Annotated in this window: 78 protein-coding genes, 3 tRNA genes, 1 other RNA gene and 1 pseudogene; 50 read left to right on the top strand and 33 right to left on the bottom strand. The window is 39.3% G+C overall.

The features are described 5' to 3' along the window. Positions 1-554 precede the first annotated feature (554 nt). Positions 555-3,908 carry an arabinofuranosidase catalytic domain-containing protein gene (locus ACTB00_RS10900; protein ID WP_463299953.1) on the top strand — a complete coding sequence of 1,118 codons (3,354 nt, stop codon included), beginning with the start codon at positions 555-557 and terminating at the stop codon, positions 3,906-3,908. A 112-nt stretch (positions 3,909-4,020) separates the two neighbouring features. Continuing rightward, positions 4,021-5,280 carry a vitamin K epoxide reductase family protein gene (locus ACTB00_RS10905; RefSeq protein WP_463299954.1) on the top strand — a complete coding sequence of 420 codons (1,260 nt, stop codon included), beginning with the start codon at positions 4,021-4,023 and terminating at the stop codon, positions 5,278-5,280. 640 nt (positions 5,281-5,920) lie between these two features. Here the strand turns inward: ACTB00_RS10905 and ACTB00_RS10910 are convergent. Together ACTB00_RS10910 and asnA are read right to left on the bottom strand one after the other, a co-directional pair. Beyond that, positions 5,921-5,994 (bottom strand) — tRNA-Arg (locus ACTB00_RS10910). An 88-nt stretch (positions 5,995-6,082) separates the two neighbouring features. Then, complete coding sequence (gene asnA / locus ACTB00_RS10915; protein ID WP_463299955.1) at positions 6,083-7,117, bottom strand: aspartate--ammonia ligase; 1,035 nt, start codon at positions 7,115-7,117, stop codon at positions 6,083-6,085. Positions 7,118-7,311: 194 nt separating this feature from the next. On the opposite strand from asnA, the gene ACTB00_RS10920 reads away from it, so the two are divergent. Next, entirely contained in the window at positions 7,312-8,475 is a 1,164-nt protein-coding gene (locus tag ACTB00_RS10920; protein WP_463299956.1) for an MFS transporter, read from the top strand. Between the two features lie 14 nt (positions 8,476-8,489). Here the strand turns inward: ACTB00_RS10920 and ACTB00_RS10925 are convergent, their stop codons facing one another. After that, complete coding sequence (locus tag ACTB00_RS10925) at positions 8,490-9,269, bottom strand: MBL fold metallo-hydrolase (protein WP_463299957.1); 780 nt, start codon at positions 9,267-9,269, stop codon at positions 8,490-8,492. 79 nt (positions 9,270-9,348) lie between these two features. Between ACTB00_RS10925 and ACTB00_RS10930 the strand changes: the two genes are divergently transcribed. Continuing rightward, on the top strand, positions 9,349-10,050 hold the full coding sequence (locus tag ACTB00_RS10930) for an SAM-dependent methyltransferase (RefSeq protein ID WP_463299958.1): 702 nt from the start codon (positions 9,349-9,351) through the stop codon (positions 10,048-10,050). A gap of 20 nt (positions 10,051-10,070) precedes the next feature. Here the strand turns inward: ACTB00_RS10930 and ACTB00_RS10935 are convergent, their stop codons facing one another. The 4 genes from ACTB00_RS10935 to ACTB00_RS10950 all read right to left on the bottom strand — a co-directional run bounded on the left by ACTB00_RS10935 (position 10,071) and on the right by ACTB00_RS10950 (position 13,337). Further along, on the bottom strand, positions 10,071-11,132 hold the full coding sequence (locus ACTB00_RS10935; RefSeq protein WP_463299959.1) for a septation protein IspZ: 1,062 nt from the start codon (positions 11,130-11,132) through the stop codon (positions 10,071-10,073). A 38-nt stretch (positions 11,133-11,170) separates the two neighbouring features. Beyond that, positions 11,171-11,674, bottom strand: coding sequence for an FKBP-type peptidyl-prolyl cis-trans isomerase (locus ACTB00_RS10940; protein ID WP_463299960.1), 504 nt, complete (start codon positions 11,672-11,674; stop codon positions 11,171-11,173). 110 nt (positions 11,675-11,784) lie between these two features. After that, positions 11,785-12,300, bottom strand: coding sequence for an FKBP-type peptidyl-prolyl cis-trans isomerase (locus ACTB00_RS10945; protein WP_463299961.1), 516 nt, complete (start codon positions 12,298-12,300; stop codon positions 11,785-11,787). A 2-nt stretch (positions 12,301-12,302) separates the two neighbouring features. After that, entirely contained in the window at positions 12,303-13,337 is a 1,035-nt protein-coding gene (locus tag ACTB00_RS10950; protein WP_463299962.1) for a DHH family phosphoesterase, read from the bottom strand. 115 nt (positions 13,338-13,452) lie between these two features. On the opposite strand from ACTB00_RS10950, the gene ndk reads away from it, so the two are divergent. Continuing rightward, the gene (ndk, locus tag ACTB00_RS10955) at positions 13,453-13,878 is read left to right on the top strand and encodes a nucleoside-diphosphate kinase (RefSeq protein ID WP_159520598.1); all 426 of its coding nucleotides are present in this window, start codon (positions 13,453-13,455) and stop codon (positions 13,876-13,878) included. On the opposite strand, the gene ACTB00_RS10960 is transcribed toward ndk, so the two are convergent. Both ACTB00_RS10960 and recF read right to left on the bottom strand, forming a co-directional pair. After that, a complete protein-coding gene (locus ACTB00_RS10960; protein ID WP_463299963.1) occupies positions 13,875-14,165 on the bottom strand; it encodes a DciA family protein in 291 nt (96 codons plus the stop codon). The genes ndk and ACTB00_RS10960 overlap by 4 nt on opposite strands. Beyond that, a complete protein-coding gene (recF, locus tag ACTB00_RS10965; RefSeq protein WP_463299964.1) occupies positions 14,162-15,271 on the bottom strand; it encodes a DNA replication/repair protein RecF in 1,110 nt (369 codons plus the stop codon). The genes ACTB00_RS10960 and recF overlap by 4 nt, the downstream gene beginning before the upstream one ends. Positions 15,272-15,518: 247 nt before the next feature. On the opposite strand from recF, the gene ACTB00_RS10970 reads away from it, so the two are divergent. Continuing rightward, positions 15,519-16,211: a tetratricopeptide repeat protein gene (locus ACTB00_RS10970; RefSeq protein ID WP_463299965.1), complete on the top strand. Its 693-nt coding sequence runs from the start codon at positions 15,519-15,521 to the stop codon at positions 16,209-16,211. Between the two features lie 71 nt (positions 16,212-16,282). Continuing rightward, the gene (gene ribH, locus ACTB00_RS10975; RefSeq protein WP_463299966.1) at positions 16,283-16,771 is read left to right on the top strand and encodes a 6,7-dimethyl-8-ribityllumazine synthase; all 489 of its coding nucleotides are present in this window, start codon (positions 16,283-16,285) and stop codon (positions 16,769-16,771) included. 69 nt (positions 16,772-16,840) lie between these two features. Here the strand turns inward: ribH and ACTB00_RS10980 are convergent, their stop codons facing one another. After that, the gene (locus tag ACTB00_RS10980) at positions 16,841-17,251 is read right to left on the bottom strand and encodes a Spy/CpxP family protein refolding chaperone (RefSeq protein WP_463299967.1); all 411 of its coding nucleotides are present in this window, start codon (positions 17,249-17,251) and stop codon (positions 16,841-16,843) included. Positions 17,252-17,361: 110 nt separating this feature from the next. On the opposite strand from ACTB00_RS10980, the gene ACTB00_RS10985 reads away from it, so the two are divergent. Then, entirely contained in the window at positions 17,362-18,099 is a 738-nt protein-coding gene (locus tag ACTB00_RS10985; RefSeq protein ID WP_463299968.1) for a nucleotidyltransferase family protein, read from the top strand. A gap of 54 nt (positions 18,100-18,153) precedes the next feature. Here ACTB00_RS10985 and ACTB00_RS10990 read toward each other — a convergent pair whose 3' ends face one another. Continuing rightward, on the bottom strand, positions 18,154-20,955 hold the full coding sequence (locus tag ACTB00_RS10990) for a M16 family metallopeptidase (RefSeq protein ID WP_463299969.1): 2,802 nt from the start codon (positions 20,953-20,955) through the stop codon (positions 18,154-18,156). Between the two features lie 738 nt (positions 20,956-21,693). Between ACTB00_RS10990 and ACTB00_RS10995 the strand changes: the two genes are divergently transcribed. From ACTB00_RS10995 to ACTB00_RS11010, 4 genes are all read left to right on the top strand, one after another. Then, positions 21,694-22,176, top strand: a complete 483-nt coding sequence (locus ACTB00_RS10995; protein ID WP_463299970.1) for a hypothetical protein — start codon at positions 21,694-21,696, stop codon at positions 22,174-22,176. A gap of 3 nt (positions 22,177-22,179) precedes the next feature. Further along, positions 22,180-22,659 carry a hemerythrin domain-containing protein gene (locus ACTB00_RS11000; RefSeq protein WP_463299971.1) on the top strand — a complete coding sequence of 160 codons (480 nt, stop codon included), beginning with the start codon at positions 22,180-22,182 and terminating at the stop codon, positions 22,657-22,659. 222 nt (positions 22,660-22,881) lie between these two features. Next, entirely contained in the window at positions 22,882-23,028 is a 147-nt protein-coding gene (locus ACTB00_RS11005) for a hypothetical protein (RefSeq protein WP_463299972.1), read from the top strand. Between the two features lie 242 nt (positions 23,029-23,270). Next, positions 23,271-23,356, top strand: a tRNA-Leu gene (locus tag ACTB00_RS11010). A 489-nt stretch (positions 23,357-23,845) separates the two neighbouring features. On the opposite strand, the gene ACTB00_RS11015 is transcribed toward ACTB00_RS11010, so the two are convergent. Further along, a complete protein-coding gene (locus ACTB00_RS11015; RefSeq protein ID WP_463299973.1) occupies positions 23,846-24,214 on the bottom strand; it encodes a hypothetical protein in 369 nt (122 codons plus the stop codon). A gap of 36 nt (positions 24,215-24,250) precedes the next feature. Beyond that, entirely contained in the window at positions 24,251-24,502 is a 252-nt protein-coding gene (locus ACTB00_RS11020) for a hypothetical protein (RefSeq protein WP_463299974.1), read from the bottom strand. A 217-nt stretch (positions 24,503-24,719) separates the two neighbouring features. On the opposite strand from ACTB00_RS11020, the gene ACTB00_RS11025 reads away from it, so the two are divergent. Together ACTB00_RS11025 and ACTB00_RS11030 are read left to right on the top strand one after the other, a co-directional pair. Then, positions 24,720-24,968, top strand: a complete 249-nt coding sequence (locus ACTB00_RS11025) for a hypothetical protein (protein WP_463299975.1) — start codon at positions 24,720-24,722, stop codon at positions 24,966-24,968. A 7-nt stretch (positions 24,969-24,975) separates the two neighbouring features. Beyond that, positions 24,976-26,427, top strand: a complete 1,452-nt coding sequence (locus ACTB00_RS11030) for a TrkH family potassium uptake protein (protein WP_463299976.1) — start codon at positions 24,976-24,978, stop codon at positions 26,425-26,427. A 15-nt stretch (positions 26,428-26,442) separates the two neighbouring features. Here the strand turns inward: ACTB00_RS11030 and ACTB00_RS11035 are convergent, their stop codons facing one another. The 4 genes from ACTB00_RS11035 to ACTB00_RS11050 form a co-directional block, all read right to left on the bottom strand. Beyond that, entirely contained in the window at positions 26,443-27,126 is a 684-nt protein-coding gene (locus ACTB00_RS11035) for a response regulator (protein WP_463299977.1), read from the bottom strand. Then, the gene (locus tag ACTB00_RS11040; protein WP_463299978.1) at positions 27,119-28,669 is read right to left on the bottom strand and encodes a DUF4118 domain-containing protein; all 1,551 of its coding nucleotides are present in this window, start codon (positions 28,667-28,669) and stop codon (positions 27,119-27,121) included. The genes ACTB00_RS11035 and ACTB00_RS11040 overlap by 8 nt, the downstream gene beginning before the upstream one ends. Before the next feature lie 185 nt (positions 28,670-28,854). Beyond that, a complete protein-coding gene (locus ACTB00_RS11045; RefSeq protein ID WP_463299979.1) occupies positions 28,855-30,435 on the bottom strand; it encodes a TrkH family potassium uptake protein in 1,581 nt (526 codons plus the stop codon). Positions 30,436-30,451: 16 nt separating this feature from the next. Continuing rightward, the gene (locus ACTB00_RS11050; protein ID WP_463299980.1) at positions 30,452-31,876 is read right to left on the bottom strand and encodes a TrkH family potassium uptake protein; all 1,425 of its coding nucleotides are present in this window, start codon (positions 31,874-31,876) and stop codon (positions 30,452-30,454) included. Positions 31,877-32,208: 332 nt separating this feature from the next. Here ACTB00_RS11050 and ACTB00_RS11055 point away from each other — a divergent pair, with 332 nt between their 5' ends. The 10 genes from ACTB00_RS11055 to ACTB00_RS11100 all read left to right on the top strand — a co-directional run bounded on the left by ACTB00_RS11055 (position 32,209) and on the right by ACTB00_RS11100 (position 45,578). Further along, the gene (locus tag ACTB00_RS11055; RefSeq protein WP_463299981.1) at positions 32,209-33,528 is read left to right on the top strand and encodes a cation:proton antiporter; all 1,320 of its coding nucleotides are present in this window, start codon (positions 32,209-32,211) and stop codon (positions 33,526-33,528) included. Positions 33,529-33,534: 6 nt separating this feature from the next. Further along, entirely contained in the window at positions 33,535-35,529 is a 1,995-nt protein-coding gene (locus tag ACTB00_RS11060; protein ID WP_463299982.1) for a cation:proton antiporter domain-containing protein, read from the top strand. Next, positions 35,529-37,271, top strand: coding sequence for a TrkH family potassium uptake protein (locus tag ACTB00_RS11065; RefSeq protein ID WP_463299983.1), 1,743 nt, complete (start codon positions 35,529-35,531; stop codon positions 37,269-37,271). Before ACTB00_RS11060 ends, ACTB00_RS11065 begins: the two co-directional genes overlap by 1 nt. An 11-nt stretch (positions 37,272-37,282) precedes the next feature. Continuing rightward, positions 37,283-37,963, top strand: coding sequence for a potassium channel family protein (locus ACTB00_RS11070; RefSeq protein ID WP_463299984.1), 681 nt, complete (start codon positions 37,283-37,285; stop codon positions 37,961-37,963). A 178-nt stretch (positions 37,964-38,141) separates the two neighbouring features. Next, positions 38,142-38,312 carry a hypothetical protein gene (locus ACTB00_RS11075; RefSeq protein WP_463299985.1) on the top strand — a complete coding sequence of 57 codons (171 nt, stop codon included), beginning with the start codon at positions 38,142-38,144 and terminating at the stop codon, positions 38,310-38,312. 873 nt (positions 38,313-39,185) lie between these two features. Continuing rightward, positions 39,186-39,893 carry an NUDIX hydrolase gene (locus ACTB00_RS11080; protein WP_463299986.1) on the top strand — a complete coding sequence of 236 codons (708 nt, stop codon included), beginning with the start codon at positions 39,186-39,188 and terminating at the stop codon, positions 39,891-39,893. A 22-nt stretch (positions 39,894-39,915) separates the two neighbouring features. Then, entirely contained in the window at positions 39,916-41,406 is a 1,491-nt protein-coding gene (gene araA / locus ACTB00_RS11085; protein WP_463299987.1) for an L-arabinose isomerase, read from the top strand. A 43-nt stretch (positions 41,407-41,449) separates the two neighbouring features. After that, entirely contained in the window at positions 41,450-43,180 is a 1,731-nt protein-coding gene (locus ACTB00_RS11090; protein WP_463299988.1) for a sodium:solute symporter, read from the top strand. A gap of 10 nt (positions 43,181-43,190) precedes the next feature. Continuing rightward, on the top strand, positions 43,191-43,877 hold the full coding sequence (araD, locus tag ACTB00_RS11095; RefSeq protein WP_463299989.1) for an L-ribulose-5-phosphate 4-epimerase: 687 nt from the start codon (positions 43,191-43,193) through the stop codon (positions 43,875-43,877). 24 nt (positions 43,878-43,901) lie between these two features. Continuing rightward, the gene (locus ACTB00_RS11100; RefSeq protein ID WP_463299990.1) at positions 43,902-45,578 is read left to right on the top strand and encodes a ribulokinase; all 1,677 of its coding nucleotides are present in this window, start codon (positions 43,902-43,904) and stop codon (positions 45,576-45,578) included. A 37-nt stretch (positions 45,579-45,615) separates the two neighbouring features. Here the strand turns inward: ACTB00_RS11100 and ACTB00_RS11105 are convergent, their stop codons facing one another. Then, entirely contained in the window at positions 45,616-46,509 is an 894-nt protein-coding gene (locus tag ACTB00_RS11105) for a DUF72 domain-containing protein (protein ID WP_463299991.1), read from the bottom strand. Between the two features lie 40 nt (positions 46,510-46,549). Beyond that, a complete protein-coding gene (gene pdxH, locus ACTB00_RS11110; RefSeq protein ID WP_463299992.1) occupies positions 46,550-47,182 on the bottom strand; it encodes a pyridoxamine 5'-phosphate oxidase in 633 nt (210 codons plus the stop codon). Positions 47,183-47,259: 77 nt separating this feature from the next. Here pdxH and ACTB00_RS11115 point away from each other — a divergent pair, with 77 nt between their 5' ends. The 14 genes from ACTB00_RS11115 to ACTB00_RS11180 all read left to right on the top strand — a co-directional run bounded on the left by ACTB00_RS11115 (position 47,260) and on the right by ACTB00_RS11180 (position 59,434). Beyond that, positions 47,260-47,856, top strand: coding sequence for a thioredoxin family protein (locus ACTB00_RS11115; RefSeq protein ID WP_463299993.1), 597 nt, complete (start codon positions 47,260-47,262; stop codon positions 47,854-47,856). Positions 47,857-48,336: 480 nt separating this feature from the next. After that, positions 48,337-48,678: a hypothetical protein gene (locus ACTB00_RS11120; RefSeq protein WP_463299994.1), complete on the top strand. Its 342-nt coding sequence runs from the start codon at positions 48,337-48,339 to the stop codon at positions 48,676-48,678. A gap of 3 nt (positions 48,679-48,681) precedes the next feature. Beyond that, positions 48,682-48,867 (top strand): hypothetical protein, encoded by a 186-nt coding sequence (locus ACTB00_RS11125; protein ID WP_159520559.1) that lies wholly within the window; start codon positions 48,682-48,684, stop codon positions 48,865-48,867. 56 nt (positions 48,868-48,923) lie between these two features. Next, the gene (locus tag ACTB00_RS11130) at positions 48,924-49,232 is read left to right on the top strand and encodes an STAS domain-containing protein (RefSeq protein ID WP_463299995.1); all 309 of its coding nucleotides are present in this window, start codon (positions 48,924-48,926) and stop codon (positions 49,230-49,232) included. Between the two features lies 1 nt (position 49,233). Further along, on the top strand, positions 49,234-49,611 hold the full coding sequence (locus ACTB00_RS11135) for a response regulator (RefSeq protein WP_463299996.1): 378 nt from the start codon (positions 49,234-49,236) through the stop codon (positions 49,609-49,611). Beyond that, positions 49,611-51,677 carry a chemotaxis protein CheA gene (locus ACTB00_RS11140; protein ID WP_463299997.1) on the top strand — a complete coding sequence of 689 codons (2,067 nt, stop codon included), beginning with the start codon at positions 49,611-49,613 and terminating at the stop codon, positions 51,675-51,677. Before ACTB00_RS11135 ends, ACTB00_RS11140 begins: the two co-directional genes overlap by 1 nt. Next, positions 51,677-52,162: a chemotaxis protein CheW gene (locus ACTB00_RS11145; RefSeq protein WP_463299998.1), complete on the top strand. Its 486-nt coding sequence runs from the start codon at positions 51,677-51,679 to the stop codon at positions 52,160-52,162. Before ACTB00_RS11140 ends, ACTB00_RS11145 begins: the two co-directional genes overlap by 1 nt. 11 nt (positions 52,163-52,173) lie before the next feature. After that, positions 52,174-54,186, top strand: coding sequence for a methyl-accepting chemotaxis protein (locus ACTB00_RS11150; RefSeq protein ID WP_463299999.1), 2,013 nt, complete (start codon positions 52,174-52,176; stop codon positions 54,184-54,186). Between the two features lie 5 nt (positions 54,187-54,191). Further along, positions 54,192-55,043 (top strand): CheR family methyltransferase, encoded by an 852-nt coding sequence (locus ACTB00_RS11155; protein WP_463300000.1) that lies wholly within the window; start codon positions 54,192-54,194, stop codon positions 55,041-55,043. Further along, positions 55,040-55,903: a sensor histidine kinase gene (locus tag ACTB00_RS11160; RefSeq protein ID WP_463300001.1), complete on the top strand. Its 864-nt coding sequence runs from the start codon at positions 55,040-55,042 to the stop codon at positions 55,901-55,903. Before ACTB00_RS11155 ends, ACTB00_RS11160 begins: the two co-directional genes overlap by 4 nt. Positions 55,904-55,944: 41 nt before the next feature. Beyond that, a complete protein-coding gene (locus ACTB00_RS11165) occupies positions 55,945-56,370 on the top strand; it encodes a chemotaxis protein CheD (RefSeq protein WP_463300002.1) in 426 nt (141 codons plus the stop codon). Between the two features lie 8 nt (positions 56,371-56,378). Continuing rightward, positions 56,379-57,431: a protein-glutamate methylesterase/protein-glutamine glutaminase gene (locus ACTB00_RS11170; protein ID WP_463300003.1), complete on the top strand. Its 1,053-nt coding sequence runs from the start codon at positions 56,379-56,381 to the stop codon at positions 57,429-57,431. A 6-nt stretch (positions 57,432-57,437) separates the two neighbouring features. Then, complete coding sequence (locus tag ACTB00_RS11175; RefSeq protein WP_463300004.1) at positions 57,438-59,006, top strand: response regulator; 1,569 nt, start codon at positions 57,438-57,440, stop codon at positions 59,004-59,006. Positions 59,007-59,047: 41 nt separating this feature from the next. Then, on the top strand, positions 59,048-59,434 hold the full coding sequence (locus ACTB00_RS11180) for a response regulator (protein ID WP_463300005.1): 387 nt from the start codon (positions 59,048-59,050) through the stop codon (positions 59,432-59,434). Here the strand turns inward: ACTB00_RS11180 and ACTB00_RS11185 are convergent. Next, positions 59,426-60,622 carry a hypothetical protein gene (locus tag ACTB00_RS11185; protein WP_463300006.1) on the bottom strand — a complete coding sequence of 399 codons (1,197 nt, stop codon included), beginning with the start codon at positions 60,620-60,622 and terminating at the stop codon, positions 59,426-59,428. The genes ACTB00_RS11180 and ACTB00_RS11185 overlap by 9 nt on opposite strands. A 225-nt stretch (positions 60,623-60,847) precedes the next feature. Here ACTB00_RS11185 and ACTB00_RS11190 point away from each other — a divergent pair, with 225 nt between their 5' ends. Next, a complete protein-coding gene (locus ACTB00_RS11190; protein ID WP_463300007.1) occupies positions 60,848-62,785 on the top strand; it encodes an OmpA family protein in 1,938 nt (645 codons plus the stop codon). A gap of 58 nt (positions 62,786-62,843) precedes the next feature. On the opposite strand, the gene elbB is transcribed toward ACTB00_RS11190, so the two are convergent. From elbB to ACTB00_RS11215, 5 genes are all read right to left on the bottom strand, one after another. After that, entirely contained in the window at positions 62,844-63,500 is a 657-nt protein-coding gene (gene elbB / locus ACTB00_RS11195) for an isoprenoid biosynthesis glyoxalase ElbB (RefSeq protein WP_463300008.1), read from the bottom strand. 68 nt (positions 63,501-63,568) lie between these two features. Then, the gene (metA, locus tag ACTB00_RS11200; RefSeq protein ID WP_321285686.1) at positions 63,569-64,486 is read right to left on the bottom strand and encodes a homoserine O-acetyltransferase MetA; all 918 of its coding nucleotides are present in this window, start codon (positions 64,484-64,486) and stop codon (positions 63,569-63,571) included. A gap of 58 nt (positions 64,487-64,544) precedes the next feature. Further along, on the bottom strand, positions 64,545-65,849 hold the full coding sequence (locus ACTB00_RS11205) for an O-acetylhomoserine aminocarboxypropyltransferase/cysteine synthase family protein (protein ID WP_463300009.1): 1,305 nt from the start codon (positions 65,847-65,849) through the stop codon (positions 64,545-64,547). A gap of 17 nt (positions 65,850-65,866) precedes the next feature. Then, positions 65,867-67,213: an amino acid kinase family protein gene (locus ACTB00_RS11210; protein ID WP_463300010.1), complete on the bottom strand. Its 1,347-nt coding sequence runs from the start codon at positions 67,211-67,213 to the stop codon at positions 65,867-65,869. 321 nt (positions 67,214-67,534) lie between these two features. Next, the gene (locus ACTB00_RS11215) at positions 67,535-68,263 is read right to left on the bottom strand and encodes a hypothetical protein (protein WP_463300011.1); all 729 of its coding nucleotides are present in this window, start codon (positions 68,261-68,263) and stop codon (positions 67,535-67,537) included. A gap of 267 nt (positions 68,264-68,530) precedes the next feature. Between ACTB00_RS11215 and ACTB00_RS11220 the strand changes: the two genes are divergently transcribed. From ACTB00_RS11220 to ACTB00_RS11240, 5 genes are all read left to right on the top strand, one after another. Continuing rightward, positions 68,531-69,133, top strand: a complete 603-nt coding sequence (locus ACTB00_RS11220) for a hypothetical protein (RefSeq protein WP_463300012.1) — start codon at positions 68,531-68,533, stop codon at positions 69,131-69,133. A gap of 356 nt (positions 69,134-69,489) precedes the next feature. Beyond that, entirely contained in the window at positions 69,490-70,236 is a 747-nt protein-coding gene (locus ACTB00_RS11225) for a hypothetical protein (protein ID WP_463300013.1), read from the top strand. A gap of 160 nt (positions 70,237-70,396) precedes the next feature. Then, positions 70,397-70,642, top strand: a complete 246-nt coding sequence (locus ACTB00_RS11230; RefSeq protein WP_463300014.1) for a hypothetical protein — start codon at positions 70,397-70,399, stop codon at positions 70,640-70,642. Positions 70,643-70,687: 45 nt separating this feature from the next. Beyond that, positions 70,688-70,879 (top strand): hypothetical protein, encoded by a 192-nt coding sequence (locus ACTB00_RS11235; RefSeq protein WP_463300015.1) that lies wholly within the window; start codon positions 70,688-70,690, stop codon positions 70,877-70,879. Between the two features lie 234 nt (positions 70,880-71,113). Beyond that, the gene (locus ACTB00_RS11240) at positions 71,114-72,691 is read left to right on the top strand and encodes a DUF1186 domain-containing protein (RefSeq protein WP_463300016.1); all 1,578 of its coding nucleotides are present in this window, start codon (positions 71,114-71,116) and stop codon (positions 72,689-72,691) included. 2 nt (positions 72,692-72,693) lie between these two features. Here the strand turns inward: ACTB00_RS11240 and ACTB00_RS11245 are convergent, their stop codons facing one another. Further along, complete coding sequence (locus ACTB00_RS11245; RefSeq protein WP_463300017.1) at positions 72,694-72,975, bottom strand: GIY-YIG nuclease family protein; 282 nt, start codon at positions 72,973-72,975, stop codon at positions 72,694-72,696. 269 nt (positions 72,976-73,244) lie between these two features. Continuing rightward, positions 73,245-73,645: a transfer-messenger RNA gene (ssrA, locus tag ACTB00_RS11250) on the bottom strand. Positions 73,646-74,093: 448 nt separating this feature from the next. Here ssrA and ACTB00_RS11255 point away from each other — a divergent pair. Continuing rightward, positions 74,094-75,293 carry an NAD(P)-dependent oxidoreductase gene (locus ACTB00_RS11255; RefSeq protein ID WP_463300018.1) on the top strand — a complete coding sequence of 400 codons (1,200 nt, stop codon included), beginning with the start codon at positions 74,094-74,096 and terminating at the stop codon, positions 75,291-75,293. On the opposite strand, the gene ACTB00_RS11260 is transcribed toward ACTB00_RS11255, so the two are convergent. Genes ACTB00_RS11260 through ACTB00_RS11275 form a run of 4 tightly spaced genes read right to left on the bottom strand, consistent with a single transcriptional unit; the run spans position 75,294 to position 77,373 of the window. Beyond that, a complete protein-coding gene (locus tag ACTB00_RS11260) occupies positions 75,294-75,728 on the bottom strand; it encodes a hypothetical protein (RefSeq protein WP_463300019.1) in 435 nt (144 codons plus the stop codon). It abuts the gene before it with no gap. Then, positions 75,725-76,138 carry a hypothetical protein gene (locus ACTB00_RS11265; protein WP_463300020.1) on the bottom strand — a complete coding sequence of 138 codons (414 nt, stop codon included), beginning with the start codon at positions 76,136-76,138 and terminating at the stop codon, positions 75,725-75,727. Before ACTB00_RS11265 ends, ACTB00_RS11260 begins: the two co-directional genes overlap by 4 nt. A gap of 9 nt (positions 76,139-76,147) precedes the next feature. Further along, positions 76,148-76,648 carry a hypothetical protein gene (locus ACTB00_RS11270; RefSeq protein WP_463300021.1) on the bottom strand — a complete coding sequence of 167 codons (501 nt, stop codon included), beginning with the start codon at positions 76,646-76,648 and terminating at the stop codon, positions 76,148-76,150. Further along, positions 76,645-77,373: a peptidoglycan recognition protein family protein gene (locus ACTB00_RS11275; RefSeq protein WP_463300022.1), complete on the bottom strand. Its 729-nt coding sequence runs from the start codon at positions 77,371-77,373 to the stop codon at positions 76,645-76,647. Before ACTB00_RS11275 ends, ACTB00_RS11270 begins: the two co-directional genes overlap by 4 nt. Before the next feature lie 167 nt (positions 77,374-77,540). Here ACTB00_RS11275 and ACTB00_RS11280 point away from each other — a divergent pair. Continuing rightward, a tRNA-Pro gene (locus tag ACTB00_RS11280) sits at positions 77,541-77,614 on the top strand. A 310-nt stretch (positions 77,615-77,924) separates the two neighbouring features. Further along, positions 77,925-79,154 carry a site-specific integrase gene (locus ACTB00_RS11285; RefSeq protein WP_463300023.1) on the top strand — a complete coding sequence of 410 codons (1,230 nt, stop codon included), beginning with the start codon at positions 77,925-77,927 and terminating at the stop codon, positions 79,152-79,154. A 46-nt stretch (positions 79,155-79,200) separates the two neighbouring features. Here the strand turns inward: ACTB00_RS11285 and ACTB00_RS11290 are convergent, their stop codons facing one another. Further along, positions 79,201-79,389, bottom strand: a complete 189-nt coding sequence (locus tag ACTB00_RS11290) for a hypothetical protein (protein ID WP_463300024.1) — start codon at positions 79,387-79,389, stop codon at positions 79,201-79,203. Between the two features lie 222 nt (positions 79,390-79,611). Here ACTB00_RS11290 and tnpA point away from each other — a divergent pair. The 3 genes and pseudogenes from tnpA to ACTB00_RS11305 all read left to right on the top strand — a co-directional run bounded on the left by tnpA (position 79,612) and on the right by ACTB00_RS11305 (position 81,640). Continuing rightward, positions 79,612-80,057: pseudogene (gene tnpA, locus ACTB00_RS11295) on the top strand (IS200/IS605 family transposase). Between the two features lie 117 nt (positions 80,058-80,174). Beyond that, a complete protein-coding gene (locus tag ACTB00_RS11300) occupies positions 80,175-80,888 on the top strand; it encodes a YjjG family noncanonical pyrimidine nucleotidase (RefSeq protein ID WP_463300025.1) in 714 nt (237 codons plus the stop codon). A 431-nt stretch (positions 80,889-81,319) separates the two neighbouring features. After that, complete coding sequence (locus ACTB00_RS11305; RefSeq protein WP_463300026.1) at positions 81,320-81,640, top strand: HU family DNA-binding protein; 321 nt, start codon at positions 81,320-81,322, stop codon at positions 81,638-81,640. A 59-nt stretch (positions 81,641-81,699) separates the two neighbouring features. Here the strand turns inward: ACTB00_RS11305 and ACTB00_RS11310 are convergent, their stop codons facing one another. After that, complete coding sequence (locus ACTB00_RS11310; protein ID WP_463300027.1) at positions 81,700-82,014, bottom strand: hypothetical protein; 315 nt, start codon at positions 82,012-82,014, stop codon at positions 81,700-81,702. Between the last annotated feature and the right edge of the window lie 248 nt (positions 82,015-82,262).

Genomic DNA, 82,262 nt, shown 5'->3' on the forward strand with positions numbered 1-82,262 from the left:
CATGATCCTGTCAATGATTATCGTTCCTGTTGTGTATTACATGGTGAAAAGATTACAGCAAAAAATGGGAGTTACCTCTAAACCAGAGATCGTATTCGAGGAAAATTAGCAGGTCTTAAATAAAGCAGAAAAGAAGGTTGTCCGGAGATACTTGAGATTCATCAAGTCCCGGACAACCATTTTTTATATAACACATTATTGAAATGAAAATGGGATTATTAATCCTTTTAGCACAAATATTATAAGGTTTTGATTGATTTTTTAAAACCTTATCATATAAGTGAGTTTACATTTACATGGCTCATTGTTAGTGTGCTGTTTTATACGTTCCGGCTTCTGGTTGTCGCAAGCAAAACGATAAAATTTGAAATAAACTAACTGAAATGAATGTTCTGGGAAATCGATTCTGACTTTTAATCGTATTCAGAAATGGCAGAAAATAACAGGATTAAAACGATTGAAATGATTGCAATCTTTGAGCAATTTTGGATGAAGGAGATGTAGATAGAATATTTTGAACTAAATTAAAACGACTTAAATCAAGTAGAATGTTTATGAAAAAGAAAAACCGATTTTTAGCAATTTTAACGTTGGCACTTGTACTGCCATCTGTTATGATGATGATGGCCATGTCGGAGGGCGAGCCCGATGTAATTCCCTCGCGGACAGAAGGTCCATGCGACATCTATGCGGAAGGTGGAGCACCATGTGTGGCAGCCCACAGTAGTACACGTGCATTATACGCATCATATAACGGACCTCTTTACCAAGTGATGCGTATGTCGGATGGTAAAACCCTTGATATAGATGTCGTTCAGCCAAGTGAAGGAGATCCGGGCGGATATGCCGATGCCGCCGCTCAGGATGAATTCTGTGCTGATACTTATTGCTGGATTACCACGCTTTACGACCAGTCTGGTATGGAGAACCACCTTAAGCAGGCACCTCGCGGAGCATTTATTGGCCCTGCAATGGGAGGGTTTAACAACGTACCAATGGCTCATATGGCTCCGGTTACAGTTCAGGGACATAAAGTTTATGGTGTTTTTATTGCTCCAGATATGGGGCTTCGCTGGAACGACACAAAGGGAACTGCTGTTGACGACCAGTCACAAGGCCAGTATTGGGTAATTAACGGACACCATTTCAATGATGGCTGCTGTTTTAATTATGGAAATGTAGAAACCGACAGCCGTGATGATGGCGATGGCACCATGGAGTCGACCTATTATGGTAATGCCAGTCTCTGGTATTATGGGCACGGGCAAGGTCCATGGATTATGACTGACCAGGAAAACAACTTAGTAGGTTGTGTTAATCCTGATCCTAATGATAAATATTGTGCGGATCTTCCAAGTATCTCATGGCGTTTTGTAACGGCTACTGCCGATGGAGAACCTGGTCATTGGAGATCGATGGGGGCTGATGCGCAAGGAGGAGATTTGCAGGTAATGTACGATGGTGGTCGTATTATAAACGATAGATTCTCAGACAAAACAAGCAGCTACGATCCGATGCGTAAACAAGGAGCTATTGTCTTGGGTAACGGTGGTGATAATAATAACTATTCGCAGGGAACATTTTACGAAGCTGCAATGACAGCTGCAGGAACATTCCCGTCAAAAGAAACAAACCAGAAAATTCAGCAAAATATTGTTGACGCATCTTATGCGGTTGCACAAGTAAGTATTGCTCCTGCTTCTTCGGTTGAAACACCTCCGGGGCTGCAAACATTTGCTCCTAATACCACTCAAAACACGACTGTTACATATACAAATACTTCACAAATTGCAGTTTATGATCTTGAAATGAGAATTGAAGCACCTAATGGATGGACAGCTGTTGTTTCCGGTTCTAATGAAACAGTGAAGAAGTTTGCTGACCAAATTGAACCGGGAGAAAGCGTTAGTGTAAACTTTAGAGTAGTTTCCGGTTCTGAAACCTTAAATGCTGATATCATTGGTAAGGCTACATGGACAAACCCGGTAAACGGTTGGCCCCAAACTGAAGTTGCTATTGAAAAAGTACGTAATGTAAGTCCGATAAAAATCAATGAATTTAGTATTGGTAGTGGCGAAAATTTAACAAATACGTTTATCGAATTGTACAATGCCGGTGAAAGTGAAGTTGATATTTCAAACTGGTCATTAACTCAGCACCAGGCAGAGTTACCTATCTTTTCGGCTATTAATGTTCCTGCGGGAACCAAACTTGCCGCACACGACTTTTATTTATTGGGTCTGTCAACTTCAGGATTGGCTGTTCCAGCTGAAAAAGGAGAATCAACAATTTATGTGAGAAGTACAACCGGAATGTCGGTTGGCGATGAAATTGAGATTGGCACCGGAGCAGATAAAGAAACCAAAAAGATTAAAGGCATCTCCATCCCACCAAAAAAACGAGAAGTAGAAGAGCCAACTAGCTTTATGGCATCGTATGGCTACCGTCGACCACTTGATCCGGGAACACCTACAACGGTTTGGCAACCCCTTCCTGAAGGTCCGGTCATTACCATTCCAAAAGGTTCAACCAATATCCCAGTTGAGAGTATCGATAATTTTGAAGTGGGTCAGAAAATGGCCATCGGTTATGGTGCTACTTATCCGGCAGTAGCCCGCGATATTGAAAAATACGAGGTGGTTACCATAACTGAAGTAGGTAAAAGAGGTACACAGGCCTGGTTATCAGACGACGCAAAAATTGGCGACACAAATATCAAAGTATCATCAGTAAAAGATATCTCTGTGGGTGATAAAATCAGACTTGATATTGATAGCGAAGGACACGGAATTGAATGGGTAACAGTTACAAAAGTTGGAACAGCATCGGTTCGAAATACCTTTGGTGGCCCGATAACTGATGAAGAAGAGCAGGGAACAGGATTGGATTTGGCTGAGCCGCTAAAATTCAACCATACCTATAACATGCCTTTCAGCGTATGGGGAACAGGAATCAGCTTTGAGCCGGCTACTGCTTTCGAACATAAAAGCAACGAGCCTGTGCTGCCATTGTCTTTCGCGATAACTCTTGACCAGCCATTGGCTAAATCTCACCAGGTTGATGATGTTGTAAGTGATGCAAAAGTAACATCAGCAGGTTATCAGGGAACACGTACAGCTGATCAGTTATTTGGAGGCCCGGCGCTTTCAAATTATGCCGGTAATATGGTATTGCGCGATGCCGATGGTAATGTTGTTGATGGACTCAACTATGGCGAAGTTGTTGACCCATGGGCATCTGAAGGTTATCATGCTATTTCAGGATCAGGCGAATTGGGATGTTATACCGAGTCTCCGGCTTTGAGCGGAGGCACAAGCCGAAGAAATTCGTCTCCAATCGCTTTGCCAAACAGAAGCACAGGTCGTTACCCCGATGGAAATGATAACGATAGCAACTGTAACGATTTTAAGATGCAAAAAACCACCACGCTGGCCTTAGCATCTGAGGTGGGCTCAAACAATATTAAAGTGAATAATATAGCTGATTTCAGAATCGGACAAAAACTGGTTGTTGGTATTGATGAAAGCGAAACAGCTATCATTACTATTGTTGGTACAGCCGGAGGAACAGAGGTAAGTACTTCAACTAAAGCAGGCGAAACAATTATTCCGGTTGAAAGTATTGAAGGGTTTAGTGCCGGACAGACGATTACAATAGGTAGCGGTGCGAACCTTGAAACTGCGGTAGTAGCTTCAAGCACAGACAAACGTCGGTTTTGGTGGCGTCCGCAAGGCGAAGGTCCAACTACTTTTGTAACAGTTGCAGAGGCACTTGCAAATAGCCACAACGTGGGAGAAGAAGTTTCAGGCTCGGGTATTACATTAGCTACACCGTTGACAAAAATACACGAAATGGGAGCTCAGCTTTCAAGTAACATTCCTACTCCGGGAGCTCCTAACCAGTTTTAGGATGCTTTAGCGGATAGAAAGACAGTGTTTCTAACAAAATAATGTAAACTTCGCGACCTGATTGCAGCTCAGCGTCGCGGAGTTTTCTTTTTTTCAATAACTGAACTAAATAATGGCAAGTACTACACGAATGAAATCATCTCAACCCGCTTGGAGCTGGTGGCGAAAATTACTCTTGGGATTAATCCTCTTGGCTTTGTTGTTAAGTCTTTTCTTAAGCTGGCATTCACTTGTCGGAGGCGCTATGGCCGGATGTGGGGGAGGAAGTTCATGCGATCAGGTACTAAGTAGTCGTTGGTCGATGATAGCCGGAGTTTTACCTGTTAGTGGTATTGCCGGTGGTGCTTATCTTGCCATGTTGTTTTCTTGTTTTTATATTGGTTCGGATACCGAGCAATCACTACGACGGCTGGCCTGGAATGTACTATTGTTATTGGGAGGTGCGATTGCCGGTAGTGCTATTTGGTTTACAATTTTACAAAAATGGATTATTGGTGAATTTTGTATTTACTGCATGACAACCCACACAACAGGTTTAATTTTGTCTGTTCTAATTATATGGAGGGCAAGCAAAGAACACGTTGTGCATCAAAAAGCCGGGAAACACAAAAATTCTAATCCAAATCAAGGTGATCATTCCAATGTTCACCAGCGATTAGTTTCCACTTCAAGTTTGCTGACTTTTATTGTAATTGGGATGGCCTTATCCGGAATAGTTGCCGTGTCTCAATATAATTTTATCCCTTCAGCTTCCGAAAACAACGAAGAAGCAGCACTGGTTATTCCGGAAGTAGATTATCAGAATGTTCCCTTGGTAGGATCTCCGGATGCTCCTTATAAGGTGTCATTACTTTTTGACTATCAGTGTGCACATTGCCAAAAAATACATTTTATGCTGAACGAGGCTGTGCGCCAGTATGAAGGTAAATTGGCTTTCGTATTATGTCCAACGCCTCTTGAAAATTGTTGTAATTCATACATTCCGGGCAATAAAAGTGCGTTCAAAAATTCATGCGAGCTGGCCAAAATCGGACTTGCAGTTTGGCGAGCCAATAGCGAAGCGTTCCCTTCGTTTGATAACTGGATGTTTACTTACGAAAGTGGTAATCGCTGGAACCCGCGAAGTCCGAAATCAACCAGAGCAAAAGCTATAGAGTTGCTTGGCCGTGAAAAGTTCAATGCTGCTTTATCCGACCCATGGCTTGAAGCGTATTTACAAAGTTGTGTTCATACTTTTGGCCAAACTATCCAGAATGGGAAAGCTGCTATTCCTAAAATGATTTATGACTCAAAGTGGATTATTCCGGAACCATACAATGCTGATGATCTGGTTTCTATTTTACAAAACAGCCTGAGGGTTCCGAATAAATAGAATGGAAAAATTAGGGCAAACTCTCCCTTTAACGCAAGAATCTAGCTAAAATTTTTCTCTTGTTTTGTTTAAGTATCAACTTACTTGCTGTTGTTTACGAGGAGCTGAATTTGCATGTGTATTGATAATCATTGATCTAAAAATATTTAACAATAAGTGAATTCAGGGCTGCGTTTTGCCAAATAGATCTTCAGGAAAGTGATAAAACAAGCGTTACAAGCTAGAAGGCATCCTTCTTATTGTGATTCTCTCGGTGATTAGTGTGGCAGATATATTTTCGTTGTTATGACCAAAACATTGAATTGACGGTTTCGGGAAAGAGGCTAAAAGGAGAAACAGTCCATCGGTCCAGTCTGTTGAATAAATCAAACACTTGGTTTTAGAAAAAAGGAACCAAAGCGTTATTCATAGCAAAATTAGTCAAAAGGATTACTCCTTCACTTTGGGACGACCTACTTACTTACCGATGAAGAGATGTTTAAATTATATGGAGCAGAGCAAGTCATCTCCCCATTCTTAAAAACTACCAAGGGTTCTGTTTAGTGACTACATAGAAAATTTGGCTAGTTAAGCCAAATAAAAAAAGGTGCTCAATCCATTGATTTTAAGCACCTTTAATTCAAATTAGTTTGTATTTGTGTACCCCGGACGGGATTCGAACCCATGACCTACTGCTTAGAAGGCAGTTGCTCTATCCAACTGAGCTACCGAGGCATCCTTAAAGCGGTTGCAAAGATATAAAAATATCAAAAAAAGCAATCACCCTAAAGCACTTTTTACTCCTTATAAAGTGCAGCTTGTTTTAAACAAGGTGAATGTTGTGTTTTCGGCACTGCTCGTACATTTCATTGGGCCAGATACTCGACTGAATTTCACCGATATGTGCTTTTCGAAGGAAATACATGCAAATACGAGACTGCCCTATTCCTCCTCCTATTGAAAGCGGAAATTCATTATTCAGTAAACGTTTGTGCCATAGTAAGTCTTTCCGATCCTCGTTAGCAGTCAACTTTAGCTGGTGAAGCAGAGCCTCCTTATCTACCCGAATTCCCATGGAAGATATTTCGAACGAGCTTTGCAGGGTGGGGTTCCAGATAACAATATCGCCATTCAAGCCCTTATATCCGGCTTTTGTTTCCGTCGACCAGTCGTCGTAGTCAGGGGCGCGTCCATCATGCTTTTCGCCACCGGGCAGTGAGCCTCCAATTCCGATAATGAATACGGCTCCATATTTTTCAGCTATCTCATTTTCGCGCTCCTTGGAGGTAAGTGTAGGATACTCGGCCTCCAGATCTTCGGCATGGATAAACGTAATTTCTTCGGGCAATATCGGCTTGATTTGAGGATAATGCTCATAGACAAAAAACTCGGTTCGCAATAAGACGGTATAGATTTTACGGACGACCTTTTTCAGAAAATCAAGATTTCTTTCTTCATCTGAAATCACACGTTCCCAATCCCATTGATCAACGTATAATGAATGGATGTTGGTCAGCTCTTCATCCGGGCGAATGGCGTTCATGTCGGTGTAAATCCCATAGCCCGGGTCAACATCTAAATCAGCCAATGTCATTCGCTTCCACTTGGCCAATGAATGCACAACTTCGGCAACCTGATCATTTAATTCTTTTACAGGGAAAGTAACCGGACGCTCTATACCATTTAAATCATCATTAATACCAGTTCCTTTCATAACAAAAAGAGGAGCGGTAATTCGACTCAACTTCAGCTCGGAAGACAGATCTTGCTGGAAAAAATCCTTCACTAACTTGATGGCCTTTTCTGTCTGTTTTAAGTCCAGATGAGACTTGTAGTTTTCTGGAAAATATAATTTCATATTGTACAAATTAGAACTGTCAGTCGACAGCAACAAATTCAATTAATAATTACTTCGTGCTAAAATTAGAAAGAATCTTTCAGTTTAATAAAAAACAGACCTCTAAATTGAAAATTCGAAAGAGATATAACCTTTTCGAGATTCACTCACCAATTCTGATTGTTCATCGGTAAAGTTGTTATTTTTGCTGCGTCATGAATATATTTAGACATCCAAATATTGCCAACCTCTACCTCATTAAATTCTCTAAATGGTTCAATTTGGTGATGCCTGTTGTGGTCATTTTTTATCAGGAGAATGGACTAAGCATGCAAGAAATTTTCTGGCTCAAATCCATTTATTCGGTTGCTATTGTAGCCATGGAAATTCCATCGGGTTATCTGGCTGATGTTTGGGGACGTAAAAAGACCTTGATTCTGGGAGCACTGTTAGGATCGGCAGGGTTTGCAATGTATAGTTTTTCGTTTGGATTTTGGGCTTTTGCCGTAGCTGAAATAGTTTTAGGCATTGGGCACAGCTTTGTTTCGGGAGCAGATACAGCCTTGCTTTATGACACCCTAAAGGTTTCGAAACGAGAGGACGAATACATGAAACAGGAAGGATGGATTACTTCGTCGGGGAACTTTGCTGAAGCCATTGCCGGAGTTAGTGGCGGATTATTAGCCACCATCAGCTTACGGATGCCCTTTTATTTTCAATTTGCTGTAGCGTCAGTTGCCATTCCGGCAGCGTTTCTTTTAAGAGAACCTCAAATACATGCTAATGCAATCGCTAAGAATTTTAGTGTCATTCTAAAAACCATTCGTCAAACTTTTCAACATCGCGAATTACGGTCAGCATTACTGGTTTCTTCATTTACCGGAACTGCATCGTTAACCTTCGCGTGGTTTGTTCAACCCTATTTTAAAGCGATAAATTTACCACTCCCGCTATTTGGGACGATGTGGACTTTACTGAACCTTTCGGTTGGGCTTTCATCCATGATATCGTATAAAGTAGAAAGCAAATTAGGGCAGCGAAAATCACTGCTATTAATTATCATCGGATTGTCAGTTGGATATTTACTCTCGGCCTGGCAAGTCAGTCTGGCCGGATTATCAATCCTGTTCTTCTTTTACCTCATTAGGGGCATTGCACATCCGATCCTTAAAAACTACATTAATGGCTATACGCAGTCCGAAGTGAGGGCTACCATCTTATCAATTCGAAATTTTGTAATCCGTATCAACTTTGCTGTGATTGGTCCTGCACTGGGGTATTTAACCGATCAGTTCAATTTATCAACAGCATTGTTTTGTGCCGGAGTAAGCTATTTGATAGTTACACTAATTGTTGCACTTCCTCTTCTTAAAAAGTAACATAGGAGAACAAATTACATACTCAGCTTTAACCCATCGTAAGCCAGATGCACATTGGCAGGCAGTTGTTGTTCCACATCCTCATGAAGTCCCATCAGGTGCGAAATATGCGTCAGGTAGGCTTGTTCCGGTTTTACTTCTTCAATTAAATTCAAGGCCTCTTCCAGATTGAAGTGGGAAATGTGCTTTTCAATTCGAAGTGCGTTAATCACCAGCACATCCAAATTCTGGAGTTTTTGCTTTTCTTCGTCTTCAATTCGATTAATATCGGTGAGGTAAGCCATTTTACCAATCCGAAAACCAAACACCGGGAGTTTATGATGATAGCCGCGAATTGGCATGACATCAATCGAATTCACCTTGAATGGTTTGTTTTCAACCAAATGTAGATTCATTTGCGGAATTCCCGGATACTTATTTTTTTCGAACACGTAATCGAAAACCCGCTTGATGGAGTTTTGAACCCGCTGCTCTGCATAAATATCAGTCGGATGTTTTTGCACCCAATTAAAAGCCCGGATGTCATCCAACCCAAAAATATGATCGGTATGCTCGTGGGTAATTAAAATAGCATCCAGCTTCTTCAATACAATTCGCAACATTTGCTGTCGAAAGTCAGGTCCTGCATCAATCACAATTTTCTGGCCGTCAGCCTCAATAAAAAGCGCCGACCTCAAGCGTTTATCTCTGGCATTAGTCGATTGGCATATCGCACAATCACATGCCACCACCGGAACTCCCTGCGAAGTCCCTGTTCCTAAAAATTCGATTTTTAAATTCAATGCTTTCTCCATGTACTTGCGCAAAACTACAAAAAATAGATTTTCTTATGTGGGGTGTTTAAATTAATTAATTTTGAAGAAAATTTGAACTATGGCAAGCTTGTATCTCATCCCAATTACTTTGGGCGATAGTGAACTCAATACCGTTATTCCTGAAAATCACAAGAAAATCATTCTTTCAATCTCTCATTTTATTGTAGAAAATATTCGTACGGCACGTCGTTTTCTTAAAAAAGTGGATCGGAATATTGACATTGATTCTCTTCTGTTTTACGAATTGAATAAGCACACGAATAAGAACCAACTTCACTCTTATTTAGACCCCATAAAACAAAACTTGTCGGTAGGAATCATGTCGGAAGCCGGATGCCCCGGCGTGGCCGACCCTGGAGCCGAGCTTGTGCGAATTGCCCATGAACAAAGTGTCCGCGTAGTTCCACTTGTTGGGCCATCATCCATTTTATTGGCTATGATGGCCTCTGGAATGAACGGACAGAATTTTGCATTTAACGGCTATCTGCCGATCAAAAAGGGAGAAAAAGCTACGCAAATTAAGCACCTCGAAAGTAGAATTTACAGTGAAAACCAAAGCCAGCTTTTTATTGAGGCTCCCTACCGAAATTTGCAGCTACTCGATGACTTACTGCAAAACTGCCAGCCACAAACCAAGTTATGCATTGCCTGTGATTTAACCTTGGAAACTGAATTCGTTAAAACGCAGAGTATTTCGAACTGGAAAAAATCGAAACCAGACATCCAGAAACGACCGGCAATATTTATTTTGGGGAAATAGGTTTTGTTTCGAACTAAGTTTCAACAAAAGAACAACTTAAATTCGTGTTCGAAATTTGGGGTGAAAATGCTTTTACCTAAACTATTCGCGAGTTGCTTTTTTGTCCAAAATCGCCCCTCCGTTACTTCATCCGAATGAAGATGGATTCCTTGAAAATCTGTGGTGACAAACACATAAACCAACTCACGTTCCAATTCGGATTCCCAAATGTATTGTTTGATTAGTTTTGCTGAGAATTCTTTTAAACCAATCTCTTCCCAGGCTTCCCGCTTTAAGGCAGTTTGCAAGTCCTCTCCAAACGAGATATGTCCACCAACGGCCGTATCCCATTTTCCGGGTTGCACCAGCTTATCTAAGGGGCGTTTTTGTAAGTAAATATCACCTTTACGGTTCAACACATGCAAATGCACAACGGGATGAAGCAATTTTTCGCCATTGTGACAAACCGAACGTGGAGCTTTGCCAAGTACTTTCCCCTGTTCATCTACTATGGGTAGCTGTTCTTCAGTTGAAAGCTGCTTCTGTTTTCTTTTCTGCTTTGCAAATTCAATAATAAACACCACCCCAAACAGGATATAAAACAAACCGCCACTTATAAATGCCCACGCCTCATTCGACATGTAAAACACCGCATAAAAAACTAGAGCTGTATGCGCCAGAAAAACAAAAAACATGAGCCTTAAACTCTGTCGCATTTTAGTCATCTGAGCCTCCGAGATCTCCATTTTTTTCATGTATCGGCGGCTCATCAGTTCAACTATATTAACCTTTGAAAAGGCAGATAAGGCTAAAACGGCGCAAAGGATGAGTTCTATCAGCGCAGGTTTTAATTTGAAAAAAATATCGTTATCCAGGAGAATTGAAATTCCTCCTAAAGCGATCAAGAGCAGCGTATCAAAAAGCACAAACCGATCAAAGCGTTTTTCCTTCACCCCAATCCAAGTCATTTCAACTACACCAATGATCAAGGCGGCTATTACCCCGGCTTTCGTTCCCCAAATTTCGTCAACAGCTATAAAAGCAAATAAGGGGATAAAGCCCGGTAGTAACTTCTTTAGAAGTTCGATTCGTTGGTTCTGCATCTAAAAATAAAACCCGCAAAAGCGGGTTTCAAAATTATTTAGTTTGTAGTATCACCTAATCTATAATGTTTATACACTTTAACATCAAAAATCAATGTTGAAAAGCGGGGAAGTCCAGAAGATGTTGTGGCTCCATATGCCAAATTTGAAGGAATAATTAAAGTAGCCTCACCCCCTTGCCTCATGTGGGTAAGCCCCTCACTGAGGCCTGTAATATCAAAACTTCCGACAATACCTTCTGCTGGTTCGTAAATACCTGTTGATCCAGCTGAATAGGCACTGTCAATAGTCATTCCTGAATAAAAAATCTTTACACGATCACCGACTTTTATTAAAGAATCACCTGTCCCTTTTACTTGCTCGATATAGTACAAGCCCGACTCGGTGGGCTCTGTGGTAATCCCATTAGCCTCAATATACTCATCGAGTGCAGCTAGTTCTTCTGCTCTTAATTTATCTAAATCGAGGCCACTATCTTTACATGAAACGGCTGCAACCAGCGCACAACCCAAAAGAGCAAAAAAGAAAAACAACTTTTTCATATGATTATAATTGTTTGTTTAAAAAGGTATCATATGTCACTCGCTTGATAATAACTCCTTTGATTGAAACCTATTTATCGAGCTTGTTTTATATGAAATTCCGATCTGTTTTATTCGTAAATGTCTTCTAATTTAATAATAAATGTCAAGGTGGTGTATGGTGGAATTGATCCATAACCAGTTGCACCGTATGCATAATCAGAGGGGATAACAAATACCCCTTCAGCTCCTTTATTCAAATGCATCAACGCATCATCGAATCCGGAAATCAATTTGTCTGGAGTGAATGTAAATTTCCAAATACTATCAGCATAATTATATGCTGATGCATCAAAAATCCTTCCGTTATCAGGTCTAAATCCTTGATAGTTAACCCCAATAGAATCTCCCGTTTGAACGAAATCTCCTTCTCCTTCTTTCGTAATTGAATAATAAACACCCAGGTCTGTCGTATCAAGATCATATCCTCTGTTCATCAACGTGTCTAAATACTCATCAAGCAAAGCATCTTCGCGAGCTGCAGTATAGTTAATTGGGTCTACAATCGGATCATCATCAAAGCATGAGTATGCACTTACAACAATAACAGCTAGCAATAAAAATTTTAAAAGCTTCATTTTTTTCATCTTTATGATTTTGTTTTAACTAATTTTTCCTGATAAACCGGAAGCAGTTTCCTGTATTTATCAAGGGTTTCAGTTAATGATGCATAAATCTCCCCTCCGGCTGCGTTGCAATGTCCTCCTCCATTAAAATTTTCTGAGGCAAACTCATTAACAGCAAATTCGCCCTTTGATCTAAAAGATGCTTTTACCATTCCGTCCTTTTCTGAAAAGAGAGTGCTAAAGTGAATTCCGCGAATCGACAAAGGATAATTCACAAAGCCTTCGCTATCTCCTTTTACAAAGTTAAATTTAGCTTGCGTTTCCTTGGTCAAATAAATAACTGCAGCATGGTATTCAGGGAAAACCTCCATACACTCGTTCAGGCAATATCCCAATAGTCGCATGCGATCGGCAGAATAATTATCAAATACCTGGCTATGAATATAATCCTGATCAATGCCAAATTTCAGTAATTCTCCTACAGTCTGAAACGTTTGCGGATCAGAAACATTGTAATCAAACGATCCGGTATCAGTCATTATGCCACAAAAAAGGCATTCGGCCGCACTCTTATTCATGTATTGTTGAAAATCGAGCGCCTTGATAACATGAAAGACCAACTCTGCTGTTGATGAGCATTCCGGGTGAGAGATGATAATATCAGCAAAATCCTGTGGGTACGGATGGTGATCGATTAATATCGTTGATTTTGAATAGTTCTCAACCAGTTCTTTCATCTTTCCAGTTCTTGAAAGATGATTGAAATCCAGGCAAATTAACATGTCCGAATCGTCCAAAAGCTGTTCAACTTTTTTAGGATCAGAGGAATAAAAAGTAACTGATTCATGATCGTCCATCCACTTAAAAAAATCAGCATATTCATTAACACAAACAACATTGACCTGTAAACCTGAGTTTTTTAAGATGTGTGCCATTCCTAAAGCTGACCCGATTGCATCTCCATCAGGGTTTACATGAGGTAAAATAACAACGCGTCGATTGGGCTCAACAATGAGCTCCTTAAAAGCGTTTATTAAATCTAATTTCAGTTCTTTCAAAATTCAAATATTTTAACCGGCTACAAATATAAAAATAATGCACCCGGTATTTAATTTTAGTTAATTAATTTTCTATTTTCGTTTGATTTATCAAACCTAACACAAATTACACAAAATGGCTGGAAAACGAACTCTTACCATCATCAAACCAGGCGCCGTTGAACGAAACCTGATTGGCCCCATCCTGGCAAAAGTTAATGAAGCAGGATTTGTCATTAAAGCGTTAAAGTACACCAAGTTAAAAAAAGAACAAGCAGGTGCTTTTTATGCGGTACATAAAGACAGGCCGTTCTATAAAGATTTAGTGAAATTTATGAGCTCTGCACCAATCGTTGTAGCTATTCTTGAAAAAGAAAATGCTGTTGAGGATTTCCGTGCTTTAATCGGAGCAACAGATCCTTTAGAAGCCGAAGAAGGTACTATTCGCAAAATATTTGCGGAATCGAAAACCCACAATGCTATTCATGGATCAGATAGCGATGAAAATGCAATTAAGGAAAGTGATTTTTTCTTTTCCCGAGTTGAACGATTTTCAATTTAACGAAAAATAATCTCTTTGATTATATCTTCGCCCGCTTGTTCATTCAAGCGGGCTTTTAATTGCTCTTTCATCATTACCAACTCACTTCGCAAAGCCGGAGAACTGCTTTTTACAAACAAGGTTCCATTGGTAATTCGCAACGACTCCGTGTATTTTGCAATCATCGGTCCAACCACTTTTTCCCACGAAGCAATCAAGTCAACTTCTGTCAGTTTTTTTCCAAGTCTGTTTTCCTCGATATAATCCTTTAATATGTCACTCAGTTTTTGTGTATTGCTCCGTCTCATTTTGTTACCTCGTTTACTGTTCCGTCGTTCACCTGAAAAATTTTAAAATCAGCCTCGATCTCCTCAATCATCTGATCTAAATGCTCCCGATTGGTATCGGTTATAAATATCTGTCCAAAATGATCGTCGGCCACTAATTTCACAATTTGCTCTACCCGATATTTATCCAGTTTATCGAAAATATCATCTAATAGAAGGATAGGGGTCATTCCCGATAAATCCTTGATAAAATCAAACTGAGCTAGCTTTAGGGCAACCAAATAGGTTTTCTTTTGTCCCTGCGAACCAATCTTTTTAATGGGATAATCTCCTAAATTGAAAAGAATATCATCTTTATGAATTCCAACCGAAGTATATTGTAACATGCGGTCTTTAGGTATCGACTCTTTTAACAGCCCGGCAAAGTCGTGGTTGTAAAGTTTCGATTCGTGTACCATCTCAATTCGTTCTTTCCCTGAAGAAATCAACTCATAATAATGCTGAAATATGGGCTGTAATTTTTGCAGATATTCCACCCTTTTTTCATGAATCAGTTTTCCGTAATGAACCATCTGGTCACTCCATACTTCAAGGCTTTCCTCACTATAAAAGCGATCGGCTGCAAATTGTTTCAACAGTTTATTGCGCTGTAATAATGCCCTGTTGTAACGAATCAAATTATCAAGATAAACCTGATCGTACTGTGAAATAATCGAATCAAGAAAACGCCTGCGTTCATCACTGCCTCCTAAAATCAGATTCATATCTGATGGCGTGACAATAATCAGCGGAAGCAAACCGATATGCTCCGATAATTTTTTGTACTCTTTCTTATTTCGTTTGAAATGTTTCTTTTGCCCCCGCTTCAGTCCACAATATATATTTTCTTCATTCTCCAGTCGATGGTACCTCCCGTGAATGACAAAAAAATCCTCATCGTGCATAATATTCAGCCCATCGATGGAGTTGATAAAACTCTTGCAAAACGATAAATAATAAATCGCATCCATCAAATTTGTTTTTCCAGCTCCATTATTACCGATAAAACAATTCAGATTGGCAGAAAACTTCAGATCTGCTTCCTCGAAATTTTTAAAATTAACCAGCGATAGATTTTTAATATACATGAAGAAAAATTCTTTAGGCGAAACAAAACTAAGAAAATAAAAAATGAAGCAGGAGGCATTTCGTTCTCTGTTGAAAAAATAATTCATTACTCCTGTATTTCGTGCCTGAATGCGGAATTCATTGGTTTTGGAAACGATAATAACAGCGACATGTTGATTAATATTAAATTTTATAAACCTTTCCTGCTCTTTATTTTATAAAAAAACATATTTTTGCGTCACAAAATTGGAATAATCTATTTAAAAGATGGCAAAAAATAAGGACACCAGAGAGCAAGACAGCTTTTCAGAAGTTGAAAGTACGTTGACAAAAACGGAGCAAATCATTGAAGACAACCAAAAAATTCTAGTAATTGTTGTTGGAGTGATTGTCGCAATTGTAGTCGCTTACCTTGGTTTTACAAAATTATATATTCAGCCTCGTGAATTAGACGCTCAAGAGCAAATGTTCATGGCAGAGCAGTATTTTGAAAAAGATTCTTTCAATCTGGCAATTAATGGAGATGGAAATTATCTTGGTTTTCTGGATATTATAGAGGATTACGGAATGACCGACGCTGGCAACCTTTCTAATTATTACGCAGGAATCTCGTATTTGAAATTAGGAGAATATGAAGCAGCGCTGGACTATTTGAACGAGTTTGATACGGATGATCTGTTGTTAGTTCCGGTTACCGAAGGAGCAAAAGGCGATGCCTATCTCGAACTTGGTGAATCAGACAAAGCGCTGTCGGCCTATAAAAATGCGTACAAAGCTTCAGAAAACGAATTCACCACGCCTATTTACATGATGAAAGCAGCTAACTTATTGGAAGAAGAAGGGAATTTGGACGATGCGTTAGATATTTATCAAACTATAAAGGAAGAGTATCCAACGTCAAATGAAGGACGAAGCGTTGCAAAATACATCGCTCGCGTAGAAATTAAGCAGAATAAATAATTTCAATGAATATATTTCTGAAAATCCCCTCATAGCAGGGGATTTTTTATTTTTGTAGAAAAATTAAAGGTATGGCAACAAAAAATTTATCAGCATACGACATCAAATCTGTTCCTTCGGCAAAAGGTTATAAAGTTGGAATTGTAGTCGCTGAATGGAATTATGAAATTACAGGTGCTCTTGCACAGGGAGCTATTGACACTTTAAAGAAGCATGATGTTGCAGACGATGACATCCAGATTAAGCATGTGCCGGGAACTTTTGAGCTTCCGCTTGGGGGGCAGTTTTTTGCTGAGTACAGCGATGTGGATGCAATCATACTGATTGGTTGTGTTATTCAGGGAGATACTCGTCATTTCGATTTTATTTGCAATGGCGTAACTGCTGGAACAACTGATTTAAACCTAAAATACAATAAGCCCTTTATTTTTGGGGTTTTAACCACCAACAACGAACAGCAGGCTTTGGATCGTGCCGGCGGCAAATTAGGCAACAAAGGCGACGAAGCTGCAATTACAGCAATTAAGATGATTGCACTTCAAAAGGAAATGAAAGCATAAAAAAAAGGGGATTTGGTTGATCCCCTTTTCATTTCCTACTAACTAAAACTAAACCCCTATTCAACTATTCTATTTTCCTGGTCTAACATTGCCTCCTCGTTGATCGGGCGAACGTCTTTTCTTCATTCGCTCTTCTCGTTGTTTCTGCATTTCATCAAACTTTTCAGCTTGCTCCGCATTCAGCATACTTCGAATTTCGACATTTCTGTTTTTCATCGTTTCGCGCATTTTAGGAAATAAAGCCTTGCGAGCGTCCTCGTCAGTAGCATTTTTCATGTCCTCACGCATCTTTTCCGATTTCGCCTGATACTTTTTGTTGATCTCGTGCAGCTTGTCTTGTTGAGCTGCATCAAGCCCAAGTTGCTCCACCATTCTCTTTTCCATTTCTTCAGGACTCCTACGTTGACCCTGTCCTGGCTGTGCATAGCTAAATCCGACAACAGTAATCAATAAAACAACCAATAATTGTATTCGTTTCATTGGGATATTTTTAAATGTTTAGTTCTATTGACTCTTAAAAACTCATTTCGTTTAATCGCCCCATTTTCTTTCATGAAAGATTCCACTATTTTTACCCAAAAGATAGAACTATGCAAGCAATGATTTTTGCAGCCGGGCTAGGAACACGGCTTCAGCCACTTACGAACGACAAGCCCAAAGCACTGGTGAAAATTAATGGAGAAACTCTACTTGAACGATGCATCGTGAATTTGCAAAAGCATGGAATAAAAAAAATCATTGTCAACGTTCATCATTTTTCTGAGCAAATTGTCGCCTTGCTTCAGGAAAGGACTTTTTCAGGTTTAGACATCCAGATTTCAGATGAAAGCGAGATGCTTTTAGATACCGGTGGAGGTGTTTTAAATGCTGCTCCGTTGTTTGATAAAAAACAGCCTGTTTTATTACTGAACGTTGATGTGCTGACAAACCTTTCTTTTCAAGAACTACGATCTTACCATCAGCGAAAAAAGGCACTTGCAACTTTGGTTGTTCGCAGGCGTGACACCTCGCGTTATTTGCTTTTCGACGACAATCGACAACTAACGGGATGGAAGAACTACAAAACGGGTGAAACAAAGATTTCGAAGCCCGATGAATTTGAACAGTCAACCCCTTATGCTTTTAGCGGTATTCAGATTATTCAGCCCGAATTATTGCACCTAATCGAAGAGAAGGGCAAGTTTTCAATTATCGATTTATACTTGCGTCTGGCAAAAGCGAATTCGATTAAAGCATTTGTTGATGACCAATCAATATGGATGGATTTAGGTAAGTATGAACAAATGAACGAAGCCGAACAACTGGTCAAACAGCTGGATTTAGAATAAAAAATGGCGAAGCACATCGGTACTTCACCATTCAATATCTAATGCTTTGATAAACTATTCTTTGGGTTTGAAAACCACATCAATTAAATCTGCTCCTTCGAAGAAAGAAGCAGCAAACTTCTGAATATCTTGTTTGGTCATTTCATTCAGTAGCTCCTCGTAATTAGCGGGGACAGCCGAGTTAATGCCAGAATAATAGTAGTTGTATAATGAATTCATCCAGAAACTATTGTGCTCTAAAGATTGCTGGCGATCTTTCAACAAATTTGAAACGGTCTTATTAAAGTCGACATCCGTTGGGCCTTCTGCAATAATTTTGTTGATTTCCTGATAAATCAACGATTTGAGCTTTTCTGTTCTGCTTGGATCACAATCAAACATGATTTTAATCTGAGCCCGTTCAATCGGATATTTGCTCAATCCACTTCCAACACGAACGCCATAAGTTCCACCTTCATCTTCACGCACCGACTCGGTATAACGTAAATCAAGAATACCTTTGAGTACCTTCATCGCCAGAATGTTTTCCTGATTGTATTCGACATCATTCACATAGGTCACATTTACATTGGCTTTGGGAGTTTCAAAAGCAATCGGAATAACTTTATCGGTTTTTCCTTCCGGTGCTCTCACTCCTCGATCAACCCAGTTTTCTTCACGATCATTATCGGTTAATGATCCGAGGTATTTCGTTGCCAATTCCTTCACGACTTCCTGATCAATATTACCGACAATAAAGAAGGTGAAATCTCCGGCATCCTGAATACGGTCTTTATAAATCGATTCGATTTCTTTAAAATCTACATCATTTAAATATTTAGGATCCATCGTTCTTACACGTGGATGATAATCTGACAAGATATAGGTCAAAGAATCCTGCATAATTTTCTGCGGATTTTTAGCCATGTTCGAGATGTAGGCCACATAACGAGACATCAATGCATTATGCGCTTCTTCATCAAACCGCGGTTTTTCGAAATACAAATAAACAAGTTGTAGCAGTGTCTCAAAATCCTTTGGAGTACTTGAACCATTAAATCCTTCTGTCAATGAAGAAAAAGTTGGTGACACTTCAACCTTTTTACCTGTTAGCATTTTTTGCAAGGTGATTGCATCAAAATCTCCAACCCCATAAGCACTAACAAAAGTCTGTGCCATTCCTGCTGAAGGCACCATGTCATTTTCAACTTTCGAAGTTCCTCCATCGCTGTATGCCATGAGAGAAACGGCATCTTTTTCATAATCGGCATGGCGGAAAATGACCTTTACATTATTTGCCAGCGTCCATTCAACGGCATCAAAAGCATCTAGTTTCTTGGTCTTGACAATTTCAGAACCCGTCAAGTCTTCGTCGATAAGAGAAGCGTCGCCAGCAGCATCAACATAAGGCTCAATCTCCATTGATTCGACTTTTGTAATAATGCTTTTTGCTTCAGCTTCTGTTAAGTGTTCCGCATCGGTTGGACCTGTTATAACAATGGTTCTGTTATCGTCTTTTATCCACTCTTTGGCTTTTTGTGAAACCTCTTCAGCCGTTATCGTTGGAAGTATCTGGTTGGCAAATTCATACTCAACATCAATCCCCGGAGCAGGAGTCATTGTCAAATAATACTCGGCGTACTCGCGCGCGTAACTATCATTACTAATTTTATCTTTCTGTTTGTAGTGGCTTTCCAGTTCGGTTAAAAAATTGGTTTTGGCTCGCTCCAATTCACTCTCAGCAAACCCATAACGTTTGATACGCTCGGTTTCCGTCATAATGGCCTCCAGCGCTTTTGCTTCATTATTTGGGTTGGCTGTTGCCGTAATACTGTAGGCATCGTACCCCCGCACAAAGCCTGACATATTCGTTGATCCCATTATAAAAGGCGGCTCCCCTTTTTGCAACAGTTCCTGAATACGCATGCGAGTCATCGAATTGTAAAGGCTTTGAATGTAATGATTCTTTAAGTCTTCGTAGGTTTTTGGCTTTCCATCTTTATTTTCTTCAAGAATAAAAATAGAAATATTAGATTGAGTTGCTTCATCATCTGTTGCAACTACAAAATAAGTTTCATCGTGTGATGGAATCTTGAACGTTGGACGTTCTTCGGCATCCTTTACTGCTGGTATTGGAGAAAAAATCTCTTTCACTTTTTGCTCAACCAGTTCTGTATCGATGTCTCCCACAATCGCAATAGCTTGCAAATCGGTTCTGTACCAATCATGATAAAAATCCCTTAATGTTTTAGGTTCATGATAGCGAATAACAGTTGTGTCACCAATTATATCGCGTACAGCCCATTTCGATCCTTTAAATAAAACAGGAAACCATTGATCGCGAAGTCTAAAACTCGCGTTTCTTCGCGTTCGCCACTCTTCAGTTATCACGCCTCTTTCGGCATCAATTTCTTCATCAGTCAGCAATAAATAATTTGACCAATCATGAAGAATAAGCAAACAAGTATCAACTAATCCATCATGATTTGTTGGTACATCGCTCAAGTTATAAACCGTTTGATTAAATGCTGTGTAGGCGTTAATGTTACGCCCAAAAGCAACGCCATGGTTTTGCAAGGTATTTAAAATGCCTTTTCCTTCGAAGTTTTCAGTACCATTGAAAGCCATGTGCTCTAAAAAATGCGCCAGACCATTTTGGTCATCATTTTCCAAAAGAGCTCCCACATTTTGGATCATATAAAAGCTAGCTCGATCCTTGGGTTCTTCGTTGTGACGAATGTAGTAAGTCATCCCATTCTCGAGGACTCCTGTTTTTACATTCGGATCAAGTGGCACTTGATCTGTCGATTTAAACTCAGACTGTGCCAACACTGGTAGTGCTATAAACAGTAGTAAAATGCTTTTTAATCTTCTCATTTCTTATTATTTATTTTGAAAATAGATGCTCTTGATTACGAAAATACAATTAATTATCATAACAAATTTCAAAATTGTTGAATTTGTCCGTCTTCAAAGAATAAGTATTAAGCTCTGCCGCAAATTACACGTTGAAATATTAAATTTTTGACTGGATTTCTATATGGGGCACAAATCCAGTTGAAAGTATAAAAGCCATTGTTTTTATATTTTGGTGGCTCAGAGAAAGAGAAGAGGGAAGTAAAAGAACTTAACTCCCTGGATATTAGATTCTTTTGAATTTGTTTTTTTTCGAAAAAGTGGTGACTAATTCTAGCGCTAACGTCGAAAAATTGGTTGTGGCTTTTCCAATGAACATTACTCGCGGTCATTTCCTATCTTTTAAGTATTGGCTTATTCAACTTCCTTAGGTCACGCTTAATAATTGAGGAAAAACTAATGAAAAATGGTGAGTGAATGCCTTTGGCCGCTTCTATAAAGCGTGGGTACTATTGTAAAATTTCCACACTAATGAGGTGCTAAGTCTACAATCAATGTCGTATAATGTTGTGATAGTTAGTTGATTGCTGGGTTTGGTACCAGTTTTGGCAAATGATATGATGATTTTCAATCACACAAAAAATAAGAGTTACTAGTGTGATTGAAAAAACGGAGGCATAGCTTATGCAGTAACGGGTTCAAGGATAAGTTTTAATCGCTATAAATTAGAAACATATTGAATATTTAAACATGAATACAATGAAGATTCTTAAACTGGCTTTAGTGTCCCTGTTGGTTGCCGGATTTATAGTTTCGTGCAATCAGTCGGCAAGGAACAATCGTAATGAAAGTAGTGGGATTGATTCAATGGAAGTTATGGGGATCAACAACGCCCGCCATGATGAAATCCATGGTATGACGCAGAGAGAAATGGAACTAGTACGCATGCGTCTCGATAGTTTGGATGAAAATGATCCTGATTTCAATATGAAGTTAAATCAGGAATTGGATCGGTTTAATGCTGACATGGATAGCATAAACGCTCATTTAACTAAGAATAATGTTGGATCGAATGATGATTTAAGAAGCCGGTACGATTCGGTGCGTATTAAAAGTGATGCGTTAAAAAACAAATTGGAAAGGTGGACCGACAAAACTGGCGAAAACCTCGAAGAGCTGGAAGATGAAATAAAAACGGAGTTCAGGGAACTTAAAGAATTTTTGAAAAACGATAAAAATTAAAACATGAAAGCAAAAAAAATTACTGAAGCATTGGTTGATCATCACAATGAAATGCGAAAACTGGTTAAAGAAATAAAAAAAGATGCCAGTAAATTTATCTTCTTAAAAAAACACCTCGACATCCATCATGAATTGGAGGAAGATCTGTTGTTGAGTAAATTACACTCCAAGAAAGATATAAAAGACGAATCGCTCGAATCGCAGGAAGAGCATGTTATTTTAAATCAGGCACTGCTTGGCCTTGCTGATTTTCCGAAAGACAACCAACGCTGGATGATTAAATTTAAGGTTTTTGATGAAATACTCGATCACCATTTGGAAGAAGAGGAAGAAAACTTGTTTCCTGAAGCTGAAAAAGCTTTGAGCGAAAAGGAGCTAACCGATTTGGGAGCTCAATTTATTGAACTGAAAAAGCAGCGACTTTCAGCTGTATTGGAAACCAAACCAGCAAAAGAACTGGAAAAACCGAAGGCTAAAAAGTAAAGGTTGATAAAAGTCTGCTTACTGCTGCGTCTGTTTTATTTGCTGCGGTTTTTATTCCCGCTGGCAAAAAAAAGTTGCTCCACATTGATAGGAGAGCAGAAAGCAGTTGAATTTATAATTTATAACAGAGGCATTTCAACATTGCAAAGCCATTGTTGTGGAGGTGGGGAGTCGATTTGTTGATGGAAATTGATGGGGTCACTTCAGTCAAAAAAAGAAGAAATGAAGCCCGGTGTTTTTACCGATGCCTCTCACGGTGAGTTTGTAAAAGCGATCGCACAATACAGGTTCTGGGAACGTGAAAAGAAAATGAAAGCTGAAACAATCGATTTGCGAAATCTTGCAAATTTTAAGCATAAACATATTTGACAAAGAGTCTATAAATCAAGCTGTTTGAAAAATTTAATCTGCAATATCTTGAAGCGTTAAAGTCTAATTGATTGAAAATGTTTAACTTACAACGAAGCGCTATTGAAATTTGATGTCGTTTTAAAGTGAATAAATCCAATTAAAAATAAAGGTGAGAATAACATTTTTTTTATATTTGCAACGCTTAAAAACAGAAACGCCAGGTTGATTAAGTTACAATCTGTTCAGGTTCCATTTTTAATGCCCAGATGGTGAAATTGGTAGACACGCCAGCTTGAGGGGCTGGTGACCGATTATGGTCGTGCAAGTTCGAGTCTTGTTCTGGGCACAATTAGAGATTCAAATTAAATCAAAAGCGCTTAAATCATTGAATTTAAGCGCTTTTTATTTGAGGGGTCCAATCAAAAAATGGTCTCGAAAAACATATAAAACGCGACAAAATCGAGACCAAGCACCAAATATTTTTTCTGGTCGCGGCAAATCACGCAACGAATTGATTCAATATATTTTATTTGACTCGTATTGACTCATTTTGCCGCTTTTCAAAAAAGTCAAAATGAGGTATTTTAGTTAGTCCACTGGACTTAATTTTTGATTTTTTATTGTTGCACCATGAAAATTAGTATCAACTTTTTATTGAGAAAAAGCAGAAAATCACCAGATGGCCGATCATGGATCAAATGAACTTTGTAGGGGGATGTGAAAAATTATGATCTTTGTTCTGCACAAAACATTAACCAATGGCAGAACAAGAATCACAATATCGGAAGTTAATCCGGTTACTATTACTTGACCATCTCCCGTTTTTTCAGATCACTCATAGTGGAAGGCTTAATTGCAGCTGACTTGAGGGGTCGCCAAGGCCAGGAAGAAAGGCTCTGGGTTTGACATGTGCCAGCAATATTTTTAATATTTTGCTGATCTTGTAATAGATAAAATTATACAGTTCATAGATTTTCTCCTTGTTCAGGGTTTTTACTCCGCTTTCAAGTAACAGTTTGATATGCAGAGATGCAAGCTCACGGTACACCATCGACATGGTTATGGTCAAAATGGCCAGCATACTTTGCAGGCCCTCAAATGTTTTGATTTGAATATCTTCCAAATGATAGCAATCTTTTACGTGTCGATGGTACTCTTCAATTTTCCAGCGCAGGCCATAGCCTTTGAACGTTTCTTCTATCACTTTGGTGATCGCATCCTGTGGCGTTTTTGTAAGCAGTCAGCAATAACCCCCGCCTTCCCTTTTGGTGACCACCAGCCACAGATCAACGAGTTCTTTACCGGCTTTGTACTGCACCTTGACCGCCCCACATTGAAAATACTGTCTGATCCTTTTGCTCTTTCTTACTTTCATCGCCGATAGTTTCACGAACAGGGGGAGTTTTTTAGAAATCGCATTCACGCTCGTTTCCTTCCCTTTGTACAACAGTTTGGTGGTTTTCTTTAACCGTAAGATGAATACTTTTGTCATAAAGCTGGTTGTTTGTGTTGTTATTGTTTTTTGTCAATTACAAAAATAACATTTTAACCAGCTTTCTTCATCTTTAAAAACTTCTGAATCCCCCGAAAATACTCACTCTATAGAACTATTCCTTCCATTTTTTGGGAGATGGTCAATTGTTGTTAGTATATACAATTTAAATATTTCAGAACTTGAAAGAAAAAATGTATTAATTGAAGATTCAGCTTTGAGAATTTCAAATATCCATCAAAAGATTGGGATTATTGGATTAACTATTCTGGCAATTTTTGTAGTTTTGATTCCTCTTTTTATAATTAATCCTATTAATAAGCTGTCAAATAGAATGATAACTTTTTACAAAACTAATTTTAATAAGGACATTGAAATAGAAGCTAACCATGAATTGGAAAAGTTGGAAGAAATTTTTGAAAAAATAGTTATGGAAGCTAAGTCAGGACAAAAGGAAACAATGTAATTTTATTATGACTGGCATTATCAATCACAGGATTGTACTAAAAATACTCAGCAAAAATCTTTATATCATTTCATTTGCACTTATTAGTTGTAGTGGCGTTGCAGTTATTTACGCTGAATCGTTCATGCCGTTTATATGGACATCACTTATAGCTCTTATTGCGGCTATTTCATTTTCCTTACTTTCAAAAAATCAAAAAGAGGATACCGAATTGGGAAAAAGAGAGGCTTATCTTGCGGTGACTATTTCGTGGACTGTGATTGGCTTAATTGGTAGTTTTCCTTATCTTTTTTCAAATTCTATCCCATCTTTTAACAATGCGCTGTTTGAATCTGTTTCCGGTTTTACAACTACCGGGTCATCCATTCTTACTGATATAGAAAGCCTGCCAAAATCCATTTTGTTCTGGCGTAGCTTAACACATTGGATTGGAGGCATTGGCATAATTGTATTATTTATAATTGTAATGCCAGCCCTTCAAATCGGAGGGTATAATTTATTTACACTCGAATCTTCTTTACAGGAGAAAATAAAACCAAAGATAAAGTCGGTCGGATATCGTCTGCTTGTAATTTATTTGCTATTAACTTTTTCTGAAGTAGTACTTTTACTTATAGGAAAAATGAATTTATACGAAAGCGTTTGCCATGCCTTCGGGACAATAGCCACTGGTGGATTTTCCCCAAAAAACACAAGCATAGCAGGCTATTCTCCATACATCCAGTATGTAATTATGGTGTTTATGCTTTTAGCCGGAACAAATTTTGTTATCCATTATTACCTTTTAAAAAGAAAATTTGAGAATGTAAAACAAAATGATGAGGTTAAGTTTTACTTTGGTATTATCGGAATCATTGGCTTAATTCTGACTTTCTCTATTTTTTACTACATGGACAAACCTTTAGAAGAATCGTTCAGGGAAGGTTTTTTCCAACTTATTTCTATTGTTACCTGTACTGGTTATGCAACAGCCGATTATTTACAGTGGCCCGTTTTTGCCTGGGTCATTATTTTCTGCTCTATGCTTCTGGGTGGGAGTACAGGGTCTACTGCAGGAGGTATTAAAATTGCCAGGCACGTTGTCCTTTTTAGAAATATAAAACGCCATTCCCGACAATTATTATCTAAACATGCTGTAATTCCAGTTCGATTGAATGGGAAATCAATTAATGAGGACACCAATGGTTCAATAATTACATTTATCTCCATATACTTTATCGTTTTTTGTATTGGTACAGTTTTAATGGCACTGACAGGAGTGGATGCGAAAACTGCATCGAGTTCAGTTGCTACGTGTATGGCTGGAATAGGCCCGGGAATAGGAACGGTTGGCCCAGCCAGTAATTTTGCTCATCTACCGGAAATTAGCAAAGTAATTCTGACTTTTTTAATGTTGGTTGGCAGATTGGAAATATATACGGTAATAATGATTTTCACCCGAAGTTTTTGGAGTGAATAATTTTTTAAAATTATTTTATTCTCCAAACCGATATCCAATACCTGATTCAGTGATTAGCAATGCTGGTTTTGAAGGGGTGTCCTCAATTTTTTTCCTTAACTGGGCAACGAATACACGCAGGTACTGTGTCTGTTCAACGTATCCATATCCCCATACTTCTTTAAGGATGTACTGGTGGGTAAGTACGCGTCCCTGGTTTTTGGCCAGCAGACTTAACAGTGAAAATTCGGTGGAAGTAAGTTTTAATATTTCATTATTTTTTCTGACAACATGGTTAACCATGCCGATACTTAACGAACCAAACTCTAGAATTTCAGCATTTGTTTTATTTTCACTTAATCGTATTGCTGCCCGTATCCTGGCCAGTAGTTCTCCGCTCCTGAAAGGTTTTGTCAGATAATCATTTGCCCCGTTGTCCAATGCCATAATAATATCTTCTTCCGAACTGCGTACCGACAACACAATCACAGGTTTTAAAAACCACTCCCTTAGTGTTTTTAAAATCTCCTGCCCATCAATATCTGGTAAGCCCAGGTCAAGGATAATTAATGAAGGATGCTGTGTTGCCGCATCTACTAATCCCTCCCTGCCACTTGCAGAATGAATTACTTTATAGCCATTTGCCGATAGTGTTATTTCAAGCAGGCGGCGGATTTGTGTTTCATCATCGATAATCAATATGGTTTCATTTTCATTCATGATTCTCAAGTTGCAAATTATTTATTTTGGGGTCTCCTGTTCGTATTTTAATAGTGAATTTTGCCCCCCCGTCCTTTCTATTTCCAACGGTTACCGAACCTTTATGTGCCTCGATAAAACCTTTTACGATAGACAAGCCCAATCCCAACCCGCCCGTTTTGCTTCCGTCGACCCTGAAGAACTTTTTAAATACATTTTTTAATGCTTCCTCCGGAAAACCAGGCCCCCTGTCCATGATTTGCATAACCAGTTCACTTTTCTCATAATAAACATTCAACCGGATACTTGTGGAAGCCGGGGCATATTCACATGCATTGAACAACAGGTTGTACAATACCTGCTCTATTAAACCAAAATCAATTTTAACCAGGGGCATGTCGTCAGGGATGAAAACTAAAAAGTTAAAATGTTTTAATTCGTCTTTTAAGTCTTCCGAAACTTTGTTGACAAGGTCATTCATATCGTACCAATCCAGCCGCACTGAAATTCTCCCACTTTCCAATCTCGACATATTCAACAGGTTTTCAATCAGACGGTTCAATCGTAAGGATGCAGTAAATATTTCTTCATACAGAGCCAACCGGATGTTTTCGGGATGTTGGGTTGACAGCAGGGTATCGGTTGAGCCGAGTATAGTAGCTACAGGTATCCTTAGCTCGTGGGAAATGGAGTTGAACAAGGTTTTATATAACCTATCTGATTCGTCTAAAAAACGAGCCTTTTGTGCCAGTTCTCCGAGAAATTCCCTTTCCAGTGCGTTGGCGATTTGCGTCAGAAAAGTATCCCATAACACTTTTTTATCTCCTGAGAAAGCCTCATCTAATTTAACCGCAACAACACCCGGATTCACTCTTGTCCCGGGCAGAGGGTAAAATGTATAATCTTTTTCCGTAGAAATGCCAGTAAATTTGCCAGCTTTCCGGGAGTTTTTAAATGCCAAATCCGCAATTTCATATTCTCCCTGAGTGAGTCGCTTCTCTTTTTGTAGACGACCTGTTGAGTGAAGAACATTTTCTCCGTCCTGCAAAATAAAAAAGGAATCAATGGAAAAATATACCCTAATATCTTCAATGGCAACTTCCAGTACTTCATTGATACCAATAGCTTTTGAAAGTTCTTTGGTTAACTGAAATAAGGCATTGGTGCGTTCTTCCCTCTCCCTGGCCAGTTGCTCCTGTCTGCGAACCCTGGTTGTCAACACTCCATTTACCAGCGCGATAATAAAAAACATACCGAACATTAGAATATCTTCGGCCTTTTCGATATGGAAAGTATAATGTGGAGGAATAAAAAAATAGTTCCATGCTAATGCACTTAGGGTTGATGCAAGCAAAACCGGCCCAATTCCCATAAAGGTAGCCATAAACGAAACTATAAACAGCAAGATGAATGAGACCACGTGATAACTTTGCGTATTGGAAAGTGGAGTACAAAGCAATGCAGTAATTCCAACGATTATAATGGAAAGGATATAGTGGTTTATCCTTGAGGAAAGAGCCGGAAATGATATCAGTTTTAGTAGTTTTTTGCTTCCTGTTTTCATCTCTTTATACTGTTACTTTTAAAAAGTATTCGAAGAAACTCCTATCTGCCGGTTGGTGGATAATCATACTCTTATGTGAATAACTCTTCTTCATAGTTGTTGCATATTGCTGTCGCCTGTTTAGCTTATCCTGTTAAAATACAAAATTAACAGTAAATCAATACCTTTCGATTGATGTATTAATTTTAAAATTTTCTGGGGGTTGTGCCCCATAAAATTGCCCTGAACAAGCCTAAAACAGGTATAATCTCCAATCTTCCGGCCCACATCTGGAAAATATAGACAAGTTCTAACACAGGAGACATGGAAGGGTCGGTAATTCCTGCTGACAATCCAACCGTTCCCTGGGCAGAGGATGCTTCAAATAAAGCATTTGCATAACTATATTCACCTTTGGTTAAAAAGACGGTTAGTAATGAAGACCCCAGGACCAACAGAAAAAACATGATAGCCATTGCAGCTGCCTTTGTAAATTCTTCGTTCATTTCTTCAGAGCGTAACAATTTTCCGTTAAACCTTATGCTTTTCACAGCATGCTCAGATAAAAATCCTTTATTGATTTGCCACCTGAGCCCCTTCCCAATTAGTAACGCCCGTATCATTTTAATGCCTCCCACCGTAGCTCCGGAAGCACCGCCAATAAATTGGGCAGTCCCAACGATGAAGACAATCGAAAGCCAGTCCCACCCACCAATATTGGATGTTTGCCAACCAGTGGTTGACATTGCACTGACAAACTGAAAGACGCCTTCACGTACGGGATTTGGAACAATATTGGCCCTGAACAGCAAAAATGACTGGATGATACCACCAACTATGAATGCTATAATCAAAGCTCGGGTTTGAATATCTTTCCAAAACTCCCTGAATTTTCGCTGATAGATAATTTTATAAAAGAAAGGAATTGAAAACGAACCAAGAATCATAGGCAACAGGTATAACATATCCATGTATGGCGAATTGTATGTTGCGATGCTATCGTCCAACGTACTAAACCCACCGGTTGACTGGCCGGCCATTGCATGATTGATGGAATCAAAGATATTTTTGGATAATGGATAATCAGGTAAAATAAAATGGGTGCCTATAATTAAATAGACAACAGAAAAGAGCGTTACCAATAAATAAACCTTCCATATTGCCCGTGCAGTATCTATTATCTTTGGCCTAAGCTTCTGCCCGCTTGCCTCTGAACCGTACAACAGCATAGCGCTTCTGCCAGATGTTTGTTTAAACACGGCCAATACCATAACGATAAATCCGGCGCCGCCAACCCATTGCGCGAATGAGCGATAAAAAAGCACGCCTTGGCCTACTGAAGGCTCATGAACAGCCATTGAAAGCCCTGTGGTAGTATATGCACTCATACTTTCAAAAAAGCAATGTAAGGGGTTCCTAAAATACATCAGGCTCGAAAAAGTGTACGTTACATCTTTGGGGATGAACTGGTTCATTACCTCAACCGGGGTAATGTATGAAATAATAAGAAAAGGGACTCCACCCATTAGCGTTATTCCTAACCAGCCCAATGCTGCAATAACCAAAGAATGATTATACTGGGGGTCTTCTGCCTGAAAAAATAGTTTATAAAGCCCAAAACCTGTACCAGCAATAATAAATCCTGATAGCAAAAAGCCTTCCGCCGAATACCATTCGCCATAAATTAAAGAAACAATCAATGGAACAAGCTGTATTATGCCCAATAAAATAAGCAAACTACCTACTTGTTTTAAAACTGTTTTGTATGTAGTACTTCCAATTTTCATTTTGATGTATCGTAAACTATTTAACTTCTTTGTAGAATGCCGGGAAAAATAAAAGCAGAACAGGAAAAATTTCGAACCTGCCAATTAACATCAGCAGACTTAAAACTATCTTTCCTGCATTAGGGAAACCAGATAGGCTCAGGTTATACCCGAAATTTGATAACGCCGAGATGGATAAAAACACAGATTCTTTAACATCTGGCACAAAAAAAGTAAGGGCAAGTGTGCCAAAAACAAACACAATCCCGAAAACAAAAATAAAAGTCAATATTGAAAGATTAGTCTCTTTATCAATATTGTTCCCATTGTATTTTACCGTTGAAATATTTGTTTCGGAATTTGTTGGATTTTTTAATTGTAGCCCGAAATTCCTAAAAAGTACCAGGAACCGGGACATTTTGATACCACCACTGGCAGAACCGACACATCCGCCTATTATAATGAGAAGGTACATCAGGGGCAAAATAAAATCAGGCCACGATAAATATTCTGCATTCGAATAGCCAGACGAAGAAACCAGTGAAACAACCTGAAAAGCGCCTTCCCTAAAAGCCGGTCCAAATCCTTTTCCTGTATCAAAATATAATATCCCGGTAAAAGATATGGCCGCTATAAATGTAATTAAAACATAAATCCTTATTTCATCATTTTTTCTTATTGCCTTGTATTTCCCGCTTATTATCAGATAATAAATCAGGTAACTAATACCGGATAAAAACATAAAAAGTAGCATTACGTACTGGATATACGCCGAATAACCTGCCATATTCCCATTTTGAGGGGAGAAACTGCCGGTAGACACCGTTCCAAAAGAATAACACAAACTGGTATAAAGACTCATTCCTCCAGCATATAAAAAAAGTGCCTGTATCACTGTTAAAACAATATAAACCATAAATACACGTGCAACAATAAACACAAGGCTGTGAGCAGGTTTTTCTTCGGATAAAGATTCCGGAAAAAAGAGTTTATTTCCTCCAATTTTAAGCGCTGGCATAATGGTAATTACCATTATAATTGTAGCTATGCCTCCTAACCAGTGAGTAAGGCTGCGCCAGAAGAGTATGGATTTGGGCAACTGCTCAATGTCTGGAAGTATGGATGTTCCGGTTGTTGTAAAGCCCGAAATTGTTTCAAAAAGTATGTCAATCGATGCTGGAATTGTCTTGCTGATAAGGTACGGAAGCGCTCCAGCTAAAATTAGTATGAACCATGAAATCAGAATTAAAGTTACACTCTCTTTATTGCTTTCTATGGCTTTAAACCTTTTACCTGAAAAAGAGTAGAGAGAGAAGCCTGACACCAAAGAAATAATAGCTGGTATTAAAAAAGGCTTAAGTGACTCGTGATAAAAAACTGCGTAAGGAGTACATAACAGAAACGACAAGCCTTCAAAAAGTAAGACAAGGGAAATGGAAAGCAAAATATTTTTATAACGCATAGTGTCGAATATTAGGTGATCTCCTTAAATGATAATTGGCAGTTTGTCTTTTCGAAACTTTACCGGTACTGGATAGGTATGGATCAATTTTAATATACTCAAGGTCCTAATTATCATCCTTGATTTGTAAGATCTGTCATTTGTAACTTTGTTAATCAACCGACAACGCAAAATTGTCTCGGATTTTATAAAGATTTTGTAAAGATTTATTGTGTGGATATAAAGATTTTATAAAGGAATATATTATCCCCTCCGAATTTTACATTTGATATTAGTTTATATCGATAAAATATCAGTATTTTTCACTAAACTATTTTGGTAGAAACTAAAAAATGGATTTATACATCACCATAATTATTCTTGGGGTATTGATTTTTTTATCGCACGTTTTCAACCAACTTTTCGATAAAACAAAAATTCCCAATGTGCTGTTATTACTTTTAATAGGCATTATTGTAGGGCCTGTAAGTGGAATAGTCACCATCGACTTTTTTGGTGAGTTGGGCAACATTTTTACCACTATTACACTCGTTGTAATCTTGTTTGAAAGTGGCGCCAGCCTCCATTTCAAAGAAATTAAAAAAGCCATTGGTTCGGCTACATTATTAACGTTGGTAAATTTTGTAGTTACCATTTTACTCACATCCTGGATTTCCCGCTGGCTGCTGGGTGTTGATGTAATGAGTTCTGTATTTATCGGAGCTATCGTTGGAGGAACCTCTTCGGCTGTTGTAATTCCAACGGTAAGGCAGCTTAAGATGGGTGGGGAAAGTACATCTGTATTAATTCTCGAATCGGCACTAAGCGATGTGCTTTGTCTCGTTGTTGGTCTGGCCTTGCTTGATGGAATTGCCGAAAATGTAGTTTCACCCCAAATGATTCTTTCAAAGATGTGGAAGGCCTTTGTTTTTGCAATTATCCTGGGCTTATTGAGTGGATTTTTATGGTCAACTTTTATTGGAAAAATAAGAAGTGTAAAAAGTTCGATGTTCACTACGCTTGCCTTTGTTTTTATTTTATATGGTGTTGTTGAGTTGTTGGCGTTAAACGGGGGTATAGCCGTTTTATCTTTTGGAATTATTTTAGGCAATATTGACGGACTGGGTGAATCAAAAGAATTCAGGAAGGTTTTTACGTTCAAAAGTTCGGGATTTAATCCGAATGAAAGAGATTTTTTTGCTGAGGTAGTGTTTATCATGCAAACCTATTTCTTTGTTTATGTGGGTATTTCACTGCAATTTGGTGCTCCGGCAATTTATGCAACAGGGTTTTTAATCGTTTTATTAATAATTGGGTTTCGTATTCCGGGTGTGGTTTATCTTACCGGTAAAAATATTCCCAAACCCGAAAAAACAATAATGGCAGTTATGACACCTAAAGGATTGGTTCCGGCAGTGTTAGCCGCCCTTCCATTACAAAGAGGACTGGCTCATGGAGAGATTATTGTTGACCTGGGCTACTCCATTGTACTGTTTAGTATTATTATTTGCTCTTTATTGGTTATAATGCTTAGTTTAAAACCAAATCTGCTCAATGGTTTCAAGAAACGCAAAACTGAACCGATTGAACCAGAAGATATACCTTTTGACGTTATTCAAAATGATTCAACCGAACGTAACCCTTCTGATAATGTTTCGGAAGATAAAAAATAGTTGTTTATGTTTCATGCCTTAATCCAGTTTCCATTTAACGAACCGGTAATAATTATTACTCTGATTCTGATCATTCTTCTCATTGGCCCGGTTTTTTTCGAAAGAATTCGTATTCCGTCAATTGTTGGGTTACTCATTAGCGGTGCTATCATTGGCCCGCATGGATTCAACTTAGTATCTCCAGACCTGGAATTCAACCTTCTGGGAACAATGGGATTATTGTACCTGATGTTTCTGGCAGGTTTGGAAATAGACCTGATTGATTTTATTGAAAATAAATTAAAAAGTATTTTTATTGGTATTGCCACATTTGCCCTGCCTTTCATAATCGGTTATTTTACAAGCAGGTATTTACTGGATTATGAAGAAATTACCTCATGGTTAATTGCAGCCATGCTTTCTTCACATACGTTAATCTCATATCCGTTACTTGGACGGTTGGGTATTGTCAATAAGCCCATTGTGACGATAATTGTTGGAGCTACCATTATAGCCGATATCCTTGCATTGGTGGCTATGGAATTAATTACCAATTTTGCCGGTGGTGGTTTCAATTTGGATAGCTTACTTTTACTGGGATTAAATTTTCTTTTGTTATTTCTTGTTGTTTTTATAGTATTTCCACGTCTGGCAAAGTTTTTTCTGAATAAGTACGAAGGTGACTTGGGGGTTCAATATATTTTCATTTTGGTAATTCTGTTCTCTTCGGCTTTGGTGGCTTATTTGCTCAATATTGAACCTATAATTGGCGCTTTTTTTAGTGGCCTTGTTCTGAACAGACTGGTGATTAGTTCATCGCCTCTGTACAAACGTATTGAATTCATAGGCAATAATTTGTTTATTCCATTCTTTTTGATTTCAATTGGTATACTCGCCAATTTTAAAGTCTATTTTAATGAGCCTTACCAGGTAATCCTTCTGATGGTTCTCATAATTGCTGCTTTTGCTGGCAAATATGTTGCCGCTCTAATATCCAGATTATTTGTTAAAACAACGAAAACCGAAACCAACCTAATTTTTGGATTAAGTGTTTCCCGTGCAGCTTCGGCAATTGCAATTATTCTAATTGGCTTCAATATGGGAATTGTTCCGGAAACTGTACTGAACAATACTGTGATATTGATATTGGTTACCAGTATTGGCAGTTCATATATGACGCAAAAAGCGGGTAAAAAATTGTTGATTGACGAAGAATCAATTAATGAAGATTCAAAAATTAAACAAAAGATACTGGTTCCGGTTGCCAACCCTTCTACAATGGAAAACCTGCTCGAATTTGCCAGCTTGATTAAAAAGGAAGATATTAGCATTCCTATATATCCACTGTCTGTCTTCACGAACAGGATTGAGGTGAGAAATGAAATTGATAAAAATCAGCAGAAACTTTCAGAGGTTATCCATTCATTACATTCTGATATTTCGTTTGAAACCACTTCGCGTATCGACAATAATATAACAAACGGGATTGTGCGTGCTGCTGAAGAATTAGTAGCTACAACTATTGTTATGGGGTGGCACAAAAGTAAAACACCATTTCATATTCTCTTCGGAAATGTAATGAAAAACCTACTCGATAAAACTGAACGTATGGTAATTGTACTAAAAACACCATCAAGTTTCAGGCAGGTGAGAAAAATACATCTGTTGTGCCCTGAAAATGCCCAATATGAAAAAGGATTTCATTTATGGCTTGACACATTGACTTTTCTCACCAGAAAGTTAAAATTAAAGGTAAACGTTGATTGTAGTTCTTCGCTGACCGTTGAAGCAATTAATCATTATACAACCCAAGCCGGCACATTAAAATACTTTGAATTAAAACAACATGAAATTAGGCAACATATAAACGAAAATATTCGGGACTCATCTGCTGAATTACTTGTTTTCATTCATTCCAGAAAGAAAACCATTTCATATAACAAGTCTTTTGAACACATAATGAACAGTGCGCTGGGCAGGTTCAGTGAAAATAATATAGTAATTATCTATCCCGAGCAGTAGTGAAAAAATATAAACTAAAATATGGTCCGCTTTTGTTCAGCGGTTTGGCAATTCTAACCTTGCTATTTGATATTGGTTTTAGCCAGGGAGCTAAAACATTGAGAGTTATCAATTATTCATATTTTGTCTTTTTATTAGGGATAATACTCACCATTCCAATAAAATATATTGCTGATTTTAAAAATTTAGAAAAACTTAGAATTTGGATTATAGAACTGGTTTTATGGGGCTTTTACAATTATCTTCTGGTAAGCATATCATTTGGTGAACTATCTAATGGTCCTGTCAACCCAAAAATATGGCTGTTCATCGCTTTTTCGGTAAGTTTAATCCGCGAAATTTCGGGGTTAAGGTTTAGCTGGCGTTATAAGCATGTTAATCCGGCAGCCATTTTTATTGCCAGTTTTGCTTTGTTGATTTTGGCCGGAACCTTTTTGTTAATGTTACCCCGTGCTACCCATTCAGGGATTCATTTTACCGATGCATTATTTACTTCAACCAGTGCGGTTTGTGTTACCGGCTTAATAGTGGTTGACACAGGTTCGTACTTTACGGTTTTTGGTCAATCTATCATTTTGGTGCTTATTCAATTAGGTGGTATCGGTATTATGACATTCACCAGTTTCTTTGCCTATTTTTTTATGGGTGGCTCTTCTTATCAGAACCTGGTTATGCTTGGTAACCTTACCAGTGAAAACAAAATTGCTGAAGTAATCGGCACCTTAAAAAAGATTGTTTTTTTTACTGTTCTTGTTGAGGTAACTGGTTTCGTACTCATCTTTATGAATATTAAAACCACTGCTGCAATTAATCAGCCGGATGCTGTTTTTTTCTCCGTATTCCATTCCATATCTGCTTTTTGCAACGCAGGTTTCTCAACACTTTCCAACAGTTTCTACAACATAAATTACCGGTTTGATTATCCGTTGCATGCTACAATAGCTTTGCTTTTCATCATCGGGGGGCTTGGCTTTCCAGTAATTATTAATATCTATACCTGGGTGAAATATTTGTTTCTTAACCGCCTTCTCCGGTTAAACAAACGTCGGGAAGTTATTCACCAGGCTCAGGTTTTTACACTGAATACAAAGTTAGTCGTGTACACTACCCTGATTTTATTAATAGCAGGTACCTTAGTATTTTATGTATTGGAGTATGATAACACTTTGGCAGAACACAATGGATTCGGTAAACTTTTAATCGCGTTTTTTGAGGCTGCCACCCCACGAACGGCAGGTTTTAATACGGTTAATACGTTCGCAATTCATACACCAACTTTAATGTTTGTTATTTTACTTATGTGGATTGGAGCATCTCCTGCATCAACCGGTGGAGGGATAAAAACAAGCACATTTGCATTGGCTATTTTGAACATTATAAACCTGGCACAAGGAAAAGACCGGGTTGAACTCAACAAAAGACAAATCTCTGAAACATCACTTAAACGCTCGTTTGCCTTTATTTTTTTATCCGTAGTGATTATTGGGCTGGTCGTTTTTCTATTGTTTAAAACCGAACCGGATAAAAAAGCGACCGATATCATTTTTGAAGTTTTTTCGGCATTCAGCACGGTAGGATTAAGCAGAGGGATAACGAGTGATTTGTCTGGTGCCGGAAAAATTATCATCACCCTGACCATGTTTGTCGGCCGGGTTGGGGCGTTAACTTTTATATCTTCATTTTTTAAAAAATCAACCGGGAAATTACTACAATATCCATCGGAAGGGATTTTAATTAACTAAAATTAAAAACAATGAACTTTTTAATAGTCGGATTAGGAAATTTTGGGGGCGCATTGGCAGTAAGACTCACACAACTCGGGCACGAGGTGATCGGAGTGGATAGCAGTATGTCGAAAGTTGAAATGTTTAAAAACGACATTACTCATACTATTTGTGCCAATTGTACGGATATTCATACGGCTAAAGAAATACCTGTAAAAGATGCCGATGTGGTTATTGTAAGCATTGGCGAACATGAAGGGAACTCGATAATGGTTACAGCAAACATGAAACAGTTAAACGCCAAAAGAATCATTAGCCGGGCTGTTTCCCAAACGCAGGAAACAGTACTTCGTGCCATGGGGATTGAAGAAATTGTGCATCCCGAACAAGATTCAGCCGAGAAACTAGCAAAGAACCTGACCTCTGAAGGTTTTATTGATTCTTTTGAACTCTCCAGCGAATACAGCATTGTAAAGGCTGAAGTGCCGGAAAGGTACGAAGGAAAACGTTTGGGCGAAACCGATATACGCTCCAAACACAACATTAATGTTCTGACGATAATTTCAAAAACAAAAAAAAGAAATTTTTTAGGAATAAAACAATCAACAATGGAAGTGAAGGAAATGGCAAAAGCTGATACCCTCCTTGAAAAAGGAGAGATTTTGGTAATTTTTGGTCATGTTAAAGATATTGAAAAGTTTCTGGAATAACTCAAAGCTTTATTCTCAATAAATTAAGCCTCTCCATTTAGTTACAGGCAGAAATTGCCCGTAAAAGAATTTTTGAAAACAACAGGTCTCTCCCAAATTATCTCGCCCAGTTGGGATAAAATAATAAGGCGTCGGTTGGTGGAATCAAATGGACGGTCAGCAGTGAGCCGATAATGTATTGGAGGGCCACATGGTGGGAACCGGGAAACTCAATATGAAACCTGGTAAGTACCGGTTCAAATTATGGGGGACAGATACTTCTGTAAGTGTTGACCGGATATTGATTGACTTTGGCAGATTAAAGGAATCTTATACCGGGCCAAATTCATCCAAAATGGTAGAGCATTAAACTGAACGTATTGAATTATGAACAAAGCATTTAAAGTGTCAGATCCCGATTTCGTTTCCGATTGTTCCTATTGCATATTCTGGGTTGAACTATGATCAGTATAAATTAAATAACAACTGATTTGGTATCAAATCGATCATTTTGTATTTTTGAATACAGAAATGTTCTTCAATTTTGTTGGAGGTGATTTATCGAGACCACAAAAATTTCATCTTGATAAAATACTGAATTTAAGCCTGTTGATTTAATACAATATGCCCTTGTTCTGGGCACCAGGAGTTGAGAAATCAGCTCCTTTTTTTATTTTCATAACCAACCACTTACAGCTAGCCGAGGTGCTATATTTTTCAAAATGAAAGCATGATGGAAACATTTCCGGGTTAAACATTAAAACGAATAGTACAAATTAATTGATTTGAACGATGCGCCCTCGTGCTATAATTCCCGTCTGCTGAGTACTGTAGGAATCTATTGAACTTTGCTAATAATGACTAGTGCCTTCTCGGGTTGATTTGAAACTCGTGAACTCCAATTGTTGTCATTAAGTTCAACAGATCGCTTAAAGTTAATACTAAGTTCGAAACGTTAGTATTAACATTCGGTATCCGATAGTGTGGGGTCCAAACTTGTAGCTGCTCTTTTTATTCTTTCTTCTCATGCATTCTTTTCGTAAGTAATTTGTCTTTCAATCAATTTTAGTATATGTGTTATAGAACACTTATGTGAAAAAAGCAACGAAATTTAATAAAAGTAAAAAATACTTTTTATAGTTTTGACCAGATGAAACAAGCATGTAAAAGTTCTTACATTAAGGAGGATGATTATAGGCGAGGTTCATATGATCCCTAATAAAAAGCAAACGATTATAATCAGATGAAACGATCAAAAGAATTCTTATCAGAATTATATGGAGAGCATCCAAGGCATTATGTTGCAGTTGATTGCGTAATTTTTGGTTATGACAGCGGCGAGTTGAAATTACTATTATATCCCCGTAGTTTCGAGCCATCAAAGGGAAATTGGTCATTGCCGGGTGGTTTTGTTCAGAATGACGAATCTTCGGACCAGGCGGCAGAGCGAATATTGAAAAAGACCACGGGATTAGATGATATTTTCATGGAACAAGTAGCAGCCTTCGCTGATCCAAATCGTGAAAAATCGGCAAGGGTGATCAGTTTGGCATATTACGCTTTAGTTCGTCTTGATCGGTACGACGAAAATCTCTTAAAAGAGCATGGCGCTACCTGGTATTCGCTGGCCAAAATGCCGGACTTAATTTTCGATCACAATGAAATGGTTGCAAAGGCTCTTGCTAAACTTCAATTTAAGGCTGGACATGGACTTGTTGGTAAGGAGTTGTTGCCCGAAATGTTCACTCTTACCCAGTTAAGGGGGCTGTATGAAGCAATTTTTCAGCGGGAATTTGATCCCGGGAATTTCAGAAAAAAGATTTTGTCACTTGGGATTTTGAAAAGATTGAACAAAAAGGATTCCAGCGAATCGAAAAAAGGGGCCTATTATTACTCCTATGAGGCAGAAGACATTAACGAAAAGGAAATTGGTCAAATTATAAAAATCTAACAAAAATAAATTATTTAACAAGATGAAAACGAAAGATTTAAAATCCTACGAAGTTTGGTTTATTACAGGTAGTCAAAACTTATATGGCGAAGAAACACTCAAGCAAGTTGATACTCATTCAGAAAAAATCGCTAAGGCTTTTGATGCATCCCCATCAATCCCTGTAAAAATTGTGTTTAAACCTGTAGTTAAAACTCCCGAAGAAATTTATAATTGCTGCCAGGCGGCTAACACATCCGAAAATTGTATCGGTATAATTACTTGGATGCACACTTTTTCACCTGCTAAAATGTGGATTCAAGGATTGAGTGTTCTAAATAAACCATTTTTGCACCTTCATACGCAGTTTAATCGTGACATTCCTTGGGAAACCATCGATATGGACTTTATGAATTTGAACCAGTCGGCACATGGCGACCGTGAGTTTGGTTTCATTTGTTCACGTATGCGCAAGAATCGTAAAGTTGTAGTTGGTTATTGGGAAGATGAAAATGTTCAACAAAAGGTTGGAATCTGGGCGCGTGCCGCAGTCGGTAATAATGAATCTAAAAACTTGAAGATTTGTCGTTTTGGTGATAATATGCGTTATGTGGCTGTTACCGAGGGTGATAAAGTTGAAGCACAACGAGTTCTTGGCTGGCAGGTTAATGCACATGGCGTTGGAGAGTTAGTTGCCAGTATGGATACCATCTCAGAAAAAGAAGTTGATGATTTGATGGATGTGTATGCAGCTGAATATCAATTAGACGATAAATCAAATGAGAATATTCGTTACCAGGCGAAAATCGAGCTTGGGATGAAAAAATTTCTGGATGAGCACGGTTACAAGGCATTTACCACAAACTTCGAAGATCTTACCGGCTTAAAACAACTTCCGGGCTTGGCAAGTCAGCGTATGATGGCTCAGGGTTATGGGTTTGGTGCTGAAGGCGACTGGAAACAATCAGGACTGGTGCGTATTATGAAAGCCATGTCGCAAGGTTTGGAAGGTGGATGTTCGTTTATGGAAGATTATACTTACCACTTAGATCCAGCGCAGCCAGCTGTATTGAGTGCGCATATGTTGGAAATTTGTCCTTCGATTGCTGAGGCTAAACCTAAGATTGAAGTACATCCATTGGGAATTGGTGGCAAAGATGCTCCTGCTCGCTTGGTGTTTAATGCACCCGAAGGTGACGGTGTAAATGCAACATTGGTTGACATGGGCGGTCGGATGCGTTTAATTCTTAATCCAGTAAAATGTATGACACCAAAAGCCCTTCCGAAATTACCGGTAGCTTGTGCTCTGTGGGTGCCAATGCCAAATCTTGAAGTCGGTGCTGCTGCCTGGATCCTGGGTGGAGGAGCTCACCATACAAGTTTCAGCATGGCTCTAAACAAAGAATTTTTGGAAGATCTTGGTGATATGCTTGATCTTGAGATGCTTGTAATTGATGAGGATACTAAAATTTCAGAATTCAAAAAAGAGCTGAAGTGGAATGACTTGTATTATCATCTTTCCAAAGGACTATAAGGATTCAATAAAACTAATAAACATAAACTAAAAACTTTAACTAATGGGTTTACTTGACTGGATCGTAATTGGAATTTTTGCGCTCGCCCTAATTGGTATTATTGTGTGGGTGTTTAGGCAAAAGGAAGAGACCTCAGGAGATTATTTCCTTGCAGGTCGTGATGCCTCATGGATTGCCATTGGAGCATCCATTTTTGCCTCCAATATTGGATCAGAACACTTAATTGGTTTAGCTGGAGCAGGAGCTTCCAGTGGTATGGCAATGGCACACTGGGAAATTCAGGGATGGATGATTCTGATCCTGGGATGGGTGTTCGTTCCTTTTTATTCTCGAAGTATGGTTTCAACCATGCCTGAGTTCCTCGAACGACGCTATAATAAGGAGTCCAGAACAATATTGTCACTGATTTCTTTAGTTAGTTACGTATTAACAAAAGTTGCTGTTACGGTCTATGCCGGAGGGCTGGTCTTTCAGCAAGTGTTTGGTATTGAAACCATGTGGGGAATCGACTTCTTTTGGATTTCTGCAGTTGGTTTGGTATTGCTAACAGCTGTTTATACGGTAATTGGTGGAATGAAATCAGTGTTGTATACCTCGGTTCTGCAAACTCCTATTTTGCTGTTAGGTTCAATTATTATTGTTGTACTTGGCTTGAAAGAGCTGGGAGGCTGGGATGAAATGATGCGCATTACAAGTGCTGTTCCTGTGAATGAACACGGTGATAGTATGGTTAATTTAATACGCAGTAATCGAGACTCGGACTTCCCTTGGCTTGGAGTATTTATCGGCTCTGCGGTTATTGGTTTCTGGTATTGGTGTACCGATCAGTTTATTGTACAACGTGTGCTTTCGGGTAAAAATGAAAGGGAAGCACGCCGGGGAACCATTTTTGGCGCTTACCTGAAGCTCACTCCGGTATTCTTGTTCATGATTCCGGGTATGATTGCTTTTGCCTTGCATCAAAAATACCTGGGACAGGGTGGATTTTTACCATTGCTGGAAAATGGTACACCAAATGCCGATGCAGCGTTCCCAACCTTAGTCGCAAAACTATTACCTGCAGGCGTTAAAGGTCTGGTTGTTTGTGGTATTTTGGCTGCCTTGATGAGCTCCCTGGCTTCCTTGTTTAACTCGTCGGCTATGTTGTTTACAATTGACTTTTATAAAAAATACCGACCAGATACAAGTGAAAATAAACTTCTTCAGGTAGGGCGTGTTGCCACTGTTGTTATTGTTATTTTGGGTATTCTCTGGATTCCTATTATGCGTAACATTGGAGATGTATTGTATACGTATCTTCAGGATGTTCAATCTGTTTTAGCTCCGGGTATTGCAGCGGCATTTCTGTTGGGAGTTGTGTCTTCTAGGCCAACACCCAAAGGAGGTATGTGGGGAATGATTTCCGGGTTTATTATTGGTGTGTTGCGTCTTGGGGCGAAAGTGATGTATACGAGTATGGCAGGAAGTGCCGGCTATGAAGATGTAAAACTTTGGGCTACTGAAACGGGAGTAAATAATTTCTTTTACACCTTGTTTTATGATGTAAACTGGCTGTTCTTTAGTGGAGGTATGCTTGTGTTCAGTATGGCAGTTGTTCTGGTTGTAAGTAAATTTACAAAAGCGGCATCTGCCGAGCAGCTCAATGGATTGACATTCTCCTCAGCGTCTGAAGAAGATAAAGCTGCAACTCGCAAGAGCTGGAATCATTGGGATGTTATCCACTCCGCAATTATTATTGGATTAACGGTTGTGTTTTATATTTATTTCTGGTAAAAAATTAGAAATGTTAGAAGAATTAAAAGAACAGGTTTGTCAAGCCAATCTCGACCTCGTGGAATACGGTTTAGTTGTATTCACCTGGGGGAATGTGAGTGGCATTGACCGAGAAAAAGGATTAGTTGTAATCAAGCCCAGCGGCGTTTCATACGACGGTATGAAACCCGCTGATATGGTGGTGCTCGACTTGGATGGAAATATTGTTGAAGGACAATACAAACCATCTTCGGATACTGCAACTCACTTAGTTTTATACCGCAACTTCAAAAATATTGGAGGGGTTGTTCATACTCATTCCGAGTGGGCTACCAGCTGGGCGCAAGCCGGGAAGTCGATTCCTGCTGTCGGAACAACTCATGCTGATTATTTTTATGGCGAAATCCCATGTACCCGAAAAATGACGGATGAGGAAATCAAAACAGAGTATGAGCTGGAAACAGGAAATGTAATTGTAGAATGTTTCAAAGATCTGAATCCTGATTTTATGCCCGGAGTTTTGGTAAATAATCATGCCCCGTTTAATTGGGGAACTGATGCACATAATGCGGTGCATAACGCCGTGGTTTTAGAGGAAGTTGCGAAAATGACATTCCGCTCATTTCAGTTAAATGCTGAAACTGAAATGTCGCAGACTTTATTAGACAAGCACTTTTTGCGCAAGCATGGTAAAGACGCTTATTACGGTCAGAAGTAGTAAAACAAAAAAATCAAATTAAAAATGACTCAAACTAAATATACAATTGGGCTCGATTACGGATCAGACTCCGTGCGTTCACTGATCGTAAACGTCGATACGGGCGAAGAAATAGCCAGTGTGGTATTCGAATATCCACGTTGGAAAAAAGGAATGTACTGTGATCCGGCAAGAAACCAATTCCGCCAACATCCTTTGGATTATTTGGAAGGATTGGAATACACGATTGTTGAAGCTTTAAAAGAAGCTCCGGCCGGAGTGGCTGAAAATGTAGTTGGTATTTCAGTTGATACAACCGGTTCAACCCCGGTTGCCGTTGATGAAAAAGGAACGCCTTTGTCGTTGACTCCGGGATATGAAGAAAACCCGAATGCGATGTTCGTACTTTGGAAAGACCATACTGCCGTGAAGGAAGCGGACGAAATTAACGACTTGGCTCGCAAATGGGAAATTGATTTCACAAAGTACGAAGGTGGAATTTATTCATCAGAATGGTTTTGGGCCAAGTTGTTGAAAGTTTCTCGTGATGATGCTGCTGTTTATCGGGCAGCAAATTCGTGGGTGGAGCATTGCGATTGGATTCCAGCTGTTTTGGTAGGGAATACCCGCCCCAAAACACTTAAGCGAAGCCGTTGTGCTGCCGGGCATAAAGCAATGTGGCACGAGGCTTTTGGCGGCCTTCCTTCTGATGAGTTTTTAACGGCTCTGGATCCAATGTTGGGTGGTTTGCGTGATCGGTTGTACAAAGAAACATTTACTTGCGATGTGGCAGTTGGTAACTTGTCAAGCGAATGGGCCGAGAAATTAGGCCTTTCAACTGATGTGGTAATCGGCGTTGGTGCTTTCGATGCTCACATGGGAGCTATTGGTGCCGAAATTGAACCTTATCATTTAAGTAAAGTGATGGGAACTTCAACTTGTGATATGTTGGTTGCTCCAATGGAAGAGGTTGGCGATAAGTTGGTTTCAGGTATTTGTGGTCAGGTTGATGGTTCAATCATGCCGGGGATGCTGGGAATGGAAGCTGGACAATCTGCTTTTGGCGATATTTATGCGTGGTTTAAACGGGTATTGATGTGGCCGGCAGCGCAAATTCTTTCGAAAACCGATCTCGTAAGCGAAGAGCAGCGTCAGGCGTTGATTGAAGAGCTTTCGGATAAAATGATTGCAGAATTAACTGTTGAAGCTGAAAAATTGGCCATTGGTGAAAGTAGTGTACTGGCTATCGATTGGATGAATGGACGACGTACTCCGGATGCCAATCAAAACCTGAAGGGAGCTATTGCCGGCTTGAGTTTAGGAACTGATGCACCGCGAATTTTCCGTGCTTTGGTAGAGGCTACTGCCTTTGGTTCAAAAGCCATTGTTGATCGTTTTCTAAATGAAGGTATCCGTATTGACGGTGTGATTGCGCTGGGTGGTGTTGCCAAAAAATCGAAACTGGTGATGCAAATTGTTGCCGATGTGTTGAATATGCCAATTAAAGTTGCTCGCTCGGAGCAAGCTTGTGCGCTAGGTACTGCAATGGCAGCAGCAGTGGTGGCAGGTGTTTATGCAACAACCAACGAGGCACAGAAAAAGATGGGTGGCGGCTTCGAAATGGAGTATCATCCAATTCCTGAAAACGTTGAAAAATACCAAAAGCTTTATGAAGATTACATGGCTTTGGGTGGTTTCATCGAGAAGGGTCTGACAAAATAAGAATCAATCAATTCAGATTAGATATTACGGGAGTTTGTTACGACAGACTCCCGTTTGTTTTTGCAATATCGGGGAGTCTTAAATCAGTGCCCAGTCGTTCATTTAGTTGCTTAATGAAGTGAGCAGAAAGGGTGGGTGATTCTTTTTCGAGATTCTGATGCACAAAAAAATAGATGTTTTGCAGGCCTTGCTTCACCCATTTCTCAATTCGGTCTACCCAGTCATCCAATCGTGAAAAATCGCTTGTTGGATGATTTGCTCCAACGTATCGAATAAAAGCAGTTGGAGTTGTTAGTCTCATGTGCAGTAGATCTCTGCGGCCAGCCGTATCTACTAAAATGTTGGTTATTTCGTGTTCTTCGAGCAGTTGAAAATAGTCCTTTGCAATTTGCTTGTCGCTGAACCACTCCTGATGCCGAACTTCGCAAGCCAGGGGAATTGCTTTTGAGAATCTTTCGAAAAATGCCTTCAGTCGATCGAAGTTTTTATATCCGAAATTGTTATGAAGTTGAAGAAATGCCATCCCCAGTTTTTCTTCAAAGTTGACCATGTTGTCGCAGTATTCCTCAGTTAACTGCTCTACATTATTCAGGCGGCGCATGTGACTGATCGACTGCGTGACTTTCGGAAAGAACTTAAAGTCAGCTGGTGTTTTTTCTTTCCAGTTGACAATCTGCTCTGCTCCAAACATGCGGTAAAAAGTCGCATTTAGCTCAATGGAATTAAACTGAGTGGAGTAGTAGGCCAACTCGTCTTTTGTACCGCGAGGATAAAAATTCTTTAAATCCTGCCTATTCCATTTGGCACAACCGACATAGATATTTAACGGTTGGCCTGCTTTGCTTTTTGAAAGCACTCTTTTTGTTTCCGGATGATCCTTCGGTAAGGTAAAATCAACTTGATCCGGATGATCAACTTTTCCAAATTTCATAAATTACGTGTTAATGGGGGAGCTAAATAAAAACAGAGGATTAAGGCGATAGTCGTTTGTATTCCCATCGATTTGTGTCGATCTTATAATAGCGAATTCGGTCGTGAAGTCTGCCGGGGCGACCTTGCCAAAATTCTATTTCTGTTGGGTTCACCTGATAGCCTCCCCAGTTTGTTGGTTTCGGAATTGAAAGTCCTTCAAATTGAGCTGTCGTATCTCTGAATTTTTGTTCGAGTTCGCCTCTGTTTTTTATGACTTCGCTTTGAGCCGAAGTCCAGGCGCCAAGCTGGCTGTCTCGTGGTCTGCTGTTGAAATAATCTTCAGAAAGGCTGTCGTCAGCTTTTGATATGATGCCTTTTATGCGCACTTGTCGTTCAAGTTCTGCCCAAAAGAAATTTATAGCAACCTGATTGTTCTCAGCAATTTGCTTCGCTTTTGTGCTATTGTAGTTTGTGTAGAATAAGAACTGGTTGTTGGAAACCTCTTTCAAAAGTACAATTCGGGTATCTGGTTCATTGTTGACAGTGGTTGCCAAAACCATTGCTGTAGGCTCGTTTACTTTGTTATGAATAGCTTCGTCCAGCCATAATTTAAACAAATGAATAGGGGTTGCAGGAATGGTGCTCTCTTCCAGCTTGTATTTCTGGTAATTGTTTCTTATATCTCGTAGCATTTACAATTGTTTAAGATTATTTACAAACAAGATTGAAAAAGGTTTTGTTATTTAATAGTAATCAATACTAAAAAGATATGAAAACCTTATTATCATTTATTTTTGTTTTCTTAGGATTCATTGCTTTTGCCGGAGAGAATCAATTGTCTGTTGGCGATAAAGCTGAGCATACTTCTGTCAAAATGTTAGGTGTGTCGGGCGATAAAATGTCGTTGGATGATGCTGTCGATCAAAATGGCTTAGTGCTTATATTTTCCTGTAATACTTGTCCTTTTGTTAAAAAGTGGGAAGGGCGTTACAATGGGTTAAAGAAGTGGGCCGATGAACATGAGATCGGGATGGTTGTAGTGAATTCAAACTATCGCAATTTCGACGGTGTCGATTCGTATGAAGCGATGCAAAAGCATGCCAAGGAACAGTCTTATAATTTCCCGTACTTAGTTGATGAAAATAGTTTGTTGGCTAATGCATACGGCGGACAGACTACACCTCACGTTTTTCTCTTTAATGAAGATTTTGAGCTGGTTTATAAAGGTGCAATTGATGACAATTACGACGATGCCTCGGGAGTAGACAAAGCTTACTTAAAATCGGCTATCGAGCAACTGGCTTCAGGTGAGGAAATTGTCCAAACGGAAACTAAACCTGTTGGTTGCAGTATTAAACGAAAATAAAAATGAAAAAAACAGTAAAGCCGATGCCTTCCACATCGGCTTTACTATTGAACTAATTTTCTTTCTGTAAGGCTTCCTTGGCGTAGTCCATGTAGTTCCAATTAGCCAGTTCGTTGTAGCTCACGGTTACAATAACAAATCCTTCTTCCATTCCGCATCGCAGCCCTTCCCATCAATTCGAGCTTACAGCCCCGTCTGCCATATCGTGAATCCTATTGTAGCAAACATCCTCTAAATACAGCAGGATTAGATGATTTTTCCCTCCCATTTTTTTAGTTAATGTCAGTGGATTAGTGTCTTTCGGCTTGTCGTAATATCGTAAAGATTACCATTGTTGTTATAGTGTGTTGATTTGAAGTCTGTTGTTGAGGCTGTGAAAAGAGTGATGCAATAAATTAATCAAGATAACTGTGGCTTTTAAAAATAGTTTTATTATTTTTGTTATACAATGTATGACATTGTATAACAATTTTAAGAGATATGGAATTTCTTTCAAAAGTCAAATCAGAACAGGAATTGATTAAGGAATTTAAGCGATTGGCCCATGTGTGTCATCCTGATAAAGGTGGAAGTGTTGAGCTTATGCAAGGTTTAAACGAAGAATACCGATCGATGAAAAGGTACTTCAATGCGCATGGGACTGATTTTTCAGCGATTAAAGTTCAGGATACAGTGTATGTTAATGGCACGGAGTGCCGGGTGACGCATGTGTCAGAATATGCTTTTATTGCCAAAGCAAAGCATAAGAATAAGTCAGCAGTGTTTGATAAAAATACAGGAAGAGCCGTCGGAAATAAGCGCTATCGGGCACGATTGTTTTAAAATATGTCAAAAGATCAGAAAAAGATATTAACAGGTTTCCGGTTATCTGAAGGAAATGTGAACTTCATTGAAGATACCAGCAAACGCTTGGGGTTGAATAAAACATCAGCTCTGGATATGCTGCTTACGGTTGTTCGAAAGGACAAGCGTCTATTGACGGATTTAATAAAAAAGGCGCTGGAAGAGTGACCGTGATAGTATGGTAATTGCTTTTGGTTGAATTTATTTATATTTTCATTTTTTGTATGCACGAAGTAAAAGTAGATATGGTTGAAGGGGGCGGAGGCGGTTTCATAAACTTTTCCGGTGATTTGATATTTGAAGATATTCGGCGAATAAAAGAGCAAGTTGATGCTATTTTATCCGAATGGAATCGCAAAAAATTAAGCATTCGTATTTCTGGTGTAACTTCATTTGATTTGAGTTTCTTGCAATTGCTCGAGGGGATTGCTGCTTATCTCGAAAAACGGGAGATTGAACTAAGTGTTGAATGGAAAATGGATGATGAAACTCGCTTGCTATTGGAGCATACTGGCTTTGAGAAATATACCTAATATGGAAGAAAAACGTAGAAAATTAATTGTGCTTGCAGAGGACTCAAAAAGTATTCGTGAAGCGGTTGTTTTTGGGTTGGAAGAGCATGGTTTTGAGGTATACGATGCCGAAGATGGCAAACTTGCTTTGGCTATATTTGATGGGCGTAAAGTTGATTTGTTATTGACAGATTATCACATGCCTAACATGAATGGACTGGAATTGATTAAAAATGTTCGCTCAGATGAACGTTATCAGTGTGTCCCTATTTTGGTGCTCACCACCGAAAATCGAAAAGATCTTATTCTTGAAACAAAGAGAGCCGGGGCCACCGGTTGGGTTGTAAAACCCTTTAAAGTGGATAAATTACTCCAAACAATTCATCGAATTATGCGCTGATGGAAAAATTTCAGAAACGCTTTATTGACGAAGCGAACGAATATTTTGAAAGTCTGGAGTCTGCTCTGCTCTATCTCGAAAACGACTTCTCTGACACCCAGCGAATTGATGAGATCTTTCGCGTCATGCATTCTTTAAAAGGAAGTGGGGCAATGTTTGGTTTTGATTTGCTGAGTGAAGTTACCCATGATTTGGAATCTCTTTATGAGCAGGTTCGTTCTCAGGAAATTCAACTCAATGCAAAGATTATCAGTTTCACGCTTGGAGCTGTCGATCAGCTAAAAAAGCTATTAGTGCTTAATGCAGGGAATGAGGAGAAACAATTGGTTGTGGAGTTGAAACGTGATGTCGCATCGCTGTTGGAGAACTCATCACCATCTTCATCTTCATCTTCTGAAAATAAAATAGTTGAAAATGACAAACAGGAGACTGAAAATGGCAGGAGCTTTTTTGTGTTTTTCCAGCCTAACGAGTCAATTCTCGAAAATGGAACAAACCCTCTTTACCTGATCGATGAGTTGGCCACGCTCGGAGAAAGTAAAATTGAAGTTTCTTTTAACTCGCTTCCTGATTTTAAGGAATTTGACCCTCGAAAGTGTTTTGCAAGCTGGAAAGTTGTACTCTACACACAAGAAGATTTAGGCACTATTCAGGATGTGTTTTTGTTTGTGCAGGATGATTCTCGTATTGAAATAGTTGAATTGCAACATGGTAATGTTTTAGAGAATCAGAAAAAACTTGCCAGGTGTTTCTCCATCCCTGTCGATGAGATTGAAAGCTTAATTGGCGAGGATGGCGACCAGCTGGAGAACTCAGAGCCAATTGAAAATGAAATACAGGTTTCTGAACCTGTCAAGGGAAAAGCAACGGAAGAGCCGGTTCCAAAAGCAAACGAAGAGAAGCGAGATCAGCTGGTTTCCGGCGTTCGCCTGGATACCATTCGTGTGAGTTCCGCCAAAATTGATGAGTATATGAATTTGGTCAGTGAGCTTATTACTGCTCAATCGCATTTGGACTTGATCGCTGAAACCCAAAAGGAATTTGAGCCCGTTTCGGAGCATTTTGCCAAATTAATTCGTCAACTTCGCGACAATGCATTTGACATGAGCCTTATTCCATTAACTAATATGGCTACGCGTTTCAGGCGCCTGGTGCGTGATTTGTCAGCCGACTTGAATAAAAAAGTAAAACTGGTTACCGAAGGACTGGAAACAGAAGTGGATAAGACAATTATCGAACAGCTAGGCGAACCCCTGTTGCATATTATACGAAACTCAATAGATCATGGAATTGAACCGATTGAACAACGGCTTGAGAATGGGAAGGACGAGGAAGGAACAATTTCAATAAAAGCTTGCGTTGTTGGAACGTTTGTAGAGATTGAAATTGCCGATGACGGCGCCGGAATTGATTTGTCACGTATCAAGGAGAAAGCTATTCAAAAAGGATTTTTTTATGAAGGCGATTCTATTTCCGACTCAGAGCTTATTTCTGTAATTTTCAAACCGGGATTTTCGACATCAGAAACTCTTTCTGATGTTTCGGGGCGCGGAGTCGGAATGGACATTGTTCGTAAACGGATTACTGACTTGAGAGGAGATGTTGAAGTTGACACAACGATTGGAGAAGGAACAAAATTCACCATTCGCTTACCACTTTCTATTTCAATTATTGATGGTTTATTGACTCAGGTAAATGACGATTTATATATTATTCCGACGGGTAATATTGAAAAAATATATGCACTGACTGCCGATCAGAAAAAAAATGCACTCCGGCAGGTTGTTGTTTTCGAAGATCAGGAAATTCCATATTTAGATCTGCCAATGGAGTTTAGTACAACTCCGAAAGAGCAAAAGCAGCAATACATGATTGTTGTTCGATACGATCATAAGTTATTTGGCTTAGTTGTGAATGATGTATTCCGAGAGCATCAGGCTGTTGTGAAACCTCTGGATCAAATGATTGGTCATCATGAACTTTTTCTAGGGGCAAGTATAATGGGAGATGGACGGGTGACACTTGTTATTGACGTAAACAAAACGATTCAAAAATTCTCAGCATAATGGAAAATGAAATAATATCAGGACTTGACTCATACCTGAGTTTCCGATTAGGGAATGAAAAGTTCGTTGTTAATATCGGGTATGTTAAGCAAATACTCGAAATGACAACGATTACAAAAGTGCCGCATATGCCGGACTATTATAAAGGCGTAATCAATCTATTTGGAGATGTATTACCGGTAATCGATAGCAGAGTGAAATTTAACTTAGAGGAAAAACCATACGGTAAAAGTACTTGCATTATCGTTTTAATGATTTCAACTCAAGATTTGACTGCGAAATTTGGGCTCATAGTTGACGAAGTTAGTGCAGTTGTGCAAATAGCAGACGAACAGATTCAGGAGCCCCCTGAGATTGGAGACAAATTCAAAAATGAGTTGATTCACTCGATTGCCAATGTAGATGGCGAATTTATTATAATACTCAATGTGGAGAAGATTTTTTCCACTGACGAGATAACACTAGTTAATCCTAATCAACCTTAAACTATAATTTTATGCGCTTTATTGATTTAAAAATAAGAACGAAGTTGTATTGGGCTTTTGGCGTGCTGTTTTTTGTTGGGCTGTTGCTCAGCGCAAACAGCTTTTATACGATGTGGAGTTTCGAGAACGATGTAGCCGCATTAACCGAAGAGTTGATTCCCGAACTACAATTGGCTACCAACATTAGTACGGAAACACAGCAGGTTGCTTTTTATATGGAAAGCTATTTGTTGACAGGAATGTCAGAGAATTACAGAAAAGCAAAAGCAGAACTAGAGCATCTTAAGCAGACTCTTGTTGAGGGAGAACAACTGTTGAGCCAATCAAAGCACCTTGTGCGACTCGAAGAAAAACTCAGTGTTGCCCGCATGTTAATTCCCAAATATGAGCAGACAATGCTGATGGCTTTTAAAAACAACCAGGATATCACCATTTTGCTTTCCCGAATGGAAAAGAATCATGATCAAATGAAAAAGCAGGGGCAGGAATATTTGGAATGGCAGAACGAGCTGTTGAATGCGGAGATTAGGCGGAATGCAGTTAGTAGTTCCCGACAAGAAAAATTAAAAAGAATAAGTGACGGAATGTTGGGTTTAACGTTGGTTCATGAAGATGTCTCCAACGCAAGCAATTCGTTGGATGGCGTTTCTTTTCAGAAGATGGTGGAAAGGTTCGAGAATTTGTTCGTTGAACTTGAAGCCCTGAGAAGCATGGCACAGCAAGCAAAGGAGAAACAATTAGTTGCTGAGATTGAGAAGGAGTTGATTGCCTACCGGACTTCATTAAATTCATTGCAAGAGAAAATTGATCTTCTCCAAAAATATTCAAACGAACATCAGCAGCTTTCAAAAGAACTGGTTGATAATTCAGAGCGTTTGAGAGAAACTGGTGTTGAACACTCAATACAAACTTCGGAGAGATTGTCGGGAACGATAGCTCAATCGATGACATTCAATCTTATAGTGCTGCTTGTTGCAGTTGTCGTTGCAATTCTATTGGCGATTTTTATGGCTCGGTTGATTTCAAAGCCAATTTATAGAGGAATTGAGTTTGCGAAGCAAATGGCAAGTGGTGATTTTACTAATGATCTGGACGTGAATCAGTCTGATGAAATTGGAGAATTGCTGGAAAATCTGAAGACAATGGGATCGCAAATCAGGGATATTATTACAGGTGTTACCATGGCTGCAGACAATATGGCGTCAGCGAGTATGGAGTTAAGCTCTACCTCGCAGCATGTGTCACAAGGATCGTCTGAACAAGCTTCTTCGGCTGAAGAGATTTCTTCTTCGGTACAGGAAATGGCAGCTAATATCCAGCAAAATACCCAAAATGCGAAAGACACTGCGATTATCTCATCTACAGTAGAGTCGCATATTGTGGATAGCAAAGAAAAGGTAGATAAAACGGTGTTGGCGATTCAGGAGATTGCAGATAAGATATCCATCATTGGAGATATTGCTTTCCAAACAAATATTTTGGCCTTAAATGCATCTGTTGAGGCTGCGAGGGCAGGAGAACACGGACGTGGTTTTGGAGTTGTTGCTGCTGAAGTTGGGAAATTAGCCGAGCGCAGTAAAATAGCCGCACAGGAAATTAATGTTCTTACAAAATCAGGGGTCGTTTATGCAAGTGAAGTTGGACAACTCATGGCTCATATTGTTCCTGAAGTTAATAAAACATCAAAACTGATCCAGGAAATCGCAGTTGCCAGTGTTCAGCAAAGTGGAGGTGCTGATCAGATTAATTCGGCCGTTCAACAGTTAAATCAGGTAACTCAACAAAATGCAGCTGCGTCGGAGCAATTAGCGACCAATGCGGTAGAAATGTCGAGTCAGGCTGAAAATCTACAGGAAATAGTATCTTTTTTCAAAGTTGTAATGGAGGAGAATGGCAGAAGAAAGAAGAGAAAGCAAACAAATACTCCGGAATTGAAAGCCGCAGACGAAAAGCATAAAAAAGAAACCAAAGGGTTTCTCTTGGATTTGGGTGATGAAGAAGATGATGAGTTTGAGAAATTTTAGAGCGAATGAGTGTTAAATTTGCCGAAATATCAGAACAAGATTTCTCTATCCTAAGTAAAATGCTTACTGAAAAGTATGGCATCAAACTTCCGATGGAGAAGCGGATTATGTTTCAGGCTCGGCTTCAAGGCAGACTCAGAGGATTGGGATATGCCAGCTTCTCTGATTATCGTGATTTTGTTCTTAATCCGGAACACACCAAGCAGGAGTTGGGTGAGATGATCGATCTGGTATCAACCAATAAAACAGAGTTTTTTAGAGAAAATGAGCATTTTGAATTGCTCAAGAAGGATATTTTACCACAATTAATATCGATGATCAATTTGGAAGAGCCATTTCTAAATTGTTGGAGTGCTGGATGCTCCAAGGGGCATGAGGCTTTTACGCTGGCGATGATTCTTGATGATTTTGAAAAAAAGTATTTGCCGGGATTCGATTTTCATATTCTTGGCACCGATGTTTCACGACAAATAATACAATATGCTCAAAAAGGCGTCTACCCTTTCTGTGAGTCAGAACAGATTCCAGTGGAATTTCGAAAAAGATATCTTCTGAAAAGTAAGGATCAAACGATCCCAAAGATTAAAATAGTAAATGCTCTTCGTTCACGAGTTGACTTCTGTTATGGTAACTTGATGGATGATGAATATGGATTGAAGTCTCGGTTCCAGATTATCTTCTTGCGAAATACATTGATTTATTTTGAAACCAAGACGCAAACAGCAATTTTACGGAAGGTAATCAAACAGTTACAACCCGGAGGCTTTTTATTTATTGGCCATTCAGAGTCGCTAATTAACCGCGGCTTGCCAATTGATTCAGTAGCTCCGAGTGTGTATCAAAAGACGATATTATGACAGAACAAGCAAATGAAAAATTACAGGAACAATGTCGGGCGCTGTTGAATCGGGTCGATGAACTTTCGACTAAGCTGTATCGTGTCAATAAAAAACTACACGATGCAGAAGCACTTAAAGGACACTTTATAAGCAATATCGCCAATGAAATTGTCAATCCGTTTTCAAGTATTACAGCATTGGCCGAAAATATTCAGCAATTGAAAGAAAACCAGATGACTGATGCAAAGAATATGGCATCAATGATATACTCCGAAGCTTTTCATCTCGACTTTCAGTTAAAAAATATTTTTGCAGCAGCGGAGGTCGAGGCTGGGTTGGATAATTTAAAACCGGTTTCGGTAAACATGGAGAGCTTATTTCATAAGGCGATCCAGTTTTTTCAAAAGCAATCTGATCAGAAGCGCATTAAAATAGAACTAAGGATACAAGATCAGAATAATGAATTAACATCGTTTGTTACTGATGAGGCGAAGTTCGAGTTGATTGTGAAAAATCTTCTGCATAATGCAATTAAATACAGTTTTGAGAACGGAGTCATTTCAATACATGTAAAGAAGGTGAAAAATGAGCTTTTTTGTAAGATTTGCGATTCAGGAAAGGGGATCAATGGAGAAGAAAAGCAATTTATTTTCGATCGTTTCAAACAGCTGGATGAACGCATAAATTCAATTAATACAGGACATGGCTTAGGGCTTTCAATTGTAAGTGCATATCTAAACTTGTTAGAAGGAAAAATTGAATTATCTGACAACGGACATCAAGGCACTTGCTTTGAAATCTCAATCAAAGAACTCGATAAAGATGATGATTGGGAAGAGTTGGACCAATTTCTGATAGATCCCGAAGAAAGCTTTTAATGTTGGTAGACCTTAGAACATATTATTTGCATCAATCAAAAATGATTGTATCGGAAGAACCTCTGATGGTGAATACCGTTTTGGGATCGTGCGTTTCTGTCTGCATGTTTGACACAGATCTGAAAATTGGTGGAATAAATCATTTTATGCTACCGCTTTGGAATGGTGAAGGACTAGAGAGCCCACGGTTTGGCAATGTTGCGATACCTAAATTAATAGAAGAATTAGTGAGAATAGGTGCCAGAAAGGAGAACTTAATTGCTAAAGTATTTGGAGGAGCTATGGTATTGGTTGAAGGGGATTCGCATTTTCGAACGGGCGAACGAAATTTATCGGTTGCTCTTCGGTTACTGAATGAATACAATATACCAATGGTAGCATCAAGCACCGGAGGAAATAGAGGAAGAAAAATACTTTTTGACACGTCGACAGGAAAGGTGCTACAGAAGTACCTAAACAAGCGATAGGAACGATAATGAATGAAAGAAAGATAAAAATCTTGATAATAGAGGATTCTGTCATGGTGCAGAAAGTCCTTCAGGATATTTTGAAGAAGAATGCACGTTTTGAGATTATTGGTATAGCCTCTGATCCGTATATTGCTGCAAAAAAAATTGCAAACGAGGTTCCTGATGTGATCACTCTGGACATTGAAATGCCTCGGATGAATGGTCTCACATTTCTTAAAAAGTTAATGAGACAGCACCCGATACCAGTGGTTGTTATTTCATCGCTCACTGAAGATCGATCTGATGTAGCTATCAAGGCGCTGGAGCTTGGTGCATCCGAAGTAATCAATAAGCCCCGATTAACCAGTAAAAAGGAAGTTGAAGAATATCAGATCAGGATTGGAGATGCAGTAATCGCTGCCGCAAAGCAAAAGAGCGGATATATGTCGATTTTTCCCAGCGGGAATCTGAATGAAGTTGTGTCTACTAGTGAGAGATCAGTTTCGACGAAAAGTCAGCGAAATAAAATTATTGCTATTGGTGCTTCTACAGGGGGTGTTGAGTTAATTTCAGATATTATTCAACATCTTCGAAACGATTTGCCACCGATTGTTATTGTTCAGCACATGCCTGGTGAGTTTACGAGAGCCTTTGCAAAACGGTTAAATCAGGACTCTGACCTAACTGTGAAGGAGGCAGAACAAAGTGAGATTTTGAAAATTGGTCATGTATACATTGCAAATGGAGACTTTCATTTAGTTGTTAAAGAGCGGGCTAATGATTATGTTTGTGAGCTTGTTAATGGAGAGCTAGTTAACCGACACAGACCATCTGTCGATGTGCTGTTCGAATCACTAACTCGCATAAAAGGTAGATTCATGGGGGTGCTCTTAACCGGAATGGGGAAGGATGGAGCAAGGGGTTTACTTGAACTTAAAGAGAAAGGAGCGGTCTGCATTGCTCAAAACGAAGAATCATCCGTAGTTTTTGGGATGCCCAAAGAAGCAATACAGCTTGGTGCAGCCGAATTTGTGGGGGATCCGTTACAGATAATAAACTGGATCAATAATTTTGCCTAACTAGATATGGGATCAACTAAAAACGTACCCAGAATTTTGATTGTTGAGGATATGCCAATTAATATTGACTTGATGAAGTCAATACTGGCTAAACGCAATTATCAGATTGTTGCAGCTAAGAATGGTAAGTCGGCTATTTCAAAAGCTAAAGCTAATCGATTCGATCTTATTCTTTTAGATATAATACTTCCGGATATTGACGGCTTCGAAGTTTGTCGTGAGATAAAAAACGAAAGCGTGAATAGTGGTACTCCAATCATCTTTTTAACAGGGCAACGCGATAATGACAGCTTAGTTACGGGATTTGAATTGGGAGCTGTTGATTATATCTTGAAGCCCTTTAGCGAACAAGAGCTTTTAGCCAGAGTAAATCTTCATCTGACCTTGTCGCAAACTCAAAGGGAGCTAAAAGAAGCAAAAGAAGAAGCCGAACAGGCTGCTAAAGAAAAGGCGATGTTTTTAGCCAATATGTCCCACGAAATTAGAACTCCGTTAAATGGAATTGTGGGGATGATAGATATTTTGAAAGGTACCGAGCTTGATGAACAACAAAAAGAATACGTTGAAATTGTCGATATCTCGAGCGAGACGTTATTGATGATCATCAACGATATCCTCGATTTCTCGAAAATAGAGGCTGGTCAAATTACCTTTGAAAGGATCACTTTTAAACTCGAGCGAGAAATCAATGAGGTTAAAAAGCTCTTAAATTATAAAGCTGAACAGAAAGGTCTTGAGCTAATCGTTGAAATAGAAGAGAATGTTCCTAAAATGATCCTCGGAGATCCACTTCGCTTAAAGCAAATTTTAATCAATCTAACCAATAATGCGATTAAGTTTACTGAGGCAGGCTTTGTGAAAATAAAAGTAAAACTTGATAGAAATTTAGGTGATAAAAACAGGTTGCGTTTTGAAGTTATAGATTCAGGGATTGGTATTTCTGAGGAGAATCAGACAAAGCTATTCAAATCATTTTCTCAGGCTGATACCAGTACAACACGCAAATTTGGTGGTACCGGTCTGGGCTTGGCAATTTCAAAACGATTATCAGGTCTTATGGGAGGCGAAATTGGGGTAACCAGCGATGAAGGAAATGGTTCAACTTTTTGGTTTACTGCTGTTCTTGATATTCCAAAGGAAATTTCCATTAAAGACGATTTAGACCAGATTGAAGTTTCTCATGAAAAGAGTGATAAAATTGTCTTGAGTATTTTATTAGCTGAGGATAATGCTATAAACCAGAAAGTGGCGATGCTAAATATTAAAAAACTCGGACACCATGTTGAATTAGCGCATAATGGGGTTGTGGCAGTAGAAATGTTTGCCAAAAAACAATTCGATTTTATCTTGATGGATATTCAAATGCCCGGCATGGATGGCATGGAAGCAACAAAGGCGATTCGAAAAATAGAGCAAGAGAGAAATGAGCAACATCCGATTCCGATTATAGCGCTAACCGCCAATATGTATAAAGACGATATTAAACGTTTTTTGGACTCAGGAATGAATGCTCACCTGGGCAAGCCATTTAAACCTGACGACCTGCAAGATGTTATTCAGAAGAATGTGGTATAATTCATTGTTTTTGTTTTATCTTCAAGGTAAAAAAGGAGACTATGGCTGCTGAATCACCCGATCTTTCATCGAAAACAGTACTCGTTGTTGAAGATAACAATACAAGTACAATCTATTTTAAAGCTGCACTGCAGAAGCTGAGTATTCAATTTATTTCGGCTACTACCGGTGTTGAAGCTGTCTCTATCTTTCGTGGTAATAAACATATTGATCTGGTATTAATGGATTTAAATATGCCGGAAATGGATGGCTTTGAGGCAACCAAAATTATGAAATCTATCCGTCCGGAGGTGCCGATTATTGCTCAAAGCGCATTTGTGTTGTCCGGTGAAGAAGAACGTAGTCTGAAAGCTGGGTGTGATGAGTTTTTATCGAAACCAATCCGCCTCAATCTTTTAACTGAAATGCTTTATCGTTATTTAAAATAGACGAATATAAGCTCCAAATTTGCTGTTTTTTGAAGGCGCTGTTAAAGCGACAAAGCCTTTTCTTAAAAGTTGATCCTCTGTTTCAGGAGGATTTTTTTTTGTTTCGAGCTTTGTAAAGTCCAAAAAGTTTTGTTGGGGATTATAATAGATCTCAAATTGACCGCAACTTTCAGGATGAATCCTTTGTTCTATCCGTTTGCTTAAGATCCCCATATTGCATCTTGGATTTATTTCGAGACAGGGGTGAATTTTCACCTGCTTTTCATCCAGAAAAATCAAAGCATCTATTCCCAAAAAACCTCTGTAATGCTTTGAGAATAGATTATCGCGAAGTCCGTTGAGTAATTGCTTTGTCAATTCGGTTAAGAGTCCGGCACTAACGTATTCGCTAAGTGTATCCGGCGAAGGGTTTAAATAATGACCTAGATATTGACCATTTTTGTTGGTTCTAAATTGACTTATCCCATGAAAAAAAACTTCGGTCTCACTCTTGATCTCAAATTGAAATGATAAGTCTGCCAGCTTATCAAAAAGAGGTTCTCCAACCAGGTATTTTTGCTGTTTTAAGTTTGTGTTGATCCACTGGATATTAGAAGTATTCAGCTGATTTTTTCGAATCACTTGCAATCCTCTGCCACTCGAACTTAATGGCGATTTTAATACGATTTGTTGCTTCTGTAGCAGAAAGCTTTCGACTTCTTCTACCGAACGGAGTATTTGTGGCTGTTGATGCTTGTCCGGGAAGAGAGAATTTGGATATTCTTCGGTTATTTGAGTTAAAAACCGGATCGCGTGTTTTCGCTCGAAAAGGTCACTGTTTATAGTTTTTTTGGTGTATACTTTTTGCTCCTTTATTTGATTGTATGCAGATAAATAATTGACTTCAGCCGGACTCCAGCCCCAGGGAGCGAGTTCAACAGCTTCATTGTGCAATAGCTCTAAAGAGTTCTTTTTGGAGGTCAGTTTCACTTCCGAAAGTCCCAATAGATCTAATGTCTTTCTGAAGTTTTCGTCAACACCCATTTCTTTAAGAACATGGTCGCCGCTATTCGCAAAAAAGACCATCAGAGTGGCCAGTTCTTCCTCAAAATTAGCCAATAATTCAGGCGCATTGTAATAAGGTGATTGGTTTGCGATGGCAATTTCACAAGTTGGATTGAAATGGAATATCTTTCTGTTTTTTGTCACATCGTTCAATTTGAAACCCTCAAAAATAGTTATTTTAAGGCTTTTCAAGAGTGATGATCAAATCTAAATACAATACTTTAGCTTTTTTTTGATCATTCTATCATTCTTATTTCAAATTTATATTGTACATAAAAGACATAATTTGTACTTTCACGGCAAGACTTTCTGTTTTTTAATTCCATTTATAAAATGATTCGTGAAAATGGACGTTAATAAAGCAGATTTATGAAATTACTAACTTCAATATTGGCATTTTTTTTGGCTTTTACCCTTTCTGCCCAAGAATTATCGACAAAGGATAAAGGAGCCCAAAAGCATTTTCAAAAAGCTATTCTTTTTTATCAGGCGAAAGATAATCTGGATGCAATTAGTCAGCTGGAGCAGGCTTTGGATGAAGATCCGGCGTTTGTTGAGGCGGCGTTGCTTTTGGCTGACGTTTACAACGAAATCAGAGAAGATAGCCTGCAAGTGGTTTATCTTGAAAGGGCTTTAAAAATAGATTCAAGCCATGCCGACAAAATAAATTACGTGTTAGGGAATACATATTATCGCATGGGAAAGTACCAGCTAGCGTTAGATGCCTATCGTCGTTTTATCGAAAAAGCAACGGAAGATCACCCCTTCTATACCAAAGCAACGGAAAAAGTGAAGCTTTGCCGATATGCAGTTACCTTGTTAAGTCATGCGACTGTTGTCGATGCCATTAACATGGGGTCCGAAATTAACTCCCGTTATGACGAATATTGGCCGAGTCTGACTGTAGATGGTAAAACGATTGTTTATACTCGCTTAACTCCTACAGGAAACGGTAGTCTTGCAAATCAGCGATTTCAGGAGGACTTTTATGTTGCCAGTCAGCAGAATGGAGTATGGCAGAAGTCTCGACCGATGACATCCATAAATACGGTTTATAATGAAGGGGCTCAAAGTATTTCGGCCGACGGTAAATTATTATTTTTTACCGCTTGTACACAAAATGACGGGTATGGAAGTTGCGATATTTATTATTCCAGAAACAAAGGAGCTATTTGGTCAAAACCTCAAAATGCCGGATTTCCGGTAAATACGGCTTCCTGGGAATCTCAGCCGTCGATCTCGGCAAATGGTGAGTATCTTTATTTTGCCAGTAATCGGAAGGGGGGAAAAGGTGGAATGGATATCTGGCGTTGCCGGCTCAATGGTTTTTACACTTCGGGAGATCCCCGCTGGAGTGAACCTGAAAATTTGGGCGATTCAATAAATACGTCGGGTAACGAAACCTCACCTTTCATTCATGCTGATGGGCGGACGCTGTACTTTTCGTCTGACACGCATCCTGGGCTTGGTGGCTCTGATGTTTTTTATTCCCGTTTGATGGGAGATTCAACCTGGAAGACTCCGGAGAATATGGGCTATCCGATCAATACCCATAAAGACGAGCAGGGGCTAATTGTAAATGCAGCCGGTGAAACGGCCTATTTTTCATCCGATCGGCCCGGATCGGAAGGCTTAGATCTATATCAATTTGAGCTGGCAGAGAATGTGCGCCCTACACCCGTTTCCTATGTTCAGGGGAAAGTCTATGATAAGGAGAGTGAACGTCCGTTATGTGCGCAGATTGAGCTGATTAATCTGGACAATAATCAAGTTGTTGCAAAAGCTGAATCTTGTTGGGAACGGGGTGAATTCTTAATGTGCCTGCCACTGGGAAAAGAATATGCCTTCAACGTTTCGAGAACCGGGTATCTTTTTCACTCCGAGAATTTTGCTCTTAAACAAGTTCGAAAAGCGGACAATCCAATTAAACTGAGTATTCCGCTTAGCGCAATTAAGATTGGAAACACTGCTGTTCTTCGGAATATTTTTTTCGAAACGGGTAAATACAATTTACTTCCACAGTCTAAGTCTGAACTGGAGAAGTTAATCGTTTTTTTGAAAAATAATCCACAGGTTAAAATTGAAATTGGGGGACATACTGACCATGTAGGAGGAGAAGAAATGAACCAGGTGCTTTCGGAAAAACGAGCAAAAGCAGTGTTTGATTATCTTGTTGAAAGTAACGTTAGTCAGGATCGATTGACTTTTAAAGGATACGGATTTTCAATGCCTATTGAGAGTAATGAAAGCAAAGAGGGGAGAGCAAAAAACCGCCGAACTGAATTTAAAATTATTGCAAATCAATAAAAAATGAGCTGCATGTTTCTTCTGTTGCAGCTCATCACTATTCTCAATTTCTTTTCTGTCAGATGGTTTTCAAAATTGCTTTGATTACATTATTTGCACCTGTTGCAATTTGCTCAATATTTGCATCCAACATGTAGCATGGTGTTGTGAAAACCTTGTGTTTTTCGTCGTATACCACCTCGCCGTGAGTTGTATTTGTATGCTTGCCTCCCATTTTTTCAATGGCTCCAGCCGTTCCCGAATCATTACCGATAGTCACTTCCACATCTTTCAATATTTTGGTTATCACAGCAGGGGCAATACAAATAGCGCCAATTGGCTTGCCGGCATCAACAGTATCAAGCACTGCTTTTTCAATATCAGAATTTACGGTACAGTCCGGGCCATCAAACGCAAAAGTGCATAGATTTTTAGCCGCTCCAAATCCTCCGGGAATCACCAAAGCATCAAAATTTTCAGCTTTGTAGGTATTTAAATCTGCGATTTTGCCACGGGCAATTCTAGCTGATTCCACCAAAACATTTCGTTTTTCAGGCATTTCCTCTCCGGTGAGATGGTTAATTACATGAGCTTGCTCAATGTTGGGAGCGAAGATTTCGTAGCTGGCTCCTTGTTGCGCAATAGCAAGCATGGTTAATGTTGTCTCATGAATTTCTGATCCGTCGTATACGCCATTGCCGGAAAGGACAAGGGCTATTTTTTTCTTTTCTGTCATCGCATTGAATTTTTGGTTCGCTTAAAATTAATGAATTTTCAAGAACCATAAAATTACCAATACGGTGATTATCGAATATCTTCCAGATCGTAAGGCGTTAACTGATAAACGTAATAGTTGAGCCAATTGGAAAACAGTAAGTTGGCTGCAGATCGCCATTTCATGATCGGCTTTTGTGAAGGATCATCATTAGGGAAATAATTTTTAGGAACTTCAATGGGAAGTTTTTTCTTCAAATCGCGGTGATATTCATTACTCAAGGTTTCTCTGGAATACTCAGAATGCCCTGTAATGAACAATTGGCGTCCGTTTTTGGCTATTACCATATTCACACCCGATTCTTCTGAAGTGGAGATGACTTCCAGCTCAGGAACTTTGTCAATATCCTCTTTTCTAATTTCGGTATGTCGTGAGTGTGGTACAAAATACTCATCATCAAAACCTCTGAAAATCGGAATCTTATTATCAGAAGGTCGATGTTTAAACACCCCAAATGTTTTCTTTTCTAAATCATATTTGGGAATGCCGTAGAAATGATACAAACTGGCTTGCGATCCCCAACAAATGAATAGGGAAGAGGTCACGTTGTGGACTGACCAATCCATAATTTCTTTCATCTCATTCCAGTAGGTCACTTCCTCAAAAGGAAGCTGCTCAACTGGTGCTCCGGTAATAATCATGCCATCATATTTGTTCTTCTTGATTTTATCAAAAGTGGTATAAAAAGCCCGCATGTGTTCTGCTGAAGTATTTTTATGTCGATGACCTTTGATTTTCAAAAAATCAATTTCAACCTGTAACGGAGTATTCGACAATAAACGCAATAAATCGGTTTCCGTTGAGATTTTTAATGGCATCAGGTTTAAGATGACAATTCTCAATGGGCGAATATCCTGATGAGATGCTTTGGTTTTGTCAATGACAAAGATGTTTTCCTTTTGAAGCAACTCAATTGCCGGTAATTGATCTGGAATATTTAATGGCATTTTTCTTTGTTTTAAAAAGTCTTCCGGATGTCAGTTCTGAGCATCCGGAAGCTATTTGTTAACCTATTTGGTTTAAAGCCTGCTCAAAGTCGGCTTTAATATCGTCAATATGTTCTAGCCCAACTGAAACACGAAGCTGTGCCGGATAAACTCCTGCAGCTAACTGTGCTTCTGCTGATAACTGCTGGTGCGTTGTTGCCGCGGGTTGAATAATCAAAGTTTTCGCATCACCCACATTCGCCAGGTGGCTTACCAACTTTAAGCTTTCTACTACCTTTTTGGCTTCTTCTTCTGTTCCTTTTACAAGGAATGAAAGCATACTCCCAGCTCCCTTCGGCAGGTATTTCTGTGCCAGTTCATACGAAGGACTACTTTTCAGTCCGGGGTAGTTTACACTTTCAACCGTTGGGTGGTTTTCGAGCCATTCAGCCAGCGCTTTTGCATTCTCAACATGTCTTTCAAGGCGCAAAGATAAAGTTTCCAATCCTTGTAGCAATAGGAAAGAGTTAAAAGGACTAATTGCCGGTCCAAAATCACGCAATCCTTCAACACGCGCTTTTATGATGAACGCTATATTGCCAAATGGTCCATCGAAATTGAAGACGTCCCAATATTTTAGTCCATGGTAGCCCGGTGAAGGCTCGGTGAACCCGGGAAATTTTCCGTTGCCCCAGTTGTAGTTTCCGGCATCAACAATCACACCGCCAATACTTGTTCCATGTCCGCCGATCCATTTCGTTGCCGACTCTACAACGATGTTGGCTCCATGCTCGATGGGGCGGAACAAATAACCGGCTCCGGCAAATGTATTATCCACAATCAAAGGGATGTCATATTTTTTAGCAATTTCGGCTATGGCATCGAAGTCAGGAATTACAAAGGCCGGGTTGCCAATCGTTTCCAGATAAATTGCTTTGGTTTTGTCATCAATCAACTTTTCAAATGAAGCTGGTTCCAGATCTTTCGTCAGGCGAGCGTCAATTCCGTGACGTTTAAATGAAACGGTAAACTGATTGTATGAGCCTCCATATAAGTAGGGAGAACTTACAAAGTTATCGCCCATTTCAAGCAGTGTGTTGAAAACCAGAAACTGTGCTGCATGACCGGAAGCTACCGCTAATGCTGCCGCACCGCCTTCAAGGGCTGCTACGCGTTGTTCAAACACATCAGATGTCGGATTCATGATGCGTGTGTAGATATTTCCAAACTCTTTCAGTGCAAAAAGATTAGCTGCATGGTCAGAATCATTAAACACGTACGACGTGGTTTGGTGAATTGGAACTGCACGCGATCCTGTCGTTGGGTCTGGCTCTTGCCCTGCATGAAGCTGCAGCGTTTCGAATTTTAATTTTTCGGTAGTCATTGTACTAATTTTTGTGGTTAATTATTAAAAAATATTTTGTGAATCTCGTGTATCGCTTTTATTTTATCCTGTTCATCAACAACCAGGTAGCTGACAAGGTCAGATGCGCCCGAACCGCTTATCAATACATTGATTTTGTGTTTTGCTACAGCTGAAAACAATTGAGCGGAAATACCATGGTTTGTTTGCATGCCATGACCAACAATGGCGATAAGGGAAATGTTCGAAACCACTTCTGCTTGGCTAACTGATGGTAGCTCTAATTGTTGACTTATCGCTTCGGCTTTAACAGCATCAGATTTGTTGATAATGATATTAATGCTGGTTTGCGCTGTGATAACCGATCGGATGTTGATTTGGTGCTTGGCAAAAGCCGATGTAACAATGGATAGAATACCAGGCTTAAAACCAACCCCCGGACCATTCAGCTTAAAAATGGCGATGTCATCACTGTGAGCGACACTTTTTATTGTTTTGTTTTTGTTGGTATTGGAGGAATTGATTGTCGTTTTCAGTTGTTTTTTTCCTTGGAACAACTCATAGATTTTGATTGGGATGTGTTGCTCGGTTAGCGGTTCTACAATTCGTGGATGAATGGAAGAGTGCTGAAAATAGGCTAACTCTGAAGCTTCAGCATAAGTCAGATTTTCAATGTATTTAGCATCTCGAATGATGGCATCATCAGCGGTTTTGAATGATTTACTGATTTCCCACAATTCCAATTGCTCAACTTGTAAAATTGAAGCTATTGCAGCGGCGGTATAATCGGCTGCCCGCTCTCCCAGTCGAGCTATTTTGCCAGCCGTGGTTATGCCATAGGATCCCGGAACAAGGGAAAGTTTGCCCCAGTTATGACTTTTAATCTTTTTGCTTGATGCTTCTTTATGTATGGATGCATTGCCGTATTCATTGCTTGCAATTAGTCCGAGTTGGTGAGGTAATATGAAATCGGATGTTTGACCATGTTGAATTAAAATATCCTGAAGGAGAGCAGTTGTTAGTATTTCAGCATAACTCAGCACGTGGTCTTTCAGTGATAACGAATAATCTCCGGTGTATTCAATCCCCTGTAAAAGCGGTTGAAGAAGGCTTAGTGAATCCTCAAATGAATTAATTTTTGTGAACCGATAAAGTTGGACAATTTGCTTAGCTTCCTGATGCAAGTCTGCAATTACTTCAGCATGTTTTTTTGATGAAGCACTTAGTAAGTCGAGAGCTGAAATTAATACGTGTTGAATTCTTTCCGAAGCCGATATAACAACGATCTGCTGGTATTCAGCTTTTGTTACAATCGATAAAAACGATTGAATAATTTCAGGCTTACTGATATTGTTTCCTCCAAGCCTTACGACATGTATAGACATAAATCTTCAATTAAGTTAAACGAAAAGGTTGTAATGTGATGAGTGAAATTGTGGGGTGCCTTCAATCCGTACTAACGACAATACTGAATGAAGGCTATCGCATGCACATAACTGCGCATGACATGGACATAGACATTTCAGCAGCACCGATAAAAAGAGCTGTAGAATTTTGCTGATATGTTACTTGGTTATCCATTTTTGTCTTCGATAGAGATGCAAACCTATGTATTTTTATTTAAAAACAAAAGTTATTTAGAAAAAGTTTAAATAGCTATTTGGGGAAGTCTTAAATACAAAGGGGGTAGCTGGAATTGGGTATTCTTAATACGGAGCGTATTGCTCTTGCTTAAAAAGCATTTCAATCTGATCGTCATCCACAGGTAAGATCAGTTTTATAAATTGAGCACTCGGTACTGACTTAAAAAAAACTTTTCCCTGCATCGAATAATTACTCTCAAGTGTCGTTTTTCGAACCGTACTGCTTACCCAATCTTCGCGAAGCATATTTAAATTTTGAGTTTCAATTTCATTTTCGACACCCTCAATCTGGGTGGTTTCAAAGAGGTGAGTTCGCCAGTGATCATTTCGAGGATTATCATCACTTATTACTGCAACTTCTGTTGCAATATCGATACCTGCAGCAATTAAACTCAATCCCAGTTGGTTTTTCGAACGAGCCTCGTTAACCGATAAGCTTTTGTCTATTCCCATGATTTCTTCTTCCGGGTCGATGGCGCTCATTGGTTCCACGAGTTGTTTATTCATGAGTGTATCGTAGGCCATGTACGAGAAGTTAACAGGATCAATCAATATTGGCATATTGGATCGGTTGATGACGTGAAAGTCGAACCAGTATTCATCATTTACAGTACGGTCAAATCCAACTTCGTAGATAATCCCGTAGAGTGAATCAACAGCAAATGATTGTCCAAAAAGCCATTTGATATCTTCATGTTGAGGCTCGAGTTTGATAATGTTTTTTGGAGCACTGCACGAGCTCAGGATCAAAATCATCAACCAGAGAATGGAATAGTTACGATTGCTTTTCATCGTGTTTTGTGTTTTTGCTCTAACTCTCAAATACAGTGCCAAATTCAATATTAAACAAGGCTCAACTGATGCCTGTTAAGTCGACCAGAAAAGATCAATACTTTTTGCGATCGACTTAACCGCCATAATACCGATAAACTATATCGTTAGGTGCCTATTGTGAAAGAATCTAATTTTGTTTAATTTTAATTAGAAGAGTAAGATGTCTTAAAATATGATTAATCGATGTGTTTTAGACTCTCACCTGCTAACTTAAGATTAGAATGTATGGAAATAACAGAAATAGCGGCACTGGTTGCTCCAGTATTGGGTTCCATTCCTATTGTTACGAAGTGGATTAACGACCGGTCGAATGAAGCAGCTAATCGCAGAGGCTTACAAAAAGCCAAAGCGCAAATCGAGTTTTGGCAAATGTGGTTAAAAGCACAGCGGGAAGTTTCGACAGATGAGCGTTTTGATCGGTTGAAAAACGATGTCGCCAGGCATTTTGATGAGCTTGTTATAGAGAAGGAAGAATTTGGAACTAAAAAATCGGCAGCCGATGGAGATGAAATGCGACATTCCTTTTTGCAACGAATGCTGTTAGCTTATTTCCCTCATACTGGTTTGGGCTGGGTTCTGCATACGCTCTTTTATATGAGTTTATCTTTTGTAGGGCTGATGCTTTTGGGTTCAGCAATTCCCGAAAATAAACCGGATGATCCCATGAGTTGGGATGTTTTTGTCACTCAACTTGACTTTGTAATCCCTGTGCTTCTCATTTTTACGGTATTTGCTTTCATTTTAGTACGCCTGGCTAACCGGGCAGAAAAACGATATCAAAAGAAGACTGCAGCGGTGAATAACGAAAAACAACAAGATCCATCTTGATTGGGATATAACACCGGATCATAATGTTCGGGTTTTAAATGAGACCATTGATTATTACCGGTATTTTGATGCCACTCAGCAAACCGAGTTTTTGTTTGAGTGTGTGTGTGATACCATCAATCGAATCATCCCCGAGGAAGTCAATTATATTCTGAAATATGATTTATCGGCTCCGAATTCTTCGTCTTCAATTCAGGTGTTGTTTGAAGGCTTAAAGTGCCCTTCATAGTCCCACAGTGCCGTTTCAGGCCCTAAAATGCGCCGTTCATCAAATTGTTTCAATATGATGTGTATTGAACAATTGGTTTCAGTAACTTATGATCAATTTAATTTTTAACCTTTAAACAAATAAGATTATGAGTAATGCAGAAAATTTGGCAAGCTGCATGGACGCGATCCTTGCCATTCCTACTGATCAGGTTTTGGAACCCAACATCCCCGTTGATGTATTTGTACAAGAAGCAGAGAACCTCGTGCACTGGAGTAAGGACGACCTCCCTTTACTGAAAAATGCAGGGATAAATGCTCAAAAAATTAATGATCTGAATGCCCGTGCAGGGGCGTGTCGCGAAGCCCAATCGTTGTGGGTGAAAGACCGCCGGTCGGTGAAAGATGCTCAACGGCAATGGAACGAAGAGTCGCCTGCCGCCTATGATTTGCGCGATGAACTGTTGCATACTTACCGTTACGCCTTCCGCACGGATGAAAAACTATTGGGACGGGTGGCCGAGATTGCCGATGGCGCGGGAAATGCCGATATGGTTCAGGACCTAAACGACCTGGCTGTATTGGGCCGTGAAAACCTTCCCTTGTTGAATGCGATTAATTTTGATGCCACCAGGTTGGATACCGCAACCACCTTGTCGTCTGAAATGGGCGACCTGCTGGCTGCGTCCAATGGCGACAAGGCAAGTAACAACGACTCAAAAGTACTGCGCGACCGGGCTTACACCTATCTCAAGGAGTTGATGGACGAAGTGCGCGCCTGTGGCAAGTACCTGTTCTGGAAAAAACCGAACCGCCTGAAAGGTTACCAAAGTGATTTCTGGAGAAAACGCAACAGTAAAAAGAGCTCAGCGTCCGATGTCCCGGAAGAAGCCTGACAACTGGAAAACCTGCCTCACAAGTAGGTTTTTTTCGTTTCCGAGTGAAGATGTGAGCTATCCGAGTAAGTAATATGGAGTGGGCGAGTAGGGTTTTTGGCTTCCCTGTTGAACTCGGATGGGATCATGGCTTACTTGCCTGCCTCAAAACTTAACTAGTATGCCTGAAAACTTAACTCGTTCGCCTAAAAATTCAACTCGTATGTCCAAAGGCTTAACTAGCATGGGTACAACATTAACAGGGGCGCTTGGTTTGCTACTCGGTGTTAGCTTACGGGCAACGAACAAATTAAGTGCCGACGAGAAGGAATGGCTGGGTAACGATGACCCCGACTACCTGGATATAGAAGAAGTAAACGATATACTAAGTGATGGCGAAACCATCGATGAAGAGAGTTTCTTTTAACCGCTTAGCGGATTAAAAGCCATCGTCGAAAAAGTAAACAACTTAATGGGCTTATGCGACCAACTGGAGCAGGAAATACAAAGCAGCCAAAGCACCCGGGAAGATTGGATGAAGAGTCCTTTGCGGTCAGCCTTCGCCAAGACCCCGGCAGATCAGGTGATGAATGATTTGTCTGTAAAATCTGGTGTGTTGGGGATGGCTGCGGAACCGGGAGGGGAGTATAAGAAAAAGAAATGAGTGATTGGTTGAGAATGCTTCATTGTCATTCCTTCCGGAAGAATATTTCTTATGATATAAGTTCGTATAATTTCCGTACTCCACCGTGGTTTTTTAATGTAGTGCACCAACGCATGAAGCTGTCAATAATCATTCTCCTGTGTGTAAATATTTTTACATGCTCGTTTCATATTTTGTAGAAGTTTTTAAGTTTGAAACTCCAAACGAGTTTGAATTACAAAAAAGAGATAAAAAATGCACGAAGAATTTGAGATGTCAGGTTATAGAATAACGACCGATCCTCGATTCCAGGACAATCGAGACCACATGACCCCATCGCTAAAATGGCAACTGGAAAAAATTTATCCCCAAATACAAAAAGGGAATAAAACGGTTATTCGCAAACTGCTTTCGTTGATCGAACGTCATCCCCAAAACCCGCAATTGAAAAATTACCTGTCGTCGGCTTACGCTTCATCTGGAAATCATAAAAAGGCGATTGAGGTAAACGAGTGGATTTTAAGCGAACACCCCAATTATCTTTTTGGCTTATTGAACAAAGCTTATCAACTGATTGACGATGATAAACCGGAACTGGTGCCCGGAATATTGGGGAGTGCCATGGAAATCAGGAATTTATATCCTGACCGCGATGTGTTTCATCTGGCGGAAGTAACCGGCTTTTTGAAGCTGGCGATCACCTATTTTACAGCTATTGGTCATATTGACCAGGCGGAAATACGGTTGCAGATTCTGGAAGACATTGCGCCGGAACATCCTGATACCGAATCTGCGCGAAAGCATCTTTTCTATAAAAGGTTAGAGGCGGGAGCCAAACGGTTCGAGGACGAGGAGAAGACGAAAATAAAAGTGGGGGCTCAGGGGAATTATCGATCGGTTCAAACGAATGAACCCCCGGTTTTTAACCATCCTGAAATCGAATGGTTGTATCAATATGATTCCAATATTGAAAAAGAAAAGCTGGAAAAAATCCTTTCGCTACCCAGAGAGACCTTGATAAAAGATTTACAAACAGTTCTTACTGACATTATTCAGCGGTATACGTATTTCCGAAAATTGGAAGAAGAGGGGAGATTAGGTGAAGAAGCTAGTTTTTTTGGCTGCCATGCTGTTTACCTTTTGGGCGAGTTGGAGGCTGAGGAAGCATTGGATTTTATACTGGAAACTTTTAAACAAGATAGTGACTTCCTTCAATTCTGGTACTTTGACCTGCTAACAGAGGATTTTTGGGAAATCCTCCTAAAAACGGGCAAGAACCAACTTGGAAAATTACAGGACTTTGTATTAAGGCCGAATATTGACACTTATGCACGTGCGGAGATTATCAATTCCGTATCCCAACTTGCACATCATTTTCCGGAACAGAGAACGGAGGTGATCGATTGGTTGGGTACAATCATGGGTGGAGTTATCGCGGCAAATCCTGATTCAGGAATAATAGACAGCGACTTCAACGGATTTCTTATTTGGGAAGCAGTTGAATTGCGCGGAGTTGAACTTCTGGATAAAATTGAACAGCTTTATGAATTGGGATATGTATCAGAGGGAATTGCTGGTTCTTTTGAAGATATAAAACAGGATATAGACCGCAAGCCGCGATATGATTACAAAAGAGAATTTGCCAACATATTTGAAAGATATGATGAATTAAACAGCTTTGCTTCTTCGGGGAGTAACGAAGAAACTGTATTTCCCAATTATAGTAATCCAGTTTACCCCAAACAAGCAAGCTCCGCTCCACAGGCCGGAAGGAATGACCCGTGTCCATGTGGGAGTGGAAAGAAATACAAAAAATGTTGCCTGAATAAATAAGGTCAAACCAAACTGGCAATAGATATAAGAGACAACGGGTAAACTTTGGAGTAATTTCTTTTTCCCAAAAAAACCTTTTCAGAACCTGATTTCAGGTATTTCTCAAATTCGTAAGCTTTGTACTTATCGGCGAAAGCTGTATAGGTTATAAGTTGCACAGGTAATTTGTAACTGGTGTAATGAACTTGCCCTTTAGAATGATTTTCAATTCTTCTTTTTAGGTTGTTTGTACATCCGGTGTAATATGAACCGTCTGAACATTCTAGGATATATGCGTAGTGCATAATAAGGTCGATTTAATGTGTTCTATCAAATCTACCAAAATTTCTAATTTTTCGAAAAGTGAGCAACTGCCAGTTGGGGTGGACTGTGTTCACCGAAACCTTCCTGTTTTGAGCAGGTTGGTAGTTGAAAATATGTATTGTGTTTAAAAAAAAGCCCTCCGTCGCTATAGTAATGGAGGGCTTTTTTATCAGTGGACAGTGTCCGCCGTAGCCCGAGTAGTTGAAGCGGATTGGGCGAAGCCCTTTTCCGCTGAAGCTATGAAGGGCGAAGGTGGAGCTGCCGGGAATCGAACCCGGGTCCAAACGAGGAAGCAATGTGCTTTCTACATGATTAGCCCTGACTTGGTTTTCGAGTAGTAGCTGGATCAAGGCCACCGACCACTACCTTAGCTTCTTAATTTTCGCTGAATGAACGAAGCAACCATTCAACTAGCCTCGATTTTTTGCACCGCCTGGCCGGATAGCCTCAAAGCAATAGCATCCGGGCGATGTCTTGTCCCAGCACCTAGTGCCGGGATTAAGCGGTTAACCTACTGTTAATTCGGTTACGCAGCAAGAGCGTAATTGTTTTCGCCAATTAAAAGTTTGATCATTAGGATTAACGAGCCAACAACCCAAGCTCGCCATGCTTACACACCTCTTCTACCCGCTGTCAAAACCAGTCAGCCCCGGTATTTTGAGGACAAGCAAAAGTACAATATTTTTTAGCATTTCCCTAAAAACAGCAAGCCCTTATCAAAAATCGTGATAAGGGCTTGAGTCTCTTTGAGAATACCAATTAGATCTGACGTGCTACCTCTCCGTGGGTAGAAAGATCAAGTCGTCTGAATTCGTCATTATGTGTCACTTTCACTTAGGCGATAAAAACTAGTTCCGGGAAGTCATGCCCTTTGTACATGGAGTGGCGGTTGATCCCATTCAGAAATGCTTTGTCAAGATTTCCGAATACGCCTAAAACGTAGTTAATCCTTTGTCAATCATAATAAGTCGGTACAATTAATAAATAAATTCCGCCGCGCCAAAAAAAGTATGTCTTTTTAGCTACTCTGAAAAGGAGTTTGCGATCTTTTGAAATCATGATAATTGTTATCTTTAGGCAAACGAAAATCAGTAGAAGCATGAAGATTGGAATTTTAAGAGAAACCCGACGTTGGAGGGATAGGAGAGTGGCCATAACGCCGGAAACAGCTGAGTTGATATTGAAAAATTATCCGGATGTTGAATTGGTGGTTCAGTCAAGTGAACTGCGAGTGCATAAGGACGAGGAATATGCTGCCATAGGAATTCCGGTTGTGGAAGATGTTTCACATTGTGATTTGCTGATTGGCGTAAAGGAGGTAGCGAACGAAGCGCTTATCGACGGGAAAACATACATCATGTTTGCGCATGTCGCAAAAAAACAGGCTCATAATCAGGAGTTTTTTAAGCTAATGGCTCAAAAAAATATCACCCTGATAGATTATGAGTATTTTGTCGACAAGCATCGGTCGAGGCTCGTAGCTTTTGGTTTTTGGGCTGGAGTTGTTGGAGCTTACTACGTTTTTATGGCTGCCGGTAAGCGCTTTTGCCACTTACCGATCCCGGGGCCTGAGCAGTGTCGCGACTTAAGCGATCTCCATCATCAACTGAAAGCGTTGGAATTGCCGGCTCTAAAAATATTGATTACCGGTGGTGGCCGGGTTGCCAGCGGTGTCTTAGAGATTGTAAAACGAATGGGAGTTCACGAAGTACTGCCGAATGATTTTTTAACCAGAGAATATGAGCATGCTGTTTACACCCGACTTGATCCGGAAGACTATGTCAAGAGAAAGCAAGGTAAATTTGACCTGAAACACTTCTACGAAAATCCGACCGAATATGAAACATCATTCACACCCTATACCAAGGTGGCTGACGTATATATTGCGGCGCATTTTTGGAACCAGCAATCTCCGGTTTTCTTTACGGGTGATGACCTAAAGTCGCCGGATTTTGGTATCTCTGTTATCTCCGATGTTAGTTGCGATGTGCCGGGACCAATTCCAACAACTTTGCGTACTTCGACGATTGAACAACCATTTTACGATGTCAAGCCCGACGGCCTTGAAGAAGTGGAGGCTTTCAGTTCGTCAAATTATGTCACGGTATGTGCTGTGGACAACCTTCCGGCAGCACTGCCAGCTGATGCATCCAGAACATTTGCCCGTAAAATGTATCACGAGGTTTTTCCTTCGCTTTTTGGCGACGATCAGCATAAAATTATTGAGCGAGCGACCATTTTGAATGATGGAGAACTTACACCAGCTTTTAGCTACCTGAACGGATTTCTGAACGAATAGCTACAACGAAAATACGACTGCTCCGGCAATCAGACCGCCAATCAGGTAATAAATGCGTGATTGTCTGATGCGGTTCTTGTCATCAATCAGCTTCAGATTCTCTATTTGTTGGTTTTCCAGAAGTTGGTCGCGCTGAAGGAGTTGATCATGCCAATAGTCAGCTTCCAACTTCTTGATTGTGATAGCACTGTCTGCCAAGGCTGATCTCTCTTCAAAAAGGCTGATTTTCTTTTTGTACAGCTCCAGCTTTTGCAGGTTGATGTCGTTATTCACTTCGCTCGATAAAAGCAATTTTACCCGATTCATTGGAATGACAAATAAGGTATCGGTACTTTGGTTGGTGAAGCTTTTGCCGGGTATTAACCTGCTGCTTTGTGCCCGGGAGCCTACGGCTAAAAGTATAACAAAGCTGAGTAGTATGGTGTGTTTAATCATTGGGTAGTCCTTTCGTTTAATAGTTCCAAGAGTTGGTCGCTGTTTGCATTTTCAATTTCAGCAATCTTCTTTTTTTGGTAATCATCCAGATTACTTATTTTTTCTGAAATTAAGGCTGACTTATAGTCGATATACTGCATTTGAGCCTGTAGCAATCGAAATTTAGAGTCGTATTCTTCCTTGGCTGTTTGCCACTCTTCTCTTTTCAGGTTGTGGTCACTTCTTACTTGCTCAATCTTATCTTCCGTGGTTTTTCTGCCGAAAATCTTCGATTTTACTCCGGCCCATAATACAGCCAAGCCTCCAATGAGTGTTCCCGGACCTTCAATTTTAAAACTCACAAAAATTAAGGAAGCAACAACTGCCAACACAACCAATCCAATGACGATAAATTTTACATTCTTTTCCATGGTTGTATATTAATTAGGTTCGTCGCCAACAACTTCTTTTCCTTCTGCGGTGTAGCTCGGTTGGGCACCTGCGGCAGAACCGTTTACAGTACTGGCATTAATTTTGGCAATCTCTTTTTTAGCCTTATTGTCTTCTTTCAATGTATCAGCATTTATTTGGGCAATCTCATGCTTCGTCTTATTGTCTGCTTTGATGATCTTTTCATCATTCCGGTCCTTTTTCTCCATCACGCGGAATATTTCTTTCATACCAAAAATCAATCCCCAGATGGTTGTGTTAAATGTTACCCACTGACCACCGGTTATTCCAAGTTCATAAGCATTTTGTCCAATCTCAACGAGCTGATGGTGAAGGAGCAAATAAGTAGAGACCCAAGTGCAGGCAATTAATCCCCATAGTTTTACAGAGATCAATGTGAACAGGAGCTTCGATGTCCATTTTAACCAAAATTCTTTTTGTGTGACGGTGTAAAATTCCTCCTGGCTGATGTTGCTTTTTGTTTGTGTCATGACTGAAGTGTTAGGTTTAGTAATTTCGACCAGGTTTGTGGTCCCACAATGCCATCGGCAATCAAATGCTGATCGGCCTGAAAGCGGCGAATAGCCGATTGGGTTTTCATTCCCATAATGCCATCAACTTTACCCGAGCTATATCCTAGTTTATTTAAACGGGATTGAATTTCTGAAACCGATTTTTCTATTTTTTCTTCAACTAGTTGAGCACTTAAGTTACCTCGTTTCTTTTCTATCCATTCCTGCAATACATAGCCTGGACAGGCAGGCTTTCCAAAATGATAATGCCCAAATAGGTCAGCATTGTCAAGGCCTAAGCTTTCGAGCAGAAAGTTAACAAGTTCCTCTACCGATTGCATTTGCTCCGGTGTTGGCTCACTGGTTCCCATATCATAGCCCGGGCCTGAGAAATTACCCACAAACATGATTCCAACCGATGATGTATTTTGCCCTTTGCAATGCCAGGTAATATCTGATAACTCATTGGTCTGCACTATTTCACCATTCTTTCGAATAGCATAATGGTAACAAATATGCGGACATCCCTTGGGCGTAATATGATTTTGGGGACTAACAGAAGTGTGGTAAGTGTTGACATTTTCGACAACGCTTTCTCCCAGCTCCTGGTGCAGAATTACCTTGTTGATTTGCCGTAGCTCACGTTTCCGCCAAACACGACTTTCGTGCCATGGAAGAACTCGAATCAGGTTTTTGACTTGCATGAATTCTTATAATTAGTTTATTGTATACAAGTTACTGATTTTAAATAAAAGATTCAAATGTCCTTTATGTGATTTGGTAAAAAAAAACAATGTAATCTGTTGGAGTTTTTGGTAAAAGGAATGATGCGAATTGAGCAAAAGTTGTAAATTTGCTATTCCAGAAACAACGGGATGTAGCGCAGTCTGGTAGCGTACGTCGTTCGGGACGACGGGGTCGCTGGTTCGAATCCAGTCATCCCGACAAATTGGGAAATCAAAATAAGTCAAAAGCCTGTAAATTGTATGATTTACAGGCTTTTATGATTTTTGCCATATCAATTCATATCAGAAAATATCATAATTCAGGTGAGTTAAACGGTGAGTCTTTTTTTATTTTACCTTTGAACTCACCAGAAGGGCTTAATCGTTTGTATTTCAGTTGTTAATAAGGGTCTTTTTTGTAATTATAGACCATGATTTTTGACCGGTTTTGGTGAATTCCGGTGAGTCTTTTGACCTTGTTTTTCAACTGAAGCAGTTAAAACGGATTAAACCGATAAAAATTAAATGATATGAAAACAACCCACACCTTTGGTATCCAGTTTATTATCCGGACCGGAAAAAAGGACAAAGACACGGCGCTCGTCTATGCCCGGATTACCGTAGAGACGCGTCGGATTGAGATTTCCCTGAAGAAAACCATTGCAGTTGATGAATGGAATAAAGCCCGCGGAGTCGCAAAGGGCTTCAGTCCGGAAGCCAAAAAATTTAATAGCTACCTTGAACATGTCCGTTCGCAGTTGACAGATGCTTATCGGAAGTTGCAGGTCAATAAACAAGAAATTACACCAGAAAATATTAAAGCACTTTATCTCGGTGATTCATTTGATGATCATTCTTTAATGGAGTTGGTGGATTATCACAACACCACGCAGGCCAGTGTTCTTGCCTCAGGAACGATGAAAAATTATTTCACAACGAAAAAGTACCTGGAACGTTTCTTGAGAAAGAAATTCAAATCTACGGATATTGACTTGGTCCAGGTCAATTACAAATTCATTACAGATTTTGAATATTTCCTAAGAAATTACAAACCTTTGGATCATCACAAACCGATTGGGAACAACGGTGTGATGAAGCATCAGGAAAGGTTTCGTAAGATGATCAACCTTGGTCAACGGCTTGGATGGATAACCCAGAATCCATTCGGTTCCTATAAACTGAGATTTCGTAAAGTTGAACGAGGTTTTTTAACGGAAAGGGAATTGGATACGATTGAACGTAAAAGGCTTGGCGTTGAGCGATTGCAAACCGTGAGGGACGTTTTTATTTTTAGTTGCTATACCGGCCTGTCTTATATCGATGCGATTAACCTGAGTTCGGATGAAATCAATTTGGGAATAGATGGACAGTACTGGATTTTCTCAAAGAGACAGAAAACGAATACAAAACTGAGGATTCCACTTTTGCCCAAAGCGCTGGAAATATTTAAGAAGTATCGGAAACATCCTCGATCAGTCAGCAGGAATAAGGTATTTCCTTTATTCTCAAACCAGAAACTGAATAGTTACCTGAAAGAAATTGCGGACTTGTGCGGGATAAAAAAGAACCTGACTTTTCATTTGGCCCGGCATACATTTGCAACAACGGTTACTTTGAGTAATGGTGTTCCCATAGAAACCGTTAGTCAGGTTTTAGGACACAAAAGTATTTCAACTACTCAAATTTATGCAAAAGTATTAGAGAAGAAAATTAGTGAGGATATGAGCTGTCTGAGACAACAACTGTCTAAGAGGTATTAGCGCATATGTGTTGATACAATTGGAACTAACGTAGTTTGAACCATTTCTATCTGGCCAGGTCAATCTCTCGGGCTTCAATCTCTTCGGCCAACTTGCCATAGAGAAACATGGATGAAACGTGAGGATTGACATAATCAATTTCTGAAGCATTGGTTCCGTGTTTCTCTAGACAGGCCTCCAGATGATCGACCCAGTAACGAATAGTATTGGGCTTAAGCAGAAGATATGAAATCAACTACATTTAATAGATTCTATTCTTTGGGAGCATAGTGAAGAGAAATTCGTATTTTTGAAAATCAAGTTGGATTAATGCGACAGAACCCTAATAAGTTGAACGATGAGGCGTGGTTATTATTTAATCAAAAAGAATTCCTCGAGGCTCTGCCTCGGGGTATAGAGGAAAGTTTGAAAACCTAAAGGTTTTCATGACGTTTTGAAAAAAAAGTATTTTAGTTCAATGGGAGAACATATTTTTAAGAGACATAATAAGACTCTGTTGTTGTATCATTTAGTTTGTCCATTGAAGTACACAAAAGGAGTAATATCAAGGGAAATCGGGGGGACTTTAAAGGCAATATGTTTGGAAATATCTGAAAGGTATGAAATTCATTTTATCGAAATTGGGTATGAGTCAAATCACGTACCTTTTTAGTTCAAAGTGTTCCAAAACTTTCTGTTTCTGAGATATCAAGAACAATCAAAAGTATCACAGCAAATCAATTATTTCAAAGACATCCAGAAATTGAATTAAAACTTTGGGGTGGAAATTTCTGGACGAGTGGTTATTATTCAAATACAGTAAGGCAATATGCAAATGAAGAAGTAATAAAAAAATATGTTGAATCACACGGAATGCAAAAAGAATATAAAAAAGTACATCAAGGGCAGCTGACTCTTCTTTGATACCTCGTGGGCTTTGCCCCGGGGTAGTTCATTATGCCTACAGACAAAGCAATTTGTATAATTTTGATATCTTGTAATGGTCGCAAAATAATTGGAATTAATTACTGAAATTTAAACATGAGTACTTCTGAAAGTAGGGAGAAAAAATATAAAGTTCTTTTTTTTGATTTGGATCGGACTTTATGGGATTACAGGGCGAATTCGGAGCAAACATTGAAAGAACTGATCAAAAAACATAGCCCCGAGCTAATTGAGAAATTTGATGAGTATCTGTCGATATTTTATGATGTAAATGAGAGCTTATGGTTGGAATACCGAGATGGTCGACTTTCAAAAGAGCGCTTGAGCACTCAACGATTTATTGACTCTTTTAAGCGGCTAGGGGTTGATGCTGAGTCCTTTGTGGAGGAGTTTAGTGTTGATTACATTAAGGAAAGTCCTAATAAAACCAAATTATTTCCTAAAACAATTGAGACACTGGAATATTTTAAAAATGCTGGTTATCGAATGTATCTCTTGACCAATGGTTTTGTTGAAGTCCAAAAAGTTAAAATCAGAGATAGTAAATTAGAACCTTTCTTTGAAAGGATGATAACTTCGGAGGAAGCAGGATACCAAAAACCACATGGGAAAATATTTGAGTTTGCACTAAATATTGCAAAGTCAAAAAAAGCCGATTGCTTAATGATAGGTGACGATTTGGAAAGTGATATTGAAGGAGCTCAAAATTTTGAAATTGATACTGTATTTTTCAACCAGTCTGGTGTAATACATAACCATACATCTACTTTTGAAATCAAGCAATTAGACGAATTGAAAATGTTTTTATAGATTTAAATCTTACTGAAATTGGAAACATCGCTTTTGCTACCATTTTTACAGCCTTAGATGATTTATATAATCCAGGGAGTCTGAAAGGTAATGATAAGATCCTACTTTTAGTGCCGGAAAGCGGCAGGTTCTATCATGGAACGGTTTTATTGACAGTAAAATATTTTCCTTAACCTTTTCAGAAAGGACATTTTTGGGATTCCGGAACTTTAACAAGTACCTGGAATTGAAAGATCAGGATAAATATTCCTATGTAACTCAATGGCTATTGTATATTGTGGCTTATAAAAGAATGATACGATACTATCCAGAAAATCCGAGGATAAACACATGAAATAAGCTGATCGATTTTCGTATTTAGTTATGTTTAATTTAATAGAGCTTCGCGCGAAAGATGAATTTCTATCTGAAAGGCGTTAAAAGGCTGTTCATTGGATGAAAAACACTATTATTGCAGACAAACAATTATTTATAACCAAATGAATAAACAAGAATTAGTAGCGGCTATGGCCGATAAGTCAGGTTTAAGCAAAGTCGATAATGAAAAATTTGTAAAAGCCTTTGAAGAAACGGCAAAAGAGGCATTAGGTAAAGGAGAAAGCATTCAGTTAATTGGATTTGGTACATTGTCGGTTTCTGAACGTCCCGCAAGAACAGGTAGAAATCCGCAAACCGGGAAAGAATTGGAAATTGCCGCCAAGAATGTTGTGAAATTTAAAGTCGGGAAGACTCTGGATGAAACGTTGAATTGACTTGAGGTGAATATAAAAAAAAGCGGGATTTCCCCGCTTTTTATCTTTTTAAGGACGGGTTATTCTTTCTGCGTAACCTTGGCACCTGAACGGAGCCGGTCAGAAGCAATAAAAAAAGCAACATTAAAGATTATAAATATAAAAAAGCATGTACATATATTGTTGTCAACATATTTACAAAAAGTGAATCTGTAAAATTTTGCGATTAGATACATCAAATAAAAAACAGCCTCAACAATTTCAATCCCGTATTCATAGGTAAAAAAAATGCTACTCCCTCTTTCTCCTGAAGGTTCCACTATCCATAACACCTTAAAGTCCGGTTTAATTGAGTCATCAATATTCGGATTCTTGATTTCTATCTCTTTTTCCATGACGTTCATATTTGGAATAATCTGAATACTATTTCTATTAGTAACTTTTGCGGCTGATTTTTTACACACTCTAAAGATTTCCTAGCAGATGTATCAGGTTTGTTCAGATATGATATTTGTTCCAATTGTTCTAAACTCGGATAAAAAGTTACTTCGGGTTTGCTGATTTTCTCAAATCTTAGATATAATACACTGATTATCAACATTTATTTGTTCATATTTTCAAGACTGATGATTGGCATAAATGT

The sequence above is a fragment of the Sunxiuqinia sp. genome, from assembly GCF_055140945.1.

Bases quoted from the DNA above. Each gene is read 5' to 3' on its own strand.
- ACTB00_RS10990 (WP_463299969.1), bottom strand. From the start codon at position 20,955: ATGAGAAGATTAAAAAGCATTTTACTACTGTTTATAGCACTACCAGTG.
- ACTB00_RS10940 (WP_463299960.1), bottom strand. From the start codon at position 11,674: ATGAAAAAGTTGTTTTTCTTTTTTGCTCTTTTGGGTTGTGCGCTGGTT.
- ACTB00_RS11080 (WP_463299986.1), top strand. From the start codon at position 39,186: ATGAAACGATCAAAAGAATTCTTATCAGAATTATATGGAGAGCATCCA.
- ACTB00_RS10995 (WP_463299970.1), top strand. From the start codon at position 21,694: ATGAAGATTCTTAAACTGGCTTTAGTGTCCCTGTTGGTTGCCGGATTT.
- ACTB00_RS11300 (WP_463300025.1), top strand. From the start codon at position 80,175: ATGAGTACTTCTGAAAGTAGGGAGAAAAAATATAAAGTTCTTTTTTTT.
- ACTB00_RS10925 (WP_463299957.1), bottom strand. From the start codon at position 9,269: ATGGAGAAAGCATTGAATTTAAAAATCGAATTTTTAGGAACAGGGACT.
- ACTB00_RS11135 (WP_463299996.1), top strand. From the start codon at position 49,234: ATGGAAGAAAAACGTAGAAAATTAATTGTGCTTGCAGAGGACTCAAAA.
- ACTB00_RS11265 (WP_463300020.1), bottom strand. From the start codon at position 76,138: ATGGAAAAGAATGTAAAATTTATCGTCATTGGATTGGTTGTGTTGGCA.
- ACTB00_RS11130 (WP_463299995.1), top strand. From the start codon at position 48,924: ATGCACGAAGTAAAAGTAGATATGGTTGAAGGGGGCGGAGGCGGTTTC.
- ACTB00_RS11070 (WP_463299984.1), top strand. From the start codon at position 37,283: ATGAACTTTTTAATAGTCGGATTAGGAAATTTTGGGGGCGCATTGGCA.
- ACTB00_RS11045 (WP_463299979.1), bottom strand. From the start codon at position 30,435: ATGAAAATTGGAAGTACTACATACAAAACAGTTTTAAAACAAGTAGGT.
- ACTB00_RS11005 (WP_463299972.1), top strand. From the start codon at position 22,882: ATGAAGCCCGGTGTTTTTACCGATGCCTCTCACGGTGAGTTTGTAAAA.
- ACTB00_RS11160 (WP_463300001.1), top strand. From the start codon at position 55,040: ATGACAGAACAAGCAAATGAAAAATTACAGGAACAATGTCGGGCGCTG.
- ACTB00_RS11165 (WP_463300002.1), top strand. From the start codon at position 55,945: ATGATTGTATCGGAAGAACCTCTGATGGTGAATACCGTTTTGGGATCG.
- ACTB00_RS11055 (WP_463299981.1), top strand. From the start codon at position 32,209: ATGGATTTATACATCACCATAATTATTCTTGGGGTATTGATTTTTTTA.
- ACTB00_RS11230 (WP_463300014.1), top strand. From the start codon at position 70,397: ATGCCTGAAAACTTAACTCGTTCGCCTAAAAATTCAACTCGTATGTCC.
- ACTB00_RS11220 (WP_463300012.1), top strand. From the start codon at position 68,531: ATGGAAATAACAGAAATAGCGGCACTGGTTGCTCCAGTATTGGGTTCC.
- ACTB00_RS11000 (WP_463299971.1), top strand. From the start codon at position 22,180: ATGAAAGCAAAAAAAATTACTGAAGCATTGGTTGATCATCACAATGAA.
- ACTB00_RS11190 (WP_463300007.1), top strand. From the start codon at position 60,848: ATGAAATTACTAACTTCAATATTGGCATTTTTTTTGGCTTTTACCCTT.
- ACTB00_RS11180 (WP_463300005.1), top strand. From the start codon at position 59,048: ATGGCTGCTGAATCACCCGATCTTTCATCGAAAACAGTACTCGTTGTT.
- ACTB00_RS11140 (WP_463299997.1), top strand. From the start codon at position 49,611: ATGGAAAAATTTCAGAAACGCTTTATTGACGAAGCGAACGAATATTTT.
- ACTB00_RS11020 (WP_463299974.1), bottom strand. From the start codon at position 24,502: ATGACAAAAGTATTCATCTTACGGTTAAAGAAAACCACCAAACTGTTG.
- pdxH (WP_463299992.1), bottom strand. From the start codon at position 47,182: ATGCTACGAGATATAAGAAACAATTACCAGAAATACAAGCTGGAAGAG.
- ACTB00_RS10920 (WP_463299956.1), top strand. From the start codon at position 7,312: ATGAATATATTTAGACATCCAAATATTGCCAACCTCTACCTCATTAAA.
- ACTB00_RS11155 (WP_463300000.1), top strand. From the start codon at position 54,192: ATGAGTGTTAAATTTGCCGAAATATCAGAACAAGATTTCTCTATCCTA.
- ACTB00_RS11120 (WP_463299994.1), top strand. From the start codon at position 48,337: ATGGAATTTCTTTCAAAAGTCAAATCAGAACAGGAATTGATTAAGGAA.
- ACTB00_RS11150 (WP_463299999.1), top strand. From the start codon at position 52,174: ATGCGCTTTATTGATTTAAAAATAAGAACGAAGTTGTATTGGGCTTTT.
- ACTB00_RS10905 (WP_463299954.1), top strand. From the start codon at position 4,021: ATGGCAAGTACTACACGAATGAAATCATCTCAACCCGCTTGGAGCTGG.
- asnA (WP_463299955.1), bottom strand. From the start codon at position 7,117: ATGAAATTATATTTTCCAGAAAACTACAAGTCTCATCTGGACTTAAAA.
- ACTB00_RS10935 (WP_463299959.1), bottom strand. From the start codon at position 11,132: ATGCAGAACCAACGAATCGAACTTCTAAAGAAGTTACTACCGGGCTTT.
- ACTB00_RS11125 (WP_159520559.1), top strand. From the start codon at position 48,682: ATGTCAAAAGATCAGAAAAAGATATTAACAGGTTTCCGGTTATCTGAA.
- ACTB00_RS11260 (WP_463300019.1), bottom strand. From the start codon at position 75,728: ATGATTAAACACACCATACTACTCAGCTTTGTTATACTTTTAGCCGTA.
- ACTB00_RS11210 (WP_463300010.1), bottom strand. From the start codon at position 67,213: ATGTCTATACATGTCGTAAGGCTTGGAGGAAACAATATCAGTAAGCCT.
- ACTB00_RS10945 (WP_463299961.1), bottom strand. From the start codon at position 12,300: ATGAAAAAAATGAAGCTTTTAAAATTTTTATTGCTAGCTGTTATTGTT.
- ACTB00_RS11060 (WP_463299982.1), top strand. From the start codon at position 33,535: ATGTTTCATGCCTTAATCCAGTTTCCATTTAACGAACCGGTAATAATT.
- araD (WP_463299989.1), top strand. From the start codon at position 43,191: ATGTTAGAAGAATTAAAAGAACAGGTTTGTCAAGCCAATCTCGACCTC.
- ACTB00_RS11245 (WP_463300017.1), bottom strand. From the start codon at position 72,975: ATGCACTACGCATATATCCTAGAATGTTCAGACGGTTCATATTACACC.
- ACTB00_RS11035 (WP_463299977.1), bottom strand. From the start codon at position 27,126: ATGAATGAAAATGAAACCATATTGATTATCGATGATGAAACACAAATC.
- ACTB00_RS10980 (WP_463299967.1), bottom strand. From the start codon at position 17,251: ATGAAACGAATACAATTATTGGTTGTTTTATTGATTACTGTTGTCGGA.
- metA (WP_321285686.1), bottom strand. From the start codon at position 64,486: ATGCCATTAAATATTCCAGATCAATTACCGGCAATTGAGTTGCTTCAA.
- ACTB00_RS11240 (WP_463300016.1), top strand. From the start codon at position 71,114: ATGCACGAAGAATTTGAGATGTCAGGTTATAGAATAACGACCGATCCT.
- ACTB00_RS11100 (WP_463299990.1), top strand. From the start codon at position 43,902: ATGACTCAAACTAAATATACAATTGGGCTCGATTACGGATCAGACTCC.
- ACTB00_RS10930 (WP_463299958.1), top strand. From the start codon at position 9,349: ATGGCAAGCTTGTATCTCATCCCAATTACTTTGGGCGATAGTGAACTC.
- ACTB00_RS11215 (WP_463300011.1), bottom strand. From the start codon at position 68,263: ATGAAAAGCAATCGTAACTATTCCATTCTCTGGTTGATGATTTTGATC.
- ACTB00_RS11170 (WP_463300003.1), top strand. From the start codon at position 56,379: ATGAATGAAAGAAAGATAAAAATCTTGATAATAGAGGATTCTGTCATG.
- ACTB00_RS11040 (WP_463299978.1), bottom strand. From the start codon at position 28,669: ATGAAAACAGGAAGCAAAAAACTACTAAAACTGATATCATTTCCGGCT.
- ACTB00_RS10900 (WP_463299953.1), top strand. From the start codon at position 555: ATGAAAAAGAAAAACCGATTTTTAGCAATTTTAACGTTGGCACTTGTA.
- ACTB00_RS11205 (WP_463300009.1), bottom strand. From the start codon at position 65,849: ATGACTACCGAAAAATTAAAATTCGAAACGCTGCAGCTTCATGCAGGG.
- recF (WP_463299964.1), bottom strand. From the start codon at position 15,271: ATGTATATTAAAAATCTATCGCTGGTTAATTTTAAAAATTTCGAGGAA.
- ACTB00_RS11090 (WP_463299988.1), top strand. From the start codon at position 41,450: ATGGGTTTACTTGACTGGATCGTAATTGGAATTTTTGCGCTCGCCCTA.
- araA (WP_463299987.1), top strand. From the start codon at position 39,916: ATGAAAACGAAAGATTTAAAATCCTACGAAGTTTGGTTTATTACAGGT.
- ACTB00_RS11235 (WP_463300015.1), top strand. From the start codon at position 70,688: ATGGGCTTATGCGACCAACTGGAGCAGGAAATACAAAGCAGCCAAAGC.
- ACTB00_RS11310 (WP_463300027.1), bottom strand. From the start codon at position 82,014: ATGGAAAAAGAGATAGAAATCAAGAATCCGAATATTGATGACTCAATT.
- ACTB00_RS11270 (WP_463300021.1), bottom strand. From the start codon at position 76,648: ATGACACAAACAAAAAGCAACATCAGCCAGGAGGAATTTTACACCGTC.
- ACTB00_RS11105 (WP_463299991.1), bottom strand. From the start codon at position 46,509: ATGAAATTTGGAAAAGTTGATCATCCGGATCAAGTTGATTTTACCTTA.
- ACTB00_RS11285 (WP_463300023.1), top strand. From the start codon at position 77,925: ATGAAAACAACCCACACCTTTGGTATCCAGTTTATTATCCGGACCGGA.
- ACTB00_RS11255 (WP_463300018.1), top strand. From the start codon at position 74,094: ATGAAGATTGGAATTTTAAGAGAAACCCGACGTTGGAGGGATAGGAGA.
- ACTB00_RS10960 (WP_463299963.1), bottom strand. From the start codon at position 14,165: ATGAGACGGAGCAATACACAAAAACTGAGTGACATATTAAAGGATTAT.
- ACTB00_RS11275 (WP_463300022.1), bottom strand. From the start codon at position 77,373: ATGCAAGTCAAAAACCTGATTCGAGTTCTTCCATGGCACGAAAGTCGT.
- ACTB00_RS11030 (WP_463299976.1), top strand. From the start codon at position 24,976: ATGACTGGCATTATCAATCACAGGATTGTACTAAAAATACTCAGCAAA.
- ACTB00_RS10970 (WP_463299965.1), top strand. From the start codon at position 15,519: ATGGCAAAAAATAAGGACACCAGAGAGCAAGACAGCTTTTCAGAAGTT.
- ACTB00_RS11050 (WP_463299980.1), bottom strand. From the start codon at position 31,876: ATGCGTTATAAAAATATTTTGCTTTCCATTTCCCTTGTCTTACTTTTT.
- ACTB00_RS11175 (WP_463300004.1), top strand. From the start codon at position 57,438: ATGGGATCAACTAAAAACGTACCCAGAATTTTGATTGTTGAGGATATG.
- ribH (WP_463299966.1), top strand. From the start codon at position 16,283: ATGGCAACAAAAAATTTATCAGCATACGACATCAAATCTGTTCCTTCG.
- ACTB00_RS11115 (WP_463299993.1), top strand. From the start codon at position 47,260: ATGAAAACCTTATTATCATTTATTTTTGTTTTCTTAGGATTCATTGCT.
- ACTB00_RS11145 (WP_463299998.1), top strand. From the start codon at position 51,677: ATGGAAAATGAAATAATATCAGGACTTGACTCATACCTGAGTTTCCGA.
- ACTB00_RS10985 (WP_463299968.1), top strand. From the start codon at position 17,362: ATGCAAGCAATGATTTTTGCAGCCGGGCTAGGAACACGGCTTCAGCCA.
- elbB (WP_463300008.1), bottom strand. From the start codon at position 63,500: ATGACAGAAAAGAAAAAAATAGCCCTTGTCCTTTCCGGCAATGGCGTA.
- ndk (WP_159520598.1), top strand. From the start codon at position 13,453: ATGGCTGGAAAACGAACTCTTACCATCATCAAACCAGGCGCCGTTGAA.
- ACTB00_RS11225 (WP_463300013.1), top strand. From the start codon at position 69,490: ATGAGTAATGCAGAAAATTTGGCAAGCTGCATGGACGCGATCCTTGCC.